Source organism: Actinoallomurus sp. NBC_01490, assembly GCF_036227085.1.
Classification (GTDB): domain Bacteria; phylum Actinomycetota; class Actinomycetes; order Streptosporangiales; family Streptosporangiaceae; genus Actinoallomurus; species Actinoallomurus oryzae.
Window position 1 is genome coordinate 7,725,899 of record NZ_CP109433.1, and the last position, 113,522, is coordinate 7,839,420.

Below are 113,522 nucleotides of genomic sequence, written 5' to 3' on the forward strand. Positions count from 1 at the left end.
CGCGTGGGGAAGGCCCGCGCCCGTCACATCAGTTCCTGTTCTATCCCGCCACCGACCTCACGCGGCGCCGTCCCTCGCGAGACCTGTTCGCCGACGGACTCATCCTCACCGACCACGACATCACCTGGTTCGCCGACCAGTACGCCGCGGGCGCCGACCGGTCCGACCCGCGGCTGTCCCCGCTGCTGGGCGAGGTGGACGCCTCGCTTCCACCGGCGTACATCACGACCGCCGGATTCGACCCGCTGCGCGACGAGGGCGAGCGATACGCGGAAAAACTGCGGCAGGCCGGCGCGACGGTGACCCTGCACCGCGAAAGCGACCTCGTCCACGGTTACCTCACCTTCTTCGCCGTCGCGACCCGCTTCCGGGCGGCGGCACTGGAGGTCGCGCGAGCCATCCACGACCGCATGCACCACAGTCCGTCAACATGACTCGGCCCTGAAGGGCCGGGCTTGGAGGTAGCTCCCGGCTGGCTGCTGGGTGGGCTCCTTCGTTCAGCCACCCTTATGGGGTGGCAGGGACGCGTGACTCACGCCCCGCGGTCCACACAGCCTCGCCCTTGCGGGCGATGTTGCGGGAGGCGTTGCGGTCCGCGTGGGCAACGACCCCGCAGTTCCGGCAGATGAATACCGATTGGCTTGAGCAGACGAACCGGACGTTCTTCACCCGGCCTTCGACGGTCCACACCGACACGGTGGCGGCGTCGTACCGCCACGACAAACACCGGTCGTCATAGGGCTGCGCGGCCTCAGGCCGGAAGGCGATCGGTTTGGTCTCGGCCTTGACACGACGACGGGAGCCCGGCCTGCCGAGGTTCCCGGCACCGATGTTCGCCTTCAACGTGGTGTAGGCGTCACGGACCTTCTTGATCACATGCTGGGCGGCCTGCGCCCCCAGGCCCCGCGACTTCAACTCGCCATAGGTGTGTTTGCGCAGCTCGTACACGTGCGGCACACCGTGGTCGAACGCCACGGCCGATACCCAGTTCGCCGCCTCGTTGACCATGTGCAGGGTGCGCTCAAGCGCCAGTGCCTGCCCGGCGTCCGGCATGAGTTTGACCTGCACCACGACCTTCACGGAAGGTAACCGTAACGTTCTTATGTGCTACACGGGGTGGGATTACCCGATAACCACGGCGGTCACAACGTCGCACCCTGCGCACGCATTTGGTCTCCCGCGCCCCAGCATCGGTCCAGGCGGCGCTAGCGCGCCGCACTCGAGGGAAGCGATTCCTCCCGGCCCTAAAGGACCGGGGTTCCTCGCTAGATCATGCTGAACCGCCCGGCCGGATCGCGACGGCCGCCCTGCGGATGAAACGGTGGGAGCCCTCCGGACCAGCCGGAGCTCCGGTGCCGCGTCAACCGGTGGACGCCGGAACGGCCATGGCCGGATCCTGATGAAAATGGGCAGCGCCGCCACTCGCGGATTCGGCGGGGCGGGGCGAACCTCGACGTATGACCTGTGATGTTCCAGACCACGTGCAGAATTCGACGGACGGCCGGGCGAGCGACGCGACCGCCGGCGTCACAGCGCTACCCGACACGCCGCTGGCACGTGCGGCGCTCGGCCTCGTGACCGCCGCCGAATCCGAATGCATCGCCAACCACAGCATCCGCAGCTACCTGTTCGCCCGGCTGATGGCCCGCAGTACCGGCATGGTCTCCGGGCGTGAGTACGACGACCGTCTGCTCTTCCTGGCCTGTGTGATGCACGACCTGGGGTTGGCGCCCGAGGGCGAGCACACCCAGCGGTTCGAGCTCGTCGGCGCCGACCGCGCCGCGGAGTTCCTCACCGAGCACGGGCTGCCCGCCGCCGAGGTCGACGCGGTGTGGGAGGCCATCGCGCTGCACACCACGCCGCAGATCGCCGAACGCCGCGGACCGCTCTGCCTGCTCGTACGGGCGGGCATCGGAGTCGACTTCGGAGGTGCTCTCAGTGCCGGTCTCGACCCGATGGCGGTGACCGACGAGGAGGCCGAGGCCATCCACGGCGCCTATCCGCGGCTGGCGATGATCAGCTCGATCGTCGATGCCATCACGACTCAGGCGGCGAAGCACCCGGCGAACGGACCAAGTTATTCCCTCGGCGGCGAACTGCTGCGCGAGCGCGGAAATCCGCCGAGGCCGACCCGGATGGAGTTGGCCGCCCTCTCCTCCCGATGGGAAGGCTGAGGCCGCACGACCAACGGAAGGAATCGCCCCCTCCTGCGAGCGATGGGCGGCGCCGGTCTTCGCTCCGGAGAGGGAGGTGGGGGAACCCGGCGGCAGACCACCATGGCGATCACTCATTCAGCATCTCCTGAACGGTGATTCACATGATCAAGGCGTCGCTCCGATCCGTTGCCACACTCGCGGTGGCCGCCGTGACGGCGACCGTGGCGGGCGTCCCCGTCGCGGACGCCGTACCCACCCACGAGGTACGGGACGCGCCGGGCCTACGCACCTCGACCGTCCCCGCCGTCAAGGCGACGTCCGGCATCAGGGGAAGAGCGCGGATGTACTTCCCCGCGCCCGGCAACCACATCTGGGTCACGGTCGACGCCCACAGCGAATTCGGCGCGAGCCCCGGCATCCCCACGAGATCCTGGGGGACGTTCCGCATCTACCACGGATTCGACCAGCCGGGTGTCCCGGCCAACTGGGGCGACTTCGAAGTCGACTGCCTGACCACCGGTGGCCCCACCGCGACCGTGACCGGGCGGCTGGTTCGGACCACGCCCGGTGGCCCGTGGGAGCAGGCGGGCTACCTGAAGCGGCACATTCGCATGGGCGTGAGCTTCTACGTCGCCGGCAGGGGTGCGGGCCCCAGCCGCATCGGGTTGTCCGCAGGCACGCCGGAAGGGGAACCGCTGCTGACCAGGTGTATGGCCCCGGCCGCCGACGCACCCCTGATCCGGGGCGGCTACACACTGAAGGACAGGGTCCCCACGGCCGACCACGGGCGATGAACGGTCCCCGTTCGCCGGGCCCTACGCGGACCGCCGACGCTCAAGGAACGGGGCGAGGAGATCTGGCACCGCCTCCTCGGCGAAGGCCAGCCCGTCGGAGACGGCCACGTCCCGGACCTTGTAGCAGTTCTCACCGGCGGCCGTTGCCGCCCCGAGCGTGAGCAGGCCGGCGCGGCGCTGGAAGATCGAACGCGAGATGCTCCAGCCGACGATGTCGGTACGCTTCAGCGCCACCGTGGAACGCGCGAAGACGCCGGCCCGGGTCACCAGGTAACGGCCGTGCAGCCCGTGGCCGAGGGCCCGGTAGGCGCCGAACGCCAGGGCCACCGCGCCCGGGACGAGCACCAAGCCACAGATCCCGGCCGCGTACAGAAAGGACGTGCACAGCCACCAGCCGAGCACGGCCAGCGCGGCGACGACCGGTGCGGTCAAGGCAAGTCCACGCGTGATGCGCCGCCGCAGGGCGGCACGCGGGTGTGTCCTGAACCCGGCCATGGACAGGGGGGACTCGCCCTCGGGGAACATGGCGGCGGCCACCGCAAGCGCTTCGGCCCGGGGCATCGGTGGCGTCAGCAGACGCCGCCTGCGGTTCTCCTCTCGGTCGCCGAGCCCGCCGGCCACCGCGTTCTCGCGGGCGCCGCCGGCCCAGCGCAGGAGCATGGGCTCGCGGTGTTCCACCCCGCTGAGCCGTCGTTCGTCGATGGTGACGGACCGGGTGCCGAGCAGACCACGATGGATCGAGATGACGCCGCCGGCGCCCCGTTCGAGGCAGTAGCCGTTCCAGCCCTCGATGAGGGCTACGGTCGACCCGATGGCACCGACCACCACGACGGCCAGCAGGGCCGCCGGAACGCCGAACCACAGGGGCACCGATCCGTAGTGCCGCTCGATGTCCTTGACGAAGCCGAGCCGCAGCGGGTCGACCCTCATCTCGTGCAGTGTCCGGTACGTGGTGCCGATCGCGGCCAGAAGTCCGCCCACGCCCCAGATGGTCAGCGGTCCGTACCGCACCCAGGCCCAGTCCATGGTGGCGATCGGGCCGTCGTCGTCGGTCACCGGCCGCCCGGCAGTGGTGTTCCGTCGACTCAGGATTTCTCGTCGTAGCTCGGCGGCCCGCGCCCGGCCGACGCCGTCCAAGGTGAGCCTACGGCCCGACGAGGTGATCTGCTCGCCGGTGCCGATCCGCACGGACGTGAGCCGGAAGACCCGATGCAGCGGATTCGCGGTCACATCGACGCTGCGGACGCGATCGAGCGACAGGGCCCGTTCGCTACGGAACAGCAGGCCGGAGCGCAACTCGATCCGCTCGTCGGTGAGCCGGTAGCGGGTGGTGAGGAACCGCATCAGGCCGAACCCGGTCACCGCGAGGAACGTGATGAGGATCGACCCGAGGGTGATCAGGGCCTGCAGGCCGAGCCGGCCGTTGATCAGCAGGGTGCCGACGAAGGAGGCCGACGGTGCGGCCAGAAGGCTCAGGTTGACCGGGATCAGGCGAACGTCGAGCCGTTCCCACGAGGCGACCGAGGGGCTCGCAGGGTTCCGGGTCAGGACATCGGAGGTCATACGGCGTCTCCGGGCGTCGCCTCGGTGCTCCGGGCGAGGTGCCGCACCAGGTCGGCCGCGACCCGGCGGTCCAGGCCTTTGATCTTCACGGCGCCGGCGGTCGACGCGGTGGTCACCGTGATGCCGGACAGCCCGAAGAGTTGCTGGACCGGGCCGCGCAGGGACTCCACGGTCTGGACGCGGGACAGCGGCACCACGCGCCACCTTTGCCAGAGCCACCCGGAGGACGCGTACACCGCGTCATCCGTGGCCTCCCAACGGTGCACCCGGTAACGCCAGACGGGCATGGCGGCCATGTAGGCGAGTCCGGGAACCAGGGTGCCGAACAGCGACCAGCCGAACCAGGTCCGGGCGGGCGGAACGGTCAGGTAGAGCACCGCGAACACGACCGGCAGCGGGAGCGCGAACAGCGAGGACTGGGCGGTCCACCAGCCGACGGCTCGGCGCTCCACCCGGTTCCGCGGTGGACGGAGGGTCAGATGATTCATGCGTTCGTCCAGCTCATGCAGCCTGTGGCCTTCCCTGTTCTCGTGCGGTTCGCGCTGCGATCGCACGCAACGTTAGGGCCGGGCTCGACACCGCCGCGACACCCGAACGGCGATTCGGCTGTCCACCGTTCGATGGACAACCGGGCCGGGAAGGCATCACCGTCGCGAGCGTGGCCGTCAAAGGTGAGCGCCGAGTCCGATCAGAGGGCGGGGACGTCCCGGTCGAGATGCTCGACGAAGCTCAGGATGCGGGCGTTGACCTTTTCCGCGCACTGGCCGGAGACGGCGTGGGTCGCCTCCGGCCACAGCTCGGCCCGCACCCCGGGCATCAGGTCCTGCGCTCGCTGGAAGGCGCGGCGGGGGTCGTGCATGACGCTGCGGCCCGCGATGACCACCAGGCCGGGCACACGGATCGAGCGAAGCTGGTCGTCCGAGAACGGCTGCGGCAGGGGAAGCGCGACGCGATAGTGCCGCATGCCGGCGGCGATGACGCGCGCCACCGGGTCGTGCACGTCCACCTTGCCCTGGCCGTCGACGTACGCGAGGAACCGGGGCAGTGCCCGGTCCGCCGTGAACGGCAGGAGCGTGGGAATGGTGCGGAGCACCGCGCCGAGGGGGATGCGCGCGAAGGTGCTGGCCGGGTCCAGGAGGGTGAGCGACGCGACCCGCCGCGGCGCCCGCACCGCGTAGTTGCAGGCCGCCCACCCTCCGATGGACATGCCCACCAGATGGGCGGCCTGGACCCCGAGTTCCTCCAGCGTCTCGGTGAGCCATGCCGCCTGGTCGCCGGCGTCTCGGACCGGGGCCGTCTGCACGCTGCCGCCCGGTTCGCCGAGCAGGTCCACCGAGAACACGCGGCGGCGCTCGGCCAGCGCGGCGATGTTGGGGCGCCACATGACACTCGTCCCGTTCCTCCCGTGCAGTAGCACGAGGGGAACCCCGCCGGTGTCGCCGAAGCGGTAGACGCGTACCCGGCCGAACGCGGTGGGGACGTCGTGCCGGTCCGTGGGCTCGGGAAGCGCTCGCATGCCCTGCTCGTAGGCGAGTTCGAACTGCGCGTGGCCCGCCGGCGTCATGAAGCGGCCGATCTTGGCGGAGGACATCCGGCTCCTTTCGCAATATGATTGTATTGTAACCTTCTGTCGCGAGCATAGCGGGCGGGGAGCTGAGGGAACGTGCCGAGGCGGGTCGACCATGATGAGCGTCGCAGGCAGATCGCCGAGGCGGTCCTGCGCATCGCGGCCGGCCGCGGCCTCGAAGCGGTCAGCATGCGAGAGGTCGCGGCCGAAGCGTGCGTGTCCATCGGCCGGGTCCAGCACTATTTCGCGAGCAAGGATCAGATGCTGGTGTTCGCGGCAGGCCGGCTGCGAGAACACCTCGAACAGCGCATCCGGCGAAGCCTCGCGGCCGCCGGCCCTCCTCACGCCCCGCTGCGATCGCTTCGCGCCGTCCTGGTCGCGCTCTTGCCGCTCGATCGAGACGGCCGGGAGGACGCGCGGGCCGGCGCCGCAGTGCTCATCCGGGCGCTGGGCGAGGCCGAACTCGCCGAGCGGTACCGGAGCGGCCGGTCCGACGTCGTCGCGACGATGGCGGAGTGGCTTCGGTCCGCCGCGGACGCCGGCGAACTGCGGGGCGACCTCGACCCCGGGCTGGAAGCGAGCGTTCTGCTCGCGCTGGTGGGCGGGCTGGCCTCAGATCTCCTTCTCGGTCACCACACGCCCGAGCAGGCGATCGCCATCATCGATCACCAGCTGAAACGCCTGTCTTGAGACCCGAGCGGGCGATCGACGCCGGTGTGCGCCCGACGAGAGTACGGGCGGTGCGGGTCAGGTGGGCCTGGTCGGCGAAGCCCGCGGTGGCCGCGGCCGCGGCCACCGACTCCCCCGGCAGGTCCGCCACGGCCACGCGCAGCCGGGCCCACTGCCGTAGCCGCGTGAGCGGGATGCCGATCGAAGCACGGACGAGCGCGCGCAAGCGAGGCGGGGAGAGCCCGACGTCGGCGGCGATGGACGCGATCGCGGCGCCGGATCCGGCCCGCGTGCTCTCTCGCACCGCGTGAGCGACCCGGGGATCGAGGGGCCGGCCCGCTCCGATGAGATTGAGAAGTTCGGAGCGCGCCGCGGCCAGGTCGCCTTCCGCGCCGGGGCCGTGATCGCCGGGGTGGTGGAGGGCGGCGAGGACGCGTCGTGTGGCGGACTCGTCGAGCCGCGTCAGGCCGGGGCCGGGGCGCAGCACCCAGGGGTCGAGGAAGACGGCCGCGTAGCCGGACGACACAGCGCAGGTGTGGGCCAGTTGCGGGGGCACGACCAGCCCGGCGGCCGCGACGGTGCGGCCTGCGCCGTGTGCGACCTCCACATGACCGCCGAGGGGCAGGACGACCTTCCACGCCGGGTGCCGGTGGAGGGCGACGCCGGCCGGGCCGGACTCGGCGAACATCGTCGCGGCGGGGCCGGCGGCGAAGTCGACTCGGCGATCGTTTCGTTCAAGCGCCCACGTGCGCGTTGGGACGACCATCACGGCATGCACGCTATCGCGGCCATCGCATTGGCGATCTTCCTGATCAGCGTGGGGATCGGGCACTTCCTCGTCCCCGGTTACTTCCGCTCTCTGGTGCCCTCCTGGCTGGGCCGGGCCGGGCTGCTGGTGGCCGTCGGCGGCGCGGCGGAGATCACCATCGGAGCCGTGCTCCTGGCCCCGCGGGGCCGGGAGGCCGGCGGCTGGGCCGCCGCCGCCCTGATCGCGGTCTACCTGGTCTGCCATCTGGACGCCCTGGTGCGGGCATCCGCCGATCGGCCGCGGCTGCTGGACCGGCCCGTCGGCGTGGCGCTACGGCTGGCCGTCAACCTCGCGTACATCGGCTGGGCGCTCGCGGTCGCGCTGACCGCCACCTGATGGGACGACCCGGGACGTCAGGCCGTGAGGAACCGGCCGGGATCCAGATGATCGATGGGAAGCGTGGTCTCGCCGTGCTGGACGAGGTCGGCCGCGATCTGGCCGAAGGCCGGCGCCATCTTGAAGCCGTGGCCGGAGAAGCCGCCGAGCAGCCAGGTGTTCCGGGCGCCGGGAAGCGCGCCGACGAGGGCGTGCTTGTCGGTGGTGTAGGCGTCCATGTGCGCGGAGACCCGGATCGGCTGCGGCACGAGGCCCGGGAGGCAGGCCGCCACCGCCTCGTTGACCGTGGCGAGATCCCCGGGCGCCACATTGTGGTCGAGGTCGTCGGCCTCGCCGACGTCGCCGTACGTGTCGGAGAGCGCCACCTTGACGGATCCGCCGTCGAGGCTGGGGATTCCGAACATGCCGACACCGCGATGCTCGCGGATGAAGATGGGGAAGGCGGCGGGCACGTAGGCGGCCGGGTCATCGGCCATGTACCACGTCATCACGATCTTTCGCGGACTCACGTGGCGGGCCAGTTCGGGCGCGAACCGGGCGGTCCACGGGCCGGCGGTGATCACGGCCTGGGCGAATCGGTGGTCGCGGCCACCGGCCCGTACGGTCACTCCGTCCGAGGAGGGCTCGACCGCCACCACCGGCGTGCCGCTGATCACGCGTGCGCCGAGCCGCCGTGCGCGCAGGGTCGCGGAGATGACGGCGAACTCGGGGCGCAGCACCCCCGCCAGCCGGTCGAGGACGGCGGCCTCACCGGGAAAGAGCGTGTGCTGCGGGTAGCGGCCGGCCATCTGCGTACCGTCAAGAATCTCGTGGGAGAGCCCGAACCGCTCGATGGAGGCGAGCACGTTGCGCATGCCGCCCTCCTCGAGATCTCCGATCATCAGCCCGCCGGTGAGGGTCAGCAGGTCACGGCCCGACTCCGCCTCCAGCTCCCGCCACAGTTCGTACGCGCGCAGCAGCGTCGGGACGTACTCCGGCCCCTCCTTGTAGGCGGTGCGGAAGATGCGCGACTCCCCGCCCGCCGCGGACCGGTCGTGTCCCACGCCGAACTGTTCGAATCCGATGGCGTCGATTCCGGCCCGGGCCAGCCGCCACAGCGCCATGGATCCCATGGTGCCCGTACCGATGACCGCGACGTCGGCGTCCAATTGATGCCTCCTGCTCTCATCACGACGTACGTGCCGTCGCCGCCAGGTCGGCGGCGACCGTCCGGAGCCGCGCCGGCGAGGCGCCGGCCGGCCGTGCCGGATCGAGGTGGCCGATGGGGAGGTCGGTGCGTCCCCGCAGGACCAGATCGGCGACGGCGCGTCCGATCGCCGGCGCCATCTTGAAGCCGTGGCCGGAGAATCCGGTCGCCACGACCGTGTTGGGCAGTCCGTCCGGCCGGCCCACGACGGCGTGCCGGTCGTCGGTGTAGCCGTCCATGTACGCGCCGATCCGGACCGGTTCGGGGACCAGGTCGGGAAGCAGGTCCCGTACGGCCGTCCGGATGGTCACCAGCAGGCCGTCATCGACGCCGTGCTCGAGACGGTCGGGGTCGTCGACGCGGTCGTAGCCGTAGTTGACGGCGACCTTCACGTACGCGCCGTCGAGGCTCGGCCAGCCGGAGACGTCGTGGGCACCGGTCTCGCGGATGAAGATGGGGAAACGCTCGACGTCGAACCAGGACGGGTGCCGGGCGACGAACCACGTCATGACCAGCCGCTGCACGGTCAGCGGCGGGGTGTGCCGCGGCAGCAGGCGGTTGCTCCAGGCTCCGGCGGCGAGCACGACCTGGCCGACCCGCCAGCGTCGCTCCGCCGTACGGATGGTGACGCCGTCGGCGTCGGGCTCGACCGCGACGACCGGGCGGTGCCGGACGATGACCGCGCCCAGTTCCTCGGCGCGCATTCCCGCGAGGCTGACGGCGAGTTCGGGCCGCAGGAATCCGGCCTGGGGGTCCAGCACCATCACCTCGCCCGGCTCCAGGCGGTGCTGCGGGTAGCGCCGCCTCGCCTCGTGCTCGTCGAGGAGCTCGTGCGGCAGGTCGTGGGCGGCGGCGCTGGCCAGTACCGATCGGACCAGCGCGCCGTCCGGCGGGCCGATCATGAGACCGCCGTTCAGGGCGAGCACGCTCCGGCCGGTCTCGGCCTCCAGTTGCCGCCATTGGTCCTGGGCGGTGAGCAGGAGCGGGACGTACTCGGTGCCCTCGTGGTAGGCGGTGCGGAAGATGCGCGTCTCGCCGCCCGCGCCCGACCGGTCATGGCCGGGCGCGAACTGCTCGAACCCGATGACGGAGGCACCACGACGGGCGAGCTGCCAGCACGTCATGCTGCCCATCGTGCCGACTCCGACGACCGCGACGTCCGCGTCCATGGTCGATCCCTTCCCGTTGTCCGCGCGGCGGGTCACGGCGGTCCCGGCGCTCAGGCGTCGCCGGTCGCGGGGACCGGGAACCCCGGGGCGGCCGGTTCGCCGCCGCAGGATTCGGCGAGGTTCAGGTGCCGGGTCTCCGGGGCCCAGGCGACGGAGGCGACGACGCCGGCCAGGACCACGCCCGTACCGATGAGCATGGTCGCCTGTGTCCCGAGGTGGTCGATGCTCATCGGCAGCAGGAACGTGCCCACCGCCGCGCCGACCCGGCTCATCGCCGCGGCGAAGCCGATGCCGGTCGCGCGCAGCTCCGTCGGGAACAGCTCGGACGGGTAGACGGTCTCCAGGTTGCCGGCGCCGGAGACCACGAAGGCGAACACGGCGAAGCACGCGATCACGAGCGCGGTCGAGGGCGCCGGAACCACGCCGAGCACTCCCAGGGACAGGGCGAGCACGACGAACGACCAGATGACGAAGCCGCGCCGGGGCAGCCGGTTCATCACGACCACGCCGACCACGCCGCCTGCGAGCAGGAAGAGATTCAGGGTCAGGCCACCGGTGAACTCATCGGACAGCCCCAGGGCCTTCAGCACGTCCGGCGCGAAGGTGAACAGCGCGAAGTACGGCAGGACCTGGCAGAACCAGAAGAGCGACGCGAACGCGGTCCGCCGCCGCCAGCGGGGTCGGAACAGCTCGGCGATCGGCGTCTTCGGGGGTCGCGTGGGCGCCTCCCCCAGCACGACATCGGGGCCGAAGGTGTCGCGCAGGACCTGGCGCGCCTCCTCCTCACGGCCGTGCGCGGCCAGCCAGCGCGGCGACTCCGGTGTGCCCAGGCGCAGGCTCAGCACGATGACCGCGGGTACCACGCTGCTGACCAGCATCCAGCGCCAGGAATCGTCGCCGAGCCCCCGCATCAGATAACCGACGACGAACGCGACGACGTACCCGACCGTCCACACGGCGTTGAGGGAGGCGAGCAGCGGCCCGCGCTGCCTGCGGGGCAGGAACTCCGCGAGCAGCGCGGAGCCGATCGCGTAGTCGGCGCCGATGGCGACGCCCATCAGCAGGCGTACGACGGCCAGTTGCCACGGCGCGGCGACGAAGAACTGCAGCGCCGAGCAGACGACGAACACCATGAGGTCGGCGGTGTACATGGTCTGGCGCCCGACCCGGTCAGTGATCACGCCGAACACCAGGGCGCCGAGGAAGATCCCGGCGAGCGCGGAGGCACCGATCAGGCCCTCCCACAGCGCGCTCATGCCGACCTGCGGCCCCCAGACCGCCAGGGCGATGCCGATCATGCCGAGGATGTAGCCGTCGATGAACATTCCGCCCGTCGTGACCGCGGTGACGCGCAGGTGGAATCGGCACATGGGAACGTCGTCGAGAGGGATCCGGTTCACGGCCATGGGGGCAGGCCTCCTCCAGGTGATCCGAGCGGCGAAGGCGCACGTCACGGGGTGCGTCCGCGTCTTCAGTGAACGCGAGCGCCAAGTGATACGTCCAATATGGAAATATTGAGGGACCGATACTTGATTCGTATGCTTGGCCGATGGAGCTCCGCCATCTCCGCTACTTCGTCGCCGTCGCCGAGGAGCTGAGCTTCACCCGTGCGGCGGCCCGGCTGCGCATGGCGCAGCCGCCGCTGAGCCAGCAGATCGCCAAGCTCGAGGCGGAGATCGGCATCCGGCTGCTGGACCGTACCTCACGCAGCGTGCAGCTGACGCCCGCCGGATCGGCGCTGCTCGATGAGGCGCGCCGGCTGCTCGCCCGGGCCGACGAGGTCCGGCGGGTCGCCCAGAACGTCGGGACCGACCACGGTGGCGCCCTCCGGATCGGATGCGTCGCGTCGGGGTTCTCCGGTGTTCTCCTCCACCTGCTCCCCGGGTTCCGCACCCACCATCCCGAGGTGCTTCCGCTGGTCTATGAGATGGAGGCCGCGCCGCAGTGCCACGCGCTGATCCGCGGAGACATCGACATCGGGTTCTCCCGGGTCAGCCAGCAGATCCCCGGCGTCCAGGTCATCCCGATCCTCAGCGAACCGCTCATGGCGGCGCTCCCGGCCGGCCACCCGCTCGCGGAACGGCGACGTGTGCCCCTGGTCCGGCTGGCGGGCGAGGCGTTCGTGATGTTCCCCCGCAACGCCGCCCCGGACGCCTTCGACACCATCACCTCGGCGTGCGCCGCGGCCGGGTTCAGCCCGGACATCGCCTACGAGGCCAGCAACGATCACGCCCTGATCTCGATGGTCGCCTGTGGCCTGGGAATCTCCATCGTGCCCGAAAGCACCTCCAACATGACCCTGCCGGGCATCGTCTACCGGCACCTGGCCCGGCCGGCGCCCACGACGTCCATGGCGATCGCGCTTCCCGCGGCCGACCCCGCGCCCCAGGCGCTGCAGATGCTCCGCCTCGCGCAGGACTCGTACGCCGGCCGCGCGTGACGGTCGGCGCATTCGCGAAACCAGGACGGGGCGCGGAGCGTCGGATCCAGTGGAGGAGGTCGTCGCCGTGACGTTCCCAGACCCTGCCACACCGTCCCGTCCCCTCGAACCGCTCCGGCCGTACGTCGTCCGTGAGCGCTCCTCGCGCTGGATCCTGGAGTTGCCGGTCGCGGTGGTGTTCGGTGCCGGCTGGTACCTGTTCACGACGCGGGTCGTGCACGCCCCGGCCCTGTTCGCGCTGGTGGGTCTCTGCTTCGTCGGCTACGGCGTCTTCAGGGCGGTTCGGCCGGCCCCGGCGCTGCGGGCCGGGCCCGACGGCCTCGGCCTCGACAAGGTCAGCGTGCCCTGGACGTCGATCCGGGAGGTCGTGATCGTGCTGCCCGTCGCCCAGAGCGGACCGTCTCCCGCCGTCGAGGTCGGCCTGCGGCTGCACCACGGAGCCCCGTTGCCCGACGGGATGGACAGTGTCGTCTACGATCCGGGCGATCCGAACGCGATGCAGGTGCGCCGGACCTTCGGGGCGGGCCGAGTCGCCCCGGAGCCGCTGGCCGCCGCGGTGAGGGCCTACGGCCGGGTCGCCGTCGTCGAGTCGAGGGCCGGCACCGAACGGAGAATCGGATGACCGGCGCGTTTCACTACCTGCTCTTCCCGATCTTCACCCTGATCGGTGCGATCTTCGTCGTCTCCGGCATCCGCACGGTGCTGGAGCACCGGCGGTTCCTGCACACCGCCGTGCGGGTGCCGGGAACGGTCACGGCGCTCCGCACGGAGTACTCATCGAGCTCCTCGTCCAGCACCCGGTCGGTCGTCTATCGCCCGGTACTGCGCTTCACCACGGTGGACGGCCGGATCGTCGAGACCGCGAGCCCGTTCGCCGCCAACCCGGCGCCCGCACGCGTGGGCGCCTCCCTGCCGGTGCTCTACGATCCCGCGGATCCGGCCAAGGCCCGGCAGGCCGGCGCGGGTGGCAGCGGTACGTTCCACGGGGTGATATTCACGGCCGGTGGCCTGCTGTTCGGCGTCATCGGCGTCATCGGGGACCTGAGCACGTTCACCTGAGACCCGCCGGTGTGATCAGCGCGGGCGGGTGCTCTCCCGCAGGACGACCTCGCCGCGTACGGAGATCACCCGCGGGGAGCGCCCGGCGGTGTCCAGCGCCAGCTCGGCGGCGCGGACGCCCATCTCCTCGAGGGGCAGACGGACAGTCGTCAGGGAGGGGACGAGATCCCGCAGCGTCGCGATGTCGTCGAAGCCGGCCACCGCGACGTCGTCCGGCACGGCGATGCCACGGGCCCGGAAGGCCGCCATCGCGCCGACCGCCATCACGTCGTTGGTCGCGAACACGCACGCTCCCCCGATGTCCTGCTCGGCGACACGGCTGCCGAGCTCGAACCCGCCGTCCCGGGTGAACGCCCCGTGCAGCACCTGGACGGACTTGCGGGCGACGCCGCGCCGCGCCAGTCCGTTGAGGAACCCGGCCAGCCGGTCCGCCGAGGTGGTCAGGTTCTTCGGCCCGGCGAGCACGATGAAACGGCGGTGCCCGAGGTCGAACAGCGCCTCGGCCAGATCACGCGCGCCGGCGCGGTTGAGCGGCTGCACGGTGTGCGAGCCGAGGCGGTTCTGGCTGATCACGGCGACCCGGCCGCCGCCTCCACGGAAGTTGTCGAGCTCCTTGTTCAGCCTCGCCAGGTACGCCTGATCGGTGGTACGGCTGCCCGCGATGATGATCGCCTGCGCGCGCTGGGAGTGCAGCGTCGTGACGTACTTCAGCTCCTGCTCGGTGATCCGGTGGGTGCTGCCGAGCATGACCACGAAGCCGCGCTCCTCGGCGACCCGTACGACGCCGTCGGCGATGGTGGAGAAGTACGGGTCGGCGACGTCATGGACGATCAGCCCCACGAGGTTGCTGGCCCCTCGCGCGGTGGCCTGGGCCAGGGCGTTCGGCAGGTAGCCGAGCCGCTCGGCGGCGCGCAGCACGCGGGACCGGTGCGGCTCGCCGACTCTGCGTTCGCCGTTGAGCACCCGCGACGCCGTGGCGACCGAGACGTTGGCCTCCGCCGCGACCATGGCGAGCGTGGCCGGCCCCTGCCAGGTCATTCCCCGTCCTTCGTTCCGGCCCGAGGCGGGCATCAGAGCCGGGCCCGCCGCAACCACAGCTCCACTTGAGAGGTGTCCACGGCTCTCGCGTTCACGATAACGGCTCCGAAGGCGCGCCGCAGTTCGCCGCCCGGGCCGAGGGACACGGGGGTCGCCCACGCGAGAGAGGCGCCGATCCCCGGGTAGCCGGCCACGCGGACGAACCAGGGATCCCGCGCGGACGGACCGTCGCCGTGCTCGATGACGACCGACCACTCCCGGCCGTCCGGGTCGGCCGCGGTCGCCGCGATCCAGCCGGAGACCGTGCCGTGCACGGCCTCCTCCCCCGAGGCGTCGGCGGTGAAGACGCCGAGCGAGCCGTCGTGGGCGGGCAGCCGCCAGAACAAGCCGCCGTACCCGGCCCGATCGCGGCCGTTGGTGGCCGGGCTGCCCAGCTCGATCGGGCGGCCGGTGACGTTGCGCAGGGTGAAGGCCAGATCGAGCCGCCAGGCCCCGGGCACCGGCGCGGCGGAGGCGCGCAGCACGCGGTGTTCGGCGAGCAGCACCGAGCCGTCCCGGCCGACCCAGTCGAGGCGTTCCTCCAGGCGGTCCGGGGTGCGCTCCAGCCATGCGCCGCGGACGACGCGGCCGTGGTCGTCGAGCCACTGGTAGCCGCGGTCCCGTACGTACGTGCGACCGCCCCAGAAGTTGGTCCGGTCCACGTCCTGGATCGCGACGGACACGCCGAGGTGCCACCGGTGGTCCGCCGGGCACGCGTCGGTCACCGTGATGCCGTCGAGGGTGCGCACGGGGTGGAGGTGGGGACGCGGGACCAGCTGCGGATCGAGCCCGTCGCCGTCGTCGTACCGGGCGACGGTCGTGCCGCCCACGCGGAGCGTCGCCGGCTCAGTCACGTGGCCTCCTTCGTGTGAGCGGAACGCCGCCGTGCCTTCGTGTTCGCTCGCTCACCCGGCCTCCCTCACGGCGGTCGTGGCGGCGGGCGGCGTACCGCCGTAGGTGGTGGGCGCGACCGCCCACGGGGCGTGCAGCTCCGAGTACAGCGCCAGATCCGCCGCGGAGGCCGTCACCAGGTCGTCGATGCCGGAGACGACGAACCGGTCCCCGTGCTCGTCGGCGAGCCGTACGCGGTGCGGCTCGCCGATCTCGGCCGGGTCCGGGGCGGTGCGGACGGCCTCCACGACCGCCGTGAACGCGCCGGTGGCGCGCAGCGGGACGAGGAGCTCGACGGCGTCCGGCCGGGCCACGTGCGCGATCAGGTTCTCCAGCAGGTCGGTACGGGGGTACAGAGCGGTCTCCCGCGCGCCGCCCGCCTCCAGCCTGACCTCGCCGCGCTTGTAGAAGAGCGTGACGCGACCGCGGGTGCCGTGCACGACGAGGCGCGGGTCGTGGTCGGCCGCCGCGCACAGGGTGGCCGCGACGGTGACGGGCGTGCCGTGCCGGGTGTGCACGCGGACGCAGGAGGTGTCGTCGGACTCGATGGCGTTCGCCCGGTACAGCTCGACCTCGATGCGCGCCAGGTCGGCGGGAGCGGTGGCGCGGGCCAGGCGCAGCGCGGACGCCACGGCGTGGGCGAACGGATTGGTCAGCGCGCCGTCGACCACGGGCCGTCCGCCGATCGCGCGCCGGCCGGCCCACGGCGACCGGGTGAAGTAGTGCGCCGGCCGTACCCACGCGCAGGCCCCGGAGATCCCGAGCGGTTCGCCGATCACACCGTCGTCGACCAGCCGGGCGATCGCCGGGAGCGCCGACGACGCCAGGTCCTGGAACCCGACCTGGCAGGCGCGCCCCGTACGCTCCGCCGTGCGTGCGATCCGGTCGTACTCGGCGCGGCCGGGAGCGGGCGGCTTCTCCAGCAGCACGTGCGAGCCGGCCTCCATCGCCGCCACCGCCAGGTCGGCGTGGGTGTGGATCGGCGTGCAGATGACCGTGACGTCGGGCCGCGTGCGGACCAGCAGGTCCGTCAGGTCGCCGCTCCACGGAGGATCGCCGAGGCCCGCAAGGGTGTCGGCGCTCACGGGCCTGGGGTCGCACACGCCCGCCACCGTGACCGCGCCGGCGCGGACGAGGCGGCCGAGGTTGCGCACATGCGTCCGCCCGTGCCCGTACACCCCGGCCAGTAAGACGCGTACGGGCGTGCCGGGAACGGGCCCGGCCGAGGGCGGGCCGGCGGGGGGCGGGAGTCGTTCGGGCACGGGCTCACCATAGGTCGCGGAGCGGAGATGGGAAAGCGTTTGCCGTCACCGGTCACATCGAGCGGCGAATGGCGGCCTTTTACTCGCGGTGACGTTTCCGCTGGTAGAGCGGCACTTCAGACGGGCGATCGGCGAATAGATGCCGGACGGTGACATTTCAGGGGCTTGACACGCCACGCCTGCCGGGTTTCTCTGGCAAACGTTTACCCACAGGTCGATCGAAGGGGCCGGCCGTGCCCGAGACACACGATCCCCCGACGACCCTGCTGGCCGACGGGGGCGAAGGCCACGGGGACCCACCCGCCGCGCCACCGGGCGAGCGGCACGGCCGTGCGCGGCGCGGCAGCCGTCCGCGACGTTCCTTCTCGGAGCGCTACGCGCACTACTTCTTCCTGGCGCCGTGGTTCGCGGGCCTGTTCCTCATCACGCTGGGGCCGCTGCTGGCCTCCGTTTACCTGTCGTTCACGAAGTACAACCTGATCAACGCGCCGGAGTGGACGGGGCTGGAGAACTACCGCCGCATGTTCGGCGACGCGCGCTTCTACCACGCGCTCAAGGTGACCTTCATCTACGTCGGCGTCTCGGTGCCGCTGCAACTCGCGCTGGCGCTGGCGCTGGCCGTGGTGCTCGACCGGGGAATCCGGGGACTGGCGCTCTACCGGTCGGTCTACTACCTGCCGTCGCTGCTCGGCGCGAGTGTCGCCGTCGCCGTGCTGTGGCGGCAGATGTTCGGAACGGACGGCCTGGTGAACGGGCTACTCGGGCACGTCGGCCTGCATGACCTGCCCGGGTGGGTGTCCGATCCACGGTTCGCGCTCGGGTCGCTGATCGTGCTCAACGTCTGGACGTTCGGCGCGCCGATGGTGATCTTCCTGGCGGGGCTGCGGCAGATTCCGCGCACGTACTACGAGGCGGCGGCGCTGGACGGCGCGGGCCGGATCCGGAGGTTCACCCGGATCACGCTGCCGCTGCTGTCGCCGATCGTCTTCTTCAACCTGGTCCTCCAGCTCATCCACGCGTTCCAGAGCTTCACCCAGGCGTTCATCGTCAGCGGAGGCGAGGGAGGGCCGGCGGATTCGACGCTCTTCTACACGCTGTACATCTACCAGAAGGGATTCGGCAGCTTCGACATGGGATACGCGGCGGCGCTCGCCTGGGTTCTCGTGCTCATCGTGGCGGCGCTCACCGCGATCAATTTCTTCGCTTCGAAATTCTGGGTGTTCTATGGCGACGAGTAGCGTCACGACGCGGCGATCCCGGTCCCGGCGTCCCCGGGTGCTGGCGCACGCGGGACTCATCCTCTTCGGCATCGTCATGCTGTATCCGCTGATCTGGATGCTGGCCGGCTCCTTCAAGCACACGTCCGACATCTTCAGCCACCCCGGCCTGTTCGCGAAGAGCTACACCACGAAGAACTACGCCGACGGGTGGACCGCCAACGGCACCTCCTTCGGCCGGTACATCGTCAACTCGCTGATCGTGGTGACCGGGGCGATCGCGGGGAACCTGCTGGCCTGCTCGGCGGCGGCCTACGCCTTCGCGCGGCTGGAGTTCCGGGGAAAGAAGATGTGGTTCGCGCTGATGCTCGGCACGATCATGCTGCCGATCCACGTCGTGATCGTGCCGCAGTACATCCTCTTCTCCAAGCTCGGCTGGCTGAACACCTACCTGCCGTTGATCGTGCCGAAGCTGCTCGCCACCGACGCGTTCTTCGTCTTCTTGATGGTGCAGTTCATCCGGTCGCTCCCCCGGGACCTCGACGAGGCCGCCAGAATCGACGGCTGCGGACACTTCGGAATCTTCTTCCGGATCATTCTGCCGCTCTCGAAACCGGCGCTGGCGACGACCGCGATCTTCACTTTCATCTGGACGTGGAACGACTTCTTCCACCAGCTGGTGTTCCTCACCGACCCGAAGATGTACACCGTTCCGGTCGCCCTGCGGACCTTCGTCGACGCCACCAGCCAGACACCGTGGGGACCGGTCTTCGCCATGTCGATCGTCTCCCTGGCGCCGGTCTTCGGATTCTTCCTCGCCGGCCAGCGGTACCTCGTGCGCGGCATCGCGACAACCGGGTTCAAGTGAACCGAGAAAGGAGAACCCCCGTGTTCCACAAACCTCGAGGCGTCCGCCGAGGGGGCCGGCGTTTAAGAGTGTTCGCGGTGCCGCTCGCCCTGGCCCTGGCCCTGAGCGCCTGCGGCGGAGGGTCGGGCTCGGACGGAAAGATCCACCTGACGATGACGTGGTGGGGCAGTGACACCCGGCACGCGACGACCAAGAAGCTCATCGCGCTGTATGAGAAGTCGCATCCGAACATCGTCATCAGCCCGACGTACACCGGGTGGGACGACTACTGGGACCGGCTGGCCACGACGGTCGCGGGCGGCAACACGCCCGACATCATCCAGCAGGACTTCCGCTACGTGCACGAGTACGCCGACCGCGGCGCGCTCGCCGACCTCAAGCGCTTCATCCCCAGCGTGATCAACGACTCGGAGCTCGACAGGTCGGCCATGTCGACCGGGCGGCTCGACGGCAAGACGTACGCGATCCCCACCGGGGTCAACGCGTTCGCGCTCGTGGTCAACCCCACTCTCGTCAAGCAGGCCGGGGTCACCCTCCCCGACGACAAGACCTGGTCCTGGGACGACTTCGTGAACACCGCGGCCAAGATCACCCAGGCGACCAAGGGCGCCGTCCACGGCACCGAGGACATGGGCTACTACGACGGCGGGCTCCAGGTGTTCGCCCGCCAGCACGGCGAGGACCTGTTCACCCCCGACGGCAAGCCGGGCATGTCGGTCCAGACGCTCACGGAGTGGTTCAACCTCATCGTGAAGATGCGCGACACCAAGGCGGAGCCGTCGGCGTCGGTGACGCACGAGACCTGGTCCGGCGGCATCGACCAGTCGCTGCTCGCCACGAACAAGGGCGCGTCGAGCTTCTGGTGGACCAACCAGCTGGGCGCCCTGTCCGCCGACTCGAAGGCCTCGCTCGAGCTGCGGCGCATGCCGGGTGAGTCACAGGCCGCCAAGCCCGGCACCTTCCTCAAGCCCGCGATGTTCTGGTCGCTCTCGGCCCGGAGCAAGCACCCCGAGGAGGCGGCGCAGTTCGTCAACTTCCTGATCAACGACCCGGAGGCCGCCAGGCTCCAGCTGAGCGACCGCGGCCTGCCGATCAACACCCGGCTCCGTGACCAGATCACCGGGCAGCTGAGTCCCGCGGACAAGAAGTCCGCGACCTTCGTCAAGGAGATCACCCCGGAGCTCGCGCCGCCCCCGGCGCTGCCGCCGAAGGGCGCGGGCGACGTGGAGAAGATCCTCAGCCGGATCAACGAGGAGGTGCTCTTCAACCGCGTCTCGGTCCCGAAGGCGGTGCAGGAGTACATCGACCAGGTGAAGTCCGCGACGAGCTGAGGGTGCCTCCGGGCGGCGGCCCGCGGACCGCCGCCCGCCCCGGCGCCGGAAGGGAACAGACGGGATGACACACGCGGGCCGTACCGATCGCGGTCGCCGGCGGTATGCGCTCGTCGGGACGGGCCATCGTGCCGAGATGTACTTCGCGGCGCTCATCGGAACACACCGCGACGCCGGAGTCCCCGTCGCCCTGTGCGACACCAACCGTACGCGGATGGCGTACTACCAGCGCCTGTACGCCGACGCGTACGGTGGCGGCGGGGAGCCGCCGGCGTACGACACCGGTGACTTCGAGACGATGCTGGAGCGCGAGCGGCCCGACGCGGTGATCGTCGCGACGGTGGACGCCACGCACGCGCGGTACGTCACCGCGGCCCTCGACCGGGGCTGCGACGTGATCTGCGAGAAGCCGCTCACGACCGACGCCGACGGCTGCCGCCGGATCGCCGAGGCCGCGCTGCGCTCCGATGGGGAACTCGTCGTCACCTTCAACTACCGCTACTCCCCCCGGAACTCCGAGGTCAAGCGCCTCCTCATGGAGGGCGCGATCGGCCAGGTCACCTCGGTGGTGTTCGAGTGGGTGCTGGACACCGTGCACGGCGCCGACTACTTCCGGCGCTGGCACCGGCGGAAGGCGAACAGCGGCGGCCTGCTGGTGCACAAGGCGACGCACCACTTCGACCTGGTCGGCTGGTGGCTGGACGACCTGCCGGAGACCGTCTTCGCCCTCGGCGCCCTGCGGTTCTACGGCCCCGACGGGCCGGTCGGCCGGGCCCGGCGCGAGCACGGCGCCCCGCCCGACGACCCGTTCGCCCTCGACCTCGACGCCAGCCCGCGACTCTCGGCCCTGTACGGGCGAGCGCGCGAGGAGGACGGCTATGTCCGCGACGGCGACGTCTTCTCCCCGGACATCGACATCGAGGACAACATGGCGGTCCTCGTCCGGTACGAGCGGGGGCCGGCCCTGGCGTACTCGCTGAACGCGCACTCCCCCTGGGAGGGGTACCGCGTCGCGTTCAACGGCACCGAAGGACGCCTGGAGCTGAACGTGTGCGAGCGCGCCGCGGTGCTGCCCGAGTCGGCGAACGACGTCCTCGGCCGGCCGCGCCGGCCCGCCCTCGACCCGAGTGCCGCACCCGATCACACCGACGGCGAGGCCGGGTGCCGCCGGCCCGGCACCGAGCTGATCCTCCAGCGGCACTGGTCACGGGCCGAACGCATCGCGATCCCCGAGGGCGGTGGCGCGCACGGCGGAGGCGACGACCGGCTGCTCGACGACGTGTTCCGCGACGCCGCCCCGGACCCGCTGCACCGCCGCGCGGGCTTCTCCGACGGAATCGCCGGCGTGCTGGTCGGCGCCGCCGCGAACCGCTCGATGGCCGAGCACCGCGCCGTCGCGATCGACGAGTTGGGCCTCCCCCGGAAGACCTATGCCCGCGCCCCGACGCCGACCTGACGATGGGGAGGAGCCGGGTGCGGCGGGCCGGGACGTGATCTCGTCCCGGCCCGCCGGTGGGTCATGCCAGGAGCGGATGCCAGCCGTCGCGGTAGCGGACGCCACCGCGCCGGAGCCGGACCTCGTCGTGCCAGGTTCCGGGGACCGGTTCGGTGTGGACCAGCGCCGGGCGTTCCACGACGACGCAGACGTCCTCGCCCGGCCACCACCAGCCGCAGGAACGCGCCAGTGCGGCCCAGCGGCCGAAGTGGTCGAGCGCGTCCGGCCCGTACCTGGCCAGTCCGAGCCGGTGCAGGGCGTCGTAGTACGCGATCCACGCCGCGTCCTGCTGCCCGTACCAGCACACCGGGACGGGCCGGCCGCCGGCCAGTGTGTTGAGAACGGGCCTGCGGAACCCCTGCGCGAGGCTCCGATGGAGCGCGGTACGGATGCCCTGATGCAGTACGACGCCCAAAGGCACGCCGATCCCGAACGCCTCCAGCGGTGGCAGTTCGGGCCAGGGTTCCTTGCCCTTCCGCGTCGCGGACAGCTCAGGGTCCGGATGGGAGACCCCGGCACTGAGCGCGGCGCGCAGCCGGGACACGACCACGGCCAGATCACTGGCCGGCGGTGGTGGCCCCTGCGGACGAGGATCGCGAATCCGCTCGTAGAGCCGGTCGAGCGTGGGCAGACCGGCGACGAGCGGGATCGCCTGATGTGGAGATTCGACCCAGGTGAACCGGGGCCTTGGCCGTGACATCCTGGCGTAGATGGCGGTCAGGCTGTCCTCGGCGGCCCGGCGGTCGGCCGGCTGAGTGGACAGGCCGTGGTCGAGCCACTCCTGCCGGATCTTGAGAGCTTCCTGCCAGCGGTCGTGCGCGTCCTTGCCACGGACACGGACGAGAGGCGCAGCGGCGTCATGGCGCCGCGCGGGCGCGGTCAACGCGCGAGGGCGTCGCCGCCCTTTCGGTTGGAGATCATGCTCCGATGATCGCCTGTGTCCGCCGGTCCGCGCAACCCCCGAGGCGGACCACCGTCCGAACCACCATCCGAACCACCGCCGCCCGGCCGGCATCCTCCGAACGCGCCGCTCCCCACCCCGGAGCGACTCTCCGGGGCGGCTCTCCCGAACGGCGGTCGCGATCCAGATCGTCGTGGCGACGTCGGCGAGCGGCCGGCGGATGTCCGGGGTCAGGGTCTTCGCTGCCGTGGGACGATCGGCGCCTCGTTCTTCTCCGCGTCGGCGGGCGGGCGGGAACCGGGCGGGAGCGTCTTCACCCGCAGGCTGGAACAGGACGGGCAGGACGGTTCGATCCACGGCGGCATGCTCGCCGTCCCCTTGTAGCGCCAGGTGACCACCTGGCCGCCGCGGCCGTCGTCGGCGTGCCACGCCTCGTACACGCTCTCCCAGGCGTGCTGGCACGTCAGGCAGTTGAAGGGCCAGGTCTGAAGGATGATGTGCGGCTCTTCTTTCATGATTCGCTGCGCTCCTGGAATCCGGCAGGACGTGCTGGCAGATCACCGTGGGCGCGAACCCGCGGACACGCGCGCGAGGATGAGAGGTCACGGCGGCTCGGAGCGGCCGGACCACGCGTCGCGGTGTGTCAGGGGTGCGCCGGCGCCGTCACGTACGCGAGGAGCACAGATCGATCCGCAGGTCGGCGCCCGACCGCGCCGCGGACGGACGCGACCGGCGTTCGCCCGGACGTCCGTTCGCCGGCCGGGCGGTCGCGCCGGTGTCCGCTGCGGCCGGCAGGTACCACGACACCGCCCCGGCGTGCCACGGTCCGAGAGCGCGCTGCTGCTGCGCCGAGCCGCGGTGGTTGATGACGCCGCACGGCGGGTGGTGGTGCGGGCGGGGAGCCGGCGCGCACGGGTGGCCGGCGTCGGCGACGCTGTCGGTGTCCGGCGTCTCGCCGCGGTTCCGCTCGGCGGGCGGCGGCGCGTCGAAGGCCGACGAGACGCAGGCCCGCGTCGTGGCGCTCAGCACTCCGGCGTGGACGTTCGGCGGGCACAGACTCGAATGGATCACGACACCCACCACCATGAACAGCCACAGCACCCAACGGTGTCCGTGGGCGGCGTCCGTGCGCGGGTCCGTAATCATCAGGCGGCATACTACTCTCGGTAATCATCGGCTACGAAGAGTGGAAATCGCCCGGCGCACCGGCCATTCGCCCGCGCGCGAAGACGAGAGATCGCCATGGTTTCCGCCGGCCGCACGCTTCCCGAGCGGTGCCGATCATGACGCCGGACCACCGAAACGCCGCAGCGTACGGCGATGGCTACATGATCAAGACGCCCGGATACCGACCAGAACGCGCCACTTCGGACCGTTGATCATGCGACACCGGCCTGGCCTCCGCAACAGATTTCGTTGACTGTCAGTAATCGACATGTGACAGTGGGCAACGCGCAATTTCGTCGGCGGACCCGGACGACAGGCGCGGTGGCGTCGCCGCGGTAAGGAGAAGAAATGCTGGTTCGCAGGCCCTGGCCCGGCTCCTCCCCATTCCTTCCCACGGTCATGACGATGGCCGGAGCCGCGCTGTTCACCGCCACGCTCGCCCCGGACGCCGCCCGCGCCACATCCCGCCCGCGAACGTCCCACGCGCAGGCGGCCCGCGCGGGTACGGGCCGCGCCCACGCGCTGCGGCAGGCGGTGAGCACGGTCGCCTGCGGCGGCTCGCAGACCGTCGCCTACTCCCCCGGGCTGACGACGGGGCCGCAGGAGATCACCATTCACGGCACGTCCACTCTCACCCGGTGCGCCTCCAGCGCGGACCCGAACATCACCGCCGCATGGTCGACCTTCCACGCCACCGGCCGGCTCTCCTGTGTCTCCGGCAAGTACTCCGGCACTCGGAAGGTCGTCTGGAACAACGGCCGGACCAGCACGATGTCCTTCAGCTCGGTGGTGTCGGTCGACGGCGACCGGAGCGTGGCCGCGGTCAAGGGCACGGTCACCGACGGGGAGTTCCGCGGGCGGAAGTGGAGCGCGGCCTTCACGATGTTCGCCTCCCGGCCCCGGAACTGCGCCACCAGGGCGGGCCTGCCCACGATCGCGGGCCGGTTGCTGCTGACCGTCGGCTCGACCGTCCCCGTAATCTCGACGCCGCCGCTGTCCCGCCCGACCCGCCGCTGACCACCCGCCACCCCGCGCGCGAAGCGCGAGCGGGAAGCCGTCCCCAGGTCGTTCTCGGCGCTTGACCGGGGAGGCGGGAAGCGTCCCGGCACCGGGCGCGTTCTTGTGGAGCTCGCGGGGGGCGCGGCATGTGCTCTACCACATCGATCGGTCCCGAGTCATGGAGACTCCCCCTGTGGAGTGGCCGGGGCAACCGGTCTAGGTTCGCTGGCATGAGTGGTGAGACGGCGAAGCCCGGGGACCTGGCCGGCCGGACCGCGGTGGTGACCGGCGGGGCGAGCGGCATCGGGCGTGCGTGTGCGCGGAGGCTCGCCGAGGCGGGCGCGCATGTGATCGTGGTGGACGTCAGCGCCGACGGGGCGAAGGAGGCGGCGAGCGAGGCGAGCGGCGAGTACCGGGTGGCCGACCTGTCCGAACCGGACGTCGTGGACACCCTGGATCTCACCGCCGACATCCTCGTCAACAACGCCGGTCTCCAGCACGTGGCGCCGGTGCACGAGTTCCCGCCGGAGGAGTTCGCGCGGATCCAGCGGCTCATGGTGGAGACGCCCTTCCGCCTGGCCCGCCGGCTCCTTCCCGGCATGTACGCCCAGGGCTGGGGCCGCATCGTCAACGTCTCCTCGGTGCACGGGCTCGTCGCCTCGCCGTACAAGGTCGCCTATGTCACGGCCAAGCACGCCATCGAGGGCATGTCCAAGGTGATCGCGCTCGAGGCCGCCGAGCACGGCGTGACCTCCAACTGCGTCAACCCCTCCTACGTCCGGACACCGCTGGTGGAGAAGCAGATCGCCGCGCAGGCCCGCGCGCACGGCCTCAGCGAGACGGAGGTCGTCGAGCAGGTCATGCTGGAGCCGGCCGCGATCAAGCGGCTGCTCGAACCCGCCGAGGTCGCCGACGTCGTGGCCTACCTGTGCTCCGAGCAGGCGGCGTTCATCACCGGCTCGTCGATGCCGATCGACGGAGGCTGGACCGCGCACTGACCCTCGACTCCGGATCCACCGCCTCCGAACGCACCGCCCCGGACGCGCTGCTCCCAGGCGCCCTGACCCCCACTCCGACGCACTGCCTCCCCGAATCCGGACCCTCCTCGTGAACACGCGGATCTTCTTCGAACTGCTCGCCCGCGAGGCGCCGGCGGTCGACTTCGAGACCCCGGTCGCCGAGGCGAGAGCCGCCGGTGCCTCCCCCGCCGCCCTCGCCGAGCTGGAACAGGCCAAGACGGCCGCGTTGCGCGTACGCGCGCTGATGGCGCGGCGGGCGCGGCGGGAGGTGGAGCTGTCCGCGCTGTTCGAGACCGCGAGCGACCTGGCCGGCCTGCGCGACCTGGACGCGGTGCTGAACGCCATCGTGCGCCGGGCGCGGCAGTTGCTGGGCGCCGACGTCGCGTACATGACGCTGAACGACCCGAGCCGCGGCGACACGTACATGCGCGTCACCGACGGCTCCATCTCGCGGGCCTTCCAGACGCTCCGGCTGCCGCTCGGCGCCGGGCTCGGCGGGCTGGTCGCGCAGACCGGCGCGCCGTACGCCAGCTCCGGCTACCTGACCGACGGGCGGTTCCGGCACACCGGGTCGATCGACGGCGGGGTCACCGAGGAGGGGCTCGTCGGCATTCTCGGCGTGCCGATGCGGCTCGGCGACCGGGTCATCGGGGTGCTGTTCGCCGCCGACCGGGCCGAACGCTCCTACGCCCAGGAGGAGGTGGCACTGCTGTGCTCGCTGGCCGCCCACGCCGCGGTCGCGATCGACAACGCACGCCTGCTCCAGGAGACCCGCGTCACGCTGGAGGAGCTGAGCGCGGCGAGCGAGGCCGCGCGGGTGCACAGCGACGCGGTGGAGCGGGCCGCACGGGCGCACGACCGCATGACGGACCTGGTCGTACGGGGCGGCGGGGTCGAGGACGTCGCGTCGGTGGTGACCGACATCCTCGGCGGTTCACTCGTCGTGCTCGACGCCGACGGCCGCCGCCTCGCGGAGGTCGGCCGGGTCGATCGGGTGGACGAGGATCTGATCACACGGGCACGCACGCTGGGCCGTACGGCCCGGCGCGGCGACCTGCGCGTCATCACGATCGGCGCGGGCGCGGAGGTGCTCGGCACGCTGGCGCTGCACGCCGCCGGTGACATCGCCGACGCCGACGAGCGGATCCTGGAGCGTGCCGCGCTGGTCATGGCGTTGCTGCTGCTGTTCCGCCGCAACATGACCGAGGTCGAGGGCCGGGTGCGGGGCGAGCTGCTGGACGACCTGGTCGCCGGGCACGTCTCGGATCCGGACGCGCTCGACGCCCGCGCCCGCCGGCTGGGCGTCGACCTGAGCGCCGGCCACGTCCTCGTCGTCGCCCGGCACCAGGGCCGGCGCGAGCAGGCGGCGTTCTGGGCGTCGTCGTTCTCCGCGGCCGAGCACGGCCTCAGCACCGCCTACTCCGGCGAGGTGGTGCTGCTGCTGCCCGGCGACCGCCCGGATGAGGCCGCCGCCCGCGTCGCCAAGGAGCTCGGTGCCGCGCTCGGCCTGCCCGCCACCGCCGGCGCGGCCGGCCCGGTCGCCCTGCCCGGCGGCGCCGCGACGGCCCGCCAGGAGGCACGGCGCTGCGCCGACGCGCTGCTGGCCCTCGGCCGCGAGGGTGACGGCGCGAGCGCGGACGGCCTGGGCTTCGTCGGGCTGCTGATCGGCGAGGGCGGCGACACGGGCGCGTTCGTCGAACGCACGCTCGGCCCGGTCATCGCCTACGACGAACGCCGGGGTACGGCGCTGACGCGGACGATGGCGATCTACTTCGGCACCGGCGGCAGCCTCGCGCGCACCGCCGAACGCCTGCACATCCACACCAACACCGTCACCCAGCGGCTGGAGCGGATCGGCCGGCTCATCGGCGCCGACTGGCAGCAGGCCGACCGGGCGCTGCAGATCCAGCTCGCGCTGCACCTGCACCGCCTGCGCGCCAGCCTCACGTCCTGACCGGTTCGCCGTTCTCCCGCTCGTCGGAGGCCGCGGAGGGTTCGGCGACGGCACGCCCGCGGGTGCGGCGCCCGGTGGTCAGCCACGCGGCGGTGCCCCAGATGCCACGCCGGAAGACCAGTACGGTGAGCGCGAACACGGTGCCCGTGACGATGCCGGTCTCCTCGAAGCCGGCCGTGGACAGGTAGTCGCCCAGCTCGACGATCAGACCGGCGCCGATCACCCCGCCCCACAGAGTGCCGATGCCGCCGAGGACGACCATCATCACGACCTGGCCCGAGGTGGTCCAGTAGACCTCCTCCAGCGAGACGAAGCCGTGCCCGATGGTGAACAGTCCCCCGGCCAGCCCGGACAGCGCGGCGGACAGCACGAAGGCGAGCAGCTTGTACGCCTCGACCGGGTAGCCGAGCGCACGGGCGCGCGCCGGGTTGTCGCGCACCGCGACCAGCACCCGGCCGAACGGCGAGCGCACCACGCGCCAGGCGAACCACAGCCCGAGCACGGCGATCGGCAGGCCCGCGTAGTAGAAGAAGAACGGGTCGGACAGGTCGACGCCGAAGAAGTCGCGCGGGATGCCCTGCAGCCCGTTCTCCCCGCCGGTCAGGCCGCGCCACTGGTTCGCCACGAAGTAGACCATCTGCGCGAACGCCAGCGTCACCATGGCGAAGTAGATGCCGGTGCGGCGCACCGACAGCCAGCCGATCGGCACCGCCAGCACGGCCGCGCCCAGCGCGCCGCCCAGCACCGCGACCGGGAACGGCAGCCCGCTGTGCAGGGCGATCAGCCCGGTCAGATACGCCGAACTCCCCCAGAACGCCGCGTGCCCGAACGACAGCAGCCCGGTGAAGCCGAGCAGGATGTCGACCGCCACCGCGAACAGCGCCCAGCAGACCATGTCCATCGCGACCGGCGGATAGATGATCCACGGCAGCGCGAGCGCGACCAGCAGACCGACGGCGAGCAGGACGGGCCGGGCGGCCAGCCTCCGGAGGATCACGCGACTCCCTCCTCGCGTCCGAACAGCCCCGCGGGCCGCCAGAGCAGGACCACGACCATGAGGATGAACACCAGCGTCTGCGACAGCGACGGCACGTAGAAGTTGGTCACGGCGGTGAGCACGCCGACCGCGAAGCCGGACACCACCGACCCGAAGATCGAGCCGAGCCCGCCGATCACGACCACCGCGAACACCGCGATGATCAGGTCCGATCCCATGAGCGGGTTGACCGCGCGCATCGGCGCGGCCAGCACCCCGGCGAGCCCGGCCAGCGCGATCCCGGCACCGAACACCGGGGTGACCCACCGCCCGACGTCGATGCCGAGCGCGCGGGTCAGCTCCGGCCGTTCGGTGGCCGCCCGTACGATCATCCCCGCCCGCGTACGGGACAGCACGTACCAGACGACCAGGCAGGCGACGACCGCGACGCCGAGCACGAACACCCGGTACGACGGGTAGGAGAACAGCCCGAGGTTCACCGAGCCGGACAGCGCGGACGGGCGCGGGTACGGCTGCGACTGCACGCCGTACTCCCGTTTGACCAGGTCCTGCAGGATGAGCGCGATCCCGAAGGTGAGCAGGAAGTTGTACAGCGGGTCGAGCGCCGCGAGCCGGCGGATCAGCAGGCGTTCGACGGCCACACCGGCGACGCCGAGCACGATCGGCACGACGGGCAGCGCGATCCAGAAGCTGACGCCCGCGTCGTCCAGCAGCACGTACGCGCCGAACGCGCCGAGCATGTAGAACGCGCCGTGGGCGAAGTTGACCACGCCGAGCATGCCGAAGATGACCGCCAGCCCGAGGGCCAGCAGGGCGTAGAAGGCGCCGCTGACGAGGCCGTCGAACGCCTGTTGCAGCATCGGACCTCCCTCAGAGCCGGCAGGCCGCGTCGGGCTGCTGGAAGGCCTGGTCGGCGGGGACGGTCTTGAGGATCTTCTCGTAGTCCCAGGGCTCCTTGACCTCCGAGGACGGCTTGACCTGGGCGAGGTAGGCGTCGTGCAGGAGAAGGTGGTCCTGGGCGCGGATCGTGCCGTTCTTGGCGAACACGTCGTTGAACCTGTAGCCCTCGAGCTGCTTGACCACGGCGTCGGACTTGTCGGTGCCGGCGCGCTGGACCGCCTCGAGGTACTCCAGGGCGGCGGAGTAGTTCGCCGCGTGCGCGAAGGTCGGCCGCTTGCCGGTCTTGGCGAGGAACCGGTCGGCCCACGCCCGGTTGTCGGGGCTCGCGTTCCAGTACCAGGCGTCGGAGAACTTCGTGCCGGCGAGCGCGTCCGGGCCGACCGAGTGGATGTCGGTGAGGAACATCAGCCCGATGGCCAGGCCGATGCCCTTCTTCTTCAGCCCGTACTCGTTGTACTGCTTGACGAGGTTGACCAGGTCACCGCCGGCCTGCATGGCGCCGAGCACCTGCGGCTTGGGGTTCAGCCCCGGCGCCTTGAGCAGGAACGTGGAGAAGTTGTCGCTGGGGAACGGCGTCGGGTCGTTCTTGACGATCGTGCCGCCGGCGCCCTTGACGGCGGCGCTGAAGCTCTTGGTCATGTCCTGCCCGAACGCGTAGTCCGGGTAGATGATGTACCAGTTCTTCGCGCCGTCCTTGGTAATGGTGTCGCCGGTGCCGTGCGCCAGCATGTAGGTGTTGTAGCCGTAGTGGAACGTGTACTTGTTGCACTGCGCGCCCTCCAGCGCGGTCGTGCCGGCGCCGATGTCCATGAAGATCTTCTTCTTGGTCTTGGCGACGCCGGCCACGGCGAGGGCCGCCGAGGAGGTCGGCACGTCGAGGATGGCGTCGGCGCGCTGCCGGTCGTACAGCTCCTGGGCCTTGGAGCTCGCCACCTCGGGCTTGTTCTGGTGGTCGGCGGTGGTGACCTCGATCTTCTTGGCCACGGCCTTGCCGCCGTACTTGGCCTTGAAGTCGGCGATCGCCATCTTGACCGCCTCGACGCTGGCCTTGCCCGACAGGTCGGCGTAGACGCCGGACTGGTCGTTGAGCACGGCGATCTCGATCTTGCCGTCGCTGATCTTCCCGCCGCCTCCGCCGGGACCGCCGTTGCACCCGGCGGCGAGCAGGGCCACCCCGGCGGCCAGCGCGGCCGTACGGCCGAATGATCTCATCGCGTTCTCCTTCAGATTCCGAGGTAGCCGAGAAGCTCGTGCTCGCGTGCCTTGACCTCGGCGTTGTCCATCGATTCGGCGATCCGGCCCTCGGCGAGCAGGTAGTGCCGGTCGGCCACGGTGGCGGCGAAGTGCACGTTCTGCTCGATGAGCAGGACGGTGACCCCCTGGTCCTTGACGTCGCGCAGGATCCCGCCGATCTGCTGGACGATCAGCGGGGACAGGCCCTCGGTCGGCTCGTCGCACAGCAGGAGCCGCGCGCCCATCCGCAGGACCCGGGCCAGCGCGAGCATCTGCTGTTCGCCGCCGGACAGCCTGGTGCCCGGCGAACGCCGCCGTTCGCGCAGCCGGGGAAAGGTGTCGTACACCTGCTCCAGCGACCACGGCTTCGGCCCGGCCACCGGCGGCAGCAGGAGGTTCTCCTCGACCGAGAGGTTGGCGTAGATCCCCCGGTCGTCGGGGACGTAGCCGAGCCCGCGCCGCGCCCGCCGGTGCGGGGCGAGGCGGGACACGTCCGCGCCCAGGAACTCCACGGTGCCCTCGGCCTGGGCGTGCAGGCCCATGACACAGCGCAGCAGGGTCGTCTTGCCCGCCCCGTTGCGGCCGACCAGCGTGACGATCTCGCCCTCGCCGACCTCCAGGGACACCTCGCGCAGGGCCCGCGCCTCGCCGTACCAGGCGGACAGGCGGTCAATCCGAAGCATCGGCGTCTCCCAGGTAGGCGGCGACGACCCGGGGGTCGCGCCGGATCTCGGCGTACGGCCCCTCGGCGAGAACCCGGCCCGACTGCAGGACGGTGACCTTGTCGGCGAGCGAGGCGACGACGTTCATGTTGTGCTCGACCAGCACGACGGTGCGGCCGTCGCGTACCCGGCCGATCAGCTCGACGGTGGCGTCGACGTCCTCGGCGCCCATGCCCGCGGTCGGCTCGTCCAGGAGCAGCACCCTGGGGTCCAGGGCGAGGGCCAGCGCCAGTTCGAGGGCCCGTTTGTGCCCGTACGAGAGGGCGCCCGCGTGCGTGTCGGCCAGGTCGGCGAGCCGCACCTGCGCGAGCAGGTCCCGCGCGCGGCCGGCGAACCGGCCCATCCGCTGGTCCGAGCGCCAGAACCGCCAGCCGAGCCCGGTGCCGCCCTGCAACGCCAGCTCGACGTGCTCCCGGGCGGTGAGCTGCGCGAACAGGCTCGTGATCTGGAAGGACCGGGCGACCCCGAGGCGGGCGATCCGCTCGGGCGACCGGCCGGCCAGCTCGTGCTCGCCGAACGTGACGCGACCCGCCGTCGGGCGCAGGAAACCGGTGAGCAGGTTGAACAGCGTCGTCTTTCCCGCGCCGTTCGGGCCCACGAGCGCGTGCACGCCGCCTTCGGGGACGTCGAGGTCCACGTCGTCGACCGCGCGGAAGCCGCGGAACTCCTTGGACAGGCCCCGGGCGCAGAGAACCGCTGCCATCCGCTCTCCTGGTTCGCCGTTGTTACGCCGGTATCCACACCGTTCGTTGACCGGGAACCCTAGGACGCGGCCCGGTGGCCGACCATGTGCCGCGGCCACACATTCGGACGCGGGGAGGCGTCCGTCCCCGCCATAGAGGCCCGGTCACCACGGGCGCAGCCGCCGGATCCTCCCCGCCGTCGGTGGCTGATGTGGGTCACGCACACGTCCGGCGACGCGAAAGTGTGGCGGCGGGCGATGGATCCCGGGCCGCCCGCGCGGCGACGATTGCGGGCGTTCTCGGGGGCGCCGACGACGCAGGGAGCCTCCATGCCGCGTACCCGTCTCCTCGCCGCGCTGGCCCTCGGGCTCGCAGTGACCGCGTCCCCGGTCACTGCGGCCTCCGCCGGGCGCTCGTGCGACATCGCCGTGCCGGGCGCGGCCCATCAGGTCGGCGCGTGCCTGCCCGACCTCACCACCGCCGGCACCGTCGCCGACGGCCACAGCGACCCGGCGCAGTGGGCGGGCCTGCAGCCGGCCGGGGCGCGCAACCCCACCGGCGTTCCGGGCACGCAGATCGACGGCTACTTTCCCGACACCTCGACGCTGAACACCACGCACGGCTGGAACCACGACTCCCAGTTCGTGATCCGCCTGCCCGACCGCTGGAACGGCGGGCTCGTGGTCACCGGCACGCCCGGGAACCGCGCGCAGTACGCCAACGACTTCACCATCGCGGACTGGGTGCTCGCCCAGGGGTACGCGTACGCGGCGACCGACAAGGGCAACGTCGGCTCGGCGTTCTACCGGGACGGGCGGCGCCCCGGCGACGCCGTCGCCGAGTGGAACGCCCGCGTGACCCAGCTCGCCCGCGCGGCGAAGGCGGTGGTCGCCCGCAGGTACGGGCGGGCGCCCGCACGGACGTACGCGGCCGGGATCTCCAACGGCGGTTACCTGGTCCGCTGGCAGCTGGAGAACCACCCGGAGCTGTACGACGGCGGCGTGGACTGGGAGGGCACGCTGTTCCGCGCGGACGGCCCGAACCTGTTCACCTACCTGCCGTCGCTGCTGAAGAACTACCCGGCCTACGCCGCCGGCTCGGCCGGGGCGCACCGGGCGCTGCTGGACGCCGGCCTCGCGCCCGGCTCGGAGTTCCTCTGGCCGTACCACGAGCAGGTCTACTGGGACCTGACCCAGCGGATCTACCGGGAGGAGTTCGACCCCTCCTACGACGGCGCCACCGAGGCGGGCACGCCGTACTGCGCGAGCGGCACCCCCGCCTGCGACGCCGACTACGACTACGCGGCCCGGCCCCGGTCGGTGCACCGGGCCGTCGCCCGCGTGTCGCTGACCGGGCGGATCCGCAAGCCGCTGATCACCCTCCAGGGCACGCTCGACACCTTGCTGCCGATCGCGCTGGACGGCGACGTGTACGCCCGCATGGTCCGCACGAACGCCGGCCCGCACGAGGGCGCGTTCCGCTACTACCGGATCGCGGGCGGCAACCACGTCGACGGGCTGTACGACACGTATCCCGACCGGCTGCGGCCGATGCTCCCGTGCTTCCGCGCCGCGTTCACCGCGCTGGAGGGCTGGTCGGCCGGCCACACGCCGCCTCCCAGCGCGACCCTGCCCAGGCCGACCTCCGGGGACCTCGCCAACAGCTGCTCGCTGACACCCTGACCAGCGGGCCTCCCTTCGGGAAGGAGCACCAATGAGATCCGTACTGCGCCACCTCCGCCGGGGCGCCGTCGCACTCGCGGCGACCACCCTGCTCGGCACCGGGGTCGCCGCACCGGCCCACGCCGCGACGCTGGGCCGCTACAACGTCAGTGCCGTCTACGACTCGGGGGTGTCCTCCGGCGGCTTCATGGCCGACCAGCTCCACGTGGCCTACTCCGGCACGATCAAGGGCACCGGAATCTTCGCGGGCGGCCCGTACCACTGCGCCCAGGGCAGCCTCACCACGGCCGAGCTGGCGTGCATGTACAACGTCCAGAGCCGGAACCTGCCCTCGCTGGAGCAGACGGCGCGCACCCGCTCCGCGCAGGGCACGATCGACAACGTCGCGAACCTGTCGGGCCACCGCGTGTACGTCTTCCACGGCACCGCCGACACGACGGTCACCGTCGGCTCGTCCAACGACCTCGTGCAGTTCTACCGGGACTTCGGCGCGAACGTGACGTACGACAACACCACCCCGGCCGCGCACTCCTGGGTCAGCCCGCTGGGCCCGAACGCCTGCGGCACGAGCTACACGCCGTACATCAACAACTGCGGCAACGACCCGGAGCGGACGATGCTGACCCAGCTGTTCGGGTCGGTCGCCGCACCCGCGCAGAGCCCGTCCGGCAGCGTGGTGTCGTTCGACCAGAACGCCTACGCGCCCGGCGGCAGTGCGAGCGCCATCAGCATGGGCGCCACCGGCTACGCGTACGTGCCGTCCACCTGCGCCGCGGGCGCCTCGTGCCGGCTCATGGTCGCGCTGCACGGCTGCCTGCAGGGCGCCGGCTCGATCGGCACGACGTTCGTCACCAAGGCACACCTGAACGAGTACGGCGACACGAACAACATGATCGTCCTCTACCCGCAGGCCACCGCGAACTTCGGCAGCAACCCACAGGGCTGCTGGGACTGGTGGGGGTACCTGAACGCGGGCGACTACGACACCCACGGCGGCGCCCAGATCGAAGCGATCATGAACATGGTCCACGCCCTCGGCGGCTGACGATCACCCCCGTACGGGCCCGCGCCACCACGACGCGGGCCCGTCGCTTAGCAGCGCCGACCTACCGGGGGGCGTCGGCGAACCCGGTGAACTGGTCGACCAGGCGGGTGACGGGGTCGGGGCCGAACAGCTGCTCCAGGGATGCGGCCGACTCGGTGGCCGAGGCCTCGCTGCGCGGGAACAGCTCGGATTCGTAGCTCGTCAGGGCCGTCCCGACGTCCTCGGGGTGAGCGGCGATGGCCTGGCCGAGTTCGGCGCCGTCCAGCATGGCGAGGTTGGCGCCCTCGCCGGCGAACGGTGACATCAGGTGCGCGGCGTCGCCCAGCAGCGTCACGCCGGGCGTGGGGTCCCAGCGGTGGCCGACGGGGAGCGCGTGGATGCGGCGCGGCACCAGGGCGCCGTCGGCCTCGGTGATGAGGGTCCGGAAGGCGGGGTCCCAGCCGGTGAAGTGGGCCAGCACGGCGGCCTTGGCGCCGGCGGTGTCGGTGAAGTCGATGCCGTCCAGCCAGTCCTCGGCGGCCCGTAGGGCGGTGTAGACGTGCAGGCTGCCGTCGGTCTCGCGGTGGGCGAGGACTCCCTGCTCGCCGTCCAGGGCGATGAAGAAGCCGCCGCCGATCAACTCGGCGCCGCCGGGGTGACGGGTGTCGGCGTCCAGCAGGTCGAACTCGACGAAGGAGATGCCGGCGTAGGACGGTGTGGCGTCCGAGACCAGCGGCCGGATCCGGGACCAGGCGCCGTCCGCGCCGACCAGCAGGTCGGTGGTGATGGTGTCGCCGCCGGCGAAGGTGACCTCGTGGCGGCCCTGGCCCAGCGGCCGGGCGCCGGACGCCTTCGCGCCCCACCGGACCGTGCCCTCGGGCAGCGAGTCCAGGAGCAGGTCGCGCAGTTGGCCGCGGTCGACCTCCGGGCGGTCACCGGTGCCGTCGTCCTCCTCCTGCAGGGCGACGCGTGCGTTGCGGTCCAGCAGGCGCAGCGCCTGCCCACCGGGGTGGATGATCGCGCGGAACGGCTCGTACAGGTCGGCGGCGCGCAGCGCGGCCTGCCCGGAGTCTTCGTGGATGTCGAGCATGCCGCCCTGGGTACGGGCGTCCCGGCCGGCCTCCCGATCGAACACGGTCGCCGGGATCCCATGAACATGCAGGACACGGGCCAGGGTGAGGCCGCCGAGGCCGGCCCCGACGATCGCAATGGGGTAGTGGGTGCTCATCGGTTCCTCCAAGGGGTGTGCAGGTAGCCGCTCATCGGGTCGGTGAGGCCGCGGAGGGCGACTGCCCGGCAGGGGGCCTGGCCGGGGTGCCGGGGCCGGCCTTGCGGAGCGGTACCTCGATGACGAAGAACGCCGCGGCGCAGGCCACCGCGCAGAGCGCGGCGCCGACCGTGAAGATCATTTGGGTTCCGTGGACGAAGCCCTGGATGTGGTCGGCGTGGCCGTTCACCGAACGGTTGAACAGGGCGCCGAAGACGGCGACGCCGATCGAGGCGCCGATCGTGCGGAAGAGGTTGATGGAGCTGCTGGCGGCACCGATGTCGCGCAGGTCGACGGCGTTCTGCGCGATCGTGCCGGCCATCTGCATGCACAGCCCCATCCCCGCGCCGAGGACCGCCATGGAGCAGCCCGTCACCAGGCGGGACGTGTCATCGCCCATGGAGGCGAGCAGGCCCATGCCCACGGTCATGAGTGCCGCGCCGACGATCGGAAAGATCCGGTAGCGGCCGGTGGCCGACATGATCTTGCCCGCGACGGTGGAGACGACGAGCACCGGCAGCATCATCGGCAGCATGAGCAGGCCGGAGTTGGAGGCCGAGGCGCCCTGCACGGTCTGCTGGAACAGCGGCAGGTACAGGCCCGCGCCGAACGTGATCACGCCCGCGACGAAGATGACGCCGACCGCGATGGGGAAGTTACGGTGCCCGGTGAAGATCCTCAGGGGCAGCAGCGGCTCGGCCACCCGGCGCTCTACCGCGACGAACCCCAGCAGGGACAGGACGGCCACGACGCCCAATCCACCGGCCTGCCAGGAGACCCAGGCGAAACGGTCGCCGCCCCACGTAGTGCCCAGGACGACGACGGTGATGAGGACACCGAGCAGCCCGATACCGGCCCAGTCGATCCTCGCCTTGATCCGCTGCATCGGCAGGTGCAGCATCAGCTGAACCCACACCAGGGCGAGCAGACCGAGCGGCAGGTTGATCAGGAAGGCCCAGCGCCAGCTCAGGTGCTCGGTGACGAAGCCGCCCAGCAGCGGGCCGCCGATCGTGCCGACGGCCATGACCGAAGCGGTCAGGCCCTGGTACTTGCCGCGCTCGCGCGGGGGGACGAGCGCGGCGATGAGGGCGAAGGCACCCGCGCCGATCCCTCCGGCCCCGATGCCCTGGAGCGCCCGGAACGCGATCAGCATGCCCATCGAGGTCGCGGTGCCGCACAGCGCGGAGCCGGCGACGAAGAGCGCCACCGCGGCCAGGTACATCGGCTTGCGGCCGAAGAGGTCTCCGAACTTGCCCCACACCGGCGTGGTCACCGCGGTCACCAGGGTGTAGACGGTGACGACCCACGACAGGGAGGCCAGACCGCCCAGGTCGGCGACGATCGTGGGCATCGCGGTGCTGACGACCATGTTGTCGAGCATCGACAGCAGCATCGCCAGCATGACCCCCAGCAGGACCATCCGGACCGAACGCCCAGCCGGTGGAGACCCCTGGGGCACGGCGGTGGAAGTCATATCCGATCACCTTCCGGGACGAGTTGAGAACGAGCGTACTAGTGATGTCGCTCTAAAAACATAACAGCTCTACTTAGAGGGCTGTTACGCCTCGCGGTAGACTGGCGGCATGATCGAGGCCGGCATGGGACGCCGCGAGCGCAAGAAGGCCCGCACCAGGCAGGCGATCGCCGACGCGGCGCTGGAGCTGTTCCTGGAACGCGGCTTCGACCAGGTCACGGTCAAGGACGTCGCCGAAGCCGCCGACGTGTCGATGAGCGGCCTGTTCAAACACTTCCCGACCAAGGAGTCCCTGGTCTTCGACCAGGAGGACGACATCCGGGCCGGCATCGCCTCCGCCGTCCGCGACCGCCCCGAGGGAACCTCCGCCCTGCAGGCCCTGCGGGCCTGGCTGCTGCACAACACCTGCCAGGAGTCCGCCGATCCGGACACCGCCGCCTTCCTGGACCTGGTCGCCGGCACGCCGGCGTTGAGCGACTACGCGCGCCGCATGTGGCTGGGGTACGAAGAGGAGCTGGCCGAAGCGATCCGCCAGGCGGGGCCCGACTCCCCCGGCGCCGCCATCGCCGCCCGGGCCGTGGCCCGGTTCGTCCTGGACCGCGCCCAGCCCTGGCAGCGCCACGATCCCCGCGCCGAACTCGACGCCGCCTTCACCCTGCTGACCGACGGCTGGCCCGCCCCCGAGCTGCGCTCCGCGCCCTACGATCCGCCGCGGACCTCGGTCTCCGGGGCGTCGCCGTCACCGGCCCGCCCGCCGGGGCTGCGCGAACGCAAGAAGGCCCAGACCCGGCATGCCATCACCGGGGCAGCGCTGGAGCTGTTCACCGCACGCGGCTACGACGACGTCGGAGTCCGCGAGATCGCCGACGCGGCCGGCACCTCGATCGCGACCCTGTTCGCCTACTTCCCCGACGGCAAGGCCAGCCTGGTCTTCCCCGGCGACCGGGCCGCCCACATCGCCGCCCTGGTCGACGCCGTCCACCACCGGTCTCCCGGGCAGACCGTCCTGCGCGCGATCCACGACCACATGGCCGAGCGCGGCCCGTTCGCGGCGACCCGCACCCCGGACGAACAGCGCACCCTCGACCTGATCCGCGCCACCCCCGAACTGAGCGACTACGCGCTGCACTCCTGGACCGCGGCCCAAGACGCCCTCACCACCGCCATCGCCCACGAGGCCGCGCTCCCCGGCGACGACCTCACCGCCCGGCTCCTGGCCCGCTACACCCTGCAGATCCCCGACCTCGCCAACACCACCCCCGACCCCCGCCAGGCCCTGGATGTCATCACCGACCTCCTGGAGCACGGATGGCCCGCCGGTGTCACCGGCCCGCACCGCTGAAGGCGACACGGCGCAGCGCACCTCGTCACTTTGCGTGATGCCTATCGTGTACGCATGAGAAGAGCTGCCCTCACGCTCTGCGGCCTGGTCGTGGCCGCGCTGCTCGGCCCGGCCGGGACGGCGGCCGCCGCGCCGCGCCCGCGCCTCGTCGCGCTGAGCTCGGTCGACTCGACGATCATCCAGGACATCCGGTACGCCACACCGCACAACTTCACCGGCCGGGTCGTCCCCGGTTACCAGGCGCCGCTGTGCCTCCTGACCGCTCCGGCGGCGCGGGCCCTGCACCGGGTACAGCAGAACCTGACCCGGCGCGGTTACTCGCTGAAGGTGTACGACTGCTACCGTCCGCAACGGGCCGTGGACCGGTTCGTGGCCTGGTCGCGCGACTCCGGCGACCACACGATGAAGGCCGAGTTCTACCCCGAGGTCGACAAGTCCCGGCTGTTCGACGAGGGCTACATCGCCCGCCGGTCCGGCCACAGCCGCGGCAGCACGGTCGACCTGACGATCGTGAAGCTGCCGGCCGAGCCCACCCGGACGTACCGGCCGGGCGAGCCACTGGCCTCCTGCTACGCGCCGCGGGCCCAGCGGTTCCCCGACGCGTCGATCGACATGGGCACCGGCTTCGACTGCTTCGACGAGCGCGCCCACACGCTCGACCCGCGGATCACCGGCACCGCCCACGCCGACCGCCTCTGGCTGAAGCGCCTGATGGAGGGGGCCGGCTTCACCGGCATCCCCGAGGAGTGGTGGCACTTCACGTACCGGCGGGAGCCGTACCCGGACACCTACTTCGACGTGCCCGTCTCCCCCGGCCGCTGACCATCAGCCCCGCAGGGCTTCGGCGATGATCTCGATCAGCGCGTCGGTGGTCGGGGCGGTGGTCAGCCCGCCCTGGGCGAAGTTCCTCGCGCGCCGGCGGGCCGGGGTGGGTGAAGTCGAACCGCAGCCGCCGCGGCTCGACCAGCGAGCCCGCCTGGCGTACGTGCGGGCCCAGCACCGCGCGCAGCTGGTCCCGCGCCTCCGAGGGTCCTACGGTGGCGTTGTTCGCATGATCGGCAGCCGACGGGGGAGCCCATGCCCGAGTTCTCATCCCTGCGCCCAGGGGATCCCCGCAGGCTCGGCCGCTACCGCCTGAAGGGACGTCTCGGGGAGGGCGGCCAAGGCGTCGTCTACGCGGCGACCGGCCCGGACGGCTCCCGCGTGGCGGTGAAGGTCCTGCACACCGGATGGGCGGCGGACGGCATGGCGCGGCGGAGTTTCGAGAAGGAGGTGGCGGCGGCCCGGCGGGTGGCGCCGTTCTGCGTCGCCCAGGTGCTGGACGCGAACCTGTCGAAGTCTCCCCCGTTCATCGTCACGGAGTTCGTCGACGGTCCCACGCTCCTGCGGTCGGTACGGGACGAGGGCCCGCGGTCGGGCCCGGCGCTGCACCGGCTCGCGGTGGCCACCGCGACGGCGCTCGCCGCGATCCACGAGGCCGGCGTCGTGCACCGTGACTTCAAGCCGGCCAACGTGCTGCTCGGCGCCGACGGCCCACGAGTGATCGACTTCGGCATCGCCCGTACGCTCGAGCGCGCGTCATCCGGCATGACCGGCCGATCAGTTCACGCCGTGCGGCTGCGGTAGGCGCGGGTTTTCATCCGGTTGCCGCAACCCGCGGTGGAGCACCAGCGGCTGTTACGCGGTTTGGCGTGGTCGTAGAAGATCCAGCGGCAGTCGGGCGCCGCGCACTCCTTCATCCGGACCCACGACCCGTCGGCCGAGGCGACGACGACGCTTGCCAGCACGTCCGCGAGCGTACCCGCGATCCCGCCGTTCGCCGCGCCGGCGCCGAGCCCGCCGTCGCCATTCGAGCGCGCTCGTAGCGGTAGGGCCGCGCTCACCCGGTCGAACTCCGTCGCCACGCCAGGATCCAACTCGCCCGTCCGGTTCGCACGGGCCATGGCCCGGAGCGTCCGGCGCAGCGCGAAGGCCAGTTCGTACTCTGCCGGCTCGCATGTGCCGAGCCACTCGGCGAGCTCGTCATCGGGCTCGCGCCCGCCAAAGGTTCGCAGGTCGCAGGTGTTGAGGAAAGCGAACACCGTGACCAGCCGGGCCGGCACACGGTGATGCTCCGCGGCCGGCTTCTCCCTGTCCCACGCCATGTCGACACCACCTAACGGCTTAAGTATAGTGCGACACCGTCAAAAGCTTTTACTACGGTACATGAGGTGCGATGGCCATCCGAAAGAAACCAACTCCCGGTTTGCCCGCGCTGGGGGGCGTCCTCGGCTTCGGCGCGTTCCTCGCCCTGCTCAACAGCACCGTCGTGGTCGTGGGGATCGATCGGCTCTCCACAGCGCTGGCCGCGCCGCTCAGCCAGGTCCAGTGGGTCAGCACCGCCTACCTGCTGGCTCTCGCGGTGGCCATACCGGTGGCGGGCTGGGGCACCGACCGCTTCGGTGGCAAGTCGCTCTGGCTGGCCGCGCTGGGCGTCTACCTGGCGGGCAACGTGCTGGCCACCGTCGCCGACTCCATCACACTGCTGGTCACGGCCCGGGTGGTGCAGGGCTTCGGTGCCGGCATGCTCGAACCGATCATGCTGGCGATGCTCACCACCGCCGCCGGCCCGCGCCGGGTGACCAGGGTGCTCAGCCTGATCCAGATCCCGATCACACTCGCCCCGGCGCTCGGCCCGCTGGTCGGCGGGTTGATCATCGACCAGCTGTCCTGGCGCTGGCTGTTCGGCATGAACCTTCCGCTGGGACTGCTGGCGCTGCTCCTGTCGGTGCGAGTGCTGCCGGGCGACCGCCCGGACGCCGACCCGGCACGCCTTGACCTGCGCGGCCTGCTGCTGCTCTCACCCGGTCTCGCGGCGCTGCTCTACGGTCTCACCCGCGCGGGTGAGGGCGGCGCCGCCGGTACCGTCGCGATCATCGCGCCGGTGCTCGGCGGCATGGCGCTCCTGGCCGGTTACATGGCGCACGCGCTCAGGCTCGGCCCCGGCGCGCTGATCGACATCCGGCTGTTCACGGGCGCGAAGTTCACGGCGTCAGGGCTCATCGCCTGCCTGTTCGGCGCGTCGGTTTACGGGATGATGTTCCTGCTTCCGCTCTTCGTCCAGGAGGCGAACGACGCGCCTGCCTGGGCGGCCGGTCTGCAACTCGCCCCGCAGGGCATCGGGACGATCCTGGTGCTGCCGTCCGTCGCCACGCTCAGCGCGCGTTTCGGCGCCAGAGCCACAGTGGTGGCCGGGATGTCGCTGGCCGCGCTCAGCACGCTGCCCTTCACACTGGACGGCCTGGCCACCGGGCTCCTCACCGCGTCGTTGCTGGTGCGCGGGGCCGGGCTCGGCGCCGTACTCGGGCCCGCGCTGGCCGCCGCGTACGGCTCCATCAGGCCGGACGCCACCGCCCGGGCCAGCAGCGCCCTGGTGGTACTCATCCAGCTCGGCGGTGCGGCCGGCACCGCGCTCCTCGCAGTCGTGCTGCAACGGCAGCCTCCCGACGCCGGTGCGGCCGCGTTCGGGAACACGTTCTGGTGGGCTCTGGCGATCTGCGTGCTCGGCGCGCTACTCGCCCTCCGCCTGCCCGGAAAACTCGATGACAGGAAGGAAACACATGTCTGAGAACGGCAAGTTCGCGGTGGTCACCGGAGCCAGTAAGGGCATCGGGCTGGCCGTCGTGAGGGCGCTGGCCGAAGACGGCTACCGGGTGGCCGCAGGGGCACGCACGATCAGCGCGGAACTGAAGGATCTCGCGGCACTCGCCGTCGAGGTCGATCTGGCCACGCCCGACGGCCCGGGACGGCTCGTCGACGCGGCACTCGGCGAGTTCGACGGGATCGACCTGCTGGTGAACAACGTCGGCGGCTCCGGGCCCCGGCCCGGCGGATTCCTGTCGGCCACCGACGAGGACTGGCAGCAGACTTTCGACCTGACCCTGTGGAGCGCCGTGCGGGCCACCAGAGCCGCGCTGCCGAGCATCGTGGCACGGCGCGGCCACGTGGTGAACATCGGTTCGGTCAACTCACGCCTCGCGCTGCCGTTCCTGGTGGACTACTCGGCTGCCAAGGCCGCGCTGGCCAATCTCGGCAAGGCGCTCGCCGAGGAGTTCGGATCGCAAGGGGTGCGGGTGAACACGATCGCCCCGGGGCCGGTGCGCACCTCGGTCTGGACGGAGCCCGGCGGCACCGGAGAAGCGCTGGCGCGTCAGGCAGGCCTGCCATTCGACGGCTTCGTCGCGGACATCCCGGCCGCGACGAACCTGTCGACCGGGCAGATGACCGAGCCGGACGAGGTCGCTGCGCTCGTGCTGTTCCTCGTTTCCGGGAAAGCACCGAACATCAGCGGCTCGGAACTGGTCATCGACGGCGGCATGCTGAAGCAGGTCTAGCCGGATCCGGTATCCCCGCCCTAGCGGCAGGCGACATCGCGGCCGTCGTCGCCGCATCGGCGGGGTCACCGCGCTGACCACCGTGCCGCCGACGACGGCGGCGACGGTGGCAGCCGGCGCACTCGTTCGCGACATCGCACTGGACGGGCCGGTGACCGTCAGCCCGGCACGGCCTCGGTGAGGACCTCGATCAGCGACTCGGTGGTGGGCGCGGTGGCCAGGCCGCCCTGGGCGATGCGGGCGTTGCCCCCGCCACCGCCGCCCAGCCGCCGGGTGGCGCTCTCGACCAACGCGTCGGCGCGCAGGCGGTCTCCCAGGCTCGCCGGGACGCTGACCACCAGGGTCTGCTTCCCCTCCGAGGCGGTCCAGAGCAGGACGACCCGGTCGCGTTCGCCGGCGGCGCGCCGGGCCTCTTCGCGCAGGCCGCCGACCGCGCCGTCCGCCTGGGCCAGCATGACCGGGATGTCGTTGACCACGGTCTCGACGGTGTTCGCGAGCGTCGCGGTGTCGCGTTCCGCCTTCGGTGTCCTGGCCGCCTCCACGAGGCGGCGCGCCGCGGACACGACGTCCTTCTGCGACGTCCGCAGCGTGGCCACCACGTCCGACAGCGCCGCCGCCTGCGCGAGGGAGTGGTCCACCGCGCGCCGCCGCGTCACCGCGACGACGCGGCGGACGCCCGAGGCGGCGCTCTGCTCGGACACGATGCGGAACGAGCCGAGCTGTGACGTGTGCTCCACATGCGTGCCGCCGCACAGCTCCCTGGAGAAGTCGCCGAACGACAGCACGCGCACCGCCGCCTGGCCGTAGTCCTCGCCCTCCAGCGACACGGCGCCGGACGCCTTCGCCTCCTCCGGCGGCATGACCTCCACACGGCGCGGCGCGTCGGTCAGGATCCAGTCGTTGACCAGCCGCTCGACCGCGGCGAGCTCCTCGCGCGCCGGCGGGCCGGGGTGGGTGAAGTCGAACCGCAGCCGCCGCGGCTCGACCAGCGAGCCCGCCTGGCGTACGTGCGGGCCCAGCACCGCGCGCAGGGCCGCGTTCAGCAGGTGCGTCGCGGTGTGGTTCGCCGCCGTGTCCGCGCGGGAGGACGGGTCCACGGTGAGCGACACGGTGTCGCCGACCCGCAGGACTCCCGTGCGGACGCTGACCCGGTGCAGGTAGCCGCCGCCGGCGTGCACGACGGTGTCGCTGATCTCGCCGAGCGCCTCGTCGCGGCCGACGGCGCGTACGGTGCCGCGGTCGCCGATCTGCCCGCCGCCCTCACCGTAGAAGGGCGTGCGGTCCACGATCAGGTCGGCGTCGGAGCCGGCCGCGACCGCGTCCACGGTCGTACCGCCGGAGAAGAGCGTCAGGATCGTGCCCTCGGCCGACAGCGTGTCATGGCCGAGGAACTCCGTCGCCGGGCGGCTCGCGACCGCGGCGGGCAGCACGTCGTCCGCCCGGAGCCGCTGATCCGTCCTGGTGCCGCGGCTGAGCTCCCTGTGCCGCCGCAGCGCGCCGTCGAACTCCTCGCGGTCGAGGCTCACGCCCCGCGCGGCGGCCAGGTCACGGGTGATCTCCACCGGTAGCCCGTACGTCGCGAACAGGTGGAACGCGTCCGCGCCGCTCACCCGGCCGTGCCGGGCGACGACCCGGTCGAGCCGGTCGAGACCGCGCCGGACGGTGTCGCCGAACTCGTCGCGCTCGCCGATGATCGCCGCCGTGACCGCCGCCTGCTCGGCGACCAGGTGCGGGTGCGCCGGGCCGAGCGAGCGCACGACCGCGTCGACGACCGGCGCGACCTCGAAGCGCTCCCGTCCGCGGCCCATCGCCATGGTCACGCACTTGCGGATGAGGCGGCGCGGGATGTAGCCGCGGCCCTCGTTGCCCGGCCGGACGCCGTCGGACATGATCGCGACGGCCGCGCGCAGGTGGTCGGCGATCACCCGGTGATGGTGCAGGACCTCGCCGCTCTCGCCCAGGACGTCCTGGACCGTACGGACCAGCGGCGCGAAGAGGCTCGTGTCGTAGACGCTGTCGAGGCCGTTCAGCGCCAGCTCCATGCGCTCCAGGCCGGAGCCGGTGTCGACGCTGGTGAACGGCAGCGGCCGCAGCACTCCGTCCAGCCCCTTGTCGAACTGCATGAAGACGCCGGCGTTCCAGATCTCGATGTAGCGCCGGCTCGTGTCGAATTCGCCGCCGGGCACGTACGCGGGTCCGAACTCCTCGCCGGTGTCGAGGAAGACCTCCGTGCACGGCCCGCAGGGACCGCTCTGGCCCGCCGGGCCCCAGAAGTTGTCCTCCGCGGGCAGCGCGACGATGTGGTCGCGCGGGACGCCGGCCCGTTCCCAGGCGCGCGCCGACTCCTCGTCCGCCGGCAGGCCCAGCGTCTCGTCGCCGCCGAACACGCTGACGTAAAGACGCCGTGGGTCCAGGCCGAAGTCGCCGGTCAGCAGGGCGTACGCGAGCTCGACCGCGCGCTCTTTGAAGTAGTGGCCGATCGACCAGCTGCCGAGCATCTCGAAGTAGGTGATGTGGTGGCGGTCGCCGACGTCGTCGATGTCCTTGGTGCGGACGCAGCCCTGGACGTCGCACAGGTCCGGTGCGGGCGGGACCTTCTCCCCGGTGAAGTATTTCTTCAGCGGTGCCATCCCGGCGTTGACGAACAGCAGCGTCGGATCGCCCACCGGCACGAGCGAGGCGCCCTCGATGCGCCGGTGGCCGTTGCGTTCGAAGAAACGCAGAAAGGTCTCACGGATGGTGTCGCCGTCCGTCGCGGGCACCGTACCGCCCTCCCTCCGGTCGGCCGGAATCCGGCCGTCCAGGTCGTTCACGTGTTCGCGGCATCGTAGGAAGGCGGCGTGCGGGGACACGAACGAATTTCCCCGCCGGAAGGCCGCCGGCGGCCGGGATCGGCCGCGCTGGTCCCGCGCCTCCGAGGGTCCTACGGTGGCGTTGTTCGCATGATCGGCAGCCGACGGGGGAGCCCATGCCCGAGTTCTCATCCCTGCACCCGGGGGATCCCCGCAGGCTCGGCCGCTACCGCCTGAAGGGACGTCTCGGGGAGGGCGGCCAAGGCGTCGTCTACGCGGCGACCGGCCCGGACGGCTCCCGCGTGGCGGTGAAGGTCCTGCACACCGGATGGGCGGCGGACGGCATGGCGCGGCGGAGTTTCGAGAAGGAGGTGGCGGCGGCCCGGCGGGTGGCGCCGTTCTGCGTCGCCCAGGTGCTGGACGCGAACCTGTCGAAGTCTCCCCCGTTCATCGTCACGGAGTTCGTCGACGGTCCCACGCTCCTGCGGTCGGTACGGGACGAGGGCCCGCGGTCGGGCCCGGCGCTGCACCGGCTCGCGGTGGCCACCGCGACGGCGCTCGCCGCGATCCACGAGGCCGGCGTCGTGCACCGTGACTTCAAGCCGGCCAACGTGCTGCTCGGTGCCGACGGCCCACGAGTGATCGACTTCGGCATCGCCCGTACGCTCGACGGCGGTCCCACGTTGACCGGCGGCATCGTCGGCACGCCGTCGTACATGGCGCCGGAGCAGTTCGAGGAGCGGACGATCGGGCCGGCGGCCGACGTGTTCGCCTGGGGCTGCGTGCTGGTGTTCGCGGCGTCGGGCTCCCCGCCGTTCGCCGGGGAGAGCATCGCCGCGATCGGCAACCGCGTCCTGCGGGGGAAGCCCGACCTCGGCCCGCTGTCCGGGCCGCTGCGGGACATCGTCCTGGCGTGCCTGGCCAAGGACGAGCGGGCGCGCCCGTCAATGCGCGACGTGCTGATCTGGCTGCTCGGCCGGCCGGACGCGCGGCAGGCGCCGATCGGGGAGGCGCTCGTCGCGGGCCGCCGGACGTCCGTGCTGCCCGACGACCAACTGCCCGACACGAGCGCGCCACCGCCCGGCACCGTGCCGGGCGGGCGCATGGGCCGTCGCGGCCCGGTGGTCGCGGCCGCGGCCGTCGCGGCCGCCGCCGTGATCACCACGGCCGGACTGGTGGTCTGGCCTGGCCTGCGCGGAAACGGCGCCGTCCATCGGCCCACGCCACCGCCCTCCGCGTCCGCGTCGGCGTCCGCCGACTTCCGCGACACCGGTCAGCTGTCCCGTACGCCCCGTCTCGGCCTGGAGTTCTGGCAGGGTGGTGCCCCGGACGCCATGTCGTTCGCCCACCGTGGCGACAAGGACGTCGTGACGGTGAAGATGAAGAAGGCGCCGTTCGAACTGCGGTTCCCGAAACAGGCCGAGGACGTCGCCGTGGAGGTCTGCGCCTGGACCGACGACAGCGTCTTCAACCTCCGGAACGGCGCGTCGGTCGCCGAGAACCCCTGCTTCCGGCCGGGCACCGGGCTCGCGGACTACGAGTACGGCAGCGGCACGCTGTTCCTGAACAACGAGAGCCACAACGAGTTCGTCGGCACGAGGATCACCCACCAGTCCGCCGACCAGGACAAGGTCTACCTCGCCCAGACCTGGCGTGACCGGCGGAGGACTCCCCTGCGGCAGCGGCGGGGCGACGTGTACCTGACGATCTTCATCGACAAGAACAAGGACGGGACGGCCCAGCTCACCAGCCCCGCCGAGTACGAGTTCGTCGTCCTGCACTTCTGACCGTCGCGCGGAGCGCCGGACGACGGTCAGAACTCGCCTCGCCCGTCAAGAGTCACCGCACGCGCTCAGGCGTGCGGGCGGAACGCCACGCGCACGCAGCCGTCCTTCTTGTGCTTGAACATGTCATAGCCACGGGGCGCGTCGTCGAGCGGCATCTCGTGGGTGGCCAGCTGGCGTGTGGAAAGTTCCCCGGCCGCCATGCGCTTGAGCAGCATCGGGATGTAGCGGTGCCCGTGCTGCTGCGCCCCGGCGAACACCAGGCCCTTGTTCATCAGCATGCCGAGCGGGAACCGGTCCACCATGCCGCCGAACACGCCGAGCACGAACACCGAACCGCCCTTGCAACAAGCATGGATCGCCTCGCGTACCGCGATGGGCCGGTCCTGCTGCATGTGGAGCTGCTGTTTGACCCGGTCGTAGGCGTACTGGCCGTCCGGGGCGCCGGTGGCCTCCATGCCGACCGCCTCGATGCACACGTCCGGGCCGCGTCCGCCCGTACGCTCGTACAGGTCGGCCGGCACGTCCGTCTGGGAGAAGTCGATCGTCTCGACGTCCATGTACCGCTCGGCCATGGCGAGCCGCTCGGGCAGCCGGTCGATGACGATGACGCGTTCGGCGCCGAGAAGCTGTGCCGCGCGTGCCGCCATCTGGCCGACGCCGCCCGCGCCCCACACCGCGACGACGTCGCCGGGCTTCACGCCGCCCATGTGGGCGCCCATCCATCCGGTCGGCGCGGCGTCGGAGGCGTACAGCGCGTCCAGGTCGCTGACGCCGTCGGGCACCGGGAAGGTGCCGAAGTCGGCGAACGGGACCCGGATGTATTCGGAGTGGCTGCCCTTGAACCCGCCCATCGCGTGGGAGTAGCCGTACACGCCGCCGGTCTCGAAGCCGAGCGTGTCGCGGGCCAGTTCCCAGTTGGGGTTGGTGTTGTCGCACAGCGACCACAGGTCGTGCGTGCAGTACCAGCACCGGCCGCAGCCGATGAAGGAGCACACGACGACCCGCTCGCCGACCTTGCGGCGGCGGACCCCGCGGCCGATGTCGACGATCTCCCCCATGAACTCGTGGCCGATGACGTCGCCCGCCTGCATGGTGGGGACGAAGCCGTCGATGAGGTGCAGGTCCGATCCGCAGGTCGTGCTCAGCGTGACCTTGACGATCGCGTCCTGGTCGTTGAGGATCTGCGGGTCGGGGACCCGCTCGACCGACAGCCGGTTCACGCCCTCCCAGCACAGTGCCTTCACAGCCGGCCTCCTCGACGGCCGGCGAACTCCAGGAGCTTGCCCGCCTGCGCGGGTTCCGCGGCGGCCGGCCAGTCGCCGCGCAGCACCTCCCCGTTCTCGATGATCGCCTTGGCCTCGCGGAGCGCCCGCTCGACCATGCGCCGGGGATCCTCTTCGGGATGCCGGTCGACCATTCCGGCGATCTTCGTACGCGGCAGGTCGCGCAGCCGCGCGCCGAGCTCGGTGCCGCGGTCGCCGGGCGCGGGAGCGATCTTGATGTCGACCGCGTCGCCGAGCCGGGTGATCGGCTCCGGGAGGTCGGCCCGCGAGGCCAGCCGCTGCGGCGAGCAGTTGACGGTCACCATGATCCAGCGATTCTTGAGCGCGCGTTCCCGCGCGGGCCGGTGGATCGCCCAGCGGGCGACGCCCATGCCGGCCGCCAGCAGCCCCAGCCCGCCGGCGACCCGCTTCATGTTCGGGGTCATGACCGACGGCATCGCCGTGGGCATCCTCTCGGCGATCCCCGCGGGCATGGTCATCCGGCCCGCCATCCGGCTCGGCATGCGGCCGGGCATCCGCGTCCCCATCCGGCCGGGCATGCGCCGTGTCATACGCGCGGGCATCCGCCCCGCCATCCGCGAGGGTCTGCGTCCCATCATCTGACCGGGCATGTACTCGGCCATACGAGCGGACATCCGCCCCGCCATCCGCGAAGGCTTGCGCCCCATCATCTGACCGGGCATGTACTCGGCCATGCGCGCGGGCATCCGGCCCATCATGCCGCCCGGCGTCCGGCCGGGCAGGTACTCCGCCATGCGGGCGGGCATGCGCGCCGCCGTCTTGGCGGCCTGGGCGGCGGACGTACGCCCGCGGGTGGGGGCGCTCATGCCCCGGGCGCGGCGACCGAGGTCCTGACAGGCGCTGAGGATCTTTTGGGCCGAGGGCGCGAGCGATCCGTCGCGCATGATTCGGCGTCTGGGTATTCTCTCGGCGGCGAAGCGCCACCCGCGGATCTGCTGCTGCATGCGTCGGCACCGTTCGTGTGTCGCTGGAATATCGCTCTGACCTGCGATGGTGCCGTACCCGCGCCGACCCGCGCGTCATGCGCGGCACGCGGCCCAGTGACGAAGCTTTACCGCCGCCGCACTCCGGCTTTGCCCGGAGTCAGCGGACCGCGCCCACTCCGGCCAGCACCCAGGACGTGCCACCGCCGGTCTCGCCGCGGACGTCGGGGTGCCACTCCGGCGCCGGAACGAGCCCGGGGGGCACCAGGTCCAAACCGCCGAACAGGCGCTCGATCCGCTCCCGTGGCCGCAGTACGGCCGGGGCCGTGGAGTTCGCGTAGGCGGCCGTTATCGTCGCGACCTTGTCCTCCCGCTGCCCCGTGCCGGTGATCGTCGAGATCACCACCCGGCTGCCCGGCGGCACCGCCTCGGCGAACCTGCGCACGAGCCCGGCGGCCTCCTCGTCGTCGGGCACGAACTGCAGCACCGAGACGAACAACACCGCCACCGGCTCGTCGAAGTCGATCAGTGCCTTGAGCCGGGGATCGCCGAGGATCGCCTCCGGCTCCCGCATGTCCGCCCCGATGAAGGTGGTGTGGTCGTCCCTGGCCAGCATCGCCTCGCCGTGGGCGAGCACGATCGGATCGTTGTCGACGTACACGACGCGGGTCTCGGGCGCGACCTCCTGGGCGACCTCGTGCACGTTGCCCTCGGTGGGCAGGCCGGTGCCCAGGTCGACGAACTGCCGGATGCCGGTCTCCAGCGTCAGATGGCGGACCACGCGGCGCAGGAAGGCGCGGTTCTCCCGCGCGACCCGCCGGCCCTCGGGCATGACCGCCAGGATCGACTCGGCGGCCTCGCGGTCGACCGCGAAGTTGTCCTTGCCGCCGAGGTAGTAGTTGTAGAGGCGCGCAGGGCTGGGTTTGGTGACATCGGCTCGCTGCGCCGCCGGCGACACCGGCTCGTCTTGCGGCTCCGGCACGGCACGCTCCTCCCCGAACGACTCGCGGGAGCATCGTATCGGCAGAAATTTCCTATCGCACCGCGAATGCGTCTCATCGGGAAACCTCTATGACCACCGGAACATACCGCCCCGGAACACTAAAAGCCGTGCGTAACCAATCCTTTACTCATCGTTATCCGATTACGGGTGTCAAGCCGTCAGGAACCCCGAATAACGTCAGTACGAATAATCGGTAACGCCGCCGTATTTCGCGATCCGTGGGGAGGCCGAATGAACGCCTGGCTCCGGCGTCATCTGCGGAGGCGCCCGAGGGAAGACGCCGCCGGGACGCCGCGGGAAGACGGTGTCAGGGAAGACGGTGTCAGGGCCCCTGCGCGCGACCGGGGCCCCGGCCACCGCCACCGTGCTCCGGCCGGCGCCGGGCATCCGCCGGCGCCGAGGGACCAGAGGCCCACGAAGGCGGTGCGCGAGCTGGGCATCGCCGGAGCCGTCCTCCGGGCGGTGGAGCGGCGGGCGGCCGGCCGGCCCGTACGGCGGGCGCGCGTACGCGCCGGCGCCCTGCTCCACATCAGCGGCCCCGCGCTCAACCAGGCGTTCATCACGGTGTCCGACGGCACCGTGGCGGACGGCGCGCACCTCGACGTGGTCGTCGAGCCGGTGCGGCTCGGCTGCCGGTCGTGCGGGCGCGTCGTGACGTCCGACCGGATTCTCGCCGTCTGCTCCGGCTGCGGCGGAACCCGGCTGGACCTGCACAGCGGCGACGGGCTCGTGCTGGAGTCCGTCGAGTTCACCGAGTCCGAGCGGAGACACGAGCCGTCGGCCTGAGCGCGCGGCCCGGCTCCGGCGCCGGTTCAGGTCCGGCGTCGTCTGCGGGAAAGTCTCCTGGGCTGGACCCGCCCCATCCGCGGCGAGGACGGCATGACCGGCGCCTCCGTCCTGCCCCCGATCGGGCCGGTCACGCGCTCCAGCTCGGGCCGCAGGCCGGCCATCATCGCGCGATAGGCGTCCGGATCCATCGACCGGCCGATGGTGAGGGCGCGAGTGGCCATCGTCGCCTCCTCCTCGAACGCCTCGTCCGCCGCCACGAGGTGACGGTAGAGCTCCGCGGCGGCCTCCATGCCGTGCAGCGCCTCGTCCGGCCGGCCGAGGACGGCGAGCATGAAGGCGGTCGGCATCAGCGCACGGGCTACCCCGCCACGGTCCGCGAGGGAGTCCTGAGGCGTCAGTGTCCGGCTCAGGGTGACGGCCTCGCGGAGGTGGAGAAGGGCGTTCTCGACATCGCCCAGGTGGGCGTGCCAGTAGGCGAGCTTGGCCACGATCCTGGCGCGGGTCGCGCGGTGTGCGGCCGACGCGGGCGCGGGCGGCTCGCCGATCACGGCCAGGGCCTCGGCCGTGCGTTCGACGGCCTGCCGGTAACGCCGTGCCGCGCCGTGCAACGTGCCGAGGTTCGCCAGGGAGGTGGCGAGGTCGAGCCCGAACGCGGCGGGGTTCGTCTCGGCCATCGCCCGGTAGAGCCGGGCGGCCTCCTCGGCGGCCTGGAGCGCCTCGGCCCTGTCCTTGGCCCGGCTCAGGTCCTGGGACCGGTTCACGAGCGCGCGGGCCAGGTCGGGGGTGAAGGCGGCCGGGTCGTCGGCGGCGAGGCGCTGGAAGATCTTCAGCCCGCTGTACGTCGCGGCCCTGGCCTGCCGGTCGGAGCCCTGCTGTGCCAGCCGGTTGCCCAGGTTCAGGTACGCCCGGCCGAGCCCCGCCTCCGCCCCGGCGTCCTTGTTCGGCTGCGTCTCGCGGGCCTGTACGACCAGGTACGCCAGGTCCAGCGCCTCGCGGTGCCGTCCCGTGTGGGACATGGTGATCTCGAGGGCGTCCATGCCGGTCGCCAGCCCCTCCCCGGCGGCCGCCGGATCGTCGCCGACCGCTTGGTGGAAGAGCGAGACCGCCTCCCGCAGTGGGGCGTACGCGGCCGTGTGCCTGCCCTCGTGCGCCAGGGCGATGCCCTGGTTGAGCAGTGCCCACGCATGGTCGACGCGTGTCTCGGCGGCGCGCGAGGCCGGCAGCGAGCGGAACAGCTCCACGGCGCGGTCGAAGCTCGCGTGCGCCCGGTCGCCGAGGCCCGCGTTGCCTTCGCGCAGGCCGAGCTCACAGTGCAGCTTCGCCCGTTCTCCGGGGTCCTTCGCCGTCGCGAGGCGGTGTCCGGTCAAGGCCTCGACGCAGGCCAGGCTGCCGACGTCGAGATCGACGTGATGGGCGGGGAGGTGCGGTTCGATCGCCTCCAGGACGGCCGGGTCCAGATGCGGCAGTCCGGCGAGGGTGACGAGAGAGGCTCCTCCGGCGGCCAGGGCGAGCCGGGGCCGCCGGCGCAACAGCGGGGAGAGCTGCGTCCGGGCGACGTGCTCCCATCGCGCCGCGGTCTCGATGAGGACCGTGATCGCCTGCCGGGCGTACGGCGGTGTCGTGTCGCCCTCGTCCTCTCCGGCCGTCAGGAGGGCCTCCGGCGCCGTCGCCGCCCACGCGTCCGCGGTGAAGCGGTCGGTGTGACCGGGCGTGAGCAGGGCGATGAAGTCTTCGGCCAGCCGGTCGGGGTACAGCGGTTCGAGCACGGTGGCCTGGTCGCGAGGCGGAAAGCATCGCGCGTGGGCGTCCAGGACCCGCTGCAGGACGGCGGGCTCGCGGGCCAGTCCCGCGCGTTCGGCCACCTCCATGCCCGCGGGGTGGGCGAGAGGGCCGGTGAGCGAGGCGACGAAGACCGTACGGCCCATCGCCTGGGCGTCGACGGCCGGCAGGCCACCGGCGTGCGCGTGCAGGTCCTGCCAGTAGTCGAGCTCGTGGTTCAGCAGGTACTCGGAGAGCCGGGCGGGATCGTCCGGGGCGCTCTCGGCATGCCGGTACGCGTCGACGGCGGCCAGGGCCGCCATGTGGGCCGTCAGCGCGACGCCGTACGCCGGGTCGGTGGTGATCCGGGCCGGCCGGCCCACCGCGTCCGCGGGCACCCCCATCGCCTCGGCGAAGCGGTCCCGCGCCCGGTCGAAGGCGGCCAGCCGCTCGTCCGGCGACGCGGCGAGCAGGGGAAGCGGCATGGCCTCCGCGGTGATGTCCAGGTCGCGTTCCAGCCGATGCGACAGGCCGGACCACCACAGCCCGGAGGCGCGGGCCAGCAGCAGGATCCGGACCCGCTCCCGGCCGGCCAGCTCATCGAGCATGCCGGTGAGGTCGTCCACGGCCCAGCGCTCGGCGTAGTCGACGAGGACGAGGAGCCCGTCCCGGTCCTCGCCCGCCGGGGGCGGGGACTCACGGCGCCGGGAGGTGGATCGCGCGGGCCGTGCGACGCGTACCCGCCAGCCCGCCTCCACCGACAGCCGCGCGAACTGGTCGGCGAGCCGGGTCTTACCCTGCCCGCCCGCGCCGCTGACCAGGCGTACGGAGGCCTGGTCCGGGCGGTCTCGCCAGTCCGTCAACCGCCGGAGCTGCTCGGCCCGACCGGTAAAGTCGACCACCCGGAGCCGGGCCGCCAGGAGCCGGCTCGGCCGGCGGCGCGCCTCCTCCAGGCTCGGCACCGGGGGCGTACGGACCGGTTCCAACCGGTAGGCGGCCGGTTCCACGCGCAGGTCGCCCGCGGCCTGGTAGACGATGGCGCGATCGGTCGCCGTGGCGGTCATGGTGATCGCCTGCCGCTCCGGAAGAGGGGCCGGCCGCGCCGCGCCGCCGGCTCGCGGGAACGGTGGCCGCGCCGGGCTCCCGTCGCTCATGACTCGTTGATGTGCTGGTCGCCGGCCGACTGGTACACGCGTCCGTGCCCGGACGCCGTCGCGTTCATCAGGACGGCGCGTGTCCGTTCGCGGTCCGGCGCGTCGAGCACGGGCAGCAGCTCCTCGTCGAGGACCCGGCGCAGGTCGGCCCCCAAGGCCGGATCCCGGTGCACCAGATCGCGCAGGCGCAGCCGCCACACGCTCGCCAGGACCTGCTCGGTGTCGTCGTCCTGGTCCGCGCGCGCGGCCAGCACCTGGACACGCACCTGCGCCAGTTCGTCCTCCACCGCCTCGGCCTCCGCCGAACCGGCCCGCCGCCACAGGCCGACGACGGCCGCTCGCGCCTGCTGCCACGCGTCGGTCGCCATCGCGCCCACGACGGCCGTGCCCGCCGCCACCAACACCGGGTCCATCGGATGCTCCTCACGACTCCTGGGTGATCCCGGTGCCGGTGCACCGGAGTTGCCCTCTGTCTAGAGGCTCCGGCGGCGGTTTCCCACGGCCTGGCGTTGTTCGGTTGTTCGGGAATTGTTCGCGCAGGTCAGTGCGCTGACGTCGGCCGGCTCACAGCACCAGGTTGAGCAGCATGATGAACACGATCGACACGACCGAGATGATCGTCTCCATGATCGACCACGTCTTGATGGTCTGGCCCACGCTCATCCCGTAGAACTCCTTGACGAGCCAGAAGCCGGCGTCGTTGACGTGGGAGAAGAACAGCGACCCCGAGCCGATGGCCAGCACCAGCAGGGCCGTGTGCGAGGTGCTCATCCCGGCCGTGAGCGGGGCCACGATGCCGGCCGCCGAGATGGTCGCGACGGTGGCCGATCCGGTCGCGAGCCGGATGCCGACCGCGACCAGCCAGCCGAGGAGCAGCGCGGAGATGTTCGCGCCGTTCGCGGCCTGGGTGATGGCCTTGCCGACGCCGGCGTCGACCAGCGTCTGCTTGAAGCCGCCGCCGGCGGCCACGATGAGCATGACGCTCGCGATGGGCGGCAGGGACTCCGCGACGATGCCGGAGATCCGCTCCTTGCCGAACCCGGCCGGCAGCCCGAGCGTGAACATCCCCACGATGACCGCGACGAGCAGGGCGAACAGCGGCGTGCCGATCGCGTCGAGGGCCGTACGGAGGCCGCCGTCGTCCAGCCAGACGTCGGCGACGGCCTTGGCGAGCATGAGCACGACGGGGAGCAGGACGGTCCCGACCGTGAGCCCGAACCCGGGCCGCCGCCGGTTCTCCTCGCCCTCGCGGTCCTCGCCGTCGGCCATCAGACCGGCGGGCGGCTCGGCGTGCACCCAGCGCGCGGCGACCCGGCCGAACAGCGGCCCGGCGATGATCACCGTCGGGACGGCGACGAGCAGCCCGAGGGCGAGGGTGACGCCCAGGTCGGCCTTGACCGTGCTGATCGCGACGAGCGGACCCGGGTGCGGCGGCACCAGGCCGTGCAGCACGGACAGGCCGGCGAGCGCCGGGATGCCGAGGAGCATGAGCGGCCGCCCGGAGCGCCGCGCGACGAGCAGGACCACGGGCACGAGCAGGACCAGGCCGATCTCGAAGAACATCGGCAGTCCGATCAGCACGGCGATGAGCGTCATCGCCCAGGGCAGCATGCGCGCGCCGGACTTGGCGAGGATGGTGTCGACGATCTGGTCCGCCCCGCCGGACTCCGCGAGCAGCTTGCCGAGCATCGCGCCGAGGGCGATGAGGACGCCGACGCTCGCGACGACGTCGCCCACTCCCTTGCTGAAGCTGGTGATCATCTTTTCGAGGGGCATGCCGGCGACGGCGCCGAGCGCTCCGGACCCCAGCGCGAGCGCGAGGAACGGATGGACCTTCAACTGCGTGATCAGTACGACGATGACGGCGACACCGATGACGGCCGCCACGATCAGCCGGGTGTCGTGGCCGGTCCAGGAGGATGCGGCCAGCGCTGGATCAGCGAGCGCTGTCAATGGGGGCTCTCTTCCTGTCGTGAGGCTGGTGGGGGTCGAGGGGGTCATCCCTGGGACAGGTGGGGTACGGCGCCGGCGGCGCCCGGGACGCGATCACGGCGTCCATCCTGACTGCTCTCCCCGCAAACCACCAGGTACCGGACGCCGCCTTCCCCCATCGGCGCGGTCCGGTCAGCGCCCGGCGCGGCGGGACAGCCTGTCCCGGCCCGGTCACCGCGCGCCGCATCCGTCGCCCGCCGGCCGTTTGCGCGAAATATGGAAGATTTATTGTGACGTAACGGGCGAAGTTGTTTACGTCTGGCGGCCTTGACGGCACATACCGCGCCAGCGGAGAGTAGAAGAGATCGCACATTGTGCACTCTTGCGGTCGATTCGGAATGCGATGGCGCATTTATCGCCAGCCGGATAACTCGGTCCGCGGCCGGGTCGCACGAAGGCGTAACGCGCGAAACCGAGGGCAGGAGACGCCGTATCCCGGTGGCGCGGGGATGCGGCGTCGGCGACCCTGCCCGCCGCGGCCGTACCGTCCGGCCGGCGCGAGGGACGACAGTCCCGTTGGGCGATCGGGAGATCCTCCCGGTCGCCCATTACGCCTGCCCGGCCCCCATCCGCGTGGCGCCCGGCGCGCCGGGGTCGCTGGCATATACCCCACAGGGGTAATACCATCGCCAGAGATCACTTCTTGGACGTCCTCGGCCGGAAGGGAGCACGATGGGCGCGATCGGGCATGCGCTGGCGATAGCGGGGTCGATGGCGTGGGAGATCCTCTGGGCGCTGATCCTCGGATTCGCGCTGTCCGCGGTCGTGCAGGCCGTCGTACGGCGGTCGACGATCGTCCGGCTGCTCGGGGACGACCGGCCGGGCACGCTCACCGTCGCGACCGGCCTCGGCGCCGCGTCCTCCTCCTGCTCCTACGCCGCCGTCGCGCTGGCGCGTTCGCTGTTCCGCAAGGGGGCGAGCTTCACGGCCGCGATGGCGTTCGAGATCGCCTCGACCAACCTCGTGATCGAACTCGGCATCGTGCTGGCCCTGCTGATGGGCTGGCAGTTCACCGCGGCCGAGTTCGTCGGCGGGCCCATCATGATCGCGGCCATCGCGCTCCTGTTCCGCCTGTTCCTGCGGGAGCGGCTGCTGCGCGAGGCACGTCACCAGGCCGAACGCGGAATCGCCGGCTCGATGGAGGGCCACGCGGCGATGGACATGGCGGTGCGCCGGGAGGGCTCGTTCCGGCAGCGCCTGTTCTCGCGCGAGGCGCTCACCGCGGTCTCGCACGTGTTCGTCATGGAGTGGGCGGCCATCCTGCGCGACCTCGTCGTCGGGCTGCTCATCGCCGGAGCCGTCGCCGCCTGGGTGCCCGACTCGTTCTGGCGCCACTTCTTCCTGGCCGGACACCCGACGGCGGCAGCGCTCTGGGGCCCGCTCGTCGGGCCGCTGGTCGCCGTGGTCAGCTTCGTCTGCTCGATCGGCAACGTCCCGCTCGCCGCGGTGCTGTGGAACGGCGGCATCAGCTTCGGCGGCGTGATCGCCTTCATCTTCGGCGACCTGATCATCCTGCCGATCATCAACATCTACCGGAAGTACTACGGCATCCGGATGGCCCTGTTCGTCGCCGCGACGTTCTACGCCGCCATGGTCGTCGCCGGGTACCTCGTCGAGCTGATCTTCGGCACGACCGGGCTGGTACCGGAGAAACGCCATGCGGCCGTCATGGCGGCGCATGTCTCCTGGAACTACACGACCTGGCTCAACATCGCCTTCCTGGGCATCACCGCCGTCCTCATCGCCCGCTTCATCCGTACGGGCGGCGTGCCGATGCTGACGATGATGGGCGGCGACCCCGAGAAGGACGAGACGGCCCACCATCACGGGTAGCCGGCACGCTCACCCGCTCGGCAGGCTCCGCGACGCCGGCTGTCATGGCTGCGGAATCGTCAGCCGTTGCACCCGCACGAACAGCCCTTGGGGCAGGAGCAGCTCGAGCCGTGACCACATGAGCAATTGCGCATCATGCCCCGATCGTGCGCCGTGACGGCCGTGACGGCAAGGAACACTATGGTCACCTCCATGCCGACCTGCCCTACCGAACGGCCTTTATGGATGAGACGATCCCGGGTCCCGGATGCAACCGGATCGTTACGCGCGGAGTCCAAGGGCGGCAGGATCTCGGACCCGATGACGGAGGCGTGAGGACTGGATGGGCACCGGTGAGCCGCGGTTCGGCGTGCTCGGCCCGTTGGTGATCGAGGTGGACGGGCGGCCCGTGCCGCCGCCCGGGTCCGCGGTGGTCCGCGGACTGCTCGGCGTGCTGCTGCTCGCGGGGAGACGGCCGCTGACGACCGAGCAGCTGATCGAGCTCGTGTGGGCCGACCGGGCGGACCGTACCGGCCGCGGATCGGTGCAGGCCGCGGTCTCGCGCCTGCGCGACTGGCTGGGCCGGCTGCCGGGTGACACGCCGCCGGTCGAGTACGACGGCGCGGGCTACCGGCTGGTCGTGCCCGCCGAGGCGGTGGACCTCGGCCGGTTCCGCGCGCGGGTGCGGAGCGCCGCGTCCGCCGACGACCCGTCGGTGCGGTGCGAGCTCCTGGAGTCCGCCCTGGACCTGCGGCGGGGACCCGTCCTGGCCGACCTCGACCGTGCCGGGTCGCTCGTCCGCGAGGCCGACGACGGTGTCCGCCGGGCCGCCGTCGCGTTCGCCGAGGCCGCCATCGCGGCGGGCCGGCCCGGCTCGGCGGTGGCGCGGGTGGACGCCCTGGCGGACGAGCACCCGCTGGACGAGGAGCTCCAGGCGAGCCTCATCGAGTTGCTCGCGATCGCCGGACGCCCGGCCGACGCTCTCCGGCGCTACCAGCGCGTACGCGAGCGGATCATCGACGAGATGGGTGTCGAGCCCGGTGCGCGCGTCCAGCGCGCGTACCTCACCGTGCTCGCCCGGGACCGTGACCACGGGCCCGGACCGCTCGTGGAGACCGCGCTGCCGCCGCCCGCCCAGCTCCCGCCCGCGATCGCCGACTTCACCGGCCGGGAGGCGCACGTCCTTCTGCTGGTCCGGGCGATCGAACAGACCGCCACGCCGGTGGTGATCTCCGGGATGGGCGGTGTCGGCAAGACCGCGCTCGCCGTGCACGTCGGGCACCGCGTCGCGGCCCGGTTCCCCGACGGGCAGCTGTACGCCGACCTGGGCGCCGAGCCGGCCGAACCAATGAACCCGGCCCGGGTGCTCGGCGGGTTCCTCACCGCGCTCGGCATCGCCGGGCACGCCGTCCCGGAGTCGCTGGAGGAGCGCAGTGCGCTGTTCCGGAGCCTGCTCGCCGGGCGGCGGGTCCTCGTCGTGCTCGACAACGCCGCCACCGAACGCCAGGTGCGCCCGTTGCTGCCCGGGTCGCCGGGCTCGGCGGTGATCGTGACGAGCCGGGCCCGGCTGACCGGGCTGGAGTCGGCCCGGCCGGTCGAGCTGGAGGTGTTCGGCGCCCGGGAGGCGATCGCGCTGCTGACCCGGATCGCCGGGCCGGAGCGCGTCGAGGCCGAGCCCGAGGCCGCCGCCGAGATCGCCCGGCTCTGCGCGTACGTGCCGCTGGCCGTGCGGATCGCGGGCGCGCGCCTGGCCGGCCGCCGCCGCTGGAGCCTCGGCCATCTGGCCGCGATCCTCGGCGACCAGCACCGGCGGCTCGACGAGCTGTCCACCGGCGATCTCGCGGTCCGCGCCGGTTTCGCGGTCGCCTACGCCCGCCTGCCCGCCGGCGCCCGGGCCCTGTTCCGGCGGCTCGGCCTGCTGGACGTGGGCGAGGTGGCGGACTGGGTGGCCGCCGCGATGCTGGACGCCCCGATGGAGGAGGCGCGGGAACACCTCGAGACGCTGGTGGACGCCCGGCTGCTCGACGTCGGCGGCGCCGACCCGGCCGGGCGGCCCCGCTACCGCTTCCACGATCTGCTGCGCCTGTACGCGCGCGAGCGGTGCTTCGACGAGGAGCCGGAGGCATGGCTCGCGGCGCTGACCCGGGCCTTCAGCGCCTGGCTCGCCCTGGCCGAACGCGCCGCCGAGCAGGTGCCGGGCCCGTGCTACGCGGCCATCCACGGCACCGCGCCCCGGTGGCCGCTGCCGGCCGCCCTCACCGCCGCGGCGCTGCACGACCCGGCCGCCTGGTTCGACGCCGAATGGCCGGCGCTGGTGGCCGCGGTGGGCCAGGCGTGCGACCTCGGCCTCGACGAGTTCGCCTGGGACCTGGCCGGATGCCTGGAGAAGTACTTCGACGTCCGCGTCATGACGGCGGAGTGGCAGGCGGTCCACGAACGCGCCCTGCGGCTCTGCCGCTCCACCGGCAACCGGCTCGGCGAGGCCGTGCTGACCCGCGGGCTGGTCGAGCTGACGACCTGGACCTCGGCCTCGCCGTCGGGCACCGCCATGGCCACGCTGCACGAGCGGTCGCGGCGGCTCCTGGCGATGTTCGAGGAGCTGGGCGAGCCGCGCGGCATGGCCGACGCGCTGGTGAACTGCGCCTGGGCGCTCGTGGCCGAGGGCGACCCGGACGGGGCGCTGGCGGTGGCCGGCCGCGCGCTGGAGCTGGCGCGCGACCACGACCACCTCGGCGGGCAGGCACGCGCGCGCCACATGATGGGCGTCGCCTACGGGCAGGCGCGCGCCGACGCCGCCATCGAGCACCTGACCCACGCGCTCCAGCTCGCACGCGAGCTGGGCAACCCGCGCTTCGAGGCCACCGCGATGCAGTTCCTGGGCGCCGCGCACTGCGCGGCCGGCCGGCTCGACAGCGGTCACGACCTGCTCGTCACGTCGCTCACCATGTGCCACGCGCGCGGCGACCGCTACGCGGAGGCGTTCTCGCTGCTCTACCTCGCCAAGCTGTACGCCGCGCTGGATGATCCCCGCGCACGGCCGACCGCCGAGGCCGTCCTGTCGGTCAGCCGCCGGTACGGCATGCCGCACCACCTGGCCGACGCCCTGAAGGTCCTCGGCGACCTGGACCTGGCCGCCGGGCGGTACGCCTCGGCGACGCTCCGGCTGGAAGAGTCGGTGCAGGTCTGGCGGAGCCGCGGCTGGACCTCCTTCCTCGCCGAGACGCTGCGCAGCCTCGGCCGCGCCCACGCGGGCACCGGCGACACGACGGCCGCGGTGCGCGCTTGGACCGAGGCGCGCACGCTGTTCGAGGAGCTGTCCGACGCGACCGGATCCGCGGAGGTCGCCGCGCTGCTGGAGCAGGCCGGCGCGAACCGGTAAGGCGCGGACGCACTGCGAACGCGGCACGAGGTTGTGCCACGGGTCCGACGGCTCGTATGCGAGTCGCTGGGGCAAGGTCGTTGGAGCAGGTTAGCCCGCCGTCGAGGATGACGTTGTCCACGCCGGTCGTGCGCACCGCGTCGACCAGCGACTGAAGTCAGCCACCTGGTACGCGGTGCCGGCGCACGTGCCGCCGTCGCGCCAGCAGGTCTCCGGGTAAGGCTCGGTCAGCTTCTTGGCCGTGAACGGCCGGGCTTGTGGCTGGGGCGTTCACACCTTGTTGCGCTCCCCGTCGCGCCTGGGTGTCGTGCCGGGGTCGCATCTCCCTCCCCTTTGGGGGTTGGGACGGGCATGCTGACGAATGCCCACGCCACGCACGCGCGTTTGCGGATGTTCGTGGCGGCGATGACATCGGCGGGGCCAGCGAACCCGCACCGGCGACAATCGAAGGTATCGCGGTCGGGCCGGTTGGCCCGCGTGGTGTGCCCGCACCAGGGCACGGGACATTGCTGGGAGGTGTAGGCCGGGTCCACTTCCACGAACGGCACCCCGGCCCGCAGGGCCTTGTACTGGATGAAGGTGCCGAGCTGATGGAACGGCCAGGAGGAGTGCGTGGCCCGCTGGCGCCGCCTGAGCCGTACCCGATCGCGTATCCCGCTCAGTTCCTCCAGCGCGATACCGCGTTCGGTGCGTCGGGCATCGGCCACGATCTGCTTGCTGATCTTGTGGTTCTCGCCTGCGGCGTGCCGCGCCTCCCGTTTTGACCGGCGGGCCAGACGGCGTGCGGCCGACCGGCTTCCCGCGGCTTTCTTGGCCTGCAGTTCGGCGCGCAGCCGGGCTTGGCGCCTGCGATACCTCTGAAGGCCCTTGCCCTGATGATTGTTCCCATCGGAGGTGGTGGCCAGGTTCACGATCCCGCGATCCACCCCGATCCAATCGGTGGGCGCAAACTGCGGGGCCTGTTCGACGTCACAGGTCGCGACCAGGAAGAACATCCCGTCACGGTGCACCAGGTCGGTTTCGCCCTTACGGTGGGCCGCCAAGAATTTCACCTGCCCGGGCTCGCCGGTGAAGGCGATGTCGCGTAGGCGGCCCGCAACCGTCCAAATCGAGACGGTCCGGGCGTCCATCCGCCAGGACAGGCATCGGTCATCGAACGGCTGGGCCGCATCAGGGCGCAGGGTGATGGGCTTGGATAGGGCCTTGCGGCGCCGGCGCGAGTGCTCACTACCCAGCAGGCCCGCCTCGATGTGAGCGTGCAGCGTGGTGTAGGCGTCGGCGACCTTGCGGATCACATGCAGCGCGGGCTGTGCGGACAGCCCGGTCGCCTTCAGATCCGCATAGACGAGCTTTTGCAGCTTCTGCCGGGCGAACACACCCCGGGCGAACGCCACCACCGACACCTCATTGGCCGCGGTGTTACACAAAGCCACGGTCGCCGCCAGCGCCGCCGCCTGCTCAGGCGTTGGCAGCAGCTTCACCTGCACCACCAGCTTCACGGACCGTGACCATACCAACCAACTGCTCAGGGTGGGCCCCAGTCGTTCACGGCGTAGTCCACCGCGCAGCGCACGGCCGCGGTCGCGGGGCTCACGCCGGTGACCAGGCCGCCGAAGACGTCCAGGGCGAGCGCCATAATCGCGGAGATCACGCGTCGGGATCGCATTGGCCACTCCAAAGGGTCGGGGTCGCGATGGGAGCGCTCCCACATGCCGCCCCGACGGTAACTTGACCCCTTACACGGAGAAAAGCCGCTTTCATCGGCATTCACGGAAAACCTTGCGGGCGCGACCTTCTTGGGCTAAATCGTTAGGGAGGCTCCCAATCAAACCTGGTGACGGCCGGCGTCAGGGCCGGACCCGGAAGGTACGGTTATCTATGGTCAGGACACCTTTGATCATGGTGGCGCTCGCGGGGACGATCACCGCGGCGACCGTGACGCCGTCTCACGTCGCCACCGCGGCACCACCTCCCGCCGCCGTCATCGCACCCGGCACCGGCACCACCCCGCTCACCTCCGGCTGGCGCATCCAGTCCTCGTCCGTCGCCGGAGACTCCGGGGCACAGATCTCCCGTCCGGACTACTCCGCGACCGGCTGGCTGCCGCTCTCCCAGCCCGAGACCCTCATGGCGGGCCTGGTGGAGAACGGCAGGTATCCGAACGTCTTCTTCTCCGACCGCCTGAAGAGCGTGCCGAAGGACCAGTTCGACGTGAACTGGTGGTACCGCGAGCAGCTCACCGTGCACCCGCGGGCCGGCGGCGGCCGCACGTACCTGATCATGAACGGGGTGCTGGGCACGGCGGACCTGTGGGTCAACGGCACCAAGGTGGCCGACCGCGCACAGCTGCAGGGCGCCTACTCGCGGTTCGAGTACGACATCACGCCCTACGTCCACGACGGCGCCAACGCGATCGCGCTCGACGTCGCCAGGAACGCCCCGAAGACCTACCTCACCGACAGCCAGCTCGACTGGAACCCGCACGCGCCGGACGAGGGCACGGGCCTGCGGTTCGCGCCACAGCTCGCCCAGGCCGGGCCGATCTCGCTGCGCAACGTCCGCGTCGTGCAGAACAACGCCAAGGACCTCAGCAGCTCCGACCTCACCGTCAAGGCCGACCTGCGCAACGACACCTCCACGGCCCAGCGCGGCGAGCTGGACACCACCATCACGCACGGCAAGACGCGCGTCCACGTGACCGCCACGGCGGACGTCCCCGCGCGGAGCACGCGCACGGTCACGCTCTCCCCCGCCGACCACCGGCAGCTTCACCTGTCCCACCCGGCGATCTGGTGGCCGTACCAGCTGGGCGGCCAGCCGATGTACCACCTCGACGCCGCCGTACGGGCCGGGGGCAAGGAGTCCGACCGGTACGGGGAGGACTTCGGCATCCGCACCGTGACGTCGTCGCTCACGCCCGTCACGGAGGGAAAGACGCACGCGCCCCACGGCTACCGGAAATTCTGGATCAACGGGGTGCCGCTGGTGATCCGCGGCGGCGGGTGGTCGCCCGACATGTTCATGCGCTACTCGCCGCAGAACATCCGCGACCAGCTCGCGTACGTCAAGAACCTCGGCCTGAACACCATCCGGTTCGAGGGCAACCTGCCGCCGGATGACATGTTCACCCAGATGGACCGCGCGGGGATCCTCGCGATGACCGGCTGGCAGTGCTGCGACCGCTGGGAGACCCCGATCTCCACGTGGTCCGACGCCCTCCGGGCGAACGCGGCCAACCAGGCCTCCCGCGTCGCCTCCTGGCTGCGGAACCACCCGAGCGTCTTCACCTGGTTCCAGGGCAGCGACGAGGCGCCGGAGGCGGCCAAGGAGGCGATCTACCTCAAGGCGTTCGCGGACGCGGACTGGCAGACGCCGCAGGTGGCCTCGGCGGAGTACAAGAGCTCGCCGAAGCTCGGTCCGTCCGGCGCCAAGGAGGGCCCGTACAACTACGTGCCGCCGGGCTACTGGTGGGCGAACGGCCCCGAGACGGCGGGCAGCGACCCGAGCTTCACCAACGCCGGCAGCGCCTGGGGGTACGACACCGAGACCAGCGCCGGCAACACCGTGCCGACGCAGGACTCGCTCAACCGCTTCCTGACGCCGGCCGAGCAGGCGAAGATCTGGGACCTGTCCACGACGAAGGGACCGGGCACCGGACCGGACCTGTTCCACGTCGCCGCCACGTACAACAGCTACACGAAGACCGCGCGGATGGGGCAGTACAACACCCCCCTGTGGAACCGCTACGGCTCCTGGTCCGACATGGCCTCGTACCAGAAGATCGCGCAGATGGGCGGGTACGAGGTGACCCGGGCGCAGTTCGAGGCCTACCTCGCGCGCTCGGTCGACCCGGCCAATCCCAGCTCCGGCGTCATCTACTGGATGCTGAACAAGGCGTGGCCGTCGCTGCACTGGAACATCTACAACTACGACTTCGACCAGCCGGGCGTGTACTTCGGGGCGCGCAAGGCCGGCGAGCCGGTGCACATCATGTACGACTACGCCGACGGCTCGGTGAAGGTCTCCAACGTGACCCGCTCCCGGCAGGACGGCCTGACCGCGTCGTCGCGCGTGATCGACCTGAACGGCACCGTACGGGACGAGCGGCGGGTCGCCGTCTCCGGGCTGACCTCGCAGGACGTACGGACGGTGCTGACGCCGAAGGTGCCGGAGCAGACCTCGCCGACCTACTTCCTCGAGCTCACACTGACCAAGGGCGGCCGTACGGTGAGCCGGAACGTCTACTGGCTGTCCACCAAGCCGGACGCGGTCGACTGGGGCAAGACGATCGGCCAGGGCAGCGGGGCCACCTTCAAGCCCGGCGGGTACGCCGACCTGACCGGCCTGCAGAAGCTCCCGGCGGCGAACGTCACGGCGTCGGCGTCGACCCGCCGTGAGGGCGCCGACGCGGTCACCACGGTCACGATCCGCAACACCGGCAAGGCGCCGACGGTCTTCACCCGCGCCGACGTACGGCGAGGCTCGGGCGGCCGGGCGGCGAGCGGCGACAACCAGGTGCTGCCGATCACCTGGAGCGACAACTACGTGACGCTGTGGCCGGGGCAGAGCCAGACACTGACCGCGCGCTACCACGCCGCCGATCTGCGCGGCGCGCATCCGGTGGTCAGCCTCACCGGCCGCAACCTGTCCGACCGGACGATCGCCGCGGGCTAGGGCCGCGGCAGGCAACGTTTGCCCTGTCGCGGTGTGCACTGGCGGGTCGAACGGGAGAGGGAAGAGCGCGGGCTGGTCAGGCGGGTGTCGGAGGACGTGCGGTTCGATATCGGGCGCCTGTTGATCGTGCGTGGCGCGTTAGTGGTCGGGTTCCGTCGTAGGCACTTATTGTAATCGCCTCGTGCCTCGAAGTGATGATGGTGGGCGGGTGGTGCTGCGGACCGCCCGGGTCGGTCTGCGGGTCTCGGCCGGGCAGCGGCGCCGGTGTTTCGGGTTGGCTGGTCTCGGCGGGGGATGTGTGGGCGTGCGTGTTGGGGGTGAACCGGTGGCGGCGCCAGCGTGGCCTGCCGGCGATCGTGAGTTATCAGGCGTTGTGCCGGGAGTCGTCGGCCGCAGGACCGGGCACGTTCGGGGAGTTGGACACGGTCGGGGCACGGTCGGTGCTGCGGCGTTACAGCGACGCGTGGTTCGCCACGGCTGCGCGCCGCAAAGACGGCGAGGCAGCGGCGCGGTTCCCACGGCGTAAACGCCGGCTGATGCCGGTGCGCTTCTACCACGGCACGTTCACCCTGGAGGCGCGGCGATGGCGGATCCCGACCGGTCGGGGGAACGCGCCGTTGTGGGTGCGGTTGGACCGGCCGGTCCCCTGATCCGGTGTTTGACCGACAAGGCCGAACAGGCCGGTATCGAGTTAATGCTGGTGGATGAGCGGGGCACCTCCTCGACCTGTCCCGCCTGTCACCGGCGGGTTCCCAAGCCCGAGGATCGGAATTTCACCTGCATTCGTTGCGGGTTCAGCGGGCACCGCGACCTGGTCGGCGGCGCCAACATCGCCCGGCGCGGCCCGGGCGGCACCATCACCACCAACATGTTTCCGGTGGTGATCACGCACCGTCGAGCCGGACGGCACCTCCCCGGTGCCGGACGGTCCCGGCGTGACCCCCGACGGTCCCCCCATCACGGCACCGCACCCGGGGTCCCATGGCCGGCCGTGGCCCGCCCCACACCACGTGGGGAGTCGCCCACCACAGCGAGGATCAGCCAACCCCGCCTCCCCAACGAGGCAAACGTTGACTGACACGGCACTAGGTACGACGCGAGAGTTCCAGGGCGAACGCCTGGCCGCCATGATCGGCCACGTCCGCCGGCAGCCCCGTTCTGGCAGGACCACTGGACGGCATGAACGCGACGTCCTGTTCGGCCTCGGAGCTGACCCGCCCAGCCACCACCCCACGCACATCGACGCGAAGAATCACGCTGAGCCGAGCCCACGGAGCCGCTTACCGCGACTTCTCTCCCGGATGCTCGTCGCCCCCCGAGTCGGCGATGCCGCGGAGCAGTGCCGCGGCGCGGGCGATGACCGCGCGGTCTTCGGCGCTGAGGGCGCGTAGTTGTTCGTCGAGCCAGGCGTTGCGCTGCGCCCGGGCGGCACCGGCGAGTTCGTCGCCTTCCGCGGTGGCGCTGAAGAGTACTTTGCGGCCGTCGCTCGGGTCACGGGTGCGTACGGCGTAGCCGGCCGAGGTGAGGCGGTTCACGATCTGACTCATGGAGGCGGGAGAGACCCGGTCGTGCTCACTGAGTTCGGTGAGGGTCTGCGGTCCGTGCTTGTGGAGGCGGGTGAGCACGGCGAGTGCCGCGTCTCCGAGGCCGCCTTCGGGGCGTTCGCTGCGAAAGCGGCGATAGAGGCGTCCGACGGCGGAGCGCACAAGCCCACCGAGATCGGCCTCTTCAGTTGCGTCCTTCTCCATAGCTCCTTAGTATACCTAAAGAAAAGCCCTTCATATACCTAATTAAAAATGCCGAACCACGACTCCGGCTACCGGAGCCCGGTCCTGCCCCTTTCCGGTTCATCCCTGATATCCCCAAGGAGCTCGATCGATGCCGCCGACCACTCTCGACCCGGCGCCCGCCCTCGTCGTCATCGACTTGCAGAAGGGGATCGTCTCCGACGCGGTCGCGCACGTCGTGCGCAACGCGGCAGCCCTGGCGACCACCTGATCACCAAGCGGCGCCGCAGCGCCTTCCACGACACAGGCCTCGACACCCTGTTGCGTGACCTCGGCGTCACTCAGGTCATGCTCGCCGGCGTCTCCACCAGCGCAGGGGCCGAGTCCACCGCACGCTCCGCCCACGACCACGGCTACCACGTCGTCCTCGCCACGGGCGCGATGGCCGACCCCGACCCCGACTCCCACCGGCACAGCCTCGAACGCACCTTCCCCGAACTCGGCGAGACCACCACCAGCGCCGAGATCATCGAATTCCTCGACCGCAGGCCAGGCCGCACCGACGGTGCCACGCGTCGGCCGTAGCCCGGGCTCACAGGCAACCGGATTCACCCGTAGAAGGAGACGGAATCATGCCCGCGAATCCCCTCGGCGTCGCGCTGCGCAACCGGCGCGCCGGCCACCACACCCTCGTCTGGGCCCGCGCCGGCCTGCAGGCCCCAGAGAACTTCACCCTGACCAGCCCCGCCTTCGAGCACGAGGCGCCCATCCCGGAAAAGCACCGCGGCAGGCTCTTCGGCGCGAACATCTCGCCCGCCCTCGACTGGACGCAGCCACCGGCCGGCACCGTCGAGCTGGTACTCATCGTGCAAGATCCCGACGTCCCTCTCAGCAAGCCCGCTGTCCACGCGCTCACCCTGGGTATCGACCCTTCGCTCACCGGCATCCCGGAGAACGCCCTGGCCGACCCCAGCCCCATTCCCGGCATCCGACACGGGAAAGGCGGGCTCGGCCGCCGCGGCTGGGCCGGACCCATGCCGATCCGATCACACGGGCCCCACACCTATGCCTTCCAGCTCTTCGCCCTCGATCAAGCCCTCCGGCTGCCCGACCGCTTCACCCTTGACGACGTGATCGCCGCCATCGCAGGCCACACCATCGGCCGCGCCCGGCTGGACGGAACGTACGAAATCAGCTAGGACAAAAGCCGCCGCGCCGTCGACCATTCTCTGCCGGCGACACAGGACCGCGGTTGATGATCAGCGGTCGGTGCCGTCGAGGAACCGGAGGAGCACGGCGGCCTCCACACGGAGCCGTGTCGCCCGGTCCGCCTGCGCGGGTGCCGTCAGCTGGGAGGCGACGGCGAGCCGCTCGCCGGCCTCGGCTCGCACGATGTCCGCCATACCGCGCTCGCTCAGCCGACGCCGCAGCGCCGCGGGGCGCCGACACCGACGGGCGACTGTTCGATGGCCAGGCCACGTGCCGCGGATCCGTCCACGGGCACCGCCTCGGCGTTGTCCAGCGCGGCGAGCGCCGAACGCAGCGCGCTCACCGCGGCCTTGTCGCGGGCGCTCATCGCTTCGGGCAGGGCTTGACGCATGCGAAGGCGTAGGGACATGCCGGCGACCTATGGCCGTGTCCCTGACCCCACAACGGAATATGTCCGGCGACCCGCGGCCGGCCGCGCCGGAGCGTCAGGTCAGCCGGCGGGCGAGGATCTCGCTGATCTCGCCCAGCCGGCGGACCTGGTCCTCGTCGAGCGTGTCGAAGATGACGCTGCGCACGGTCTCCACGTGCCCGGGGGCGGCGGCCTCCAGCGCCGCGAAGCCGTCGTCGGTGAGCACCGCGATCTGGCCGCGCCGGTCGGTCGGGCAGTTCTCCCGGCGCACCCAGCCGCGCTCCTCCAGGCGCGCGATGGCGTGGGAGAGCCGGCTCGCCGACATCCGTGTGGCGTCGGCGAGCTCGGCCATCCGCAGGGCCCGGCCGGCCTCCTCGGACAGCCGCACCAGGATCTCGTAGTAGGCGTGTGGAAGGCCCGAGTCGCGGCGCAGCTGGGCGTCGATCGCGTCGAGCAGCAGCCGGTGCGAGTACAGGTAGGAACGCCAGATGCGCTGCTCCTCGGCGTTCAACCATCGCGTCTCGGTCACGAACAAGATTCTAGTTAGGGCGGATTTCCGCCCTTATATCGGCGCGGAGTCGGCGCGGGTCGGCCACGTCACTCCACCGCCGCGGCGACCGCCTCGGACCAGATCTGGACCGCCTCGTCGATCTGCGCCGCGTCGACCACCAGCGGCGGGATCATCCGGACGACGTTGCCGTACGCGCCGCAGGTCAGCAGCAGCAGACCGCGCTGCGCCGCCTCCCGCTGGGCGCGCTGGGCCGCCGCGGTGTCCGGCTCGCCGCCGGCGCCGAACTCGCTGCCCAGCATGAGGCCACGCCCACGTACGTCGCCGATGAGCGGATGGGCCGAGGCGACCTTGCGGAGCCCGTCGCGCAGGCGGAGCCCCATCGCGTCGGCGTTGGCCACCAGACCCTCGTCCTGGATGACGTCCAGCGTGGCCAGCGCGGCCGCGCAGGCGACGGCGTTGCCGCCGTACGTGCCGCCCTGCGAGCCGGGCCAGGCGCGGCCCATCAGCTCGGCCGGAGCGGCGATCGCCGACAGCGGGAACCCGCTGGCCAGGCCCTTGGCCGTGATGAGCACGTCGGGCCGTACGTCGGCGTGCTCGTGGCCCCAGAACCGCCCGGTGCGCCCGAAGCCGGTCTGGACCTCATCGACGATGAGCAGGCTGCCGTGCCGGTCGGCGCGCTCGCGCAGCCCCTCCAGGAACCCGGGCGGGGCGGGGATGTAGCCGCCCTCGCCGAGCACCGGTTCGACCACGAACGCGGCGGTGTCCTGGGCGGGGCTGACCGTCGCGAGCAGGTAGTCCAGCTCGCGCAGCGCGAAGCGCGTGGCCTCCTCCTCGCTCCAGCCGTACCGGTACGCCTGCGGGAACGGCGCGACCGCCGCCCCGGGCATCAGCGGGCCGATGCCCGCGCGGAACTTGGTGCCGGCCGTGGTCAGCGAGGCCGCGCCCATGGTGCGCCCGTGGAAGGAGCCGTGGAAGACCACGATGTTCTGCCGGCCGGTCGCGTGGCGGGCCAGCCGGATCGCCGCCTCGACGGCCTCGCTGCCGGAGTTGAGGTAGAACAGCGCGTCGAGGCCCTCCGGGAGCACCTCCCCCAGGCGCTCGGTGAGGCGGAGCAGCGGGCGGTGCATCACCGTCGTGTACTGGCCGTGGATGAGCGTGGCGACCTGCTCCTGCGCCGCCCGTACGACGCGCGGGTGGCAGTGCCCGGTGCTCGTCACGCCGATCCCGGCGGTGAAGTCCAGGTAGCGGCGGCCCTCCTCGTCGTAGAGGTGAACGCCCTCGCCACGGGCGGCCAGCACGGGCGTGGCCTGGGTCAGGACCGGGGACAACTGCGCCATGGGTCGCTCCTGAAGATTGTTGACAATATGATGATATGCAAGCATGCTCCAAGGGCATTGTCCAGACGCAGGTCGCAGGTCAGGAGGGCTCCATGAGCGAAGGCGAGTTCGAAACAGCGCGTACGGCGGTGGAGTCCGTGTCCAAGGGGCTGTTCGTCGGCGGCTCGTGGCGTGACGCCGCGGGCGGTGGCGCGTTCGCGGTCGAGGACCCGGCGACCGGCAAGACGCTGTGTTCGGTCGCCGACGCCACGCCCGCCGACGGCATGGCGGCGCTGGAGGCCGCGGTCGCGGCGCAGGCGTCCTGGGCGGCCACGGCGCCGCGCGAGCGCGGTGAGATCCTGCGCCGCGCCCACGAGCTGCTGCTCGCGCGCCGCGAGGAGTTCACCGCGCTGATGACCGCGGAGATGGGCAAGCCGATCGGCGAGTCGCTGGGCGAGGTCGCCTACGCCGCGGAGTTCTTCCGGTGGTTCGCCGAAGAGGCGGTGCGGATCGGCGGCGACTACGCCGTCGCGCCGGACGGCGGGAGCCGGTTCCTCGTCATGCGGCAGCCGGTGGGCCCGACGCTGCTCGTGACGCCGTGGAACTTCCCGATGGCGATGGGCACCCGCAAGATCGGTCCCGCCGTCGCGGCCGGCTGCACGATGGTGCTCAAGCCGGCCGAGCAGACGCCGCTGTCGGCGCTGGCCCTCGCCGACGTGCTGCGCGAGGCCGGTCTGCCCGACGGCGTGCTGAACGTCGTGCCGACCTCCGCCCCCGGCCCGCTGGTCGAGCCCCTGCTCCGCGACGGCCGCATTCGCAAGCTGTCGTTCACCGGCTCGACGGAGGTCGGGCGGATCCTGCTCGGCCAGTGCGCCGGCCAGGTCCTGCGGGTCTCGCTCGAGCTGGGCGGCAACGCCCCGTTCATCGTGTTCGCCGACGCCGACCTCGACGCGGCGGTCGAGGGCGCGATGCTGGCCAAGATGCGCAACATCGGCGAGGCCTGCACCGCCGCGAACCGCTTCTACGCCGAGGCCCCGATCGCCGAGGAGTTCACCCGGCGGCTGGCGACGCGGATGGGCGGGCTGACCGTCGGCCCCGGCCTGGACCCCGGCACCCAGGTCGGTCCACTGATCGACGAGGCGGGCCGGCAGAAGGTCGCCGCGCTCGTGGACGACGCGGTGAGCCGCGGCGCGACGGTCCGCACGGGCGGGTCGGTGCCGGCCGGGCCGGGCTACTTCTACCCGCCGACGGTCCTGTCGGGGGTGCCGGCCGACGCCCGGATGCGCCACGAGGAGATCTTCGGCCCGGTCGCCCCGGTAACCGTCTTCGACACCGAGGACCAGGCCCTCGCGTGGGCCAACGACACCGAGTACGGCCTGGTCGCCTACGTCTACACCCGGGATCTCGACCGGGCGCTGCGGGTGTCGGAGGCGCTCGACACCGGCATGGTCGGACTCAACCGGGGCGTGGTGTCCAACCCGGCGGCGCCCTTCGGCGGCGTCAAGCACTCGGGCCTCGGCCGCGAGGGCGGCAAGGTGGGCATCGAGGAGTTCCTGGAGACCAAGTACATCGCCCTGGGCTGAGGCGGCGGGGGCCGGTCGCCGGGGACCGGCCGCGGGGGGCCGCCGCTCGGGAGGCCGGCGGCCCACCCGCGGAGCCGTCCCGTCCCGGCCGTGGATCCCGGGCATGTCACGGCGCAGCTGAGCGATCTGGGCGTCGGCGCCTTCGGGATCGACCTGTCTCCCAAGATGATCGAAGTGGCCCGCCGCGCTCACCCCGGCGTGCGCTTCACGGTGGGTTCGATGACGGCACTCGGCCTCGCCGACGCCTCGGTCCGCGGGCTGCTCGCCTTCTGGTCGTTGATCCACGTTCCCGACGACGTGGTTCCCGCGGTCCTCGGGCAGTTCCGGCGGGTGCTGCGCCCCGGCGGCCCGCTGCTGCTCGGCTTCCACCTCGGCGACGGCTCGCGGCTCAAGACGCAGGGTTACGGCGGACACCCGATGAAGGTGACCGTGCACCGCCGCACGGCCGACCGGATGGCATCCTGGCTGGACGGCGCCGGCTTCGTCGTCGAGTCCCAGCTGCTGCTGAACCTCGACGAGGCGCTTCCCGGCGCGATCCTGTTCGCGCCTCGGCGCTCCTAGGACGTGCCCGACGGCCTCGCCACGGCGGGCTCGCCGTCCGGCCTCGGGCGCGTACCGCGTTAGTCTGCCGGGGGGCGCAGGCGCTCGATGGAGTCGGTCATGTGCTCCTCGATGAGCCGCAGGAGGCGTTCTTCGTCGCCGTCGTTGATCGCCTCGACCAGCTTGCGGTGCTCCTCGACCAGGTCCTCCGGCTCCGGGTACTTCTCCTGGAGCGCGTTCAGGCACATCCGGGCCTCGACGAGCAGCGTCTGGGACATGCGCTCGAGGCGCGGGCTCCCCGACGACGCGACGAGCACCTGGTGGAAGGCCTGGTCGGCGTCGCTCATCGCGATGCGGTCGCGCTGGCCGGCCGCGTCCACCAGCGCCTGGAGCGCCTCGGTGAGCCGGACGAGGGCCTCGCCACGGTTGCGCTCCATGATCATCCGGCAGGCGGCGCGCTCGATGGCGAGGCGGGCGAGGTAGACGTCCTCCACGTCGTCCTCGGCCAATGTGATCACGAACAGGCCGCGGTGCGGCTCGCTGCGCAGCAGGCCCTCCTGGACGAGGCGCTGCATGGCCTCGCGCAGCGGCCCGCGGCTGACGCCGAGGCGCGCCGCGAGGTCGGCCTCGCCGAGCTGCGAGCCGGGAGCCAGCGATCCGTACATGATCGCGGATCGCAGCTCGTCCGAGATGATCTCAACGGTGGATCTTCGGGGTACGGGCTCGAGCTCGCCCAGCCGTCCCATGTCAAGCAGCCTCCGTACGGAAAAGTGTGCCCGCTCCGGAACGCAGGCCGTGGTCACCGGCGAGGCGAAGGCCCTCCCAGACGCTCACCTGGTTGGCGGTGAGCACGGGCTTGCCCAGCCGTTCGTCGAGGTCGTCGAGCCAGGCCACGGTGTGCAGCGCCGTGTCGGGCACCAGCACGGCATCGGCGTCGGCGTGGTCGTTGGCGGCGACGAAGCCGAGCACCTCGTCGCGGCCCAGGGTGCCGACCTCGGCCGCGGTGATGATGCCCCGGCACGAGAGCGCGACCACCTCGATGCCGCTCTCGTGCAGGAAGCCGGAGAAGCGCTCGGCGACGTCCGCCGGGTAGGTCGCCGCCACCGCGACCCGGCGTACGCCGAGATGCCGGACGGCGTTCACGAAGGCGAACGAGGTGCTGGACGCGGGCACGCCCGCGGCCTGTTCGACCCCGGCGACCTGCTCGGCCGCGCCCTGCCGCCCGAACACGAAGCTGCCGCTGGTGCAGGCCCAGATCGCGGTGCTCACGCCGAGGTCGCGCAGCTTACGCGCGCCCTCGGCGAGAACGTCCGGGCCGCCGATGTCGAGCAGGGCGTCCACACGGTGCGCGTCCTCACGCATGAGCGTGTGCACCACCGGCAGGCTCACGTCGCCGAGGACACGTTCCATCCGCGGATAGTCGTCCTCGGCGCTGAACCCCGGGTAGAGGATCCCGACCGTGTGGCCCATCTTCTCTCCATATTGGCAGATTGTTTACAACTTACCGCGTTACGCCGCAGTCGGACGTACGGCCTCGACGAGCCACTGGCCGGTGCCCATCGCCTGCGCTCCCATCGCCCGCAGCGCCGCGCACATCGTCACCTGGTTCGCGGTGAGCACCGGCTTGCCGAGCGCGCGCTCCAGCGGCGCGATGATGTCGTACGTCGGGACGTTGGTACAGCTGACGAAGATCGCCTCGGCGTCCGGCCGGTCGACCGCGCGGACCGCCGCGACCACCTCGGAGTAGCCGACCTTCCAGATGTGGTTCATCAGGCCGAGCCCGATGCTGGAGCCCGTCTCGATGCCGTGCTCGCCGAGAAAGGTGAGCAGCCGGTCGGTGACACTGTCGATGTACGGCGTGACGACCCCGATCCTGCTGACGCCGAGGAGGCGGAGCGACTCGACCAGCGCACCGGAGGTCGTCGTGGCCGCGGGCGCGCCGGCGTCCAGGATGCTCTGGCTCAGCAGCCGCTCGCCCTCCGCGCCGTGCACGAAGCTGCCCGAGGCACAGGCGAAGGCGACGACCAGCGGCTCCGGCGCCAGCACGTCGCGCGTCGCCCGGCGTACGGTGTCGACGTCGGCCAGCGCCGAGGCCATCTCGACGGTCACCGGCACCGGCACGAACGGCAGCCGGGTCATGTACAGCGACACGTGGTCGGGCGCCCAGCGCCACAACTCGCGGTCGAGGGCGAAGTCGAAGGGCGCGACCACGCCGACGCCGACCTGGGCGACCAGTTCGAAGTCGACGACCACGTCCGCGGGACCGCCCGGAGGTAGGTCGGCGCTCACCGTTCGTACCGCTGGTACACCAGGCGCTCGCCCACGCTGCCCGAGCGCCACACGTCGTTGCACGCCTCGGCCATCGGCTCCAGACCCTCGACGATCGTGGCGTAGACGTTGCCGGGCACCCAGCCCACGTCGCCGTTGAGGAGCAGGTTGTTGCGGCCGTAGAAGATCGCCAGATCGATCACGCCCGGAAGCGCGTCGATCCCCTTCTCCTCCTTGAAGCGCCGGTCGAGCATGCCGCCGTTGAAGGAGAAGTAGACGACGTCGCCGGGGATCGGCGTGACCGTGGGGTTCTCCAGGCCGGGCTCCTCGGCGGCGAAGCGCTCGACCATCGTGTAGACCTCATTGCGGGCGTACTTGGCGTGGTAGATGTCGCCGCCCTGCGGGAGCGCCCGCCACACCGCCTCGCACGTACGAGGCGCGTCCTTGTCGAGCAGTTCCGCGACGCACGACACACCGCGGCGCTCCAGCGTGATCTTGATATGTCTCGGCATGCCAGACCTCCCACTGCACATGGTCGAGGTGAGGCACGTCGCTCACCCCGATGACTTCCCTGCGGGCGCCTTGGGATCCGTCCTGGCCTCTGGTCCGGGTGATGAGGTCCGGGGTGGGTTCAGGTTGCGACGGTCTTGCAGCACTTCATCAGCTCTGGCGCTGATTGTTGACAATCATACGAAGTCTGCCTAGCGTGTCAATGCCCCTGGTGACCTCGGAATACGCACGGGAGCGTCAGCTGTGACCACGCGGAATCCGGCCGTTCTCGTCCTGGAAGGCGATGCCCCGCCGCCCCGGTTGGCCGCCATCGGACGGCTCGCCGACGTACGGCGTACGGACGCGGCCGGCCTGGCGGAGGCGCTGCCGGGCGCCGAGGTGCTCTTCCTGTGGGACTTCTGGTCCGACGCCGTCGCCGCCGCGTGGCCGCACGCCGACGCGCTCCGGTGGGTGCACATCGCCAGCGCGGGGGTCGACCGGCTGCTGTTCCCCGGCCTCGTCGAGAGCGACGTCGTGGTCACCAACTCGCGCGGCGTCTTCGACGAGCCGATCGCCGAGTACGTCCTCGGGCTGATCCTCTGCTTCGCCAAGGACCTGCACACCACGGTGCGCCTGCAGGACCGCCGCGAGTGGCGGCACCGCGACGCCGAGCGCATCACCGGTGCCCGCGTCCTGGTCGTCGGCACCGGCCCGATCGGCCGGGCCATCGGGCGCCGCCTGTCCGCCGTCGGCATGGCCGTCTCGGGCATCGGCCGCTCCGGCCGGGCGGGCGACCCGGACCTGGGTGACGTACGGCCGTTCGGCGAGCTGGCCCCGGCGCTCGCCGACGCCGACTACGTCGTGCTCGCCGCGCCGCTCACCGACCTCACCCGCGACATGATCGACGCCACCGCGCTGGCCCGGATGCGGCCCTCCGCCCGGCTCATCAACGTCGGCCGCGGCGGGCTCGTGGTGGAGAAGGCACTGGTCGACGCGCTGTCCGAGGGCCGCATCGCCGGAGCGGCGCTCGACGTGTTCGCGACCGAGCCGCTGGCGGAGTCCTCGCCGCTCTGGACGCTGCCGAACGTCCTGGTCTCCCCCCACATGGCGGGTGACACGGTCGGCTGGCACGACGAGCTGGCCGAGCTGTTCCTCGACAACCTGGGCCGCTACCGGGACGGACGTCCGCTGGTGAATGTGGTCGACAAGAAGCTGGGATACGTCACGAGAGGGACCTGATGGCCGAGATCGCGTACCTCACCGCGAGCGAGATGCTGGCCGCCTTCCGCGCCGGGAGCCTGTCACCGGTCGAGGCGACGTCCGCCGTCCTGGCACGCATCGCCGAGGCCGATCCGTCGGTCAACGCGTTCTGCCTCGTCACCGCCGACGAGGCCCTCGCGGCGGCGCGCGCGTCGGAGGAGCGCTGGCGGCGCGGCGAGCCGCTCGGGCGCCTCGACGGCGTCCCCATCTCGATCAAGGACGTCCTGCTGACCCGCGGCCACCCCACGCTCCGCGGCTCGCGCACGATCGCGCCGGACGGCCCGTGGCCGGACGACTCCCCCGCCGTCGCGCGGGTGCGCGAGCACGGCGGCGTGATCGTCGGCAAGACCACGACGCCCGAGCTCGGCTGGAAGGGCGTCACGGACGGACCGCTGACCGGAGTCACCCGCAACCCCTGGGACCCGTCGCGTACGCCGGGCGGTTCCAGCGGAGGCGCCGCCGCGGCGGTCGCCCTCGGCATGGCGCCGCTCGCCCTGGGCACCGACGGGGGCGGCTCGGTGCGCATCCCGGCCGCCTTCACGGGTGTCTTCGCGCACAAGCCGACGTACGGCCGGGTGCCGCACTTCCCGGCGAGCCCGTTCGGCACGCTCGCACACGTGGGCCCGATCACCTGGAGCGTCGCCGACGCCGAGCTGCTGCTCGAGGTGATCTCGGAGCCCGACAGCCGCGACTGGTCGGCGCTGCCGCCGGCCGTCCCGGCCGAGCCGGTCGACCTGCGGGGCCTGCGGATCGCCTTCAGCCCGGCACTCGGATACGCCTCGGTGGACGCGGAGGTGGCGGCGGTCGTGGAGAAGGCGGTCGCGGTCTTCACCGACCTCGGCGCTCAGGTGGAGCAGGCCGACCCGGGCTTCGCCGATCCGGTGGAGGCCTTCCACGTCCTCTGGTTCGCCGGCGCCGCCAAGTCGGTGGAGTCGCTCACCCCCGCCCAGCGCGAGCTGCTGGACCCGGGCCTGCGGGAGATCTCCGAGCAGGGCGCGCGGCACTCCGCGCTCGACTACCTCACGGCGACCGCGTGCCGGATGGAGCTGGGCCGCCTGATGGGCGCCTTCCACGAGGACTACGACCTGCTGCTGACCCCGGCGATGCCCATTCCGGCGTTCGAGGCCGGCCGTGAGGCGCCGGCCGGCTCGCCGTCGCCCCGGTGGACGAGCTGGACGCCGTTCACCTATCCGTTCAACATGACCCAGCAGCCGGCGGCCAGCGTGCCGTGCGGCTTCACGTCGGCCGGCCTGCCGGTGGGGCTGCAGGTCGTGGGCCCGCGCCACGCGGACGCCCGCGTCCTGGCGGCCTGCCGCGCCTTCGAGCAGGCCGGCTCCTGGCACGACCGCCGGCCGGTCGTCGACGATTCGCCCGAATGAACCATTTGTTGCCTCACACCGCGTAAAGCTGGGCTCAACAGGTCCAGACCCCTAATATGAGGGCGCAACAGTCAGGTACGGCGGCCGAGGGGAACGACGTGGTGAACATCGCGGACCGGGCATCAGGCCCTGATCAGCGACCCGTCGCGGACCCGGGCGCCGCGCCGTACTCCCCGCTCGGCGGCTCGTCCGTTCACGAGGCGGACCCCGCGCCGCGGGTCGTCCGTGCCGTCGGCGATCCGCTGTCCACCGTCAGCGTGCGCGGAGGCATCGCCGTCGGGCACTAGGCGTGGTACGACGAGGCGGGCCGCCCTCGACGCGCACACGGTCGGGGGCTCGGATAAGGAGCGAAGAATGCCGGACACCTGGGTCGTCGTGGGCCTGGACAACGGGGGCACCTGCAACAACGCGACGGTGCTGGACGCGTCGGGGAAGTTCCTCGTCGACCGGCTGGTGGAGATCCCCAGCCGCGTCACCGAGGGCCCGGAGATCGCGGTCGGAGCCCTGGCCGAGGCCTTGGAGGGCGTCCTGGCCCTCACCGGTGTCGAGCGGTCACGGGTCCGCGCCGTCGGGCTGGACACCCCCGGACCGGCCAGCGCCGACGGCGTGATCTCCTCCAAGGGCGCGACGAACTTCCCCCAGCCGGCCTGGTGGGGCTTTGACGTCCGTACGGCGCTGGAAGAGCGGCTCGGCCTGCCGGTCGTCTACAACAACGACGGGAACGCCGCCGCCCTGTACGCCCACCACGCCCACTTCGGCGCGGAGGCGGCGGAGCACTCCTCGATCTCGGCCATCGTCGGCACCGGCCTGGGCGGCGGCGTGATCGAGGCCGGCCAGGTCGTACGCGGCGCGGCGGGCATGGCGGGCGAGCTGGGGCACGTGCACATCCCGATGGAGGGACTGCTGGCGGAGGGGCAGCCGCTGCCGATGTGCAACTGCGGGTTCGGCGCCGACGCCGAGAGCGTCGCCTCCCTGACCGGCATCGCGGCGAACCTGCTCCCGTACTGGCTGACCCGCTTCCCCGGGCACGAGCTGGCGGGTGTGCCGATCCTGGAGGCGGCCAAGCTCGTCCGCTCCCGCGGCGAGGACGGCGACCCTCTCGCGCTGAAGATCTTCGAGCAGCAGGCGATGGCGCTGGGCCGACTCTTCACGATCGCGGCCAACTTCACCGACCCGAGCGCGTACTTCATCGGCGGCGGCGTGGTCGAGACGGGCCCGAAGTTCCGCGAGTGGTTCCTGGACACGGTGCGCGAGCACACCGTCCTGCGCGAAGAACAGCAGCGGGTGGCCTCGTTCGCGCTGGTCCCGGACCTGGACATGGCCGGCGCGCGCGGGGCCGCGATCGCCGCGCGCGACGCCTCCGCGCCGTGAGCTCCTCACGGCCGCACGGGCCCATGCGCGTCAACCGCTCATCGGAGCTGGAGTGGAGCGGTGTCCAGACGTTCATGAAGGCGCCGGTGTGCCTGACACCGGAGGACCTGCGAGCGGGCAAGGTGGACGTCGCGGTCGGCGGCGCGCCCTGGGACGGCACGGCGTCCGGCCTCAGCGGCACCCGCCTGGGCCCCCGTGCCATCCGGCAGGGCGACTACATCTCCGGGTCGCGGTACATCACCCACCTCGGCGTCCGGGTGAACCCGCTGGACCATCTCGTCCTGGCCGACTACGGCGACGCCGAGGTGCTGATCGGCGACACCGAGGGCACGTACGAGAACATCCGCGGGTTCGTCGGCGAGATCCTCGCCGGCGGCGCGATCCCGATCATTCTCGGCGGCGACCACGGGATCACGTGGCCCGCCGCCACGGCGGTGGCCGACGCGTACGGGCACGGCAAGGTCGGCATCGTGCACTTCGACGCCCACGCGGACACCGCGCCGGACATGCAGGGCTCGCTGTACGGCCACGGCACGCCGATGCGGCGGCTGATCGAGAGCGGCGCGGTGCCCGGCCGCAACTTCGTGCAGGTGGGGTTGCGGGGGTACTGGCCCGAGCCGCCCGTCCTGGAGTGGATGGAGGCGAACGAGCTCCGCACCCACTTCATGGCCGAGATCCACCGGGACGGCTTCGGGGCGGTGCTGGAGCGCGCGGTCGACGAGGCGCTGGACTCCGCCGACCACCTGTACATCTCGCTCGACGTGGACGTCGCCGACCCCGCGTACGCTCCGGGCACCGGGACGCCGGAGCCGGGCGGTCTGACGAGCGCCGAGGTGCTGTGGGCGATCCGGCGCCTGGCCGCCGAGGTGGGAATGGTCGGCATGGACGTGGTGGAGGTCAGCCCGCCGTACGACGTGGGCCCGGACATCACGGCGCTGCTGGCACGGCGCGCAGTGATGGAGGCGCTGACGGGCACGGCCATGCGGCGGATCGGCCTGACCGAGCCGGACTACCTGGACCCTCGGTCGACGGGGTCCGGCGAGAGCCGCACGTACCGGACATCGGAGGGAACCTGACCTGTGAGGGAACCTGATGGGAATACTTCACTTAATCGATTGACAAAGCAGGGATTTCGGCCACAACCTTGTGGGGTGAGCCATGACGTTCGCCTGACGGTGCGCCTGCACGTCGATCTCCGCCTGCAGGCCAGCGCGCTGTGCGTGCCCTCCTCGCCCCGCCGCTGAATCTCCCCGCCTGGCAGGAAAAGGATTCGTCATGACCCAGCACCGGTCACCGAACCGGGCTTCGCGCCATCTCGTAGACCTGGACGCCCGCTACCGCGAGCGTCTTCACCGCGGCCACGCTCTCGCCCCGGTGGAGACGGTCCCCGCGGACGGCACCCTCCTGGACGTGGTCCCGCTCCCCGACACGGGGAAGGTCTTGATGATCGTGGCTCACGTCGTCCCCGCCTCGGCCGTACCGCCGGGCTCGCCGCCCGAGAGCGACGGCCGGCCCGCTCTCTTCCCGGCACCGCCGCGGACGACGGTGGACGCCCGGACTCCCCCCGACGCTCCGAGCACCGATGACGCCTCGGCCGCCTCGCCGGCCTCCGGCGCCGGGGCGCCGCCGGACGGCGCCTCGCCGCCGCGGGGCGTCATCGGGCAGGAGTCCTCCCCTGCCGAGTGGCCGGATCCCGCGCGAGGGGAGGACGCGCCGTCGGAGGCCCTGCGGATCGACCCGTCGTCCCGGCGCGTCTGGGTGGAGGACCGGGAGATCGGACTGACGTACCAGGAGTTCGAGCTGCTGGCGCACTTCACGACGCACCCGTGGCAGGTCTTCAGCCGGACCGACCTCATGCGGGCCCTCTGGCCGGCGGTGGACGCCACGACCCGGACGGTCGACGTGCACGTCCACCGCCTCCGCCGCAAGCTCGGCAGCGCGGGCTCCCGGCTCGCGACCGTACGGCGGGTCGGCTACACCTACCGGCCCCACGACGTGCACCGGCCCGAGCCCGCGCAGGCGGGCGAGTGACCTTCCCCGGATGACCGCCGGCTCGGTCGGCGAGCGACCGACGTCGCTCGATGGCGGAGCCGGGCGGGATCGGTGTGGCCGGGCGAGATGGTCGAGGCCGGCGGTGCGGCGGCCTGGCCGAAAAGCGTTCGCCCCGCGGATCGGGAACGATCTACGATGCGGGCGATGAGCAGCAGACTGCGTGAGGTCGCGGCGGTGAACGCGCGGATCGTCGCCGACGGCGCGTACACCGCCGAGGACGGCACCCGCGTCGCCGTACGGTCCACGCTGGACGCGGCGATCGACGGCACGGTGGGTCATCCCCCGGAGGGCGCGTTGGACGCGCCCACGGGTGATCACCGCACGGTGTTCGAGGTGACCGCGGAGGGCAGTCTGGGCGCGGCGCGGCGGTTGCATCTCTCCGGCGCCGGGCGGATCGCCGTGCTGAACTTCGCCTCCGCGCGCAACCCGGGAGGCGGATACGTCGGCGGCGCCCGGGCACAGGAAGAGGACCTCTGCCGGACCGCTCTGTTGTACCCCTGCCTTCTCCAGGCCCCCGACTACTACGCCGCACACCGCGCCTCGTCCGACCTGCTCTACAGCGACCGCGTCATCTGGTCCCCCGACGTCCCGGTGCACCGGGGCGACGACGGCCGGTTGCTGGCCGAGCCGTACCCGGTGTCGTTCCTGACCTGCGCCGCCCCGAACGCCGGTGAGGTGCTCCGGCGCGACCCCGGCGCGGGCGACACGGTCCGGCGTACGCTCTACCGGCGCGCGGAGCGCGTGCTGGCGGTGGCCGCTCACCACGGCGCCCGACGGCTGATCCTCGGCGCGTGGGGCTGCGGAGTGTTCCGCAACGACCCGAACGACGTGGCCGGCGCGTTCCACTCGCATCTGACGGGCGACGGCGCCTTCTCGTCCGCCTTCGAACGAGTGGTCTTCGCCGTCTGGGACCGCTCCCCTCGCTCCGCGAACCGCGCCGCGTTCGCCGAGCGCTTCGCCCCCGTCGGCGATCCCGCCTGAACCCGCCGGCGCCGTTCCCCGAACGACGCCCGTATCAGTGCTGATCTCGTGAGGTCGGAGCGCTGACGCGCGAGTTGTCCACAGGCGTTCGGTGGCCATCGACGTGCCGGTCGCCGGCGGCCCATCATTGCGGACATGCCCAGCGGCGGGCCCTTCCTTTCACCGGAGTGAGCCGGGCCCGCCGCCGGGCCCACCATCGACCGTCCCAAAGGGGTTGATCATGCACGGGGGCCTGCCCTTCATCGGGTTCAGCACCATCGTCTACGGGGTCGTCGGGCTGGCCGTGGCCGCCGGCGGCGCGGTCACGAGGTTCAGGAGGCGCAAGTGACGGCGACACTGACCGTGATCGTCCCGGCCCACAACGAGGAGGCGGGCCTGCCCGCGACCTTGGAGGCCATCCGGTGCCAGACGGTCCCGCCGGAGAAGGTCGTCGTCGTCGATGACGGCTCGACCGACCGCACGGGCCAGGTCGCGGCGTCCTACGGGGCGACCGTGCTGAGGCCCCCGCACAACCTGGGCAGCAAGGCCAAGGCGCAAAACCACGCACTGCCCGTCTGCGACACCGACCTCGTCCTGGCCGTCGACGCGGACACCGTGCTCGCCCCGGACTACATCGAAAAGATCAAACCGGTCTTCGACGATCCGGAGGTGGTCGTCGCGGCCGGCAACGTGCAGACCCGTTTCACCCGCACCGTCTGGGAGCGCGGTCGCTCCATCGAATACCTCTTCGGCTTCCACTGGAACCGCCCGATCCAGAACGGCGCGGGCAGCCCGGTCGTGTGCTCGGGCTGCTGCTCGGCCTTCCGCCGCACGACACTGACCGAATTCGGTGGCTTCCCCGAGCGCACCATCGTCGAGGACATGGACTTCACCTGGTCGATGCAGATCGCCGGCCGGCGCGCGGTGTACGTCGGCGAGGCCGTGGCGTGGGCGGCCGACCCGGAGACGCTGACCTATCTGCGCAAACAGGTGTGGCGCTGGATGGCGGGCTTCTTCCAGAACGTCCGCCTTCACCTCGGCTCCCTCGTGAGACGAAAACCCATGCTCGCCATCTGGATCGTGCTGGCCCTGGCCGAGATCTGCACCGCGCCTCTGTGGTGGGCGACGCCGTTCGTTCTCACGCTGGGCATGCACCGGTCCGTCGGCGCCACCCTGACGTTCTGGCTGGGGTCGGAGCTGCTGTTCACCGTCCCGCCGCTGCTCTACGCCGCCAGGCGCCGACGACTTCCGGTGCTGGGCGTGATGGCCAACATCCCCTTCGTCTACCTGACGAAGGCCGTCAACATCTACTACGCCTGGAAGGCCCTCATCGTCGAGCTCGTCCTCGTCCCCCTACGCCTGTCCCGAGGTCTCGTCATCTATGAGAAAGGCCGCGCCTGAGCGTTCCCCGTGAAGGCGCCCACGGGAACGACCCCGACGCGGCACGCGAGCAGTGACGAACCGCCACGCGCCAGCGGGGCCCACCACCTCTGCAGGACCGCCCGGACCGTCACGTGGCGGCTTGGCTTACCGCTTCCACATGACCCGCCCGGACCGACACGGCAGTGGGCCACACCGCCTCGACGCGACCGCCCGGACCGTCACACGGCAGTGGGCCACACCGCCGCCGCACGACCGGCCGGACCGTCACACGGCAGTGGACCTCACCGCCGCCGCACGACCGGCCGGACCGTCACACGGCGGCCTGGCTTACCGCTTCCGCATGACCTCCGGCTCCTGGCGCCGCAGCATCCGTTCCACCAGGAAGATGAGGATCACGCCGAGTACCACCATCATGCCCATGTCCAGCAGCCAGGTGCTGAACTGCTGCTTCCACAGCGGGTCCGGCGGGTCCTTGTGCGGGAGAAGGAAGGTGATGTCGAGTGTGCCCGCCATCGCGGCGAACGCCCACCGGGCCGGCACGAGCCAGGCGAACTGCTCCAGCACGGCCTTGCCGTCCAGATGCACGAGCGCTCCGCAGAACACGATCTGGACCAGCGTGGTGAGCACCAGCAGCGGCATCGTCATCTCGCTGGTCTTGACGATCGCGGAGATGAGCAGGCCGAGCGTCATCGCGGTGAAGGACAGCAGCGCGACGGCGATGATGAGTTCGGGCATCGGCGTGGTGATCACGCCCTTGTCCCTCATGTTGACGCCGAGCATGGCGACCAGCGTGAGCACGATGCCCTGGCCGATCGTGATCACACCGAGGACGAGCAGCTTGGAGGTGAGATAGGCCGATCTGGACAGGCCGACCGCGCGTTCTCGCTGATAGATCGGTCTTTCCTTGACCAGTTCGCGCACCGCGTTGGCGGCGCCGGTGAGGCATCCGCCGATGCACAGGATCATCAGGAGGTTGGCCGCGCCGCCCTGCGAGCCGGGCACCTTCGAGGTGAGGTCACCGGCCGGGATGACGCGCGCCACCGCGCCCATGATGATCGGCAGCGCCACCGTGATGCCGAGGAACAACGGGTCCGCCGCGATGCTGCGGATGTAGCGCCGGATCAGCGTGCTCAGCTGTTCGGGCCAGCTCTGCGGCTTGGACGGCGGCTGGTAGTTCACCGGACCGGCCTGCTGCGCCACGGGCTGGACCAGGTCGGCCGTGACGTACTTCTGGTGGGCCGGCGACTGGAGGTAACGGCCGCCCCAGTCGATCGACGGGTCGTCGAAGGCCTGGAAGACGTCGGCCCAGTCGTTGAACCCGAGGAAGGGCAGCGCCTCCTTCGGCGGGCCGAAGTACGCGATGCGGCCGCCCGGCGCCATGACGAGGAGCCGGTCGCAGATGTCGAGGTTCGCGACGCTGTGGGTGACCACCGCGACCGTGCGGCCGTCGTCGGCGAGGCCGCGCAGCATCTGCATGACCGACTTGTCCAGGCCGGGGTCCAGGCCCGACGTCGGCTCGTCCAGGAACAGCAGCGACGGCTTGGTCAGCAGCTCCAGGGCGACGCTGACGCGCTTGCGCTGGCCGCCGGACAGGGACGAGATCTTGTTGTCGCGCCGGTGGTCCAGGCCGAGTTCCTTGAGCACCTCGTCGACCCGCGCCTTGCGCTCGTGCTGGCGCGTGTCGTCGGGGAAACGCAACTCGGCGGCGTAGATGAGCGCGCGGCGCACGGTGAGCGAGGTGTGCAGGATGTCGTCCTGCGGCACCAGGCCGATGCGCGAGCGGAGTTCGGAGTAGTCGCGGTAGAGGTCACGGCCGTCGTAGGAGACCGTGCCCTGGTCGGCGGGCCGCAGACCGGTGAGCGCGCGCAGCAGGGTCGACTTGCCCGAGCCGCTGGGGCCGATGATCGCGACCAGGCACTTCTCCCCGAGCGGGAAGGACACGTGGTCCAGCAGCACCTTGCCCTTGTCGACCGTGACGGTGAGGTCGTGCGCGCTGAAGCTGACCGCGCCCGTGTCGGTGTACTCGGTGAGGACGTCGCCGACCAGGTGGAACGTTGACGGGCCGATGCCGACGATGTCGTTCGGGCCGATCATCGCGCGCTCGACGCGCTGGCCGTTGACGTAGGTGCCGCTGCGGCTGCCGACGTCGACGATCTCGTACGTCCCGCCGGACGACCGCAGCTCCGCGTGCTGGCGTGACACCCGCAGGTCGGCGACGACCATGTCGTTCTCGGGCGCCCGGCCGATGCGCAGGACCTGCTGTCCCCCCAGGTTGCGGACCTTGGTCGGCTCGCGGTACTGCCCGCCCATCGTGGGCATCGGCGCCCGCGGCGGCGGGGTGCCGTGAGTCGGCAGATAGCCGATCGGATCGTCCTGGTAGCCCTGGGCGGGCGGCATGGTGCCGGGACCGCCGAGCTGCGTGGCCTGGTCGTACGGCGGCATCGCGCCCGTACCGCCGCCCTGGCCAGGCTGCTGGTACGGCGGCATCGCGCCAGTGCCACCACCCTGGGCGGGCTGCTGGTACGGCGGCGCCGCACCCGGGCTCATGCCCTGGGTGGCCTGCTGGTACGGCGGCATCGCGCCCGTACCGCCGCCCTGGCCAGGCTGCTGGTACGGCGGCATCGCGCCAGTGCCACCACCCTGGGCGGACTGCTGGTACGGCGGCACCGTGCCGGTGCCGCCGTCCTGGGTGGCCTGCTGATATGGCGGCATCCCGCCCGTACCGCCGCCCTGCGGGTACGGCGGCGCCGCGCCCGCGCCACCACCCTGGGCGGACTGCGGATACGGGGGCATCGCGCCCGTACCGTCGCCCTGGCCCGGTGGCGGCCCGTACGGCGGCGTGCTCTGCGGCGCCGACGCGGCGGCCTGGCCCGGGTAGCCGGTGGGCGGCTGCTGCGAGGCGGGTGGCGGTGTCTGGCCCTGGGCGCCGGGCGGCGGATACACCTGACCGGGCGACTGGGGCGAGAAGCCTCCCTGCGCCTGGCCGGGATGGCCGGCCGGTTCCGTACCGGGTTCCGCGCGCGTCGCCGACGCGGGCGCGGCGCGGAAGGCGACCGGCACGCCCTGCTCCGGGTGGCCGAGCCGCACCTGGCTCCCCGGCGTCACGACGACCCGCTGCACCCGCCGGCCGCCGTCGTACGTGCCGTTGGCGCTGCCCGAGTCCTCGAGGATCCACTGGCCGCCCTCGAAGCGCAGCACGGCGTGGGAGCGCGAGACGCCCTCGACCGAGACGACGATGTCCGCCCCGGGGTCGCGGCCCAAACGGTAGGAACGTCGTGGATCCAGAGCCACTGAAACGCCGTTGCTCTCCACGACAAGCTGAGTCACGAAATCGCCTTTCCCGTCGCCGGCCCCGAGGCCCCGCGTGTCGGCGCGTCGAGAGGAGCGCATCACCAGGACCGCCGGTAAAGCGTAGGGCCTCTCGCGTAAACGCGGCAATGCTTCGAAAAGTATGCAACTAGCCCCTATCGCCCTGCAGGCGAACGAGGACCGTCGTCCGAATCGCGTTGAGCGGGGGCTTCCGCGGGTTGGGTTTCCCTTGGTGTTCGCTTGACGGTCACGTTGCCCCGCCTTCATGATCATCGCGCCGCCGGTACGGCGGCGGAACGCAATGTCTCATTCCGCAGTAAGCGTGATGTAGCCGATTTCACAACTCGCTTGATTTGCCCTCGGGGCCGCGATCGTTGATCATTGGCCGAATGTCCCCCGCTCCCCAGCCGTCCCATCGCGGGCATGCGGAGAGCGCGGCCGGGCTGTGACCGCCACACTGGAGGCGCCACGCCCCGCCGACGCGCTACGGGCACGACCGGTGCGCCACCGGCGGTGGCTGCTGCACCCCGTCGTGGCCGCTACGAGCATTGCCGGAATCCTGCATCTGCTGTGGGCCCTGTTCCTCGCCCGGGGCGGCGGCGACCTCGCCGCCCAGAGCGCGTGGGCCGAGTTCGCCCTGCGGCATCCGGGTTCGGCCTACGACTTCGCGTGGTACGGCGGCATGCACCCCGCCTCGTACAGCGTGATCTCCCCGTACCTGATGGCCATGCTGGGCGTCCGCACGACCGGCGTGCTCGCGGGCACGATGTCGGCCGGCCTGTTCGCGCTGATCCTGACGCGTTCGGCGGTCCGCCGGCCGTTGCCGCCGGCTCTCTGGGGCGCCTTCTCGCTGTCGTGCAACGCGGTGTCCGGCCGGGTGACGTTCGCCCTGGGCGTGTTCTTCGGCCTCGCGGCCATCGCGGTGGTGTTCGCGGCACGCGGGCCGCGCGCGCCGCGCGCCGCCGCCGTGATCGCCCTCGGCGTGCTGGCGACGCTGGCGAGCCCGGTGGCGGGGCTGTTCCTGGAGGTGGCGGCCGCCGCGCTGTTCCTGACGCGGCGGCGCCGGCCGGCGTACGCCGTGGCGGCCGGGCCGCCGTTCGTCGTCGGGCTGTCGGCGCTGCTGTTCCCGTTCAAGGGCGTGCAGCCGTTCCCCTGGTTCCTCGTCGTGGCCCCGGTGGCCAGCGCCGTCGCCCTCGCGGTCTACGCGCCCAAGCCCTGGCGCAACGTCCGCGTCGGCGCGGTGGTGTACGCGGTCGGCACGATCCTCACCTGGCTGATCCCGTCGCAGGTGGGCAGCAACGTCGACCGGCTCGCGCTGCTCTTCGGCGGCGCGGTGATGCTGGCCGCGGCCATGGAACGCAAGATGCTCATCCTGTACGTGGCGTTCGCGGCGACGGTCATCTCCCAGGTGATCCGGCCGGTGTTCGACGTGGTGAACACCGGCTCGCCCGACGGCCACACCGCCGGCGTGCTGGCGGAGCTGCGCAACGTCGACGCCGACCGCGGCCGGGTCGAGGTCGTACCCGAACGCACCCACCTGGAGTCGTCGGAGTTCGCCTCGACGGTGAACCTCGCGCGCGGCTGGAACCGCCAGGCCGACGTCGACCGCAACCCGCTCTTCTACGACGGCACCCTCACGCCCGACACCTACCACGCGTGGCTCAGGAAGTGGGCCGTGCGGTACGTCGTGCTCTCGGACTCCAAGCCCGACTGGCAGGCCATGGAGGAGGCCAACCTCGTCGCCGCCGGGCAACCGTGGCTCAAGCAGATCTGGCACGACGCGCACTGGCGCGTGTACGAGCTGGCCGATCCCGAGCCGCTCGCCGACCCGCCCGCCACCGTCACCCACGCCGCGGACGGGGAGCTCGACATCGACATGCCGTCGAGCGGCTGGGTGCTCATCCGGGTGCCGTGGTCACCGTGGGTCGGCGTACGCGACGGCGGCCCGGGCTGCCTGACACAGGCCGGCGACTGGACCCGGCTGTACGCCCCGGCCCCCGGACGTTACCGGCTCGGCGGCAGCTACCAGCTCCCCCGCGGCACTCCCTGCTGAGCGTCCTGCCGGGCGGTCCGTCGGTTCAGGAGGTCTTCCCCTCGCCGGTGAAGGAACGCAGGCGCGTACGGCGGAGCCAGACCACGGCGCGGTTCATGGCGCCCTCGAACAGCACGTAACCGATCAGCGTCACGGTCACGCCGACGACCGTACCGCCGGCGATGTCGTCCGGCGCGGCCCCGGCGAGCGTCAGCGCGGCCGCCATGACCAGCCATCCGCCGGACGCCGCCAACCCGAACCTGCGGCCCGCCAGGAACAGCCCGGCCGCCGTGGCCGCCGCCATCGCGGCGTGGTCGCTCGGCGTCGGCAGGTCCGAGGAGTGCACGACCAGGCCGTGGAAGGCCGTCCACCGGAAGGTGGGCATCCGCTCGATCGGCTCGTTCGCCACCACCGCGGCCACGGCGCCGATGGGCGCCCAGAGCGCGGCGGCCATGACCGCCGCCCGCTCCCGCCGTGCGGCCCACCACGCCCAGCCGAGCAGGGCCGCGAACAACACCGGGTCCGCCTTGGCGCACGCCACGGCGGCGGTGTGCAGCCCGGGTACGACGGCCAGATGATCGCTGAGCATGGTGTTCCGCCTCGATGAGTCGCGGGCCGGCTGTCCCCGGCCGATGATCGTCGAGGCCACTGTAGGGACCGGTTGGTCAGCGCGGGGTCAACGCGCCGATTCGCCCGCGTACCGTGGCGTGTCGCAGTCGGTCCGGCGCTCGAAGAACGCGCGCCCCGCCGCCCGCCGGACGATGGCCGGCGGGCACCAAGCGGCGACCGCCAGGCCGGGCATGGCAGGTGCCGGACGGCTCGACGAAAGCGCCGGCAGGTGGCGGACGGCAGGCGACCCGGCGGGCCGGTCGGCGGGCACGTCGGCGGAGGGGTCGCCGGGCACGTCGGTAGACGACCCGGCAGGTGGCCTGTAGCGCGGCCGGCGCGCAGGCGGACGGGTCGCCGGGCACGCCGGTACACGACCCGGCAGGTGGCCTGTAGCACAGCGGACGCGCCGACGGACGGGCCGGCGGGTGACGGACGGCAGACGACCCGGCGAGCCGGTCAGCGGGCACGTCCGCGGAAGGGTCGCCGGGCACGCCGGTACACGACCCGGCAGGTGGCCTGTAGCACGGCGGACGCGCCGGCGGACGGGCCGGTGGGCGGCTCAGCGGAAGCGTCGGTGGTCGGCTCGCCGGGTGGCATACGGCTCGACGGGCGCGTCGGTAGGCGGCCCGGCAAGCGGCGGACTGTCGGTCGGAGCGTCGGCGGACGGGTCGGCGGGTGCGTGCGGCCCGGCGGGTGGCGGTCGGCTCGGCGGGTCGGCGGGCGGGTCGACGGGCGACCCTAAGGAACCTCGACCACCGCGGCGCCAAGGGCGCCGAGCCGGACGACGGCGACGGTGCGGGGATCCTCTCACCCGGGGCCGGTCGGCGGGCACGTGGGCGGGCGCGTCGGTGGGTGGGTCGCCGGACGGCTCGGCGAAAGCGCCGGCAGGTGGCAGGCGCGCCGACGGACGGGTCGCCGGGTGGTGGACGGTGGGCGCCCCGGCGGGCCGGTCGGCGGACGCGTCGGCGGACGGATCGGCGGGTGCGTGCGGCCCGGCGGGTGGCGGACGGATCGGCGGGTGCGTGCGGCCCGGCGGGTGGCGGACGGATCGGCGGGTGCGTGCGGCCCGGCGGGTGGCGGACGGATCGGCGGGTGCGTGCGGCCCGGCGGGTGGCGGACGGATCGGCGGGTGCGTGCGGCCCGGCGGGTGGCGGACGGATCGGCGGGTGCGTGCGGCCCGGCGGGTGGCGGACGGATCGGCGGGCGAGGGGCACGGGCGTTCTCTCATCGCGTGCGGTCCGGGGGACACGCCGGACCTTGACCCAGTCGATACGTGGAAATGGCGGCGACCCTACAATCTGTAGGGTGAACCCCCGTGACCGGTACGGCAGGCACCTGACCCATCCCGGGCTCCCCCTGGTCCTGGTCGCGGTGTTGTACGCGGCCGCGCAGGTCGTGGCCGTCACCACGCGCATCGGGCTCGGATGGGACGAGACCGTGTACGTCAGCCAGGTCAGCCCACACGTGCCGACCGCGTTCTTCAGCGCTCCACGGGCGCGCGGCGTCACTCTGCTGGTCGCCCCGATCGTCGGGCTGACCTCCTCGCTGACCGGGCTGCGCCTCTACATGACCGCGCTGTCCTCGGCCGGGCTCGTCCTCGCGTACTGGCCCTGGACCCGTCTGCTGCGGCCGGTCACCGTGGCACTGGCCGCTCTGCTGCTCATCGTCCCGTGGGTGACGCAGTTCTACGGCAACGAGGTGATGCCCAACGTCTACGTCGCGTACGGGGCGGTGGCGGCCGTCGGCTGGTTCGCCCACACCATTCGGGGGACGAACCGGCTCGCGCCGGTCTGGCTCGTCCTGAGCCTGGCGTTCGTCGCGCTCATGCGGCCGGGTGACGCGGCGTGGCTCGTGCTGCCGCTGCTCGGCGCGATCGCGTTCGCGCCGCGGCGGCGCCGCATCGCGCTGGCGGCGGTGGTCGCCGGATCGGTGGCCGGTTCCGCGCAGTGGATCGTCGAGGCGTACGCACGGTTCGGCGGGCCACTCCAGCGGCTGGAGGCGTCGAGCCGTACCGAGGGCGGCCTCGGCTGGCATCCCGAGGGCGTCCGGATGGAGTTGCACGCGCTCAACCACCGGCTGCTGTGCCGCCCGTGTACCGGCGCGACCTGGCACGTGGCGCCGTTCGCCGCGTGGTGGCCGCTCATGCCGGCGCTCGCGGCCGCCGGGCTGGTGCTGGCGGCACGCGGAGGGCGCGGGCGCCTGGTCGCGCTGCCCGCCGTCTGCGGCGCCGTGATCGGCGCGTCGTACCTGCTGCTCGTCGGGTACGCCGCACCGCGCTTCCTCATCCCGGCGTACGCGCTGCTGGCCATCCCCACGGCGGAGCTCGTACGCGGCGCGGCGACGCTGGGCCAGGGCCGCTGGCGGCTCGCGACGGCCGGCGTGGTCGCCGCGGGCCTGGCCGTGCACGCGGGCGCCCAGCAGATCGTCCTCGGCCACATGGTCAGCGCCCAGCACAAGGCACGCCAGGACTACGGCGCCATCGCCGGCGAACTGCGCGGGCTCGGCGTACGGGCTCCGTGCACGCTGGCGGGCGAGCAGGCCCCCGTACTCGCGTTCTACGCCGGCTGCCGATCGATGCAGATCGCCGGGAACGACGCGTCCACCAGCGCGTCCGGTCTGCTGGCCCAAGCGGGCGTCACCCACCTTGCCGTCGTCGAGCACACCAACCCGCGCCCGCGCTACACACGCGGGTGGCGCCACTACACCTTCACCACGCCGACCGGCCGCGAGTGGCGCGTCTATGTGCCGCTACGTCCACCGGCCGCCCCACGCAGTTAGGGCCGCCTCGAAGCCCCCGGCCACAGCGAGCGGCGTCCACGTGGAGGAGGGCGGCAGCCTGGTGGCCCTGCGGGGGCGTGCCGGGCGACGGAGCCGTTCCGCACGGCTTCGTGGGTGGGAACGACAACGCGGCGAAGCGGCGCCTGGACACCGGGCAGTAGAACAGCAGGGCTTTGACACAGGCTCCCGGACCCACCTCGAAGCCCCATCGCAACGGCGTCCAGGCTGCACGTCGCAGCACCGGAGAGGAAGCCTTGCCCGGCCGACGCCACGGGCGCCGTACAGCGGCCGTGGCGCTTTGAAGACGAGCTCCGGCGTCAGCCGGCGAGAAGGCGGCGCAGCATCTCCTCGTCGTCCGGCCCCAGGCCGATGACGAACCGCCGCAGCACCGCGGCGCGATCGGATTCGCGGCGCAGAGCCTCGTGCATGACCTGGGCCGCGTGCTCGGTGGCGTCCTTGGCGGGCAGGTAGGCGCCGCGTCTGCCCTCGGCATCGCGGATGACGAGTCCCTTGTCCCAGAGGCGTTTCAGGATGGTGTGCACCGTGTTGTAGGCCAGCTCGCCACTGATCCGCGCCTGGACCTCGGACGGCGTCAGCGGCCGATCGGTCGCCCGAAGAGCGCGGAGGACCTCCGCCTCGAGCTGCCCGGTGCCTCGACGTCCTCCGGTCATATGGTCACTTTACCGGTGGTACATCCGGATATGAGGGCCCGATTTCGCCCCGCTCTTCCGTTTTCTCGCTCCAACGCGATGCGCGACGGCCCGTCGACCCGGCCACACGGCCGCGCCAAGGCCCAGGGCCCTTTTGTCCCCCGCCTGACGAGCTCACCTGTACTATCTGGGTAGTAGTACAGTCGCGATACACGGGAGCGGTGGACGGACACGTGCGAATGCCGCGGTACGGGCCGACGGTCACCTTGAGAGCGACCACATGGACGACGACCCGCCGAGGAGCCCGCAGTCCCATCGGCACCGGTCCGAAGACCACCGAGCAGCGCGGCACCGCCCGTCGCCTGGAATCCACCCGGACAGGGGCGCCCGTAACGAGCGGCGTTGTGGTGCCTGGCAAGGTGGAGGAGGGAGTCGGCCCGGGTTCGGCCGCCGACCGACGACAAGGCGGCCAGGCGCCGCCTGAACACCGAGCAGTAGCGCAGTCCTCGTCCGCGTGGACCCGTACTCGGCTCCACGGACAGCGCACGAGCGCGGCCCGCCCACCGGTCCGCTGACCACCGGAGGGCGCTGACGTTTCATCGGCCCGGACACGCCGGTCTGGGCGCCCGTTCTTCATCTCGTGTTTCACCGGTGTCGATCCGCTAAGGGGACATTAGAGTCCATGAGTCGAAGCGCCTTCGTACGGCAGCCGCCGACTGATCTCGTGAGGGTTCAGGCCGACGGATCCGTCGGCGCACGGGGTCCGGTCCGCGCCTGGCTCGTCGCGGTGCTTCTGCTGGCCGGGCTGGCCCTCGGACTCACCGGGGCGGGGCTCGCCGACGTCGATGTCGCGGGCGGGCTGTGGGACGGTGCGGACTGGGTCTCCGAGGGCGCCGCGCGGATCCGCTGGGGGCTCGTGCCACTGATCGCGGCTCTCACCGCGCTGCACTATCTGACCTCGGCGCTCGGCGTACGGGCGACCGCCTCCGGCGCCTCGGAGTCCGCACGGCCGGACCGGCTCGGCGTCTGGGAGATCACCGGCGCTCAGTTCGCCGGAGCGGCGGCGAACCGGCTCGCGCCCGCCGGTCTCGGCACCGCGGCCGTCACCTGCCGCTACCTCACCCGGCGCGGCCTGCCGGCCTGCGCGGCGACGACGACGGTGGCCGTCGTCGGGCTGGTCCGCGGGCTGACCAAGCTCTCGCTGGTCACGCTGGCGATCGCGTTGTGGAGCGGCCTCGGCCAGGCCCTGCGCCCCGTCGGCCACGTCAGCCGGCTCGCCGCGCGCCACTCCGGCATGGTGGTGCCCGCGGCGATCGTCGTGGGGCTCGCCGTCACCGCGCTGCTCGTCACCGCGCTGGTCTGGCGGCGCCGGCAGTCGCGGTTCAGCGTCGGAGCGGCGCTCGCCGGCGTCGCGCACTCCGTACGCCACCTGCTGCGGCGACCCCGCTGCCTGCTGACGCTGGTCGCGGCCGCGGCAGCGGCCGACCTGGCGCTCGCCCTCGCCTTCGCGATGAGCGTGATGGCCGTGCCCGGCGTCCCGACGGGTTCGGTCGGCTCACTGATCGCGCTGTACCTCCTGGGCGCGACGGCCGGCGCGGCCGTCCCCACGCCGGCCGGTGTCGGATCGACCGAGGCGGCCCTCATCGCCGCGCTGGCCACCGTGCACGTTCCCGCCGCCCAGGCCGCCACCGGCGTGCTGCTGTTCCGGGTCATGACCTTCTGGGCCCCGGTCCCGGCCGGCGTGCTGAGCACCCGCTGGCTCCGCCGCCGCGGCGGCCTCTGACCGACAACCGGCACCGGAACCGCGGCACGAACGCCGGCGGCCGGCTCACCGCCGCGGGGCATCGCCCGGGCGCTCAGTCTCCCTTCGCGACGAGCGTCAGCACGTCGTACTTGGCCACGGACGAGCCGTCCTGCTTGGTCACGTCGGCGTCCCAGCGCACCTCGCCGTACTCCGCGCCGTGCCGCGGCTCGATCCGTTTCGCGGTGAGCGTCACGGTCAGCTCGTCGCCGGGGTAGACGGGAGTGAGGAAGCGGAGGTTCTCCAGGCCGTAGTTGGCCAGCACCGGACCGGGGTCCGGATGCACGAACAGGCCGGCGGCCAGCGACACGATCAGGTACCCGTGGGCCACGCGGCCCTCGAAGAACGGGTTGGCCCGCGCGGCCTCCTCGTCCATGTGCGCGTAGAACGTGTCGCCGGTGAACTCCGCGAAGTGCTCGATGTCGGCCAGCGTCACGGTGCGCGGCCCGGCCACCACCGTGTCACCGACCCGCAGCTCGCCGAGGTGCTTGCGGAACGGGTGGACGTCGGTGACCGTACGCTCGGCGCCGGGCGTCCACCGGCCCGTGACCGCGGTGAGCATCCGCGGGCTCGCCTGTACGGCGGTGCGCTGCATGTGGTGCAGCACGCCGCGGATGCCGCCCATCTCCTCGCCGCCGCCCGCCCGGCCGGGCCCGCCGTGGACGAGGGCCGGCAGCGGCGAACCGTGCCCGGTGGACTCGCGTGCGGTCTCCGCGTCGACGACGAGCAGCCGACCGTGCCACGGCGCGACACCCACCACCATCGCGCGGGCGAACTCCGGGTCGCCGGTCACCACCGAACCGGCGAGGCTGCCCCGGCCGCGTGCCGCCAGCGCGACGGCCTCGTCGGGGGCGCCGTACGGGAGCAGGGTGCTGACCGGCCCGAACGCCTCCACCTCGTGGGGCTCGTCCCGGCCGGTGTCGTCGGCGCGCAGCAGGATCGGCGACAGGAACGCGCCGCGCTCGGGGTCGGCGTCCACGACCCGCACGTGTTCGGGGTCGCCGAAGACCGTACGCGCGCCGGCCGACAGTGCCTTGAGCGACCGGCGCACCTCCTCGCGCTGTCCCAGCCCCGCCAGCGCACCCATGCGTACGGAGGGGTCGGCCGGGTTACCGACCGTCACCTCCGCGAGGCGTTCGGCGACGGCCCGCTCGACGTCGTCGATGACCCCGGCGGGTACAAGGGCGCGCCGGATGGCGGTGCACTTCTGCCCCGCCTTGACCGTCATCTCGGTGACGAGCTGCTCGACGAAGACGCCGAACTCCGGATCGCCGGGGCGTACGTCCGGGCCCAGAATGGAGCAGTTGAGCGAGTCGGCCTCGGCGTTGAAGCGCACCGACCGGCTGACCACGGCCGGGTGGGAACGCAGCAGCGCGGCGGTCGCGGCCGACCCGGTGAACGCCACGAGGTCCTGCTCGGTCAGGTGGTCCAGCAGGTCGCGCGCGTCGCCGCAGACGAGCTGCACCGAGCCCTCCGGCAGCAGCCCCGACTCGACGATCAGCTCGACGAGCCGCGCGGTGAGATAGGCGGTCTGCGCGGCCGGCTTGATCAGGCTCGGCACGCCGGCCAGGAACGCCGGCGCGAGCTTCTCCAGCGGCCCCCAGACCGGGAAGTTGAAGGCGTTGATCTGCACCGCGACGCCTCGCAGCGGCGTACAGACGTGCCGGCCGACGAACCCGCCGGACTTGCTCAGCGGCTCCAGGCCGTCCTCGACGTAGACGGTGTCGTCGGGCAGTTCGCGGCGGCCCTTGCTGGAGTAGGAGAACAGGACGCCGATGCCGCCGTCGACGTCGAACCTGGCGTCGTTCAGCGTCGCGCCGCTGCGCAGCGACAGGTCGTACAGCTCCTCGCGGTGACCCCGCAGCTCCGAGGCCAGCGCCTTGAGCAGCGCGGCCCGTTGATGAAAGGTCATCTCGCGCAGGACCGGGCCGCCGACCCCGCGTCCGTACTCGAGCGCGGCGCGGAAGTCCACGCCGGAGGAGGAGATCCGCGCGATCTCCGTGCCCGTCACCGCGTCGTACAGCGGGGCGCCCTCGTCCTGCGGGACGTGCCAGGCGCCGGAGACATAACTGGCCAGTGGTGCCATCGGACCCGACCTCCTCGTCGGTGGACCGTACCGGCGAATGGTAACCCGGCCCTGCCGGCGCGCCCCAGGCGCCTGGTTGACTGCGGGGATGACCGACCACAACGTCCTGCGCGTCTTCTGTGATCCCGACGGCCGACACGGCAACGAACTGGCGGTCGTCCGCGACGGCGCCTCGGTTCCGAGCGAGTCCGGCCGGCAGAAGCTGGCCCGGGAGCTGGGCTTCAGCGAGACCGTGTTCGTCGACGATCCGGAGCGCGGACTGATCGACATCTACACGCCGACGCTGCGGCTGCCCTTCGCCGGCCATCCGTGTGTCGGCGCGGCCTGGCTGCTCGGCGTCCCGCGGCTGGTCACGCCCGCGGGCGTGGTGACCGTACGCCGCGTGGACGGACTGGTGTGGATCGCCGCGCCTGCCGCGTGGGCGCCGCCCCGGACCCTGCGGGAGTACGGTTCGGCCGCCGAGGTGGAGGCGCTGCCCGTACCCCCGCCGGGTGAGTGGGTGTACGCGTGGGCGTGGCAGGACGAGGCGGAGGGCCGCGTCCGTGCCCGCGCCTTTCCCGGACGGGGCGACGGCATCGACGAGGACGAGGCCACCGGGGCGGCGGCGCTCCTGCTGACCGCCCACCTCGGCCGCGCCCTGACCATCACCCAGGGCCGCGGCTCCCAGATCCTGACGACCCCCGGCCCAGCCGGGAGGTCGGCCGGTGCGGGTCGGCCGGGGGCACACGACACGATCGAGGTCGGCGGCCGGGTCCGCCACGCCTAGAGCGTGGGCTCTCAGGTCCGCAGTGACGGCCCTCCGAGGTCCTGCCGGGCGAGGGCGCCGGCGTCGACTCGGTGACCGGCTCTCCGGCGGCCTGCCCGGATCATGCGGGTTCGGCCCGCAGATCGTCGGCCACCGAACGGCGGCCGCCGAGACGGACGGGAACGGCGGTGAGCGCCGCCACCGTGATCATCGTCGCCGCCACCAGGACGAGCACCTGCCACAGCGAGGGGGACGTGGCCCTGGAGCCGTCACCACCGGTGATGGCGTTGATGGCCCCGAACAACGCGAGGCCGCCCGGGAAGACGCCCAGGACGGCGCCGACGAGCGCGGGCAGCACCTGCGCGGCCGCCAGTGCCGTCGTCACCTCACCGGGGGTCGCGCCCAGCGCACGCGTCAGCGCCGACGAATGCCGGTTGTCGAGCACCGTCGCCCAGGTGATGACGACGGCGTTGATCGCCGCGAGGCAGAGCAGAATGATCGACCAGACGAGCAGCACGTGACGCAACGTGCCGACCTGGGCTTCGTCGTATCCGCCCTTACCCGGCTGGGCCGCGAGGAAGGCGTTGAGGATCAGCAGGACGTAGATGCCGCTGACGGTGATCGCGATGCTGACGACCGCCAGCACGGCGCGCCGCGGCCGGCGGCCGGTGACCCGCAGGGCGAGCAGCAGCGGCACGGGCAGCCGTGCCGACAGCGCGATCAGCCATCCCATGCGGCGGGGCGGGCGCGGTGCGTCGGCCAGCGCCTTGACGGTGCTGGTGCGGGCCGCCCGTACGGCGGGGACGGCGGTCGCGACGACCGCGACGACGAGTGCCACGCCGAGCACCAGACCGGCCGTGGACGCGGTCAGCGACGGCGTGCCCGCGCTGCCGACGAGGCCGGCACTCGACCCGGCGAGCAGGGGCGCGGTCAGCGAGCCGATCGTCAATCCGGCCGCGGCCGCGACGATGGCCACGAGGGCGTATTCGGCGAGCAGCACCGCGGCGACCAGGCTCGGGGTGCCGCCGACGGCCTTCAGCAGCCCGACGCGTCTGGTCTGATCGGCCATCCGGCCGCCGACCAGCACTGAGAGGCTCGCCACGGCGAGCAGGGCGAGCAGCCAGGCGCCGAGCAGCAGCAGAATCTGCGAGTCTCGGGCCAGTTCGGTGGCTTCGCCCTGGATGTCCCGCCAGCTCCGCATGGGCAGGGGACGACCGCGGTCACCCTGGTTGCCGTCGACGAACGCCTGGGCCTGGGCCGGATCGGCGAGCTTCAGGTTCGCCACGTAGGCCAGAGAGGCCGGATCGGATGTGAGGCTCCGGACGTCGGCCTTGGTGAGCCAGACCAGCCCCGGGTTGTGCAGCAGTCCCGCCGGCGCATCGCCGTCGTCGGTGACCGCTCCGTTCACACAGCCGGAAGCGACGATGCAGGACGACCCCGGATAGGGCGGCATGGCGGCGGTGACCGCGACGCCGACGACCTTGAACGACCTGCCTCCCAACCCGACCGTGTCGCCGACGTGCACGTCGACCGCGTCGGCGAACGCGGCCTCGACCACGACGCCGCCGTCGCCGACCCAGCCGCCCTGGATCACCTTGGGCTGGTCGACCGACGCGGGCGCGGCGTCGCGCCCCACGGCCTGCACGTCCGACGTCTTGCCGGAGGTCCGCAGTTTCGCCGCGGTGACCGGGTACGGCCCGCTGTGGTCGGTGACATCGGGCTTGCTCGCCAGTTTCTCCAGGCGGTCGAGCCCGGCGGACTGAACGCCGGCGACCACGTCGGGACCGTTGGTCGCTTCGCGGGTGCTCTGGTACGGGTCGCCGGCCGCGTCGCGCAGGACGAGTGCGAGCGTCAGCGTCGTGGTGGCCGCCATGATGGCGAGCAGCAACAGCACGGCCTCGGTGCGGCGCCGCCGTAGGTCGCGGACGGCGAGGCGGCTCACGAGCAGAACGCGGCCCATCGCGTTCAGTCCTCCAGCTCGGCGAAAGTGCCGAGTCGCCCGGTGGTGCCGCCGGTCAGGCTCGTCTCGTCCACGAACGCGCCGTCGCGCATCGAGATCAGCCGGTCCGCGGTGGCCGCGATCCGGCTGTCGTGGGTGACGATGACCAGCGTCTGCCCGGGCTCGTGCAGCGTCTCGAAGAGCTGGGGGACGTCCAGGGTGGCGGCGCCGTCCAGATTTCCGGTCGGCTCGTCGGCGAGGACGACCGACGGCTCGTTGCTCAACGCACGGGCGACCGCGACCCGCTGCCGCTGGTCACCGGACAGCGCCGAGGGCAGGAAACCCGTCCGGCCGGCCGGCCGGACCTGCTCCAGCAGCTGTTCGGCGCGCCGCCGAGCCGCCCGTGGCGAGTGCCCGGCCGGCAGCGCCGACAGCTCGACGTTCTCCGCGGCGGTGAGCTCCTCCATCAGATGGAAGGACTGGAAGATGTAGCTGACGTCGGTTCGTCGCATGCGGGCCAGAGCCTTCTCACCGATGTCGTCGACGCACCGGCCGTCGAGCTCCACCTCGCCGCTCGTGGGCCGGTCGAGCCCGCCGAGCAGGTAGAGCAGCGTGGACTTCCCGCAGCCGCTGGGCCCCATGATCGCCACCGTCTCTCCCGCGGCGATGTCGAGATCGACATCGTCGACGGCGCGCACCATGCCGTCCCCCTTGCCGTACTCCTTCCGCGACCCGCGGGCGCGAAGCACCGGTGTATCGGTGGCATTGCTCACGATCCACTCCTTCGGTGGGTCCGGTTCTTCTCGCATGCCCGAGCCGGCGCAGGTCCGCCTGAAGCCGCGGCACGATCTCCCCTATCTAACCGTTAGCCTTATAGATAACGGTTAGCCCTGCGAGCTGTCAATCGAGCCGCCTTGAGAGAGGCACCCCCGGCGACCGCAGAAGGGAATCAATGACGTTTCGTGGCATGACGGACGTCTTCGACGCCGACCGGGAAACGCGAGAAGGGCGAGGCCGCCCTGCTGGAACGGGGGCCGCACACGCCTGATCCAGTCGGAATCCGACGTCGCGGACGACCCCCGCGATCCGCCGGTCCGCCGGTCCGCCGGGCAGGACGTGATCCTCCGCGACGATCAGCGAACGACGAGCGAGGCGCTCGACAGAGTACGAGCGGAGCCGCCCGGCGACTGGATCACGACCGAAACCGGCGAGACGCCCTGAGGTCGCTCAGGAGTCCGCGGCGGGTGCCGGGCGGCGGGTGCGCCACAGCCACAGCAGGCCGAGCATCGGCAGCACGAGCGGCACGTAGCCGTACCCGCTGCCGTAGCCCGACCACACGGTCGCGTCCGGGAAGGCGGCCTTGTCGGTGAGGCTGTAAGTGCCGATCGCGATCACGCCGATCAGCTCGATCGAGCACGAGGTGACCGCGATGCGGTGGGACGTGCGGCCCGACCGCGCCAGCGTCACCGTGGCCACGATGTAGACCACCGCGGCGAACGCCGACAGCACGTACGCCACCGGCGCCTCGTGGAAATTGGTGCCGATCTGCACGCCGGCCCGCGCCCCGGCGGCGAGGGCGAACACCCCGTAGACGGCGATCAGCACGCGGCCGGGGCCGCTGCGGCGGACGGCCCGGTCTTCGGTCGCCGCCCGGGTCTCCTCAGCCATGCCACACCTGCTGCATTCGGACGATGAGCACGGCCGACACCAGGAAGCCGGCCGCCACGACGGCCGGTCCCCACCGGGTGCGCTCCGCCAGCCCCCACGCGGCGGCGATGGGCAGGATGACCAGCGACCCGGCGAGGTAGCCGATGAAGATCGCCATTCCGCCGTCCGAGCGCGCTCCCCCGGCGAGACGGACGACCGCCCACACCACCTGCACGAGCAGCCCGGCCTCGCCGAGGACCGCCGCGGCCAGCAGGAGCCTGCCGACCCGGCGGTCCAGCGCCGTCATCACCAGGCTCAGCCCGGCGAGGACCAGCATGCCGACGATCAGTGTCACCGCCAGCGTGTCGACCACGCGTCAGCCTTCCCCTCGACCCGACCATTACGGGACGAGACAGTACTACGCGTCGTAGTAGAAGGGCTCAGCGGCGTACCAACTCGACGTCGAGCTCGACCTGGAGGATGCCGCCGATCACGCCGATGCCGACGCGCACCGCCTGGTTCCAGTCGATGGCGAAGTCCTCGCGCCGCAGCTCGGTCACCGCGTGGAAGGCCGCGCGCGTGCCGCCCCACGGGTCCGGTCCGACGCCGAGGTAGGTCAGGTCGAGTACGACCTGGCGGGTCACGCCGCGGATGGTCAGCTCGCTGTCCATCGCCCAGCGGTCCTGGCCCCGCGGGCGCAGGCCCTTGCTCCGGAACCCGATCTCGGGAAACGCCTCCGTGTGCAGGAAGTCCTTGCTGCGCAGGTGCGTGTCGCGATCGGCGTTGCCGGTGTCGACGCTGTCGGCCTTGAGCGTGACCTCGACGACGGAGTTCTCGGCCGGCTCGGTGATCGTCGCCGCGCCGCTGAACTCGGCGATACGGCCGCGCACGCTCGCCAGCCCGAGGTGCCGGGCGCGGAAGTGGACCGAGGAGTGCACCGGGTCGACGTCCCAGACGCCCGGCTCGGGCAGCTGGAGATCGCCGGTGGTGGTGAGCTGGATCTCGCCCAGATCGAGCCCGCCGGCGCCGACGACCGCGCTGCGCGCGACCGGCTGGTGGCCGGGCGCGGAGATGATGAGCGTGTACGCGCCCGGCGACACCTGCGCGATGGCGGCGCGTCCGGCCGAGTCCACCGTCGTACGGCCGACCTGCCGGCCCGCCGCGTCGGTGAGGGTGAGGACCGCGTGCTCGACCGGCCAGCCTCCGGGGGCGAGCACCCGGGCCGTGACTGAGGGATTCACGAGAGGGGCCCCTTTCAGGCGGTCAGGGTGATGTCGGCGTCGGCGGCCTGGCCGTCCTTGACCTGGACGGACACGGCGGCCGGACCATGTCCGGCGGCGACGAGCGTGTAGTTCCCCAGCGCGAGGTCGCCGAAGGAGAACGAACCGTTCGCGTCGCTCATCGTGGTCGCGACGATCTTCCCGTCCTCGTTCATCAGAGTGACTCGTGCGTTCTCGTACGGTCTGTCGTGACTCCAGACCTCGCCGTGCAGCGAACCCCGGGCGGCGAGCACCAGGTCCTGCCGCGCCTGGGTGCCCTGGCGGATGGTGACGGCGGCGGCGGCCGGCTGGTGGGACGGCGCGGACACGACCAGGGTGTACATGCCCTCGGGCAGGCTGATGAAGGAGAAGCCGCCCTCCTCGCCCGTACGCGCGGTGCCGACGACCTCCCCCTGCACGTCGGTGACGGTGATGGTGGCGCCCCGCACGGGCGTGCCGCTGCCGGCGATCCGCACGTTGCCGGTCAGCCCGCCGACGCCGGCGACGGTCATGTCGTGACGGACGGTGTCGTCTCCGACGGCGACGAGCGAGGCGATCGGCTCGTGCCCCGGTGCCGAGGCGATGATGAGGTACGTGCCGCCGTTGCTGACGCTGAGGCGGTACTCCCCGTCCGGCCCGGTGTACGCCGAACCGATCTTGCGCCCCGCCATGTCGGCCAGCGTCACGACCGCCCCCGAGACCGGCGGGCCCTCGGTGCGCCGGACGGTGCCGAAGACGGTGAGCGTCTCCCGTAGCGCCGCGTTCTCAACCATGAGTGTTTCTTCCTCCGATTAATGGCTATTCAGGGGCCGCCGCGAGGGCCTCGAGGGCGGGTAGGGCGGCCTCCAGCGCAGACCGCTGAGCGGGCGGCAGCTGGTGGATGCGTTCGGCGAGTCTTCCGGTGGTGCGCCTGCTCAGCTCCTCCAGCAGCTCGGTCCCGGCCTCACTGGCCGTGAGCCGGCAGACGCGCCGGTCGTTCGGGTCCTGCAGCCGGTCGATGAGGCCGAGCTTGTCCAGCGCGTCGACGATGTGCGACACGGTGGGCGTGCTGACGGCCATCCGCTTGGCGAGCTCCCCCACCGACAGCGGCTCACCGGCCGCGACGGTGGCCAGCGCCGACAGCCGGCTCGGTGTCAGGTCGTCGGGCCAGTCCTTGCGGAGCTTGCGGTTCAGGCTCGCCATCGCGAGCCTGAGCCGCCCCGCCGTCGCGGCGGACCCCGCCGTCGCGGCGGGCTCCGTCGCCGGCTTCGCCGGACCCGTGGTCATTCGCCCAGCGCCACGCGTACCGTGGCGGGCTCGCCGGAGTCGATGCGCACCGCGACCGTGGCGGGCCGGTGCCCCGCCGCGACGACGGTGTAGTGCCCGTCCGCCAGACCGGTGAGGTGGTACGTCCCGTCGTGGCCGGTGGTCGTGGTCGCGATGACCTCGCCGGTCTCGTCGGTGACCGTGGTCGTGATGCCGCCGAGCGGGTTGCCTTCGGGCGAGCGGACGACGCCGCGCATCTCCCCGGTCGGGCCGGACGCGTCGCCGTCGAGGGCGAAGTCCTGTACCGCGCCGGACGCGCCGACCAGCACCGTCGCCGCCTGCGGCACCCACCCGGGCGCGCTCGTGATCACGAGGTAGTCGCCCGGAGGAGCCTGGAAGGCGTACCGGCCGTCGGGACCCGTGTTGGTGCGCCCGAGCTGGTGCCCGTCCGGGCCGGCGATGGTGATCGCCGCGAACGCCACCGGGTTGCCGGCGCCGTCGTGGACCAGGCCTCGTACGCCGTGCGCCCCGGGATCGCCGGTGCCCTCGTGAACGAACGACTCCTGCGGAGACGGACCCGAGCCGTTGGGCACCATCTGCGGGACGTTCAGCTCGCTCATGCCGCTGCCGGCCTCGCCGGCCACACCGGCCAGCTCCGAACCGACGGACTCGTGCTGGGCCTGCTTCTTGGCACGCTTGGTCAGCAGCGACGCGATCGCGGCGATCACGCAGGCGGCGATGGCGAACGCGAACGCGATGACCAGGCCCTGGTGGAACGGCGAGGTGATCAGGTGCGGGAAGTAGCTGCGGCCGGTCAGGTAGGCGCCGTGGTCCTTCAGGTGACCCAGCTCGGGCCCGAGCAGCTGCTGCATCGGGTTGTAGCCCAGGAACGCGGCGAACAGCACCGCGATCGGCGGCAGATGCGCGATCGTCTGCGCCGACTGCGGCTGGATGCCCTGCGAGACCAGACCGCTGTACATGGTGTCCGGCAGCTTCGCCGCCAGGCCGACCACCATCAGGCTGAAGAAGATGCCGATGGACAGCACGGACGAGGCGTTCATGAAGGTGGCGTTCATGCCGGCGCCGACGCCGCGCTGGTCGGCCGGGACCGAGTTCATGATCTCCGCGCGGTTCGGCGAGGAGAACATGCCGGAGCCGATGCCGTTGATGACCAGCAGCAGGGCGAAGACCGGATAGGAGAAGTTCACCGGGATGATGAGCATGAGCAGGAAGCTCAGCCCGGTGATGAGCGTGCCGCCGACGGTGAAGTAGCGGTGGCCGAGCTTGTCCCCCAGGATGCCCGACAGCGGCGCGGAGAACAGGAAGCCGACGGTCAGCGGGATCATGTAGATGCCCGCCCAGAGCGGCGTGTCCTCGAAGCTGTACCCGTGCTGCGGCAGCCAGATGCCCTGCAGCCAGATGATCAGCATGAACTGCAGACCACCACGGCCGAGCGCCATCAGCAGGTTGGCGAGGTTGCCGGCGGCGAAGGTGCGGTTGCGGAAGAGCGACAGGTTGAAGAGCGGTTCTTTGATCTTGCTCTCGATGATCAGGAAGGCGATCAGGACGACGACGCCGCCGATGAGGGCGCCGAGCACCCAGGGGTTGGTCCAGCCCATGGTGTGGCCGCCGTACGGCTGGAGGCCGTACGTGATGCCGACGAGCACGGCGATGAGGCCGATCGCGAAGGTGAGGTTGCCCCACCAGTCGATCTTGGTCTTCCGGCGGATTCCGGTGTCGTGCAGCTTGATGAACGCCCAGAACGTGCCGAAGAGGCCGACCGGGACGGACACGAGGAAGACCCAGTGCCAGTTCACCGGGCCGAGGACGCCGCCGAGGATCAGGCCGATGAACGATCCGGCGATCGCCGCGATGGAGTTGATGCCCAACGCGGTGCCGCGCCGCGCGGCGGGGAACGCGTCGGTGATGATCGCTGTGGAGTTCGCGAACAGCAAGGCGCCGCCGATGCCCTGGGCGATACGCCAGCCGATCAGCCACAGCGCCGCGGTCGCCCCGTGCATCCAGCACACCGACAGCAGGATGGAACAGGCCGTGAACACCGCGAAGCCGAGGTTGTACATGCGGACCCTGCCGAACATGTCGCCGAGCTTGCCGAACGCCACCACCAGAACGGCGGTGACGACCATGAAGCCCATCATCATCCACAGCAGGTAACTCGTGTTGCCGGAATCGAGGGGATTGAGCCCGATTCCATCGAAAATGTTCGGGAGCGCGATGAGGACGATCGACTGGTTGATCGTCACCATCAGCACGCCGAGCGTGGTGTTCGAGAGGGCGATCCACTTGTAGTGCGGTCCGAGGGGCCGTGCCTGTTCCGCACGTCTGTGCGTCTGGGCGGGCGCTGTCATAAGGGCTCTGAGCTCCTGTGTCTGCTCGTAATCATTTCGCAACAAAGGTTGCTTAGTACTAACTAACTATACGCCTACGCTCACTGCTCTCAATCCCCTCCGGAGTGTGACGACTCACCCACCAGCCTGTTCGTGCTCGATACTGGACAGATGGCCCACCGACAACGGCCGGTACCGGTCGAGGAGAAGATCGACTCCGGCGTGGCCGCGCTCGTGCCGGATCCCGACCGGCCGCGCTCGTGGACGCTCGAGGTCAACGGCACGCCCCAGTCGCACGTCGACCTGGACGATCCGGAGTATCTGGACTTCGAGTACGTCCGGCGGCTGGGCCACGTCGTCGACCTGATCGCACCGCGAGGACGGCCGCTGCGCGTGCTGCACCTCGGCGGCGGCGGCCTGACGCTCGCGCGCTACGTCGCGGCCACCCGGCCGCGGTCCACCCAGCAGGTCGTGGAGATCGACGCCGCCCTGGTCGACCTCGTACGGCGGCGGCTCCCCCTCGACCGCGGCGCGCGGATCCGGATCCGCGTCGGCGACGCGCGCGCCGTCCTGGCCCGCGCGCCCGAGGACGTCTTCGACCTCATCGTGGCGGACGTCTACGCCGCGGGGCGGCAGCCCGCGCACCTGACGTCGGTGGAGTTCCACACCGCCGCCGCGCGCACGCTGCGCCCGGGCGGGTTCTACGCCGCGAACCTGGCCGACGGCGCGCCGCTGTCCTTCGCCCGCGCCCAGGTGGCGACGCTGCGCGAAGTCCTGCCCGAGGTGTGCCTCGTCGCCGATCCGGCGGTGCTGCGAGGCCGCCGGTTCGGCAACCTCGTCCTGGTGGCCGGCCGTACGGAGCCGCCGGTGGCCGACCTGACCCGCCGGGCCGCCGGCGACCCGTTCCCGGGCCGGGTGGTGTACGGGGAGGACCTGACGAGGTTCGCCTCGGGCGCGGCCCCGGTCACCGACGCGACGGCCCGCCCGTCACCGCCTCCGCCGGAGGGCGTCTTCGGCTGAGTACGGCCCGTTATGGCGGCCGGCGCTCCCGAGCCCACCCGGCCGTGCCCGAGGCGCTCACCCGTCGTCCAGGACCGTCTGCAGGAATGTGGCGAGGTAGCCGGACCTGTACGTCCCGTCCTGGAGTCCGACCTCGCGCGCCTCGTCCGCGTCGATGAACCGCAGGGAACCGTCGGCGCTCTCGGCCGCACCGAACTCACCGGTGTCCACGATCCCCGGCCAGGCGCCGGGCTCGTGATAGATCGGCGGGTCGGCGGAAAACAGGGCGAGCAGGCTCTCGTCGTGACCGACGATCTTCCAGGTCCCGTTCGTGATCTGGCTTTCCTCGGTGTAGACCGGGTGCTTCCGTGGCGTCTTGCGGAGCTCCGGGTCGAGCCGTCCGTCCGGCGAGCACCCCTCGAACAGGCCGAGCGCGGTGCCGAAGCGGTTCCGCGTCAGCACGACGGCCAGGCGGTGGCCGCGCCCGCGCGCGGGAATCGCCAGCACGTCCCCGGGCCCTGGCCGGGGGATGCGTTTCCCCGGCACCTCGGCCGTGAGCCCGCGGATGTCCGCGCCCTGGACGTCGGCCAGCGGAACCCGTCCGGAGCGCAGCACCTGGAGCAGGGCTTCCGCGAGCCGTCGCGGGGTGACCGGTACACCGGTCTCGGCGCTGAGCCGCTCGGCCAGCGCGGCCTGGCACTCGGTCGCGTCCGCGAAGACGGCGTCGTTCAGCTCCGGGACCCGGGACGGCTCGTCGCTGTCGTACGGTTCGCCGCCCGCCAGGGTGACCCTGAACGTCAGCGGCTGCGGGAAGCCGCCGTCGACGGCCTCATCGTTCGCCGGGACCGTCCAGCCGAGGATCTCCAGGAGCTCGGCGAGTGTGATCGGGCCGCCGATCTCGTCGGCGAAGCCGGACGCGACCTCGGCAAGGCCCGCGGCGGCCTCCCCGACGGCCTCGGCCGGAAACGAGGTGTCGTTCACCCCGGCGTCCCTTCCCGCCCGCCCAGCGCGGACTCTCCGGGCGCGGATGCCTTCGCGAGGTGGGGTCCGGGGGCGTTGTCCATCCCCCGGACCCCGGTGTGCCGCCCGTTTGCACACACCGGCACGTTCAAGAGAACGGATCAGTCCTGAAGTCGCCGTGCTCTACCAATTGAGCTAACGCCGCACGTGGAGCGGCATGCCGGCCTCGAACCGGCACCTCGGCGAGTGCCGTCCGCACCCGGTCGATCCGGTGTTGAGCATAACGGGAGGGGGATTCGAACCGTTCCTAAGGACTGAGCGTGAGTTGCACAGGCTCAGTCGGACGCTCCGAACGGTGTTGAGCGTCCTGGTCGCCCGCGTTCGCGCCGTATCCGGTTTGAGCGGATCGTGTCCGTGGTCCGGGGATGCGGGGGCGGGTTCCCTCACGCCCACGGGCGGCGCCTGCGGCCTGGGCGGTCCGATGCCCACGACGATCGCTCTGGTCGTCGTGGGGCGGTGCCGTCCGTCGCCGGATGCGGTGCCCGAGGGCGCGTCGTCCGATCGCGATGCCGGCGGCATCGTGACGGGTCGGCTTGCGGTGGGGCGTAACCATAGGTTTTTGCCAGTGCTCGGCGCCCCACTTGGAGGTGTAGGCAGGATCGACCGCGACGATCGTGATCCCCAGCTCAGCGGCCATGCTGACCAGCCGCGCTCGCAGCTTGCTCACAGGCATTCCGCTGATCAGCTTTCGAAACCGCTTGCGGCGGCCGTGTTTCTCGCGGGTTTTTTCCGCCGCGAAGTCGAGGTCTTCGATCGCGATGCTCAAGCTGTGCCGGACGGCCCAGCGCAGCAGGCGGGTGAGGGCATGGCGGACCTGGGCGTCGCGGTGCTGAGCGTTGCCGGACAGATCGTAGAAAAACCGCAGGGGCTCGCCGCACGGGTTGCCGTGCTCGTCCAGGCGCCACGCGGCCAGATGATCGGCATTGGTGTCCACGCCGATCAGGCCGCCTCGCCTGACTTGGTCGAGCGGAATGGCTTTGACCGGCGGGATCGTCCACGATGCGGTGAGGTACCAGCGCCCTCGCTCGACATCGAGGTGGATACGGTAGGCCACGGCCCGGTTCGCGTTGATCCGGTCGGCCCACTCGGCGCCGCGGTGGTGAAACACCACAGCGTCCGTCAGGACGTATCGGCCATGCTTGGCGTTGGCCAGACGCGCCAGCGTGGCGGGGAGTTTGAGTGAGACTTCACCGTCCGGCGTCACGCGGATGGTTTCATTGCCGTACCTCTTGCCGGATTCGCCGTCGGCGGTCAGGAACCAGCGCTCGACTTCCCAGCGCTTCCGCCACTGCCCTTCGGTGAGCTGGACGGCCTGGAGGTTGTGACGGTTGCGGGCAAGCCTCTTGCCGCCCCGCACGACGCGGACGCGCCCGGCCTCCCAGTCGGCCCGCTCCCTGATGAGCCGGTCTTCAAGCACACGCAGACGCCGGGTCTTGGCGAACCATCAGGCCCCGCTTGCGCCCTGCCCACCTGTCGCTGGAGTGGTCCAGGCCGTCAGCGCAGCGCCGTTTGAGGTCACCAGACGCGAGCGTCCCCAGGTGCGCGCCCACGGCCCGCAACACCTTCTCGTCCTCGGGCGTAAGACCCTTGAGCCGAGTGCGAATCGCCACACCAGACGGCCCCAACGCGACGAACGGCGCCTCGATCGGCCGCAGTTTCGTATCAGTCATGCCGGTCGGCCTCCAACGCTTCAAGAACGCAATTATTCGCCGAACGGCGGCCGTACAGGCAGACACAAAACGACGTCAGCACCGTCACCACATCGCACACCACATCCTCTTCAGCCTCGCCGCCATCGCGCACCACAAGGCGGCGGCCATGCGGGGAAAAAGCGGATTCGACAAACTCCACGTTCAACCTGCCGCGGCGATTTCACGCTCGACCACCACGCTGGTCACAACCGGGTCGGCGAGCATGTGCTGGCCTTCGACCGGCAGCCGTTCATGCCGGAGTCGATCTCCGCCTCCACACGGACGACCTGGTGACCGTCCCTTGCCGCCCACTTCGACAACCACGCGACCTGGCTTCCAGATAGGCCTTCTGATCGCGGAAGGAGACGCGGGCATACGAACCCAGGTCGCCAATGACCTCGAGGTCGTGGCCGCGTCGATATTCATCAAGATCGTACGCGACCCGAAACGCTGAGCAGGCACAGAAAGCGCCCCGTTACGGAACCAGCGATACGTTGCGTGGGGATTGATCCCTTGTCCTCGCGCCCACTCAGTCAGCGTCACGCGAAGAGCATAGCGGTGAAAGTCATGGCCATGCACTTATACACACTCAGCGCGGACATTCCGGCCATTCTCTCCGTATTAAAACGGGGAGAAAGAGATCACCGACCTGACGGTAGATGTGCGCCGGCCGCCGCACAACACGGCCGTCTCACGGTCGTCAGGCCAGGTCGCGCCACTCGGTCGAACCTCCGTGGGCGATGACGTCGCGCGACAGCGCCCGGGTGGCCGTGAGCACGGCCGGCACGAGCCTGCGCAGGTCGGCGCCCTGCCTGCGGGTGACCAGCGACATCGCGGCCAGCACGCCGCCGCCGGCGTCGCGCACGGGTGCCGCCACCGAATAGGAGTTGAGGGTCATCTCCTCGCTGGTCACCGCGTAGCCGACCCGGCGGACCTCGGCCAGGCAGGCCCGCAGCCGCTCGGGGTCGGTGATCGTGTGCGGCGTGTGCGGAGACAGGCCCTCGGCGAGCACGCCGTCGACGAACTCATCCGAGGAGAAGGCGAGCAGCACCCGGCCGACGCCGGTCGCGTGCAGCGGGAGCTCGGCGGCCACCCGCGTCACGATGGGCACCGACCGGGGGCCGCGCAGGCGTTCGAGGTAGAGGGCCTTGTGCTCGTTGAGCACGGCGAGCTGGACGTTCTCATGGGTGACCTCGTACAGGTCCTCCATGTGCGGCAGTGCCAGCTCGCGCAGCGCGGTCGCGGCCGAGGCCTGCGCGCCGATGCGCCACAGGTGCATGCCGACGCGGTAGGAGCCGTCGGACAGGCGTTCGAGGAACCCGCCGGCGGTCAGCTCGCCGACGAGCCGGTGACCGGTGGCGAGGGGCAGGCTCGCGCGCCGGCAGATCTCGGTGAGGGTCAGCCGTACGCCGCCGGGCGCGAACGCCTCCAGAATGGCCATCACCTTGCCCGCCACGCTGGGGGGTGTTCCCACGCTCGCCATGCCCTGCCTTCCCGACCCGGGCATCCACCATAAGCGGCGTCCCGCCGCACCGGACCGGTGGGACGGGACGCCGTCACTCGGATCAGTTGGCGCTGATGTCGAGCGCCTTCATGATCAGGTCCAGCTTGCGATCCTGGCTCGCGAGCTGCTGGTCCTGCGCGTCGAAGCGCTGGTCGATCTCGGTGAACCGCTGGTCGATCTCGGTGAAGCGGTTTTCGTGGCGCATCTGGGTGACGCGCATCTCCTTGAGCTGGTCGCCGAGACCCGCGATGCCCGCGTCCAGCTCGTTGAGACGGTTGTCGTGACGCATCTGGGTCGCCCTGACCGTCGTCAGGCTCTGGCTGAGGTCGGTGAGCTTCTTGCCGTGTTCGCCCTGCGCCTTACGGATGTCGTCCAGCATGCCGTAGATGGCGTTGACGTCGTTGTAGAGCT

106 protein-coding genes (2 of these 106 running past the window's edge) are annotated in these 113,522 nt (G+C 71.7%); 47 read left to right on the forward strand and 59 right to left on the reverse strand.

The annotated features are described in order from the left end of the window. Window positions 1-434, forward strand: the end of a protein-coding gene (locus tag OG417_RS35610) for an alpha/beta hydrolase (protein WP_329238329.1). The gene continues 589 nt to the left of window position 1, outside the view; 434 of the gene's 1,023 nt are visible here — the last part of the coding sequence; its start codon lies off the left edge, out of view; it ends in the stop codon at window positions 432-434. A 73-nt stretch (window positions 435-507) separates the two neighbouring features. On the opposite strand, the gene OG417_RS35615 is transcribed toward OG417_RS35610, so the two are convergent. Next, the gene (locus OG417_RS35615; RefSeq protein WP_329238332.1) at window positions 508-1,080 is read right to left on the reverse strand and encodes a zinc ribbon domain-containing protein; all 573 of its coding nucleotides are present in this window, start codon (window positions 1,078-1,080) and stop codon (window positions 508-510) included. A gap of 401 nt (window positions 1,081-1,481) precedes the next feature. On the opposite strand from OG417_RS35615, the gene OG417_RS35620 reads away from it, so the two are divergent. Beyond that, a complete protein-coding gene (locus OG417_RS35620; RefSeq protein WP_329238335.1) occupies window positions 1,482-2,174 on the forward strand; it encodes an HD domain-containing protein in 693 nt (230 codons plus the stop codon). Between the two features lie 143 nt (window positions 2,175-2,317). Next, window positions 2,318-2,950, forward strand: coding sequence for a hypothetical protein (locus OG417_RS35625; RefSeq protein ID WP_329238338.1), 633 nt, complete (start codon window positions 2,318-2,320; stop codon window positions 2,948-2,950). A 21-nt stretch (window positions 2,951-2,971) separates the two neighbouring features. Here OG417_RS35625 and OG417_RS35630 read toward each other — a convergent pair whose 3' ends face one another. The 3 genes from OG417_RS35630 to OG417_RS35640 all read right to left on the reverse strand — a co-directional run bounded on the left by OG417_RS35630 (window position 2,972) and on the right by OG417_RS35640 (window position 6,104). Then, window positions 2,972-4,513, reverse strand: coding sequence for a PH domain-containing protein (locus OG417_RS35630; protein WP_329238340.1), 1,542 nt, complete (start codon window positions 4,511-4,513; stop codon window positions 2,972-2,974). Beyond that, the gene (locus tag OG417_RS35635; RefSeq protein WP_329238343.1) at window positions 4,510-5,001 is read right to left on the reverse strand and encodes a PH domain-containing protein; all 492 of its coding nucleotides are present in this window, start codon (window positions 4,999-5,001) and stop codon (window positions 4,510-4,512) included. The genes OG417_RS35630 and OG417_RS35635 overlap by 4 nt, the downstream gene beginning before the upstream one ends. Window positions 5,002-5,201: 200 nt before the next feature. Then, on the reverse strand, window positions 5,202-6,104 hold the full coding sequence (locus OG417_RS35640) for an alpha/beta fold hydrolase (protein ID WP_329238346.1): 903 nt from the start codon (window positions 6,102-6,104) through the stop codon (window positions 5,202-5,204). 72 nt (window positions 6,105-6,176) lie between these two features. On the opposite strand from OG417_RS35640, the gene OG417_RS35645 reads away from it, so the two are divergent. Then, complete coding sequence (locus OG417_RS35645) at window positions 6,177-6,770, forward strand: TetR/AcrR family transcriptional regulator (RefSeq protein ID WP_329238349.1); 594 nt, start codon at window positions 6,177-6,179, stop codon at window positions 6,768-6,770. Here OG417_RS35645 and OG417_RS35650 read toward each other — a convergent pair. Beyond that, a complete protein-coding gene (locus tag OG417_RS35650) occupies window positions 6,739-7,515 on the reverse strand; it encodes a helix-turn-helix domain-containing protein (protein ID WP_329262813.1) in 777 nt (258 codons plus the stop codon). The genes OG417_RS35645 and OG417_RS35650 overlap by 32 nt on opposite strands. 6 nt (window positions 7,516-7,521) lie before the next feature. Here OG417_RS35650 and OG417_RS35655 point away from each other — a divergent pair, with 6 nt between their 5' ends. After that, window positions 7,522-7,893, forward strand: coding sequence for a hypothetical protein (locus tag OG417_RS35655; protein ID WP_329238352.1), 372 nt, complete (start codon window positions 7,522-7,524; stop codon window positions 7,891-7,893). Between the two features lie 17 nt (window positions 7,894-7,910). Here OG417_RS35655 and solA (OG417_RS35660) read toward each other — a convergent pair whose 3' ends face one another. Genes solA (OG417_RS35660) through OG417_RS35670 form a run of 3 tightly spaced genes read right to left on the reverse strand, consistent with a single transcriptional unit; the run spans window position 7,911 to window position 11,654 of the window. Continuing rightward, on the reverse strand, window positions 7,911-9,041 hold the full coding sequence (gene solA / locus OG417_RS35660) for an N-methyl-L-tryptophan oxidase (RefSeq protein WP_329238356.1): 1,131 nt from the start codon (window positions 9,039-9,041) through the stop codon (window positions 7,911-7,913). 19 nt (window positions 9,042-9,060) lie between these two features. Beyond that, window positions 9,061-10,248 carry an N-methyl-L-tryptophan oxidase gene (solA, locus tag OG417_RS35665; protein ID WP_329238359.1) on the reverse strand — a complete coding sequence of 396 codons (1,188 nt, stop codon included), beginning with the start codon at window positions 10,246-10,248 and terminating at the stop codon, window positions 9,061-9,063. Between the two features lie 50 nt (window positions 10,249-10,298). Next, on the reverse strand, window positions 10,299-11,654 hold the full coding sequence (locus tag OG417_RS35670; protein WP_329238362.1) for an MFS transporter: 1,356 nt from the start codon (window positions 11,652-11,654) through the stop codon (window positions 10,299-10,301). A 143-nt stretch (window positions 11,655-11,797) separates the two neighbouring features. On the opposite strand from OG417_RS35670, the gene OG417_RS35675 reads away from it, so the two are divergent. The 3 genes from OG417_RS35675 to OG417_RS35685 all read left to right on the forward strand — a co-directional run bounded on the left by OG417_RS35675 (window position 11,798) and on the right by OG417_RS35685 (window position 13,747). Then, window positions 11,798-12,688: a LysR substrate-binding domain-containing protein gene (locus tag OG417_RS35675; protein WP_329238366.1), complete on the forward strand. Its 891-nt coding sequence runs from the start codon at window positions 11,798-11,800 to the stop codon at window positions 12,686-12,688. A 67-nt stretch (window positions 12,689-12,755) separates the two neighbouring features. After that, window positions 12,756-13,310, forward strand: coding sequence for a hypothetical protein (locus OG417_RS35680; RefSeq protein WP_329238369.1), 555 nt, complete (start codon window positions 12,756-12,758; stop codon window positions 13,308-13,310). After that, window positions 13,307-13,747 (forward strand): DUF3592 domain-containing protein, encoded by a 441-nt coding sequence (locus OG417_RS35685; RefSeq protein WP_329238371.1) that lies wholly within the window; start codon window positions 13,307-13,309, stop codon window positions 13,745-13,747. The genes OG417_RS35680 and OG417_RS35685 overlap by 4 nt, the downstream gene beginning before the upstream one ends. Window positions 13,748-13,762: 15 nt before the next feature. Here OG417_RS35685 and OG417_RS35690 read toward each other — a convergent pair whose 3' ends face one another. The 3 genes from OG417_RS35690 to OG417_RS35700 are packed head-to-tail and all read right to left on the reverse strand — an operon-like array spanning window position 13,763 to window position 16,977. Beyond that, on the reverse strand, window positions 13,763-14,785 hold the full coding sequence (locus OG417_RS35690; RefSeq protein ID WP_329238375.1) for a LacI family DNA-binding transcriptional regulator: 1,023 nt from the start codon (window positions 14,783-14,785) through the stop codon (window positions 13,763-13,765). A 32-nt stretch (window positions 14,786-14,817) separates the two neighbouring features. Beyond that, window positions 14,818-15,678, reverse strand: coding sequence for a PmoA family protein (locus OG417_RS35695; protein ID WP_329238378.1), 861 nt, complete (start codon window positions 15,676-15,678; stop codon window positions 14,818-14,820). A gap of 51 nt (window positions 15,679-15,729) precedes the next feature. Further along, window positions 15,730-16,977, reverse strand: coding sequence for a Gfo/Idh/MocA family protein (locus tag OG417_RS35700; RefSeq protein ID WP_329238381.1), 1,248 nt, complete (start codon window positions 16,975-16,977; stop codon window positions 15,730-15,732). 266 nt (window positions 16,978-17,243) lie between these two features. On the opposite strand from OG417_RS35700, the gene OG417_RS35705 reads away from it, so the two are divergent. The 4 genes from OG417_RS35705 to OG417_RS35720 all read left to right on the forward strand — a co-directional run bounded on the left by OG417_RS35705 (window position 17,244) and on the right by OG417_RS35720 (window position 21,849). Next, the gene (locus tag OG417_RS35705; RefSeq protein WP_425550915.1) at window positions 17,244-18,215 is read left to right on the forward strand and encodes a carbohydrate ABC transporter permease; all 972 of its coding nucleotides are present in this window, start codon (window positions 17,244-17,246) and stop codon (window positions 18,213-18,215) included. After that, the gene (locus OG417_RS35710; protein ID WP_329238384.1) at window positions 18,202-19,062 is read left to right on the forward strand and encodes a carbohydrate ABC transporter permease; all 861 of its coding nucleotides are present in this window, start codon (window positions 18,202-18,204) and stop codon (window positions 19,060-19,062) included. The genes OG417_RS35705 and OG417_RS35710 overlap by 14 nt, the downstream gene beginning before the upstream one ends. A gap of 77 nt (window positions 19,063-19,139) precedes the next feature. Continuing rightward, on the forward strand, window positions 19,140-20,393 hold the full coding sequence (locus OG417_RS35715) for an ABC transporter substrate-binding protein (protein WP_329238386.1): 1,254 nt from the start codon (window positions 19,140-19,142) through the stop codon (window positions 20,391-20,393). A gap of 64 nt (window positions 20,394-20,457) precedes the next feature. Next, window positions 20,458-21,849: a Gfo/Idh/MocA family protein gene (locus tag OG417_RS35720; protein WP_329238389.1), complete on the forward strand. Its 1,392-nt coding sequence runs from the start codon at window positions 20,458-20,460 to the stop codon at window positions 21,847-21,849. A gap of 61 nt (window positions 21,850-21,910) precedes the next feature. Here OG417_RS35720 and OG417_RS35725 read toward each other — a convergent pair whose 3' ends face one another. The 3 genes from OG417_RS35725 to OG417_RS35735 all read right to left on the reverse strand — a co-directional run bounded on the left by OG417_RS35725 (window position 21,911) and on the right by OG417_RS35735 (window position 23,935). Continuing rightward, entirely contained in the window at window positions 21,911-22,771 is an 861-nt protein-coding gene (locus OG417_RS35725; protein ID WP_329238392.1) for a DUF6745 domain-containing protein, read from the reverse strand. 248 nt (window positions 22,772-23,019) lie between these two features. Further along, window positions 23,020-23,304, reverse strand: a complete 285-nt coding sequence (locus tag OG417_RS35730) for a hypothetical protein (protein ID WP_329238396.1) — start codon at window positions 23,302-23,304, stop codon at window positions 23,020-23,022. Between the two features lie 148 nt (window positions 23,305-23,452). Further along, window positions 23,453-23,935, reverse strand: a complete 483-nt coding sequence (locus OG417_RS35735; protein WP_329238397.1) for a hypothetical protein — start codon at window positions 23,933-23,935, stop codon at window positions 23,453-23,455. 369 nt (window positions 23,936-24,304) lie between these two features. Between OG417_RS35735 and OG417_RS35740 the strand changes: the two genes are divergently transcribed. From OG417_RS35740 to OG417_RS35750, 3 genes are all read left to right on the forward strand, one after another. Continuing rightward, window positions 24,305-24,973 carry a hypothetical protein gene (locus OG417_RS35740; protein WP_329238400.1) on the forward strand — a complete coding sequence of 223 codons (669 nt, stop codon included), beginning with the start codon at window positions 24,305-24,307 and terminating at the stop codon, window positions 24,971-24,973. Between the two features lie 212 nt (window positions 24,974-25,185). After that, a complete protein-coding gene (locus tag OG417_RS35745) occupies window positions 25,186-25,953 on the forward strand; it encodes a 3-hydroxybutyrate dehydrogenase (RefSeq protein ID WP_329238403.1) in 768 nt (255 codons plus the stop codon). A gap of 109 nt (window positions 25,954-26,062) precedes the next feature. Further along, window positions 26,063-27,928, forward strand: a complete 1,866-nt coding sequence (locus OG417_RS35750; RefSeq protein WP_329238405.1) for a helix-turn-helix domain-containing protein — start codon at window positions 26,063-26,065, stop codon at window positions 27,926-27,928. Here the strand turns inward: OG417_RS35750 and OG417_RS35755 are convergent. From OG417_RS35755 to OG417_RS35775, 5 genes are read right to left on the reverse strand one after another with little or no spacing between them, the layout of a single operon-like run. Further along, on the reverse strand, window positions 27,918-28,925 hold the full coding sequence (locus OG417_RS35755) for a branched-chain amino acid ABC transporter permease (RefSeq protein ID WP_329238408.1): 1,008 nt from the start codon (window positions 28,923-28,925) through the stop codon (window positions 27,918-27,920). The two genes, OG417_RS35750 and OG417_RS35755, sit on opposite strands and share 11 nt — an antisense overlap. Next, on the reverse strand, window positions 28,922-29,785 hold the full coding sequence (locus tag OG417_RS35760) for a branched-chain amino acid ABC transporter permease (RefSeq protein ID WP_329238410.1): 864 nt from the start codon (window positions 29,783-29,785) through the stop codon (window positions 28,922-28,924). The genes OG417_RS35755 and OG417_RS35760 overlap by 4 nt, the downstream gene beginning before the upstream one ends. A gap of 10 nt (window positions 29,786-29,795) precedes the next feature. Continuing rightward, window positions 29,796-31,037 carry an ABC transporter substrate-binding protein gene (locus OG417_RS35765; protein ID WP_329238413.1) on the reverse strand — a complete coding sequence of 414 codons (1,242 nt, stop codon included), beginning with the start codon at window positions 31,035-31,037 and terminating at the stop codon, window positions 29,796-29,798. Between the two features lie 11 nt (window positions 31,038-31,048). Further along, window positions 31,049-31,741 carry an ABC transporter ATP-binding protein gene (locus OG417_RS35770; protein ID WP_329238416.1) on the reverse strand — a complete coding sequence of 231 codons (693 nt, stop codon included), beginning with the start codon at window positions 31,739-31,741 and terminating at the stop codon, window positions 31,049-31,051. Then, a complete protein-coding gene (locus OG417_RS35775; protein ID WP_329238420.1) occupies window positions 31,728-32,483 on the reverse strand; it encodes an ABC transporter ATP-binding protein in 756 nt (251 codons plus the stop codon). Before OG417_RS35775 ends, OG417_RS35770 begins: the two co-directional genes overlap by 14 nt. Before the next feature lie 309 nt (window positions 32,484-32,792). Here OG417_RS35775 and OG417_RS35780 point away from each other — a divergent pair, with 309 nt between their 5' ends. Together OG417_RS35780 and OG417_RS35785 are read left to right on the forward strand one after the other, a co-directional pair. Next, window positions 32,793-34,145 carry a tannase/feruloyl esterase family alpha/beta hydrolase gene (locus OG417_RS35780; RefSeq protein WP_329238423.1) on the forward strand — a complete coding sequence of 451 codons (1,353 nt, stop codon included), beginning with the start codon at window positions 32,793-32,795 and terminating at the stop codon, window positions 34,143-34,145. A 31-nt stretch (window positions 34,146-34,176) separates the two neighbouring features. Continuing rightward, a complete protein-coding gene (locus OG417_RS35785) occupies window positions 34,177-35,190 on the forward strand; it encodes an extracellular catalytic domain type 2 short-chain-length polyhydroxyalkanoate depolymerase (RefSeq protein WP_329238426.1) in 1,014 nt (337 codons plus the stop codon). A gap of 61 nt (window positions 35,191-35,251) precedes the next feature. On the opposite strand, the gene OG417_RS35790 is transcribed toward OG417_RS35785, so the two are convergent. Continuing rightward, window positions 35,252-36,397 (reverse strand): FAD-dependent oxidoreductase, encoded by a 1,146-nt coding sequence (locus tag OG417_RS35790; protein WP_329238429.1) that lies wholly within the window; start codon window positions 36,395-36,397, stop codon window positions 35,252-35,254. A gap of 31 nt (window positions 36,398-36,428) precedes the next feature. Further along, a complete protein-coding gene (locus OG417_RS35795) occupies window positions 36,429-37,910 on the reverse strand; it encodes an MDR family MFS transporter (RefSeq protein ID WP_329238432.1) in 1,482 nt (493 codons plus the stop codon). 109 nt (window positions 37,911-38,019) lie between these two features. Here OG417_RS35795 and OG417_RS35800 point away from each other — a divergent pair, with 109 nt between their 5' ends. The 3 genes from OG417_RS35800 (at window position 38,020) to OG417_RS35810 (ending at window position 40,878) form a co-directional block, all read left to right on the forward strand. Next, entirely contained in the window at window positions 38,020-39,252 is a 1,233-nt protein-coding gene (locus OG417_RS35800) for a TetR/AcrR family transcriptional regulator (protein WP_329238434.1), read from the forward strand. A gap of 54 nt (window positions 39,253-39,306) precedes the next feature. Next, entirely contained in the window at window positions 39,307-40,074 is a 768-nt protein-coding gene (locus tag OG417_RS35805; RefSeq protein ID WP_329238437.1) for a M15 family metallopeptidase, read from the forward strand. A 255-nt stretch (window positions 40,075-40,329) separates the two neighbouring features. After that, window positions 40,330-40,878, forward strand: coding sequence for a protein kinase domain-containing protein (locus OG417_RS35810; protein WP_329238441.1), 549 nt, complete (start codon window positions 40,330-40,332; stop codon window positions 40,876-40,878). Here OG417_RS35810 and OG417_RS35815 read toward each other — a convergent pair. After that, entirely contained in the window at window positions 40,857-41,354 is a 498-nt protein-coding gene (locus OG417_RS35815) for a CGNR zinc finger domain-containing protein (protein ID WP_329238443.1), read from the reverse strand. The genes OG417_RS35810 and OG417_RS35815 overlap by 22 nt on opposite strands. A 143-nt stretch (window positions 41,355-41,497) precedes the next feature. Between OG417_RS35815 and OG417_RS35820 the strand changes: the two genes are divergently transcribed. After that, window positions 41,498-42,859 (forward strand): DHA2 family efflux MFS transporter permease subunit, encoded by a 1,362-nt coding sequence (locus OG417_RS35820; protein ID WP_329238446.1) that lies wholly within the window; start codon window positions 41,498-41,500, stop codon window positions 42,857-42,859. After that, window positions 42,852-43,625, forward strand: coding sequence for an SDR family NAD(P)-dependent oxidoreductase (locus OG417_RS35825; protein WP_329238448.1), 774 nt, complete (start codon window positions 42,852-42,854; stop codon window positions 43,623-43,625). Before OG417_RS35820 ends, OG417_RS35825 begins: the two co-directional genes overlap by 8 nt. 158 nt (window positions 43,626-43,783) lie before the next feature. Here OG417_RS35825 and alaS read toward each other — a convergent pair whose 3' ends face one another. Then, window positions 43,784-46,438 carry an alanine--tRNA ligase gene (alaS, locus tag OG417_RS35830; RefSeq protein ID WP_329238451.1) on the reverse strand — a complete coding sequence of 885 codons (2,655 nt, stop codon included), beginning with the start codon at window positions 46,436-46,438 and terminating at the stop codon, window positions 43,784-43,786. Between the two features lie 155 nt (window positions 46,439-46,593). Between alaS and OG417_RS35835 the strand changes: the two genes are divergently transcribed. Next, complete coding sequence (locus OG417_RS35835) at window positions 46,594-48,204, forward strand: serine/threonine-protein kinase (RefSeq protein ID WP_329238453.1); 1,611 nt, start codon at window positions 46,594-46,596, stop codon at window positions 48,202-48,204. 65 nt (window positions 48,205-48,269) lie between these two features. Here the strand turns inward: OG417_RS35835 and OG417_RS35840 are convergent, their stop codons facing one another. From OG417_RS35840 to OG417_RS35850, 3 genes are all read right to left on the reverse strand, one after another. After that, window positions 48,270-49,448, reverse strand: coding sequence for a zinc-dependent alcohol dehydrogenase (locus OG417_RS35840; RefSeq protein ID WP_329238455.1), 1,179 nt, complete (start codon window positions 49,446-49,448; stop codon window positions 48,270-48,272). Further along, window positions 49,445-50,392, reverse strand: coding sequence for a hypothetical protein (locus tag OG417_RS35845; protein ID WP_329238458.1), 948 nt, complete (start codon window positions 50,390-50,392; stop codon window positions 49,445-49,447). Before OG417_RS35845 ends, OG417_RS35840 begins: the two co-directional genes overlap by 4 nt. Window positions 50,393-50,591: 199 nt before the next feature. Continuing rightward, entirely contained in the window at window positions 50,592-51,413 is an 822-nt protein-coding gene (locus tag OG417_RS35850; protein ID WP_329238461.1) for an SAM-dependent methyltransferase, read from the reverse strand. Window positions 51,414-51,857: 444 nt separating this feature from the next. On the opposite strand from OG417_RS35850, the gene OG417_RS35855 reads away from it, so the two are divergent. Next, on the forward strand, window positions 51,858-52,220 hold the full coding sequence (locus OG417_RS35855) for a hydrogenase maturation nickel metallochaperone HypA (protein WP_329238463.1): 363 nt from the start codon (window positions 51,858-51,860) through the stop codon (window positions 52,218-52,220). A gap of 26 nt (window positions 52,221-52,246) precedes the next feature. Here the strand turns inward: OG417_RS35855 and OG417_RS35860 are convergent, their stop codons facing one another. The 3 genes from OG417_RS35860 to OG417_RS35870 form a co-directional block, all read right to left on the reverse strand. Continuing rightward, complete coding sequence (locus OG417_RS35860) at window positions 52,247-55,135, reverse strand: hypothetical protein (RefSeq protein WP_329238466.1); 2,889 nt, start codon at window positions 55,133-55,135, stop codon at window positions 52,247-52,249. Next, window positions 55,132-55,548 carry a hypothetical protein gene (locus tag OG417_RS35865; RefSeq protein WP_329238468.1) on the reverse strand — a complete coding sequence of 139 codons (417 nt, stop codon included), beginning with the start codon at window positions 55,546-55,548 and terminating at the stop codon, window positions 55,132-55,134. Before OG417_RS35865 ends, OG417_RS35860 begins: the two co-directional genes overlap by 4 nt. A 151-nt stretch (window positions 55,549-55,699) precedes the next feature. Then, window positions 55,700-57,088 (reverse strand): GntT/GntP/DsdX family permease, encoded by a 1,389-nt coding sequence (locus tag OG417_RS35870; RefSeq protein WP_329238471.1) that lies wholly within the window; start codon window positions 57,086-57,088, stop codon window positions 55,700-55,702. A 711-nt stretch (window positions 57,089-57,799) separates the two neighbouring features. Between OG417_RS35870 and OG417_RS35875 the strand changes: the two genes are divergently transcribed. Next, window positions 57,800-58,960, forward strand: coding sequence for a permease (locus tag OG417_RS35875; protein ID WP_329238474.1), 1,161 nt, complete (start codon window positions 57,800-57,802; stop codon window positions 58,958-58,960). A 322-nt stretch (window positions 58,961-59,282) separates the two neighbouring features. Continuing rightward, window positions 59,283-62,318 carry an AfsR/SARP family transcriptional regulator gene (locus OG417_RS35880; RefSeq protein WP_329238478.1) on the forward strand — a complete coding sequence of 1,012 codons (3,036 nt, stop codon included), beginning with the start codon at window positions 59,283-59,285 and terminating at the stop codon, window positions 62,316-62,318. 227 nt (window positions 62,319-62,545) lie between these two features. On the opposite strand, the gene OG417_RS35885 is transcribed toward OG417_RS35880, so the two are convergent. Further along, on the reverse strand, window positions 62,546-63,817 hold the full coding sequence (locus OG417_RS35885; RefSeq protein ID WP_329238481.1) for an RNA-guided endonuclease InsQ/TnpB family protein: 1,272 nt from the start codon (window positions 63,815-63,817) through the stop codon (window positions 62,546-62,548). Window positions 63,818-63,843: 26 nt separating this feature from the next. After that, window positions 63,844-63,984 (reverse strand): hypothetical protein, encoded by a 141-nt coding sequence (locus tag OG417_RS35890; protein WP_329238483.1) that lies wholly within the window; start codon window positions 63,982-63,984, stop codon window positions 63,844-63,846. Window positions 63,985-64,196: 212 nt separating this feature from the next. On the opposite strand from OG417_RS35890, the gene OG417_RS35895 reads away from it, so the two are divergent. The 3 genes from OG417_RS35895 (at window position 64,197) to OG417_RS54540 (ending at window position 68,070) form a co-directional block, all read left to right on the forward strand. After that, window positions 64,197-66,992 carry a glycoside hydrolase family 2 protein gene (locus OG417_RS35895; RefSeq protein WP_329238486.1) on the forward strand — a complete coding sequence of 932 codons (2,796 nt, stop codon included), beginning with the start codon at window positions 64,197-64,199 and terminating at the stop codon, window positions 66,990-66,992. A gap of 308 nt (window positions 66,993-67,300) precedes the next feature. Beyond that, complete coding sequence (locus OG417_RS35900; protein WP_329238488.1) at window positions 67,301-67,642, forward strand: hypothetical protein; 342 nt, start codon at window positions 67,301-67,303, stop codon at window positions 67,640-67,642. A 44-nt stretch (window positions 67,643-67,686) separates the two neighbouring features. Then, on the forward strand, window positions 67,687-68,070 hold the full coding sequence (locus OG417_RS54540; RefSeq protein WP_442875775.1) for a zinc ribbon domain-containing protein: 384 nt from the start codon (window positions 67,687-67,689) through the stop codon (window positions 68,068-68,070). 202 nt (window positions 68,071-68,272) lie between these two features. On the opposite strand, the gene OG417_RS35905 is transcribed toward OG417_RS54540, so the two are convergent. Then, window positions 68,273-68,740, reverse strand: coding sequence for a MarR family winged helix-turn-helix transcriptional regulator (locus OG417_RS35905; RefSeq protein ID WP_329238491.1), 468 nt, complete (start codon window positions 68,738-68,740; stop codon window positions 68,273-68,275). A gap of 249 nt (window positions 68,741-68,989) precedes the next feature. On the opposite strand from OG417_RS35905, the gene OG417_RS35910 reads away from it, so the two are divergent. Beyond that, window positions 68,990-69,304 (forward strand): isochorismatase family protein, encoded by a 315-nt coding sequence (locus OG417_RS35910; protein ID WP_329262822.1) that lies wholly within the window; start codon window positions 68,990-68,992, stop codon window positions 69,302-69,304. A gap of 47 nt (window positions 69,305-69,351) precedes the next feature. After that, a complete protein-coding gene (locus OG417_RS35915) occupies window positions 69,352-69,918 on the forward strand; it encodes a YbhB/YbcL family Raf kinase inhibitor-like protein (RefSeq protein WP_329238495.1) in 567 nt (188 codons plus the stop codon). A 60-nt stretch (window positions 69,919-69,978) separates the two neighbouring features. Here the strand turns inward: OG417_RS35915 and OG417_RS35920 are convergent, their stop codons facing one another. From OG417_RS35920 to OG417_RS35935, 4 genes are all read right to left on the reverse strand, one after another. Next, a complete protein-coding gene (locus OG417_RS35920) occupies window positions 69,979-70,122 on the reverse strand; it encodes a hypothetical protein (RefSeq protein WP_329238498.1) in 144 nt (47 codons plus the stop codon). 11 nt (window positions 70,123-70,133) lie between these two features. Further along, complete coding sequence (locus OG417_RS35925; protein ID WP_329238500.1) at window positions 70,134-70,337, reverse strand: hypothetical protein; 204 nt, start codon at window positions 70,335-70,337, stop codon at window positions 70,134-70,136. 76 nt (window positions 70,338-70,413) lie between these two features. After that, window positions 70,414-70,866: a MarR family winged helix-turn-helix transcriptional regulator gene (locus tag OG417_RS35930; RefSeq protein WP_329238503.1), complete on the reverse strand. Its 453-nt coding sequence runs from the start codon at window positions 70,864-70,866 to the stop codon at window positions 70,414-70,416. Window positions 70,867-70,934: 68 nt separating this feature from the next. Continuing rightward, on the reverse strand, window positions 70,935-72,185 hold the full coding sequence (locus tag OG417_RS35935; protein ID WP_329238506.1) for an aspartate aminotransferase family protein: 1,251 nt from the start codon (window positions 72,183-72,185) through the stop codon (window positions 70,935-70,937). A gap of 92 nt (window positions 72,186-72,277) precedes the next feature. Here OG417_RS35935 and OG417_RS35940 point away from each other — a divergent pair, with 92 nt between their 5' ends. Next, on the forward strand, window positions 72,278-73,747 hold the full coding sequence (locus OG417_RS35940; protein ID WP_329238509.1) for an NAD-dependent succinate-semialdehyde dehydrogenase: 1,470 nt from the start codon (window positions 72,278-72,280) through the stop codon (window positions 73,745-73,747). 90 nt (window positions 73,748-73,837) lie between these two features. After that, complete coding sequence (locus OG417_RS35945; protein WP_329238512.1) at window positions 73,838-74,308, forward strand: class I SAM-dependent methyltransferase; 471 nt, start codon at window positions 73,838-73,840, stop codon at window positions 74,306-74,308. Window positions 74,309-74,367: 59 nt separating this feature from the next. On the opposite strand, the gene OG417_RS35950 is transcribed toward OG417_RS35945, so the two are convergent. From OG417_RS35950 to OG417_RS35965, 4 genes are read right to left on the reverse strand one after another with little or no spacing between them, the layout of a single operon-like run. After that, window positions 74,368-75,033 (reverse strand): GntR family transcriptional regulator, encoded by a 666-nt coding sequence (locus OG417_RS35950; RefSeq protein ID WP_329238515.1) that lies wholly within the window; start codon window positions 75,031-75,033, stop codon window positions 74,368-74,370. A gap of 1 nt (window position 75,034) precedes the next feature. Continuing rightward, window positions 75,035-75,757: a maleate cis-trans isomerase family protein gene (locus tag OG417_RS35955; protein ID WP_329238518.1), complete on the reverse strand. Its 723-nt coding sequence runs from the start codon at window positions 75,755-75,757 to the stop codon at window positions 75,035-75,037. A 39-nt stretch (window positions 75,758-75,796) separates the two neighbouring features. Then, complete coding sequence (locus OG417_RS35960) at window positions 75,797-76,540, reverse strand: maleate cis-trans isomerase family protein (RefSeq protein ID WP_329262825.1); 744 nt, start codon at window positions 76,538-76,540, stop codon at window positions 75,797-75,799. 32 nt (window positions 76,541-76,572) lie between these two features. Further along, window positions 76,573-77,067, reverse strand: coding sequence for a DUF3830 family protein (locus OG417_RS35965; protein ID WP_329238521.1), 495 nt, complete (start codon window positions 77,065-77,067; stop codon window positions 76,573-76,575). A 241-nt stretch (window positions 77,068-77,308) separates the two neighbouring features. Here OG417_RS35965 and OG417_RS35970 point away from each other — a divergent pair, with 241 nt between their 5' ends. The 9 genes from OG417_RS35970 to OG417_RS36010 all read left to right on the forward strand — a co-directional run bounded on the left by OG417_RS35970 (window position 77,309) and on the right by OG417_RS36010 (window position 85,467). Further along, complete coding sequence (locus OG417_RS35970; protein ID WP_329238524.1) at window positions 77,309-78,283, forward strand: D-2-hydroxyacid dehydrogenase; 975 nt, start codon at window positions 77,309-77,311, stop codon at window positions 78,281-78,283. Further along, on the forward strand, window positions 78,283-79,683 hold the full coding sequence (locus OG417_RS35975) for an amidase (protein ID WP_329238527.1): 1,401 nt from the start codon (window positions 78,283-78,285) through the stop codon (window positions 79,681-79,683). Before OG417_RS35970 ends, OG417_RS35975 begins: the two co-directional genes overlap by 1 nt. A gap of 56 nt (window positions 79,684-79,739) precedes the next feature. Then, on the forward strand, window positions 79,740-79,970 hold the full coding sequence (locus OG417_RS35980; protein ID WP_329238530.1) for a hypothetical protein: 231 nt from the start codon (window positions 79,740-79,742) through the stop codon (window positions 79,968-79,970). Window positions 79,971-80,037: 67 nt separating this feature from the next. After that, complete coding sequence (locus tag OG417_RS35985) at window positions 80,038-81,054, forward strand: ROK family protein (RefSeq protein ID WP_329238534.1); 1,017 nt, start codon at window positions 80,038-80,040, stop codon at window positions 81,052-81,054. After that, window positions 81,051-82,130, forward strand: a complete 1,080-nt coding sequence (locus OG417_RS35990) for an agmatinase family protein (RefSeq protein ID WP_329238537.1) — start codon at window positions 81,051-81,053, stop codon at window positions 82,128-82,130. Before OG417_RS35985 ends, OG417_RS35990 begins: the two co-directional genes overlap by 4 nt. Before the next feature lie 199 nt (window positions 82,131-82,329). Then, window positions 82,330-83,085 carry a winged helix-turn-helix domain-containing protein gene (locus OG417_RS35995; protein ID WP_329238539.1) on the forward strand — a complete coding sequence of 252 codons (756 nt, stop codon included), beginning with the start codon at window positions 82,330-82,332 and terminating at the stop codon, window positions 83,083-83,085. 165 nt (window positions 83,086-83,250) lie between these two features. Then, window positions 83,251-84,087 carry a TIGR02452 family protein gene (locus tag OG417_RS36000; protein WP_329238542.1) on the forward strand — a complete coding sequence of 279 codons (837 nt, stop codon included), beginning with the start codon at window positions 83,251-83,253 and terminating at the stop codon, window positions 84,085-84,087. A 220-nt stretch (window positions 84,088-84,307) separates the two neighbouring features. Continuing rightward, complete coding sequence (locus OG417_RS36005) at window positions 84,308-84,415, forward strand: LPXTG cell wall anchor domain-containing protein (RefSeq protein WP_329238545.1); 108 nt, start codon at window positions 84,308-84,310, stop codon at window positions 84,413-84,415. Next, window positions 84,412-85,467 (forward strand): glycosyltransferase family 2 protein, encoded by a 1,056-nt coding sequence (locus tag OG417_RS36010; RefSeq protein ID WP_329238547.1) that lies wholly within the window; start codon window positions 84,412-84,414, stop codon window positions 85,465-85,467. The genes OG417_RS36005 and OG417_RS36010 overlap by 4 nt, the downstream gene beginning before the upstream one ends. Window positions 85,468-85,776: 309 nt before the next feature. Here the strand turns inward: OG417_RS36010 and OG417_RS36015 are convergent, their stop codons facing one another. Continuing rightward, a complete protein-coding gene (locus OG417_RS36015; protein ID WP_329238549.1) occupies window positions 85,777-88,776 on the reverse strand; it encodes an FHA domain-containing protein in 3,000 nt (999 codons plus the stop codon). A 427-nt stretch (window positions 88,777-89,203) separates the two neighbouring features. On the opposite strand from OG417_RS36015, the gene OG417_RS36020 reads away from it, so the two are divergent. Beyond that, entirely contained in the window at window positions 89,204-90,811 is a 1,608-nt protein-coding gene (locus OG417_RS36020) for an MFS transporter (protein WP_329238551.1), read from the forward strand. A gap of 25 nt (window positions 90,812-90,836) precedes the next feature. Here the strand turns inward: OG417_RS36020 and OG417_RS36025 are convergent, their stop codons facing one another. Both OG417_RS36025 and OG417_RS36030 read right to left on the reverse strand, forming a co-directional pair. Beyond that, window positions 90,837-91,379 (reverse strand): hypothetical protein, encoded by a 543-nt coding sequence (locus OG417_RS36025; RefSeq protein ID WP_329238554.1) that lies wholly within the window; start codon window positions 91,377-91,379, stop codon window positions 90,837-90,839. 87 nt (window positions 91,380-91,466) lie between these two features. Next, window positions 91,467-91,694 (reverse strand): hypothetical protein, encoded by a 228-nt coding sequence (locus tag OG417_RS36030; RefSeq protein ID WP_329238557.1) that lies wholly within the window; start codon window positions 91,692-91,694, stop codon window positions 91,467-91,469. A gap of 1,010 nt (window positions 91,695-92,704) precedes the next feature. On the opposite strand from OG417_RS36030, the gene OG417_RS36035 reads away from it, so the two are divergent. Beyond that, on the forward strand, window positions 92,705-94,177 hold the full coding sequence (locus OG417_RS36035) for a hypothetical protein (RefSeq protein ID WP_329238559.1): 1,473 nt from the start codon (window positions 92,705-92,707) through the stop codon (window positions 94,175-94,177). Between the two features lie 317 nt (window positions 94,178-94,494). Here OG417_RS36035 and OG417_RS36040 read toward each other — a convergent pair whose 3' ends face one another. Continuing rightward, entirely contained in the window at window positions 94,495-94,848 is a 354-nt protein-coding gene (locus tag OG417_RS36040; protein WP_329238562.1) for a BlaI/MecI/CopY family transcriptional regulator, read from the reverse strand. A gap of 661 nt (window positions 94,849-95,509) precedes the next feature. On the opposite strand from OG417_RS36040, the gene OG417_RS36045 reads away from it, so the two are divergent. Beyond that, window positions 95,510-96,610, forward strand: coding sequence for a lysylphosphatidylglycerol synthase transmembrane domain-containing protein (locus OG417_RS36045; protein ID WP_329238565.1), 1,101 nt, complete (start codon window positions 95,510-95,512; stop codon window positions 96,608-96,610). A 73-nt stretch (window positions 96,611-96,683) separates the two neighbouring features. Here OG417_RS36045 and paaZ read toward each other — a convergent pair whose 3' ends face one another. Further along, complete coding sequence (gene paaZ / locus OG417_RS36050; protein WP_329238568.1) at window positions 96,684-98,714, reverse strand: phenylacetic acid degradation bifunctional protein PaaZ; 2,031 nt, start codon at window positions 98,712-98,714, stop codon at window positions 96,684-96,686. A gap of 88 nt (window positions 98,715-98,802) precedes the next feature. On the opposite strand from paaZ, the gene OG417_RS36055 reads away from it, so the two are divergent. Further along, on the forward strand, window positions 98,803-99,480 hold the full coding sequence (locus OG417_RS36055; protein ID WP_329238570.1) for a PhzF family phenazine biosynthesis protein: 678 nt from the start codon (window positions 98,803-98,805) through the stop codon (window positions 99,478-99,480). A gap of 100 nt (window positions 99,481-99,580) precedes the next feature. Here OG417_RS36055 and OG417_RS36060 read toward each other — a convergent pair whose 3' ends face one another. The 8 genes from OG417_RS36060 to OG417_RS36095 form a co-directional block, all read right to left on the reverse strand. Continuing rightward, window positions 99,581-101,419, reverse strand: coding sequence for an ABC transporter permease (locus tag OG417_RS36060; RefSeq protein ID WP_329238573.1), 1,839 nt, complete (start codon window positions 101,417-101,419; stop codon window positions 99,581-99,583). Between the two features lie 5 nt (window positions 101,420-101,424). After that, entirely contained in the window at window positions 101,425-102,171 is a 747-nt protein-coding gene (locus OG417_RS36065; protein ID WP_329238576.1) for an ABC transporter ATP-binding protein, read from the reverse strand. Between the two features lie 454 nt (window positions 102,172-102,625). Then, on the reverse strand, window positions 102,626-103,066 hold the full coding sequence (locus tag OG417_RS36070) for a hypothetical protein (protein ID WP_329238579.1): 441 nt from the start codon (window positions 103,064-103,066) through the stop codon (window positions 102,626-102,628). Next, window positions 103,059-103,418 carry a hypothetical protein gene (locus tag OG417_RS36075; protein WP_329238582.1) on the reverse strand — a complete coding sequence of 120 codons (360 nt, stop codon included), beginning with the start codon at window positions 103,416-103,418 and terminating at the stop codon, window positions 103,059-103,061. The genes OG417_RS36070 and OG417_RS36075 overlap by 8 nt, the downstream gene beginning before the upstream one ends. Before the next feature lie 67 nt (window positions 103,419-103,485). Further along, a complete protein-coding gene (locus OG417_RS36080; RefSeq protein ID WP_329238584.1) occupies window positions 103,486-104,286 on the reverse strand; it encodes a YceI family protein in 801 nt (266 codons plus the stop codon). A 14-nt stretch (window positions 104,287-104,300) separates the two neighbouring features. Then, window positions 104,301-105,077, reverse strand: a complete 777-nt coding sequence (locus OG417_RS36085; RefSeq protein ID WP_329238587.1) for a carboxypeptidase-like regulatory domain-containing protein — start codon at window positions 105,075-105,077, stop codon at window positions 104,301-104,303. A 25-nt stretch (window positions 105,078-105,102) separates the two neighbouring features. Then, on the reverse strand, window positions 105,103-105,570 hold the full coding sequence (locus OG417_RS36090) for a MarR family winged helix-turn-helix transcriptional regulator (RefSeq protein WP_329238589.1): 468 nt from the start codon (window positions 105,568-105,570) through the stop codon (window positions 105,103-105,105). Next, entirely contained in the window at window positions 105,567-107,918 is a 2,352-nt protein-coding gene (locus OG417_RS36095; protein WP_329238593.1) for an MFS transporter, read from the reverse strand. Before OG417_RS36095 ends, OG417_RS36090 begins: the two co-directional genes overlap by 4 nt. A 150-nt stretch (window positions 107,919-108,068) precedes the next feature. On the opposite strand from OG417_RS36095, the gene OG417_RS36100 reads away from it, so the two are divergent. Continuing rightward, window positions 108,069-108,917, forward strand: coding sequence for a spermidine synthase (locus tag OG417_RS36100; RefSeq protein ID WP_329238595.1), 849 nt, complete (start codon window positions 108,069-108,071; stop codon window positions 108,915-108,917). Between the two features lie 57 nt (window positions 108,918-108,974). Here OG417_RS36100 and OG417_RS36105 read toward each other — a convergent pair whose 3' ends face one another. The 6 genes from OG417_RS36105 to OG417_RS36130 form a co-directional block, all read right to left on the reverse strand. After that, window positions 108,975-109,877, reverse strand: coding sequence for a hypothetical protein (locus tag OG417_RS36105; protein ID WP_329238599.1), 903 nt, complete (start codon window positions 109,875-109,877; stop codon window positions 108,975-108,977). Window positions 109,878-110,163: 286 nt separating this feature from the next. After that, window positions 110,164-111,333, reverse strand: coding sequence for a hypothetical protein (locus OG417_RS36110; protein WP_329238600.1), 1,170 nt, complete (start codon window positions 111,331-111,333; stop codon window positions 110,164-110,166). Between the two features lie 245 nt (window positions 111,334-111,578). Beyond that, window positions 111,579-111,767: a hypothetical protein gene (locus tag OG417_RS36115; protein WP_329238603.1), complete on the reverse strand. Its 189-nt coding sequence runs from the start codon at window positions 111,765-111,767 to the stop codon at window positions 111,579-111,581. Between the two features lie 2 nt (window positions 111,768-111,769). After that, on the reverse strand, window positions 111,770-112,150 hold the full coding sequence (locus OG417_RS36120; RefSeq protein WP_329238606.1) for a hypothetical protein: 381 nt from the start codon (window positions 112,148-112,150) through the stop codon (window positions 111,770-111,772). A 157-nt stretch (window positions 112,151-112,307) separates the two neighbouring features. Next, a complete protein-coding gene (locus OG417_RS36125) occupies window positions 112,308-113,090 on the reverse strand; it encodes an IclR family transcriptional regulator (RefSeq protein ID WP_329238609.1) in 783 nt (260 codons plus the stop codon). A gap of 82 nt (window positions 113,091-113,172) precedes the next feature. Then, window positions 113,173-113,522: the 3' portion of a hypothetical protein gene (locus tag OG417_RS36130; protein ID WP_329238612.1), read on the reverse strand. The gene runs 28 nt beyond the window's last position; the window shows 350 of its 378 coding nt (coding positions 29-378); its start codon lies beyond the right edge, outside the window; the stop codon is at window positions 113,173-113,175.

Bases quoted from the DNA above. Each gene is read 5' to 3' on its own strand.
- OG417_RS35625 (WP_329238338.1), top strand. From the start codon at position 2,318: ATGATCAAGGCGTCGCTCCGATCCGTTGCCACACTCGCGGTGGCCGCC.
- OG417_RS35630 (WP_329238340.1), bottom strand. From the start codon at position 4,513: ATGACCTCCGATGTCCTGACCCGGAACCCTGCGAGCCCCTCGGTCGCC.
- OG417_RS35635 (WP_329238343.1), bottom strand. From the start codon at position 5,001: ATGAATCATCTGACCCTCCGTCCACCGCGGAACCGGGTGGAGCGCCGA.
- OG417_RS35640 (WP_329238346.1), bottom strand. From the start codon at position 6,104: ATGTCCTCCGCCAAGATCGGCCGCTTCATGACGCCGGCGGGCCACGCG.
- OG417_RS35650 (WP_329262813.1), bottom strand. From the start codon at position 7,515: ATGGTCGTCCCAACGCGCACGTGGGCGCTTGAACGAAACGATCGCCGA.
- OG417_RS35655 (WP_329238352.1), top strand. From the start codon at position 7,522: ATGCACGCTATCGCGGCCATCGCATTGGCGATCTTCCTGATCAGCGTG.
- solA (WP_329238359.1), bottom strand. From the start codon at position 10,248: ATGGACGCGGACGTCGCGGTCGTCGGAGTCGGCACGATGGGCAGCATG.
- OG417_RS35670 (WP_329238362.1), bottom strand. From the start codon at position 11,654: ATGGCCGTGAACCGGATCCCTCTCGACGACGTTCCCATGTGCCGATTC.
- OG417_RS35675 (WP_329238366.1), top strand. From the start codon at position 11,798: ATGGAGCTCCGCCATCTCCGCTACTTCGTCGCCGTCGCCGAGGAGCTG.
- OG417_RS35685 (WP_329238371.1), top strand. From the start codon at position 13,307: ATGACCGGCGCGTTTCACTACCTGCTCTTCCCGATCTTCACCCTGATC.
- OG417_RS35690 (WP_329238375.1), bottom strand. From the start codon at position 14,785: ATGACCTGGCAGGGGCCGGCCACGCTCGCCATGGTCGCGGCGGAGGCC.
- OG417_RS35710 (WP_329238384.1), top strand. From the start codon at position 18,202: ATGGCGACGAGTAGCGTCACGACGCGGCGATCCCGGTCCCGGCGTCCC.
- OG417_RS35720 (WP_329238389.1), top strand. From the start codon at position 20,458: ATGACACACGCGGGCCGTACCGATCGCGGTCGCCGGCGGTATGCGCTC.
- OG417_RS35730 (WP_329238396.1), bottom strand. From the start codon at position 23,304: ATGAAAGAAGAGCCGCACATCATCCTTCAGACCTGGCCCTTCAACTGC.
- OG417_RS35735 (WP_329238397.1), bottom strand. From the start codon at position 23,935: ATGATTACGGACCCGCGCACGGACGCCGCCCACGGACACCGTTGGGTG.
- OG417_RS35740 (WP_329238400.1), top strand. From the start codon at position 24,305: ATGCTGGTTCGCAGGCCCTGGCCCGGCTCCTCCCCATTCCTTCCCACG.
- OG417_RS35745 (WP_329238403.1), top strand. From the start codon at position 25,186: ATGAGTGGTGAGACGGCGAAGCCCGGGGACCTGGCCGGCCGGACCGCG.
- OG417_RS35760 (WP_329238410.1), bottom strand. From the start codon at position 29,785: ATGCTGCAACAGGCGTTCGACGGCCTCGTCAGCGGCGCCTTCTACGCC.
- OG417_RS35765 (WP_329238413.1), bottom strand. From the start codon at position 31,037: ATGAGATCATTCGGCCGTACGGCCGCGCTGGCCGCCGGGGTGGCCCTG.
- OG417_RS35770 (WP_329238416.1), bottom strand. From the start codon at position 31,741: ATGCTTCGGATTGACCGCCTGTCCGCCTGGTACGGCGAGGCGCGGGCC.
- OG417_RS35775 (WP_329238420.1), bottom strand. From the start codon at position 32,483: ATGGCAGCGGTTCTCTGCGCCCGGGGCCTGTCCAAGGAGTTCCGCGGC.
- OG417_RS35780 (WP_329238423.1), top strand. From the start codon at position 32,793: ATGCCGCGTACCCGTCTCCTCGCCGCGCTGGCCCTCGGGCTCGCAGTG.
- OG417_RS35785 (WP_329238426.1), top strand. From the start codon at position 34,177: ATGAGATCCGTACTGCGCCACCTCCGCCGGGGCGCCGTCGCACTCGCG.
- OG417_RS35790 (WP_329238429.1), bottom strand. From the start codon at position 36,397: ATGAGCACCCACTACCCCATTGCGATCGTCGGGGCCGGCCTCGGCGGC.
- OG417_RS35795 (WP_329238432.1), bottom strand. From the start codon at position 37,910: ATGACTTCCACCGCCGTGCCCCAGGGGTCTCCACCGGCTGGGCGTTCG.
- OG417_RS35800 (WP_329238434.1), top strand. From the start codon at position 38,020: ATGATCGAGGCCGGCATGGGACGCCGCGAGCGCAAGAAGGCCCGCACC.
- OG417_RS35805 (WP_329238437.1), top strand. From the start codon at position 39,307: ATGAGAAGAGCTGCCCTCACGCTCTGCGGCCTGGTCGTGGCCGCGCTG.
- OG417_RS35810 (WP_329238441.1), top strand. From the start codon at position 40,330: ATGCCCGAGTTCTCATCCCTGCGCCCAGGGGATCCCCGCAGGCTCGGC.
- OG417_RS35825 (WP_329238448.1), top strand. From the start codon at position 42,852: ATGTCTGAGAACGGCAAGTTCGCGGTGGTCACCGGAGCCAGTAAGGGC.
- OG417_RS35835 (WP_329238453.1), top strand. From the start codon at position 46,594: ATGCCCGAGTTCTCATCCCTGCACCCGGGGGATCCCCGCAGGCTCGGC.
- OG417_RS35845 (WP_329238458.1), bottom strand. From the start codon at position 50,392: ATGCGCGACGGATCGCTCGCGCCCTCGGCCCAAAAGATCCTCAGCGCC.
- OG417_RS35860 (WP_329238466.1), bottom strand. From the start codon at position 55,135: ATGAGCGACGGGAGCCCGGCGCGGCCACCGTTCCCGCGAGCCGGCGGC.
- OG417_RS35865 (WP_329238468.1), bottom strand. From the start codon at position 55,548: ATGGACCCGGTGTTGGTGGCGGCGGGCACGGCCGTCGTGGGCGCGATG.
- OG417_RS35875 (WP_329238474.1), top strand. From the start codon at position 57,800: ATGGGCGCGATCGGGCATGCGCTGGCGATAGCGGGGTCGATGGCGTGG.
- OG417_RS35880 (WP_329238478.1), top strand. From the start codon at position 59,283: ATGGGCACCGGTGAGCCGCGGTTCGGCGTGCTCGGCCCGTTGGTGATC.
- OG417_RS35890 (WP_329238483.1), bottom strand. From the start codon at position 63,984: ATGCGATCCCGACGCGTGATCTCCGCGATTATGGCGCTCGCCCTGGAC.
- OG417_RS35895 (WP_329238486.1), top strand. From the start codon at position 64,197: ATGGTCAGGACACCTTTGATCATGGTGGCGCTCGCGGGGACGATCACC.
- OG417_RS54540 (WP_442875775.1), top strand. From the start codon at position 67,687: ATGCTGGTGGATGAGCGGGGCACCTCCTCGACCTGTCCCGCCTGTCAC.
- OG417_RS35905 (WP_329238491.1), bottom strand. From the start codon at position 68,740: ATGGAGAAGGACGCAACTGAAGAGGCCGATCTCGGTGGGCTTGTGCGC.
- OG417_RS35915 (WP_329238495.1), top strand. From the start codon at position 69,352: ATGCCCGCGAATCCCCTCGGCGTCGCGCTGCGCAACCGGCGCGCCGGC.
- OG417_RS35920 (WP_329238498.1), bottom strand. From the start codon at position 70,122: ATGGCGGACATCGTGCGAGCCGAGGCCGGCGAGCGGCTCGCCGTCGCC.
- OG417_RS35925 (WP_329238500.1), bottom strand. From the start codon at position 70,337: ATGTCCCTACGCCTTCGCATGCGTCAAGCCCTGCCCGAAGCGATGAGC.
- OG417_RS35935 (WP_329238506.1), bottom strand. From the start codon at position 72,185: ATGGCGCAGTTGTCCCCGGTCCTGACCCAGGCCACGCCCGTGCTGGCC.
- OG417_RS35940 (WP_329238509.1), top strand. From the start codon at position 72,278: ATGAGCGAAGGCGAGTTCGAAACAGCGCGTACGGCGGTGGAGTCCGTG.
- OG417_RS35950 (WP_329238515.1), bottom strand. From the start codon at position 75,033: ATGGGACGGCTGGGCGAGCTCGAGCCCGTACCCCGAAGATCCACCGTT.
- OG417_RS35955 (WP_329238518.1), bottom strand. From the start codon at position 75,757: ATGGGCCACACGGTCGGGATCCTCTACCCGGGGTTCAGCGCCGAGGAC.
- OG417_RS35965 (WP_329238521.1), bottom strand. From the start codon at position 77,067: ATGCCGAGACATATCAAGATCACGCTGGAGCGCCGCGGTGTGTCGTGC.
- OG417_RS35975 (WP_329238527.1), top strand. From the start codon at position 78,283: ATGGCCGAGATCGCGTACCTCACCGCGAGCGAGATGCTGGCCGCCTTC.
- OG417_RS35980 (WP_329238530.1), top strand. From the start codon at position 79,740: ATGAGGGCGCAACAGTCAGGTACGGCGGCCGAGGGGAACGACGTGGTG.
- OG417_RS35985 (WP_329238534.1), top strand. From the start codon at position 80,038: ATGCCGGACACCTGGGTCGTCGTGGGCCTGGACAACGGGGGCACCTGC.
- OG417_RS35995 (WP_329238539.1), top strand. From the start codon at position 82,330: ATGACCCAGCACCGGTCACCGAACCGGGCTTCGCGCCATCTCGTAGAC.
- OG417_RS36000 (WP_329238542.1), top strand. From the start codon at position 83,251: ATGAGCAGCAGACTGCGTGAGGTCGCGGCGGTGAACGCGCGGATCGTC.
- OG417_RS36005 (WP_329238545.1), top strand. From the start codon at position 84,308: ATGCACGGGGGCCTGCCCTTCATCGGGTTCAGCACCATCGTCTACGGG.
- OG417_RS36025 (WP_329238554.1), bottom strand. From the start codon at position 91,379: ATGCTCAGCGATCATCTGGCCGTCGTACCCGGGCTGCACACCGCCGCC.
- OG417_RS36040 (WP_329238562.1), bottom strand. From the start codon at position 94,848: ATGACCGGAGGACGTCGAGGCACCGGGCAGCTCGAGGCGGAGGTCCTC.
- OG417_RS36045 (WP_329238565.1), top strand. From the start codon at position 95,510: ATGAGTCGAAGCGCCTTCGTACGGCAGCCGCCGACTGATCTCGTGAGG.
- paaZ (WP_329238568.1), bottom strand. From the start codon at position 98,714: ATGGCACCACTGGCCAGTTATGTCTCCGGCGCCTGGCACGTCCCGCAG.
- OG417_RS36055 (WP_329238570.1), top strand. From the start codon at position 98,803: ATGACCGACCACAACGTCCTGCGCGTCTTCTGTGATCCCGACGGCCGA.
- OG417_RS36060 (WP_329238573.1), bottom strand. From the start codon at position 101,419: ATGGGCCGCGTTCTGCTCGTGAGCCGCCTCGCCGTCCGCGACCTACGG.
- OG417_RS36070 (WP_329238579.1), bottom strand. From the start codon at position 103,066: ATGGCTGAGGAGACCCGGGCGGCGACCGAAGACCGGGCCGTCCGCCGC.
- OG417_RS36085 (WP_329238587.1), bottom strand. From the start codon at position 105,077: ATGGTTGAGAACGCGGCGCTACGGGAGACGCTCACCGTCTTCGGCACC.
- OG417_RS36090 (WP_329238589.1), bottom strand. From the start codon at position 105,570: ATGACCACGGGTCCGGCGAAGCCGGCGACGGAGCCCGCCGCGACGGCG.
- OG417_RS36095 (WP_329238593.1), bottom strand. From the start codon at position 107,918: ATGACAGCGCCCGCCCAGACGCACAGACGTGCGGAACAGGCACGGCCC.
- OG417_RS36100 (WP_329238595.1), top strand. From the start codon at position 108,069: ATGGCCCACCGACAACGGCCGGTACCGGTCGAGGAGAAGATCGACTCC.
- OG417_RS36125 (WP_329238609.1), bottom strand. From the start codon at position 113,090: ATGGCGAGCGTGGGAACACCCCCCAGCGTGGCGGGCAAGGTGATGGCC.